Annotated in this window: 98 protein-coding genes and 1 tRNA gene (2 of these 99 cut by a window edge); 43 read left to right on the top strand and 56 right to left on the bottom strand. The window is 69.9% G+C overall.

The window, feature by feature from the left end:
- On the top strand, positions 1–520 hold the 3' portion of the coding sequence (locus OG266_RS36425; RefSeq protein WP_371550947.1) for a siderophore-interacting protein. Its footprint begins 317 nt before the window's first position; only the last 520 of its 837 coding nucleotides appear in the window; its start codon lies beyond the left edge, outside the window; its stop codon occupies positions 518–520.
- A 221-nt stretch (positions 521–741) separates the two neighbouring features.
- On the opposite strand, the gene OG266_RS36420 is transcribed toward OG266_RS36425, so the two are convergent.
- The 3 genes from OG266_RS36420 to OG266_RS36410 all read right to left on the bottom strand — a co-directional run bounded on the left by OG266_RS36420 (position 742) and on the right by OG266_RS36410 (position 3,382).
- The gene (locus tag OG266_RS36420; protein ID WP_266467121.1) at positions 742–1,518 is read right to left on the bottom strand and encodes an ABC transporter permease; all 777 of its coding nucleotides are present in this window, start codon (positions 1,516–1,518) and stop codon (positions 742–744) included.
- A complete protein-coding gene (locus tag OG266_RS36415) occupies positions 1,515–2,537 on the bottom strand; it encodes an ATP-binding cassette domain-containing protein (RefSeq protein ID WP_371550944.1) in 1,023 nt (340 codons plus the stop codon). The genes OG266_RS36420 and OG266_RS36415 overlap by 4 nt, the downstream gene beginning before the upstream one ends.
- Before the next feature lie 197 nt (positions 2,538–2,734).
- Positions 2,735–3,382, bottom strand: coding sequence for a PadR family transcriptional regulator (locus OG266_RS36410; protein ID WP_371550942.1), 648 nt, complete (start codon positions 3,380–3,382; stop codon positions 2,735–2,737).
- A 276-nt stretch (positions 3,383–3,658) separates the two neighbouring features.
- Here OG266_RS36410 and OG266_RS36405 point away from each other — a divergent pair, with 276 nt between their 5' ends.
- The 3 genes from OG266_RS36405 (at position 3,659) to OG266_RS36395 (ending at position 7,964) form a co-directional block, all read left to right on the top strand.
- A complete protein-coding gene (locus OG266_RS36405; RefSeq protein ID WP_329548667.1) occupies positions 3,659–5,224 on the top strand; it encodes an amino acid permease in 1,566 nt (521 codons plus the stop codon).
- Positions 5,225–5,782: 558 nt separating this feature from the next.
- Positions 5,783–6,898, top strand: coding sequence for a terpene synthase (locus tag OG266_RS36400; RefSeq protein WP_329548666.1), 1,116 nt, complete (start codon positions 5,783–5,785; stop codon positions 6,896–6,898).
- 124 nt (positions 6,899–7,022) lie between these two features.
- The gene (locus OG266_RS36395) at positions 7,023–7,964 is read left to right on the top strand and encodes an RluA family pseudouridine synthase (RefSeq protein ID WP_371550940.1); all 942 of its coding nucleotides are present in this window, start codon (positions 7,023–7,025) and stop codon (positions 7,962–7,964) included.
- Positions 7,965–7,982: 18 nt separating this feature from the next.
- Here OG266_RS36395 and OG266_RS36390 read toward each other — a convergent pair whose 3' ends face one another.
- From OG266_RS36390 to OG266_RS36365, 6 genes are all read right to left on the bottom strand, one after another.
- The gene (locus tag OG266_RS36390) at positions 7,983–9,461 is read right to left on the bottom strand and encodes a cytochrome P450 (protein ID WP_371550938.1); all 1,479 of its coding nucleotides are present in this window, start codon (positions 9,459–9,461) and stop codon (positions 7,983–7,985) included.
- An 81-nt stretch (positions 9,462–9,542) separates the two neighbouring features.
- Positions 9,543–10,157: an ATP/GTP-binding protein gene (locus tag OG266_RS36385; RefSeq protein ID WP_266467105.1), complete on the bottom strand. Its 615-nt coding sequence runs from the start codon at positions 10,155–10,157 to the stop codon at positions 9,543–9,545.
- On the bottom strand, positions 10,138–10,611 hold the full coding sequence (locus OG266_RS36380) for a DUF742 domain-containing protein (RefSeq protein WP_329548663.1): 474 nt from the start codon (positions 10,609–10,611) through the stop codon (positions 10,138–10,140). The genes OG266_RS36385 and OG266_RS36380 overlap by 20 nt, the downstream gene beginning before the upstream one ends.
- Positions 10,608–11,015, bottom strand: a complete 408-nt coding sequence (locus tag OG266_RS36375; protein ID WP_266467101.1) for a roadblock/LC7 domain-containing protein — start codon at positions 11,013–11,015, stop codon at positions 10,608–10,610. Before OG266_RS36375 ends, OG266_RS36380 begins: the two co-directional genes overlap by 4 nt.
- Positions 11,012–12,610 carry an ATP-binding protein gene (locus OG266_RS36370; protein WP_371550935.1) on the bottom strand — a complete coding sequence of 533 codons (1,599 nt, stop codon included), beginning with the start codon at positions 12,608–12,610 and terminating at the stop codon, positions 11,012–11,014. Before OG266_RS36370 ends, OG266_RS36375 begins: the two co-directional genes overlap by 4 nt.
- A 294-nt stretch (positions 12,611–12,904) precedes the next feature.
- Positions 12,905–13,531, bottom strand: coding sequence for a TetR/AcrR family transcriptional regulator (locus OG266_RS36365; RefSeq protein ID WP_371550934.1), 627 nt, complete (start codon positions 13,529–13,531; stop codon positions 12,905–12,907).
- A 178-nt stretch (positions 13,532–13,709) separates the two neighbouring features.
- Between OG266_RS36365 and OG266_RS36360 the strand changes: the two genes are divergently transcribed.
- The 4 genes from OG266_RS36360 (at position 13,710) to atzF (ending at position 20,397) form a co-directional block, all read left to right on the top strand.
- Positions 13,710–14,534, top strand: coding sequence for an urea amidolyase associated protein UAAP1 (locus OG266_RS36360; RefSeq protein WP_371550932.1), 825 nt, complete (start codon positions 13,710–13,712; stop codon positions 14,532–14,534).
- Positions 14,531–15,130 (top strand): urea amidolyase associated protein UAAP2, encoded by a 600-nt coding sequence (locus OG266_RS36355; protein ID WP_266467091.1) that lies wholly within the window; start codon positions 14,531–14,533, stop codon positions 15,128–15,130. The genes OG266_RS36360 and OG266_RS36355 overlap by 4 nt, the downstream gene beginning before the upstream one ends.
- Entirely contained in the window at positions 15,127–18,639 is a 3,513-nt protein-coding gene (locus OG266_RS36350) for a 5-oxoprolinase/urea amidolyase family protein (protein ID WP_371550930.1), read from the top strand. Before OG266_RS36355 ends, OG266_RS36350 begins: the two co-directional genes overlap by 4 nt.
- Positions 18,640–18,735: 96 nt before the next feature.
- Positions 18,736–20,397 carry an allophanate hydrolase gene (atzF, locus tag OG266_RS36345; RefSeq protein ID WP_371550928.1) on the top strand — a complete coding sequence of 554 codons (1,662 nt, stop codon included), beginning with the start codon at positions 18,736–18,738 and terminating at the stop codon, positions 20,395–20,397.
- Positions 20,398–20,571: 174 nt separating this feature from the next.
- On the opposite strand, the gene OG266_RS36340 is transcribed toward atzF, so the two are convergent.
- From OG266_RS36340 to OG266_RS36285, 12 genes are all read right to left on the bottom strand, one after another.
- A complete protein-coding gene (locus OG266_RS36340; RefSeq protein ID WP_371553082.1) occupies positions 20,572–23,433 on the bottom strand; it encodes a DEAD/DEAH box helicase in 2,862 nt (953 codons plus the stop codon).
- Positions 23,430–24,362 (bottom strand): diacylglycerol kinase, encoded by a 933-nt coding sequence (locus tag OG266_RS36335; RefSeq protein WP_371550925.1) that lies wholly within the window; start codon positions 24,360–24,362, stop codon positions 23,430–23,432. The genes OG266_RS36340 and OG266_RS36335 overlap by 4 nt, the downstream gene beginning before the upstream one ends.
- A 31-nt stretch (positions 24,363–24,393) precedes the next feature.
- Positions 24,394–25,344 (bottom strand): twin-arginine translocase subunit TatC, encoded by a 951-nt coding sequence (tatC, locus tag OG266_RS36330; RefSeq protein WP_371550923.1) that lies wholly within the window; start codon positions 25,342–25,344, stop codon positions 24,394–24,396.
- 47 nt (positions 25,345–25,391) lie between these two features.
- Complete coding sequence (gene tatA / locus OG266_RS36325) at positions 25,392–25,685, bottom strand: Sec-independent protein translocase subunit TatA (protein ID WP_266467080.1); 294 nt, start codon at positions 25,683–25,685, stop codon at positions 25,392–25,394.
- Positions 25,686–25,925: 240 nt separating this feature from the next.
- Positions 25,926–26,120, bottom strand: coding sequence for a hypothetical protein (locus OG266_RS36320; RefSeq protein WP_371550921.1), 195 nt, complete (start codon positions 26,118–26,120; stop codon positions 25,926–25,928).
- A 20-nt stretch (positions 26,121–26,140) separates the two neighbouring features.
- Positions 26,141–26,500: a hypothetical protein gene (locus OG266_RS36315; RefSeq protein WP_371550919.1), complete on the bottom strand. Its 360-nt coding sequence runs from the start codon at positions 26,498–26,500 to the stop codon at positions 26,141–26,143.
- Positions 26,497–27,525, bottom strand: coding sequence for a YafY family protein (locus tag OG266_RS36310; RefSeq protein ID WP_266467077.1), 1,029 nt, complete (start codon positions 27,523–27,525; stop codon positions 26,497–26,499). Before OG266_RS36310 ends, OG266_RS36315 begins: the two co-directional genes overlap by 4 nt.
- 16 nt (positions 27,526–27,541) lie before the next feature.
- A complete protein-coding gene (locus tag OG266_RS36305; RefSeq protein ID WP_266467074.1) occupies positions 27,542–28,495 on the bottom strand; it encodes a YafY family protein in 954 nt (317 codons plus the stop codon).
- A 169-nt stretch (positions 28,496–28,664) separates the two neighbouring features.
- Positions 28,665–29,036 carry an FKBP-type peptidyl-prolyl cis-trans isomerase gene (locus OG266_RS36300; protein ID WP_266467071.1) on the bottom strand — a complete coding sequence of 124 codons (372 nt, stop codon included), beginning with the start codon at positions 29,034–29,036 and terminating at the stop codon, positions 28,665–28,667.
- 69 nt (positions 29,037–29,105) lie between these two features.
- Positions 29,106–30,116: an FKBP-type peptidyl-prolyl cis-trans isomerase gene (locus OG266_RS36295; protein ID WP_266467068.1), complete on the bottom strand. Its 1,011-nt coding sequence runs from the start codon at positions 30,114–30,116 to the stop codon at positions 29,106–29,108.
- Positions 30,117–30,282: 166 nt separating this feature from the next.
- Positions 30,283–31,644 carry a Pup--protein ligase gene (gene pafA, locus OG266_RS36290; protein WP_266467065.1) on the bottom strand — a complete coding sequence of 454 codons (1,362 nt, stop codon included), beginning with the start codon at positions 31,642–31,644 and terminating at the stop codon, positions 30,283–30,285.
- A gap of 9 nt (positions 31,645–31,653) precedes the next feature.
- Positions 31,654–32,913: an MFS transporter gene (locus tag OG266_RS36285; protein WP_371550916.1), complete on the bottom strand. Its 1,260-nt coding sequence runs from the start codon at positions 32,911–32,913 to the stop codon at positions 31,654–31,656.
- Positions 32,914–33,022: 109 nt separating this feature from the next.
- On the opposite strand from OG266_RS36285, the gene OG266_RS36280 reads away from it, so the two are divergent.
- Positions 33,023–34,039, top strand: coding sequence for a LacI family DNA-binding transcriptional regulator (locus OG266_RS36280; protein WP_371550914.1), 1,017 nt, complete (start codon positions 33,023–33,025; stop codon positions 34,037–34,039).
- A 245-nt stretch (positions 34,040–34,284) separates the two neighbouring features.
- Here OG266_RS36280 and prcA read toward each other — a convergent pair whose 3' ends face one another.
- The 5 genes from prcA to arc form a co-directional block, all read right to left on the bottom strand.
- Positions 34,285–35,031: a proteasome subunit alpha gene (gene prcA, locus OG266_RS36275; RefSeq protein WP_266467056.1), complete on the bottom strand. Its 747-nt coding sequence runs from the start codon at positions 35,029–35,031 to the stop codon at positions 34,285–34,287.
- Positions 35,032–35,139: 108 nt separating this feature from the next.
- On the bottom strand, positions 35,140–35,985 hold the full coding sequence (gene prcB / locus OG266_RS36270; RefSeq protein ID WP_371550911.1) for a proteasome subunit beta: 846 nt from the start codon (positions 35,983–35,985) through the stop codon (positions 35,140–35,142).
- A gap of 147 nt (positions 35,986–36,132) precedes the next feature.
- On the bottom strand, positions 36,133–36,351 hold the full coding sequence (locus OG266_RS36265) for a ubiquitin-like protein Pup (RefSeq protein ID WP_108147781.1): 219 nt from the start codon (positions 36,349–36,351) through the stop codon (positions 36,133–36,135).
- 168 nt (positions 36,352–36,519) lie between these two features.
- Positions 36,520–38,031, bottom strand: coding sequence for a depupylase/deamidase Dop (dop, locus tag OG266_RS36260; protein ID WP_353962476.1), 1,512 nt, complete (start codon positions 38,029–38,031; stop codon positions 36,520–36,522).
- A 234-nt stretch (positions 38,032–38,265) separates the two neighbouring features.
- A complete protein-coding gene (gene arc, locus OG266_RS36255; RefSeq protein ID WP_266467043.1) occupies positions 38,266–40,032 on the bottom strand; it encodes a proteasome ATPase in 1,767 nt (588 codons plus the stop codon).
- Positions 40,033–40,286: 254 nt separating this feature from the next.
- Here arc and OG266_RS36250 point away from each other — a divergent pair, with 254 nt between their 5' ends.
- The gene (locus tag OG266_RS36250; RefSeq protein ID WP_266467040.1) at positions 40,287–40,592 is read left to right on the top strand and encodes a ferredoxin; all 306 of its coding nucleotides are present in this window, start codon (positions 40,287–40,289) and stop codon (positions 40,590–40,592) included.
- A gap of 92 nt (positions 40,593–40,684) precedes the next feature.
- Here the strand turns inward: OG266_RS36250 and OG266_RS36245 are convergent, their stop codons facing one another.
- The 3 genes from OG266_RS36245 to OG266_RS36235 all read right to left on the bottom strand — a co-directional run bounded on the left by OG266_RS36245 (position 40,685) and on the right by OG266_RS36235 (position 44,022).
- Positions 40,685–41,263: a hypothetical protein gene (locus OG266_RS36245; protein ID WP_266467037.1), complete on the bottom strand. Its 579-nt coding sequence runs from the start codon at positions 41,261–41,263 to the stop codon at positions 40,685–40,687.
- A gap of 198 nt (positions 41,264–41,461) precedes the next feature.
- Entirely contained in the window at positions 41,462–42,364 is a 903-nt protein-coding gene (locus tag OG266_RS36240) for a tRNA (adenine-N1)-methyltransferase (protein ID WP_266467034.1), read from the bottom strand.
- A gap of 53 nt (positions 42,365–42,417) precedes the next feature.
- The gene (locus OG266_RS36235) at positions 42,418–44,022 is read right to left on the bottom strand and encodes a site-2 protease family protein (protein ID WP_371553080.1); all 1,605 of its coding nucleotides are present in this window, start codon (positions 44,020–44,022) and stop codon (positions 42,418–42,420) included.
- A gap of 175 nt (positions 44,023–44,197) precedes the next feature.
- Between OG266_RS36235 and OG266_RS36230 the strand changes: the two genes are divergently transcribed.
- Positions 44,198–45,148 (top strand): RecB family exonuclease, encoded by a 951-nt coding sequence (locus tag OG266_RS36230; RefSeq protein WP_371550907.1) that lies wholly within the window; start codon positions 44,198–44,200, stop codon positions 45,146–45,148.
- Positions 45,149–45,162: 14 nt separating this feature from the next.
- The gene (locus OG266_RS36225) at positions 45,163–45,834 is read left to right on the top strand and encodes a response regulator transcription factor (protein WP_266467029.1); all 672 of its coding nucleotides are present in this window, start codon (positions 45,163–45,165) and stop codon (positions 45,832–45,834) included.
- Positions 45,835–45,931: 97 nt separating this feature from the next.
- Here the strand turns inward: OG266_RS36225 and OG266_RS36220 are convergent, their stop codons facing one another.
- The 4 genes from OG266_RS36220 to metH all read right to left on the bottom strand — a co-directional run bounded on the left by OG266_RS36220 (position 45,932) and on the right by metH (position 54,020).
- Positions 45,932–47,515 (bottom strand): ABC transporter substrate-binding protein, encoded by a 1,584-nt coding sequence (locus OG266_RS36220; RefSeq protein WP_371550905.1) that lies wholly within the window; start codon positions 47,513–47,515, stop codon positions 45,932–45,934.
- A 116-nt stretch (positions 47,516–47,631) separates the two neighbouring features.
- A complete protein-coding gene (locus OG266_RS36215) occupies positions 47,632–49,236 on the bottom strand; it encodes an ABC transporter substrate-binding protein (RefSeq protein ID WP_266467025.1) in 1,605 nt (534 codons plus the stop codon).
- A 454-nt stretch (positions 49,237–49,690) separates the two neighbouring features.
- Entirely contained in the window at positions 49,691–50,392 is a 702-nt protein-coding gene (locus tag OG266_RS36210) for an HAD family phosphatase (RefSeq protein WP_266467022.1), read from the bottom strand.
- A 97-nt stretch (positions 50,393–50,489) separates the two neighbouring features.
- A complete protein-coding gene (gene metH / locus OG266_RS36205; protein WP_371550902.1) occupies positions 50,490–54,020 on the bottom strand; it encodes a methionine synthase in 3,531 nt (1,176 codons plus the stop codon).
- 269 nt (positions 54,021–54,289) lie between these two features.
- Between metH and OG266_RS36200 the strand changes: the two genes are divergently transcribed.
- From OG266_RS36200 to OG266_RS36185, 4 genes are all read left to right on the top strand, one after another.
- Complete coding sequence (locus tag OG266_RS36200; RefSeq protein WP_266467014.1) at positions 54,290–55,054, top strand: IclR family transcriptional regulator; 765 nt, start codon at positions 54,290–54,292, stop codon at positions 55,052–55,054.
- 335 nt (positions 55,055–55,389) lie between these two features.
- Complete coding sequence (locus tag OG266_RS36195; RefSeq protein WP_266467010.1) at positions 55,390–56,181, top strand: MIP/aquaporin family protein; 792 nt, start codon at positions 55,390–55,392, stop codon at positions 56,179–56,181.
- Between the two features lie 162 nt (positions 56,182–56,343).
- Complete coding sequence (gene glpK, locus OG266_RS36190; RefSeq protein ID WP_266467007.1) at positions 56,344–57,891, top strand: glycerol kinase GlpK; 1,548 nt, start codon at positions 56,344–56,346, stop codon at positions 57,889–57,891.
- 8 nt (positions 57,892–57,899) lie between these two features.
- Complete coding sequence (locus OG266_RS36185; protein ID WP_329548645.1) at positions 57,900–59,513, top strand: glycerol-3-phosphate dehydrogenase/oxidase; 1,614 nt, start codon at positions 57,900–57,902, stop codon at positions 59,511–59,513.
- Between the two features lie 244 nt (positions 59,514–59,757).
- Here the strand turns inward: OG266_RS36185 and mtnK are convergent, their stop codons facing one another.
- The 4 genes from mtnK to OG266_RS36165 form a co-directional block, all read right to left on the bottom strand.
- Positions 59,758–60,927, bottom strand: coding sequence for an S-methyl-5-thioribose kinase (gene mtnK / locus OG266_RS36180; protein ID WP_371550898.1), 1,170 nt, complete (start codon positions 60,925–60,927; stop codon positions 59,758–59,760).
- An 11-nt stretch (positions 60,928–60,938) separates the two neighbouring features.
- Positions 60,939–61,979 (bottom strand): ABC transporter permease, encoded by a 1,041-nt coding sequence (locus OG266_RS36175; RefSeq protein ID WP_371550897.1) that lies wholly within the window; start codon positions 61,977–61,979, stop codon positions 60,939–60,941.
- Between the two features lie 106 nt (positions 61,980–62,085).
- On the bottom strand, positions 62,086–63,645 hold the full coding sequence (locus OG266_RS36170; protein WP_371550895.1) for a sugar ABC transporter ATP-binding protein: 1,560 nt from the start codon (positions 63,643–63,645) through the stop codon (positions 62,086–62,088).
- Positions 63,632–64,729: a substrate-binding domain-containing protein gene (locus tag OG266_RS36165; protein ID WP_371550893.1), complete on the bottom strand. Its 1,098-nt coding sequence runs from the start codon at positions 64,727–64,729 to the stop codon at positions 63,632–63,634. Before OG266_RS36165 ends, OG266_RS36170 begins: the two co-directional genes overlap by 14 nt.
- Before the next feature lie 542 nt (positions 64,730–65,271).
- Between OG266_RS36165 and OG266_RS36160 the strand changes: the two genes are divergently transcribed.
- From OG266_RS36160 to mtnB, 3 genes are read left to right on the top strand one after another with little or no spacing between them, the layout of a single operon-like run.
- Complete coding sequence (locus OG266_RS36160; RefSeq protein WP_371550891.1) at positions 65,272–65,871, top strand: acireductone dioxygenase; 600 nt, start codon at positions 65,272–65,274, stop codon at positions 65,869–65,871.
- Positions 65,868–66,587 (top strand): acireductone synthase, encoded by a 720-nt coding sequence (gene mtnC / locus OG266_RS36155; RefSeq protein WP_371550889.1) that lies wholly within the window; start codon positions 65,868–65,870, stop codon positions 66,585–66,587. Before OG266_RS36160 ends, mtnC begins: the two co-directional genes overlap by 4 nt.
- The gene (mtnB, locus tag OG266_RS36150) at positions 66,584–67,192 is read left to right on the top strand and encodes a methylthioribulose 1-phosphate dehydratase (RefSeq protein ID WP_329548640.1); all 609 of its coding nucleotides are present in this window, start codon (positions 66,584–66,586) and stop codon (positions 67,190–67,192) included. Before mtnC ends, mtnB begins: the two co-directional genes overlap by 4 nt.
- Positions 67,193–67,328: 136 nt before the next feature.
- Here the strand turns inward: mtnB and mtnA are convergent, their stop codons facing one another.
- Positions 67,329–68,360, bottom strand: coding sequence for an S-methyl-5-thioribose-1-phosphate isomerase (gene mtnA, locus OG266_RS36145; RefSeq protein WP_371550887.1), 1,032 nt, complete (start codon positions 68,358–68,360; stop codon positions 67,329–67,331).
- A gap of 318 nt (positions 68,361–68,678) precedes the next feature.
- On the opposite strand from mtnA, the gene OG266_RS36140 reads away from it, so the two are divergent.
- The 9 genes from OG266_RS36140 to OG266_RS36100 all read left to right on the top strand — a co-directional run bounded on the left by OG266_RS36140 (position 68,679) and on the right by OG266_RS36100 (position 79,482).
- On the top strand, positions 68,679–69,728 hold the full coding sequence (locus tag OG266_RS36140; RefSeq protein WP_371550885.1) for a BMP family ABC transporter substrate-binding protein: 1,050 nt from the start codon (positions 68,679–68,681) through the stop codon (positions 69,726–69,728).
- A complete protein-coding gene (locus OG266_RS36135) occupies positions 69,709–71,298 on the top strand; it encodes an ABC transporter ATP-binding protein (RefSeq protein ID WP_371550883.1) in 1,590 nt (529 codons plus the stop codon). The genes OG266_RS36140 and OG266_RS36135 overlap by 20 nt, the downstream gene beginning before the upstream one ends.
- Before the next feature lies 1 nt (position 71,299).
- Positions 71,300–72,361: an ABC transporter permease gene (locus tag OG266_RS36130; RefSeq protein ID WP_371550881.1), complete on the top strand. Its 1,062-nt coding sequence runs from the start codon at positions 71,300–71,302 to the stop codon at positions 72,359–72,361.
- A complete protein-coding gene (locus tag OG266_RS36125) occupies positions 72,361–73,227 on the top strand; it encodes an ABC transporter permease (protein ID WP_266466952.1) in 867 nt (288 codons plus the stop codon). The genes OG266_RS36130 and OG266_RS36125 overlap by 1 nt, the downstream gene beginning before the upstream one ends.
- A complete protein-coding gene (locus OG266_RS36120) occupies positions 73,224–73,985 on the top strand; it encodes a purine-nucleoside phosphorylase (protein WP_371550879.1) in 762 nt (253 codons plus the stop codon). Before OG266_RS36125 ends, OG266_RS36120 begins: the two co-directional genes overlap by 4 nt.
- Positions 73,982–75,283: an amidohydrolase gene (locus tag OG266_RS36115; RefSeq protein WP_371550877.1), complete on the top strand. Its 1,302-nt coding sequence runs from the start codon at positions 73,982–73,984 to the stop codon at positions 75,281–75,283. The genes OG266_RS36120 and OG266_RS36115 overlap by 4 nt, the downstream gene beginning before the upstream one ends.
- Positions 75,284–75,407: 124 nt before the next feature.
- Positions 75,408–76,079 (top strand): FadR/GntR family transcriptional regulator, encoded by a 672-nt coding sequence (locus OG266_RS36110; protein ID WP_266466942.1) that lies wholly within the window; start codon positions 75,408–75,410, stop codon positions 76,077–76,079.
- A 240-nt stretch (positions 76,080–76,319) separates the two neighbouring features.
- Positions 76,320–77,369: a PAC2 family protein gene (locus OG266_RS36105; protein WP_266466939.1), complete on the top strand. Its 1,050-nt coding sequence runs from the start codon at positions 76,320–76,322 to the stop codon at positions 77,367–77,369.
- Between the two features lie 373 nt (positions 77,370–77,742).
- The gene (locus OG266_RS36100) at positions 77,743–79,482 is read left to right on the top strand and encodes a S8 family peptidase (RefSeq protein WP_371550873.1); all 1,740 of its coding nucleotides are present in this window, start codon (positions 77,743–77,745) and stop codon (positions 79,480–79,482) included.
- An 11-nt stretch (positions 79,483–79,493) separates the two neighbouring features.
- Here the strand turns inward: OG266_RS36100 and OG266_RS36095 are convergent, their stop codons facing one another.
- On the bottom strand, positions 79,494–79,892 hold the full coding sequence (locus OG266_RS36095) for a hypothetical protein (RefSeq protein ID WP_371550871.1): 399 nt from the start codon (positions 79,890–79,892) through the stop codon (positions 79,494–79,496).
- A gap of 15 nt (positions 79,893–79,907) precedes the next feature.
- Here OG266_RS36095 and OG266_RS36090 point away from each other — a divergent pair, with 15 nt between their 5' ends.
- A complete protein-coding gene (locus OG266_RS36090; RefSeq protein WP_371550869.1) occupies positions 79,908–80,195 on the top strand; it encodes a hypothetical protein in 288 nt (95 codons plus the stop codon).
- A 107-nt stretch (positions 80,196–80,302) separates the two neighbouring features.
- Here the strand turns inward: OG266_RS36090 and mshC are convergent, their stop codons facing one another.
- The 4 genes from mshC to OG266_RS36070 all read right to left on the bottom strand — a co-directional run bounded on the left by mshC (position 80,303) and on the right by OG266_RS36070 (position 84,032).
- The gene (gene mshC, locus OG266_RS36085) at positions 80,303–81,532 is read right to left on the bottom strand and encodes a cysteine--1-D-myo-inosityl 2-amino-2-deoxy-alpha-D-glucopyranoside ligase (protein WP_266466925.1); all 1,230 of its coding nucleotides are present in this window, start codon (positions 81,530–81,532) and stop codon (positions 80,303–80,305) included.
- A 293-nt stretch (positions 81,533–81,825) separates the two neighbouring features.
- Positions 81,826–82,644, bottom strand: coding sequence for an SCO1664 family protein (locus tag OG266_RS36080; protein WP_371550866.1), 819 nt, complete (start codon positions 82,642–82,644; stop codon positions 81,826–81,828).
- Entirely contained in the window at positions 82,608–83,198 is a 591-nt protein-coding gene (locus OG266_RS36075; protein WP_266466919.1) for a DUF3090 domain-containing protein, read from the bottom strand. The genes OG266_RS36080 and OG266_RS36075 overlap by 37 nt, the downstream gene beginning before the upstream one ends.
- Before the next feature lie 147 nt (positions 83,199–83,345).
- Positions 83,346–84,032, bottom strand: coding sequence for a histidine phosphatase family protein (locus OG266_RS36070; protein ID WP_371550864.1), 687 nt, complete (start codon positions 84,030–84,032; stop codon positions 83,346–83,348).
- Positions 84,033–84,130: 98 nt separating this feature from the next.
- Between OG266_RS36070 and corA the strand changes: the two genes are divergently transcribed.
- Positions 84,131–85,129, top strand: coding sequence for a magnesium/cobalt transporter CorA (corA, locus tag OG266_RS36065; protein ID WP_371550862.1), 999 nt, complete (start codon positions 84,131–84,133; stop codon positions 85,127–85,129).
- A gap of 66 nt (positions 85,130–85,195) precedes the next feature.
- Here corA and OG266_RS36060 read toward each other — a convergent pair whose 3' ends face one another.
- Positions 85,196–85,984 carry a ferritin-like domain-containing protein gene (locus OG266_RS36060; protein WP_329548626.1) on the bottom strand — a complete coding sequence of 263 codons (789 nt, stop codon included), beginning with the start codon at positions 85,982–85,984 and terminating at the stop codon, positions 85,196–85,198.
- Between the two features lie 226 nt (positions 85,985–86,210).
- Positions 86,211–87,266: an LLM class F420-dependent oxidoreductase gene (locus OG266_RS36055; RefSeq protein ID WP_329548625.1), complete on the bottom strand. Its 1,056-nt coding sequence runs from the start codon at positions 87,264–87,266 to the stop codon at positions 86,211–86,213.
- Between the two features lie 152 nt (positions 87,267–87,418).
- Here OG266_RS36055 and OG266_RS36050 point away from each other — a divergent pair, with 152 nt between their 5' ends.
- Both OG266_RS36050 and OG266_RS36045 read left to right on the top strand, forming a co-directional pair.
- Positions 87,419–88,402 (top strand): aldo/keto reductase, encoded by a 984-nt coding sequence (locus tag OG266_RS36050; RefSeq protein ID WP_266466901.1) that lies wholly within the window; start codon positions 87,419–87,421, stop codon positions 88,400–88,402.
- Complete coding sequence (locus OG266_RS36045; RefSeq protein ID WP_371550859.1) at positions 88,399–90,630, top strand: helix-hairpin-helix domain-containing protein; 2,232 nt, start codon at positions 88,399–88,401, stop codon at positions 90,628–90,630. Before OG266_RS36050 ends, OG266_RS36045 begins: the two co-directional genes overlap by 4 nt.
- 67 nt (positions 90,631–90,697) lie before the next feature.
- Here the strand turns inward: OG266_RS36045 and OG266_RS36040 are convergent, their stop codons facing one another.
- Positions 90,698–91,387 (bottom strand): hypothetical protein, encoded by a 690-nt coding sequence (locus OG266_RS36040; protein ID WP_266466897.1) that lies wholly within the window; start codon positions 91,385–91,387, stop codon positions 90,698–90,700.
- 47 nt (positions 91,388–91,434) lie between these two features.
- On the opposite strand from OG266_RS36040, the gene OG266_RS36035 reads away from it, so the two are divergent.
- Entirely contained in the window at positions 91,435–91,623 is a 189-nt protein-coding gene (locus OG266_RS36035) for a DUF5703 family protein (RefSeq protein ID WP_266466894.1), read from the top strand.
- A gap of 99 nt (positions 91,624–91,722) precedes the next feature.
- On the opposite strand, the gene OG266_RS36030 is transcribed toward OG266_RS36035, so the two are convergent.
- The 3 genes from OG266_RS36030 to OG266_RS36020 form a co-directional block, all read right to left on the bottom strand.
- Positions 91,723–92,556 carry a chaplin family protein gene (locus OG266_RS36030; protein WP_371550857.1) on the bottom strand — a complete coding sequence of 278 codons (834 nt, stop codon included), beginning with the start codon at positions 92,554–92,556 and terminating at the stop codon, positions 91,723–91,725.
- 151 nt (positions 92,557–92,707) lie between these two features.
- The gene (gene chpH, locus OG266_RS36025; RefSeq protein ID WP_266466891.1) at positions 92,708–92,941 is read right to left on the bottom strand and encodes a chaplin ChpH; all 234 of its coding nucleotides are present in this window, start codon (positions 92,939–92,941) and stop codon (positions 92,708–92,710) included.
- 177 nt (positions 92,942–93,118) lie between these two features.
- Positions 93,119–94,444 carry a M20/M25/M40 family metallo-hydrolase gene (locus tag OG266_RS36020; RefSeq protein WP_371550854.1) on the bottom strand — a complete coding sequence of 442 codons (1,326 nt, stop codon included), beginning with the start codon at positions 94,442–94,444 and terminating at the stop codon, positions 93,119–93,121.
- Positions 94,445–94,631: 187 nt separating this feature from the next.
- Here OG266_RS36020 and OG266_RS36015 point away from each other — a divergent pair.
- Positions 94,632–94,719, top strand: a tRNA-Leu gene (locus OG266_RS36015).
- A gap of 103 nt (positions 94,720–94,822) precedes the next feature.
- Here the strand turns inward: OG266_RS36015 and OG266_RS36010 are convergent.
- Complete coding sequence (locus tag OG266_RS36010) at positions 94,823–96,022, bottom strand: N(5)-(carboxyethyl)ornithine synthase (protein ID WP_371550853.1); 1,200 nt, start codon at positions 96,020–96,022, stop codon at positions 94,823–94,825.
- Between the two features lie 600 nt (positions 96,023–96,622).
- Between OG266_RS36010 and OG266_RS36005 the strand changes: the two genes are divergently transcribed.
- From OG266_RS36005 to OG266_RS35995, 3 genes are all read left to right on the top strand, one after another.
- On the top strand, positions 96,623–100,498 hold the full coding sequence (locus OG266_RS36005; RefSeq protein ID WP_371550850.1) for a Pls/PosA family non-ribosomal peptide synthetase: 3,876 nt from the start codon (positions 96,623–96,625) through the stop codon (positions 100,496–100,498).
- A 77-nt stretch (positions 100,499–100,575) separates the two neighbouring features.
- Positions 100,576–101,958, top strand: coding sequence for a M1 family metallopeptidase (locus tag OG266_RS36000; RefSeq protein ID WP_371550848.1), 1,383 nt, complete (start codon positions 100,576–100,578; stop codon positions 101,956–101,958).
- A 19-nt stretch (positions 101,959–101,977) separates the two neighbouring features.
- A complete protein-coding gene (locus tag OG266_RS35995; RefSeq protein WP_329548619.1) occupies positions 101,978–102,352 on the top strand; it encodes a YchJ family metal-binding protein in 375 nt (124 codons plus the stop codon).
- 29 nt (positions 102,353–102,381) lie between these two features.
- On the opposite strand, the gene OG266_RS35990 is transcribed toward OG266_RS35995, so the two are convergent.
- Positions 102,382–103,083: a FadR/GntR family transcriptional regulator gene (locus OG266_RS35990; RefSeq protein ID WP_266466868.1), complete on the bottom strand. Its 702-nt coding sequence runs from the start codon at positions 103,081–103,083 to the stop codon at positions 102,382–102,384.
- A 146-nt stretch (positions 103,084–103,229) separates the two neighbouring features.
- Here OG266_RS35990 and OG266_RS35985 point away from each other — a divergent pair, with 146 nt between their 5' ends.
- From OG266_RS35985 to OG266_RS35965, 5 genes are all read left to right on the top strand, one after another.
- On the top strand, positions 103,230–103,757 hold the full coding sequence (locus OG266_RS35985; RefSeq protein WP_371550845.1) for a gluconokinase: 528 nt from the start codon (positions 103,230–103,232) through the stop codon (positions 103,755–103,757).
- A gap of 37 nt (positions 103,758–103,794) precedes the next feature.
- Positions 103,795–105,192 (top strand): gluconate:H+ symporter, encoded by a 1,398-nt coding sequence (locus tag OG266_RS35980; protein WP_371550843.1) that lies wholly within the window; start codon positions 103,795–103,797, stop codon positions 105,190–105,192.
- A 28-nt stretch (positions 105,193–105,220) separates the two neighbouring features.
- Positions 105,221–105,979 carry an SDR family oxidoreductase gene (locus OG266_RS35975; RefSeq protein ID WP_266466858.1) on the top strand — a complete coding sequence of 253 codons (759 nt, stop codon included), beginning with the start codon at positions 105,221–105,223 and terminating at the stop codon, positions 105,977–105,979.
- A gap of 62 nt (positions 105,980–106,041) precedes the next feature.
- Complete coding sequence (locus OG266_RS35970) at positions 106,042–107,067, top strand: L-idonate 5-dehydrogenase (RefSeq protein ID WP_371550841.1); 1,026 nt, start codon at positions 106,042–106,044, stop codon at positions 107,065–107,067.
- Between the two features lie 68 nt (positions 107,068–107,135).
- The gene (locus OG266_RS35965; RefSeq protein ID WP_371550839.1) at positions 107,136–108,314 is read left to right on the top strand and encodes a hypothetical protein; all 1,179 of its coding nucleotides are present in this window, start codon (positions 107,136–107,138) and stop codon (positions 108,312–108,314) included.
- A gap of 2 nt (positions 108,315–108,316) precedes the next feature.
- Here the strand turns inward: OG266_RS35965 and OG266_RS35960 are convergent, their stop codons facing one another.
- The 5 genes from OG266_RS35960 to OG266_RS35940 form a co-directional block, all read right to left on the bottom strand.
- Complete coding sequence (locus OG266_RS35960) at positions 108,317–108,943, bottom strand: cytochrome b/b6 domain-containing protein (RefSeq protein ID WP_371550837.1); 627 nt, start codon at positions 108,941–108,943, stop codon at positions 108,317–108,319.
- Complete coding sequence (locus OG266_RS35955; RefSeq protein WP_266466844.1) at positions 108,927–109,700, bottom strand: molybdopterin-dependent oxidoreductase; 774 nt, start codon at positions 109,698–109,700, stop codon at positions 108,927–108,929. The genes OG266_RS35960 and OG266_RS35955 overlap by 17 nt, the downstream gene beginning before the upstream one ends.
- Positions 109,701–109,801: 101 nt before the next feature.
- Positions 109,802–111,385 (bottom strand): APC family permease, encoded by a 1,584-nt coding sequence (locus tag OG266_RS35950; protein ID WP_371550835.1) that lies wholly within the window; start codon positions 111,383–111,385, stop codon positions 109,802–109,804.
- A gap of 52 nt (positions 111,386–111,437) precedes the next feature.
- Positions 111,438–112,388, bottom strand: coding sequence for a hypothetical protein (locus OG266_RS35945; protein ID WP_371550833.1), 951 nt, complete (start codon positions 112,386–112,388; stop codon positions 111,438–111,440).
- Positions 112,389–112,561: 173 nt separating this feature from the next.
- Positions 112,562–114,217 carry an FAD-binding dehydrogenase gene (locus tag OG266_RS35940; RefSeq protein WP_371550831.1) on the bottom strand — a complete coding sequence of 552 codons (1,656 nt, stop codon included), beginning with the start codon at positions 114,215–114,217 and terminating at the stop codon, positions 112,562–112,564.
- Between the two features lie 318 nt (positions 114,218–114,535).
- Between OG266_RS35940 and OG266_RS35935 the strand changes: the two genes are divergently transcribed.
- Positions 114,536–115,343 carry the 5' portion of a DMT family transporter gene (locus OG266_RS35935; RefSeq protein WP_329548609.1) on the top strand. Its footprint extends 86 nt past the window's final position, so the window shows 808 of its 894 coding nt (coding positions 1–808); its start codon is at positions 114,536–114,538; the stop codon falls past the right edge of the window.

Genomic DNA, 115,343 nt, shown 5'->3' with positions numbered 1-115,343 from the left:
CGAGGGCCTCGCCGGCCCCTGGGCGGCGAACGTCCAGCCGGGCGAGCTCGTACGGTTCATGGGCCCCGGCGGCGCCTACGCACCGGACGCGAGCGCGGACTGGCATCTGCTGGCCGGTGACGAGAGCGCGCTGCCCGCGATCGCGGCCGCCCTGGAGGCGCTGCCCGACGGCGCCGTGGCGCACGCCTTCGTCGAGGTCTCCGGGCCCGAGGAGGAGCAGAAGATCAACTCCGACGTGGACGTCGTCTGGCTGCACCGAGGCGGTCGGCCCGTCGGCCAGGCGCTCGTCGAGGCCGTCCGCGCCCTGGAGTTCCCCGAAGGCCGGGTGCACGCCTTCGTGCACGGCGAGGCGGGCTTCGTGAAGGAGCTGCGCCGGCTGCTGCGGGTCGAGCGCGAGTTCTCGCGCGAGGACCTGTCGATCTCCGGCTACTGGCGGCTCGGGCACAACGAGGACGGATGGCAGGCGACGAAGCGGGAGTGGAACGCGCAGGTGGAGGCGGAGCAGGAGGCGTCCGCCTGATCGCCCGGAGACGTGCACGGCGGAAGGCGGCCACGCTCGGGTGACCGCCTCCTGAACCGCCGTACGGGACAAGCCTCGTACCAGCGCAGCGCGTGCTGAGCGCTCCGCTGGAAGTGCCACGATGTGCCCTTGCTCGTCTGCGGCGCCGTCGTGGCTGGTCGCGCAGTTCCCCGCGCCCCTTCAGGGCGCTGCCGAACCGCAGCGGACTTCGCCCGACCTGCTTAGACCGCCCGCTGGTACGACCTGAACGTCCGGATCGACAGCCACACCGCCGCGACCGCCAGCGCGAGCAGCGCACCGCCCCGGCTGAGCACGTCTCCCCAGTCGGGGTCCGCGGACAGCGCCGAACGGCCCGCCACCATCGCCCAGTTGAGCGGGTTGAAGTCGGCGATGTGCCGCATCCAGCCGGGCATCTGGGACGGTGCCATGAACGCCGTGGACAGGAACGTCAGCGGCAGCAGCAGGAACGTGTTGATGCCGATGATCGATTCGCGCTCCTGGACCAGCATGCCCAGCGCGTTGGACAGCGCCCCGAAGATCGTGCCGAGCAGCACCGAGGCGACGATCAGGATGAGGACGCCGCCGGTCCCGCCCGGATAGTCCGCGCCGCCGAGCAGTCCGAGCAGCACGATGATGACCGACTGCAACGCGGTGACCAGGCCGTTGTTGACCACATTGCCGTTCATCAGGGCCGCCCGGCTGACGGGCGTGGTCAGGAACCTGTTGAGCGTGCCCCGCTGGATCTCGTCGAGCGTGGTCATGCCCGCCCACATGTTGGAGCTGAGCGCGCTCATCACGACCACGCCGGGGACGAGGTAGTCGAGATACGAAGTGGTGCCGAAGCCGCCCAGCTCGACGACCTTCTTGAAGAGGTTGCCGAACAGGAACAGCCAGACCACCGGTTGGATCAGCGTGATCAGCAGGAAGGCCGGCTGCCTTACGAACACCATGAGTTGACGCTGCGTCATGTACCAGGTCTGGGAGACGGCGGTGCTCATCGCGCACCTCCGGCGAGGGCAAGGTTACCGGTGGAGTCGGCCGCTTCGGCCTCCGCCTCGGAGTAACGGCGGCCCGCGTAGCGGAGATAGACGTCGTCGAGCGAGGGCCGGGCCACAGTCGCGGCGGCGACGCCGACCCCGGCCCGCTCAAGTGCCCCGAGCAGGGCGGGCATCGCGGAGGCACCGTCGTCGGCGCGGACACTGATCCGGCGCCCGTCGAACAACGCCTCGTGCACGCCTCCCAGTTGGGTGAGAGCGCCGTTCAGCAGCGTACGACCGGCTTCGCCGATCGCTTCGCGCAGCTCCAAGTGGACGGCGTCCCCGCGGAGTTCACCCTTGAGGGCGTCCGGTGTGCCCTCGACGACCACTCGGCCCCGGTCGACGATGGCGATGCGCTCGGCGAGCCGGTCGGCCTCTTCGAGGTAGTGCGTGGTCAGCAGGATGGTCAGCCCCTCGTCACCGGCGAGGCGGGCGATCTCGTCCCACATCGCCGTGCGCGCCTCGGGGTCCAGGCCGGTGGTCGGCTCGTCGAGGAAGAGCACCTCGGGGTGGTGAACCAGGCCGAGGGCGACATCGAGGCGGCGTCGCATGCCACCCGAGTAGCCCTTGACCGGGCGCTTCGCCGCGTCCGCGAGCTTGAAGCGGCCGAGCAGCTCGTCCACCCGGCGGCCCAGGTCGGCGCCTTTCAACCCGTAGAGCCTGCCTTGGAGTTGAAGGTTCTCCCGGCCGGTCGCCACCGGGTCCGCGCCGGAGCTCTGGGCGACCACGCCGATCGCACGGCGCACCCGGTCCGGGTGGCGCAGCACATCGTGGCCCGCGACGGTGGCGGTGCCCGAGTCGGGGCGGGCCAGGGTGGTGAGGATCTTGACGGTGGTGGACTTGCCGGCGCCGTTCGGGCCGAGCAGCCCGAAGACGGTGCCCGCCTCGACGGTCACGTCCATGCCGCGCAGGGCGGTGACGTCACCGGGATAGGTCTTGATCAGCTGACGCGCCTGCACTGCGGGCGCACGGGTATTCATGACGACTGCTCTCCTTGTGAGCGGACGACTGCACATCCGCAGGCAGCGGATGTGGACCGATCCGCGTGAAGAGCGCCGGGCTATCCTGGGTGTGCCGCACCTCGATCGCCTGGCCTGCCTCACCGCGGGTCCGGTTCGGGGTTCGAGACCCTGGCGGGGCTGCTCCAACAGCCCTGCCGGGGTCTGTTCATATCGGGTCACTCGTCGATGGGGCGGTCCTCCAAGTCCTGGAACTCCGACGGCATCTCCCCGGTCTCGTGGAAGCTCCGCCATGCCTGCACGCCGGGCAGGGCGCCTGCCTTGATCTCACCGAGGAAGCCGCGGACCCACTCCGCCTGCGCCTCGACCATGTGCAGTTGGTACTCGGTCTCCACGAGGAAGATCCGGGGCAGCGACTCGTACAGCTTCTCCAGCGCTCCCCGGCCGCTCGCGGCCTGCACCTCGAGGGAGTTGAGCCGCTCTTCGAGCAGGCGCGTCACCTCGTCGGGGTGCAGCGCGCCCATCAGCGAGAGCGCGGTCTCGAAGATCGGGTACTCCCGCGCCGGGACGGCCATCAGGTCGGAGAGCCACTCGGTCATCTCCTGGCGCCCGGAGTCGGTGATGCCGTAGATCGTGCGCTCCGGGCGGTTGCCCTGTCGCTCCACGTCCGTGACCTCGACGAAGCCGTGCTTCTCCAGGTTCTGCACCACCGTGTAGAGCGATCCGTAGTTGATCTTCGTGCTGGTGTCCTTGCCCTGGCGGCGCAGCGTCTGGGCGATCTCGTACGGATGCATCGGCTTCTGCAGGAGGGTCGTCATCACGGCAAGCGCCAGCGGGTTGCTCAGCTTGCGCCGTTTCAGGGCCATGACGACCTCACCTCGTCTCCGAATATCCGTGGCCGAACATATCGTGTCTCCGGGGAGTCGTCAATAGACACGATGTATCGCGATTCGAAGCCGGGCGCAAGGGTGCTTGGGCGTTTCCGATCCCGACGCGAGGGCGTGAGGACTCCCGACGCGAGGGCGTGAGGACTTAGGCCCGCCCCAGACATGGCCACGTCACGCGAGCGAAACAGGCCCTCCCTAATTTCTGTCACCCGACAGGAATTCCGCCCACCCTTCCGCGCCGAAGGCAGGTGCCACGTGACGACCACCGCCCCCTCCGACGTCCGCCCCGACCCTCCCGAGTCCCCCGGCGACGGCTCCCTCGCCGAGTTCGGCTACCGCCAGGAGCTGCACCGCAGCCTCGGCCGGTACGCCTCTTTCGCCGCCGGGTTCTCCTTCATCTCCGTACTGACGACCGTCTTCCAGTTCTTCGCCTTCGGGTACGCGTTCGGCGGCCCCGTCTTCTTCTGGACCTGGCCGGCCGTCCTGGTGGGCCAGTTGATGGTCGCCGCGTGCTTCGCGGAGCTGGCCGCGCGCTATCCGATCTCGGGCGCGATCTACCAGTGGTCCTCGCGGCTCTCGAACCTCTCCTTCGGCTGGTTCGCCGGCTGGATCATGGTGATCGGGCAGATCGTGGTGGTCGCGGCGGCGGCGCTCGCGCTGCAGATGGTGCTGCCGGCGATCTGGTCGGGCTTCCAGCTGGTGGGCAGCGATCCGACGCCCACCAGTGCCGACGGCGCGGCCAACGCGGCGGTCTTCGGCGTGATCCTGCTCGTCCTGACCACGCTGGTGAACGTCCTCGACAACCGGGTGATGTCCGTGATCAACCGGGTCGGTGTGACCGCCGAGATCATCGGCGCAGCCCTGATCATCGTGCTCCTGTTCACCCACTCCGAGCGCTCCCCCGGCATCACCTTCCACACCGCCGAGGGCAGCACCGGCCTCTTCGGGGCGCTGATGGTGGGCTCCTTCATGGCGGCATACGTGATGATCGGCTTCGACAGCGCGGGCGAGATGAGCGAGGAGACCCGCGATCCACGCCGTACCGCACCCCGTACGATCCTCACCGCGCTCGGCGCGGCGGGCCTGCTCGGCGGTCTGATCGTCCTCGGCGGACTGCTCGCCGCCCCCAGCCTCACGGACGGGCGACTCGGCATCGAAGGCCTGAGCTACGTGCTGACCAGCACCCTCGGCGACGGGGTCGGCCGCGCCCTGCTCGCCGACGTGGTGGTGGCCATCGCGGTGGCGACCCTGGCGATCCAGACGGCCGCCTCCCGGATGCTCTTCTCCATGGCCCGCGACGGCCGGCTCCCCTTCTCCGCCCGCCTCGCCAAGGTCAACCCGCGCACGGGTATGCCGAACGCCCCGGCCCTGGTCGTCGGCGTCCTCGCGGCAGCGGTCCTACTCCTCAACTTCGCCTCCCCGGAGGCCTTCCTGGCCATCGGCACCACCTGCATCGTGATGCTGTACCTGGCGTACGCGATGGTCACCGGGCCCCTGCTGGTGCGACGCCTGCGCGGACAGTTCCCCGGCCCGGACGGCGTCGACGAGGAGGGCCGCCCCCTCTTCTCCCTCGGCCGCTGGGGCATCCCGGTCAACGCGATCGCCCTCGTCTACGGCCTCTTCATGACCGTCAACCTCGCCTGGCCCCGCGCGGCGGTGTACGACCCGGCGGGCGGGCACTGGTACTTCCAGTGGTTCACCATTCTGTTCTTGCTGGTCACAGTAGGACTCGGCTTCCTGTGGAGGGCTGTCAGTGCACAACGAGGGCACTCGGCGCCAGAACTTGCCCCTGCGGAACCCCTCCCAACACCGACTCCATAGCGTCCGCGGCGACGTCCTCACCCGTCGGCCAGAGGCTCGTGTACCTGTCGGGCGTGGTGCCACGCGGCGTCGCGGGCCTGGCAGGCGGCGAGTTCGGCAGCATCCTCGGCACGAGGGTGCTGTGACTGCGCGCAAGTAGGGGCAGGAGCCCACCTCATGACGAAAGGCCCCGCCGGAATCCCACCCGGCGGGGCCGACTCGCGTACGGCTACGGCACCGGCCGGCCGACCCACGTTCTACCACTGGGGCGGCATTGTCGTGCCCCCGGCTACTCCGACCCCATCCAGTTTCAGTCAGGCAATTCTTACGGCGCCTCCCACGTGGCTGGCGATGGCCCATCCAGCGAGGTGGCCGTGCCGGGCTGCCCGGTACCAGGCCCGCCGCATCGTAGAAATTGCGGCCTCGGTCAAGGTCGGCCACCCTGCCTGAATCCAGCACGAAATCCGATGCGTCAGGGACGGTCGGTGCTGCTGCGAGGGGAAGGGGCCTGGGAATCGCTGCCATTGTGGCCAGAACCAGCCATTCCCCAGCGGGACCCGCGCATCGCACCATAGATGCATGAAGAGCAACAACTCCGCGCGGGAATTGTCAGTGCCGAGCGTGTTGTGCCCATTTCCGGTCACATGCGACGAGACAGCGGCTCGCAAGGCGGACGAGGAAATCGTCGCGTGGGCGCTGAGCCTTGATCTCTTCCCGGGACAGCGGACCGAGCTGAACGGCTACCGGTTCGGCACGTTCGCCGCGTTCACGCACCCTGACGCAGTCGACCACGATCACCTGATGCTCGCGGCCCGCAACATAACCGCCCTGTTCGCCGCGGACGACCACTATTGCGACGAGAGAATCGAAGGCGTCAGCCTCGCCATGAGCGCCTCACGGCTCGCGGGGTCGTTGACCGCGCTGGAGAACGGCTCCCGGCTGCCCGACTGCCCCGCGACCGAGGGCTTTGTCGGCAGTGACCCAGTGGCGCGTGCGCTCCGCGAGACCGCGGAACACATCACACGCTTGGGCACCCCGGCGCAAGTAGGCCGTCTGCGCCACGAGACCATCGCCACGTTCCTGGCAATGGCGGCGGAAAACGGATGGCGCAACGCCGGGCACGCTCCCGATCCCGCGGAGTACCTGGCCCATCGCAAGTACAACGGGGCCATGGCCTGCCTGGTGCTGATCGATGTCGTCGGCGGCTACGAACTACCTGTCCGTGACTGGGAAGAACCTGGTGTCCGGTCCCTGTCGCTCGCCGCCTCATTGATGATCATGCTGGTGAACGACCTGTACTCGGTGGCCAAGGAGAGCGCTGACATCGGGAGCCACAGCTTGCCCACCGTGCTCTCCGCACGCCACGGATGGTCTCTCGAACGGAGCATGTGCGCGACCGGCGAGCTCCACGACCGCCTCATGCGTGCGTATCTGCGTCTGGAACCCGACGTCGCGCGCAATGCCTCGCCCGAACTCACCCGCTACCTCGCCGGACTGCGGCACTGGATGCGGGGAAATCTCGAATGGCACACCCTCACCGGACGACACAACAATCGCGTGGGACGCCCTACCCCTAGGACAGGGCCCCATGGTCCCACCCATGACCGAACAAGGGCCGACGCACACTACTCGGCCATCGCCGGTGTCTGCCCACACTGCGGGGACCGCCACAACGCAGCCACAGCGGTTGCGTAAACCAACCCGGAGCGGGTCAGGGAGCTGGTGGCGTCGAGGGGCAGCTCTCTGACCTGCGGCACAAGAACGGCCGGGCGATGGAGAGCGAGCCCGGCCCGTCACGCCCCTCGTATGCTTGATCATGATGAGACGCCGTACCCCGCTCCCGCCCTCTCCCCTGCCGCAGCGCGACGGGGTGGATCCGGTACGGGTGCGGTTGCCGGCCGGGGACGCGTGGGCGACCGTGCGGGATCATCTCGTGGCGCGGCTCGCGGCCGGGGCCGGGGTGATCGACCAAATGCTCGACGCGGGGCAGATCGTGGACGTCACCGGGCGTCCGGTGCCACGGGACTTGGCGTACGAACCAGGGATGTTCGTCTGGTTCCACCGGGAGCTGCCCGCCGAGGAGCAGGTGCCCTTCGCGGTCGACGTCATATACCGGGACGAGCACCTCGTGGTGGCCGACAAACCGCACTTCCTGGCCACCACCCCGCGTGGCAGCCATGTCGCCGAGACGGCCCTGGCGCGGCTGCGCAGGCAGCTGGACATCCCGACGCTTGGCGCGGCGCACCGGCTGGACCGGCTGACGGCCGGGCTGGTGCTGTTCACCGTGCGGCCCGAGGAGCGCGGCGCGTACCAGTCCCTGTTCCGGGACAAGCAGGTGACGAAGGAGTACGAGGCCGTGGCGCCGTACGACCCTGGGCTGGCCCTGCCCCGCACCGTGCGCAGCCGGATCGTCAAGGAGCGCGGGGTCTTGGCGGCCCGCGAGGTCGAGGGCGAGCCCAATGCCGTCAGCCGGGTCGAGTTGCTGGAGCACGAGCACGAGCGTGCCCGGTACCGGCTGATGCCGAGCACCGGGCAGACGCACCAGCTGAGGGTGCACATGAGCGCGTTGGGGGTGCCGATCCTCGGCGATCCCCTCTATCCGGCGGTCACCGGCCCCGTTCCGGCCGGTGACTTCCGACGTCCGCTCCAACTGCTGGCGCGGGTCCTGGAGTTCACCGATCCGGTCACGGGGCGCGAGCACCGGTTCGTCAGCCCGCGTGTGCTGCGGGCCTGGTCGTCGTACGAGGAGTGGGCGGGGTAGCCCCGGTGACCGGTCGTCTCAGTCGCCGCGCCACCAGCGCAGGAGGCGCCGGAACACACCCGGACGGCGGGCCGGTGCGGGCGCCGTCGCCGGCGTGGGCTCGCCGGCCCGGATGGCGGGTTCCGGAGCCGTGGGCTGTGGCTGCTCCGTGCTGACCTGCCAGTTGTTCGGGCGCTGCGGCGGCACCGGGTTGATGGAAGGCCGCTGCATGACGTCCTGCTGGGGCTTCGGCGTGAACTTCACCGGCAGTTCCACCAGGTGCCGGTTCGCGACGGACGACCGCCAGCTCAGCTCGTCCTCCCCGCAGGCGAGTTGGATGTCCGGCACGCGGGTCAGCAACGCATCGACGCCGACGTCGGCGATGGCGCGGCCGATGTCCTGGCCCGGACATTCGTGGGGACCGCCGCTGAAGGCGAGATGGGAGCGGTTGCCCTGCATGTTGACCTTGAGGTCGGGCCGGACCCGCGGGTCGACGTTGCCCGGTGCCATGCCGAGGAGGAGTCCGTCACCCTTGCGGATGTGCTGGCCGCCCAGCTCGGTGTCCTGCTTGGCGATGTAGGCGAAAACAGTGCTGAACGGCGGCTCGTCCCACAGGGACTGCTCCACCGCCTCGGGCACCGTCATCTGGCCGCCGTTGAGCTGAGCGCGGAACCCCGGGTTGGTGAGCACCTCCCGCAGCACGTTGGCGAGGAGGTTGGCGGTGCTCTCGTACGCGACGATCAGGACCACGCGCAAGTGCTGGCCGATCTCCTCGTCGTCGAGCCCTGCCGGGTGGTTGATGAGGTGGCTGGTGAAGTCGCCCTTGGGCTCGGCCCGGCGGCGGGCGGTGAGCCGCATCAGGGCATCCATGACGTACTGGTTGCTGGCGATCGCGGTCTGGGTGCCCTTGAGCATGTCGCGGGCGGCCTGCACGATCCGGTCACCGTACTCGTCGGGCATGCCGAGGATCTCGCACATCACCGCCATCGGCAGGTGCTCTGCGAACTGGCTGACCAGGTCGGCGCTGCCCTCCTCACAGAATTGGTTGACGAGGTGCTGGGTCGCGCGGTTGATGTAGCGGCGGATGCCTCGGTGGTCGATGGTCGACATGGCGCCGGTGACCGCGCCACGCAGCCGCAGGTGCTCGTCGCCCTCGGTGTGGCAGCAGATGGGCTGCCGGGCGAAGTGCGGCATGAGCGGGTGGTCGGGCTTGACCGTGCCGTCCTGCATGGGAGTCCACAACCGGCTGTCCTTGCAGTAGTGCGAGGGGTTCCGCACCATGTGCATGTTCTCGCCGTGGCCGAGCACGACCCAGATCGGCACGTCCTCATGGAGCAGCGCCGGGGCCACCGAGCCGTGCTCGGCCCGCAGTTCCTCGTACACGGCTCCCAGGTCCTCGGCGCCGGGGCCGTACAGCCGGCGCACTCCGCCGGGACCGCGGCTGTGGGCGGGGCAGCCGGGCGGCGGGCCGAGCGTGGGGTCGTCCGTACTGGTCGGGGAGTGGGATTCAGGCGTCACGGTGATCGCTCCGAAACTGAAGTGGATCCGGTGTCTTGGGAGTTGGCGTATCTGCGTACGGATTCGGCACGTACGGGGGGCTCAGGTGCGCGTCATGGCCAGCGAGTGCAGGAAGCGCATCAGCGTCATCAGGACATCCCGGCTGGAGGCCCTGCGGCGCGCGTCGCACTTGATGATCGGGATGTCCTCGGAGAGGTCGAGCGCGGTCCGCAGTTCCTCGACCGGATAGCGGGGCGCGTCCGGGAAGTCGTTTATGGCGACGACGAACGGCACCCCGCGCTCCTCCAGGCGGCCGATCACGTCGAAGCTGACCTCCAGGCGGCGGGTGTCGATCAGGACGACCGCGCCGAGTGCTCCCTCGAAGAGGCCGTTCCAGAGGAACCAGAAGCGTTCCTGGCCCGGTGTGCCGAAGAGGTAGAGCACCAGCTGTTCGGTGATGGAGATCCTGCCGAAGTCCATGGCGACGGTGGTGGCCGTCTTGGTCTCGGAGCCGTAGTTGTCGTCGACTCCGATCCCGGCCTGCGTCATGGTCTCCTCCGTGGTCAGCGGCTTGATCTCGCTGACGGAGCCCACCATGGTCGTCTTGCCGACTCCGAAGCCCCCGACGATGACGATCTTCACGGCTGCCTGGATCGTGTGCGGCAGATGGTCCTCGGCGCGAGGGCCCGTGATGGTGTCAGAGCTTTTGAAGTCCATGCATCACCGCTTCGAGGAGGGAACGTTCAGGGAGCGCCGAGCGGACGATCGGGGCGCGCGCCTGCACCAGTTCGGCCGCCAGCAGCTCGGTGAGCAGCACGGTCACCACGCTGACCGGCAGACTGAGATAGGCCGAGATCTCGGCCACGGACAGTGGAGCCGTGCAGAGCCGGACCAGCGCCGACTTCTCCGGCTGGGCGTTGGACGGCGGCGCCTCGGCGCGCGCCACGATTAACGTGACCAGGTCGAGGGCGGCCCGGTCGCCGCCCTCGGCCCCGCCTGTGAGCAGATACAGGCGCTCGGGGTTCTTCCGGTCCTGGCCGTCCTTCGGAGATCCCTCGTTCGAGGGTCCCTCTTGGGAGGGGTCCTCGTTGAGAAGTCCCTCGATTCCCTCGATGGGGGGTCCCGCGGGTTCTTCCTTGGGGTAGCGCCGTCGGCGTTGCGGAGGAGTCATACGGTCTGCCCGTTGCGCCGCGGCGGACTCGTCAGATGGGCTCCGATCCGGACGACGAGGTCGCGCATGCGGTTGCTCATCAGTCCGGGCTCCGCGGTCTGGTTGGCGAGGACCGCGAGATAGGCGTTGGGCCCCGCCGACATCAGGTAGAAGTAGCCGCCGTTGATCTCGATGATGACCATGCGCATCCGGCCGTCGCTGTTGGGGATCTCGCTGGCGACGGCTCCGGCCAGGCTCTGCAGGCCCGCGCAGGCGGCGGCGACTCGGTCGGCGGCGTCCGGGTCGCCGCCGTACCGCGCGATGCGCAGCCCGTCGGCGGAGAGCACCACGATCTGCTGGACGCCGGGTACCCCGTCGGCGAGTTCCTTGAGCATCCAGTCGAAGTTGGCTCGCTGCTGGATCACTTGGGGTCCCCTTCGTCGTCGGCCTCGACAGGGGCCGGCTTGATCGTCGTGCCGGTTGCGGCGGCCGGGTCCGGGTCGCCCTTGAGCCCTTCCATGAACGCCTCGACCCACAGGCCGGGTTCGGGCTCCTTCTCCTCCGGGACGGGTGCCGCCCACGAGGGCGTGGCGGCGGCCGCCGCAGCGGCGCGCTCGGCCGCCTCGGCATCCGCGCGGGCATCGGCGGCCCGCTGGTGGAAGGAGACCTTGACGCGGCTGCGGCGCTGCGGCAGGCCGTTGGCCGTCCACTCGGTGACCTGGGGGACGTCGTCCTCCTGGGAGTCACCGTTGGGAGTGGTGAGCCGGGGGCCGGTGGTCGGGCGGCGCTTCTTGGGCTTGCGGTTGGGGCCCTCGACCCCGCCCGTGTCCATGGTCGGGACGGAGGCGATGCCGACGCCGTGCGCGAGACCGGGGGCGTCGTCGGTGGTGAGCATGTCCCGGGGCGCGACGAGGACGGCGCGGACACCGCCGTACGCGGACTGCCTGAGCGAGACCTGCATGTTGTACATCTTCGAGAGCCGGCCGACGACGGCCATGCCGAGCCGCGGGTTCGCGCCGAGGGCGTCGAAGTCGACACCGAGGGCGGCCTGCCGGAGCAGATCCTCGGCCTTTCCGCGGGCCTCATCGCTCAGGCTGACGCCGCCGTCCTCGATCTCGATGGCGATGCCGGTCTGCACCTCGATGGCGGTGACGTGCACCCTGGTGTGCGGCGGCGAGTAGCGCGTGGCGTTGTCGAGGAGTTCGGCGACGGCGTGGATGATCGGTTCGACGGACACGCCGTTGACGGCGACCTCGACGACGTTGTGCAGCTCGATGCGGCGGTACTCCAGGATGCGCGACATCGCGCCGCGCAACACGCTGAACAGCGGTACGGGCTCGGGCCACTGACGTCCGGGACGGCCACCGCCGAGCACCGCGATGGAGTCGGCGAGGCGGCCGATCAGCGCGGTGCCGTGGTCGATGCGCAGCAGGTCGTCGAAGACCTCGGGGTTGCGCCCGTGGTCCTCCTCCATCTCGCGCAGTTCCTTGTTCTGCTGGTGGACGATCGCCTGGACGCGCCGGGCGATGTTGACGAAGGCGCGCTGCGCGGAGTCGCGCATCGCTTCCTCACTGTCGATCATCCTGAGCACGTTGCCGAGCAAGTCGCCCTGCGCCTCGGCGAGTTCGCCGAGCTCCGGATCGGTCCGATGGAGGCTGCGAACCACCTCCGCGGGGGATGCACCCGCGTGCAGTCGGTTCAGCGCGACAGGCAGGACCTCGCGGGAGAAGTGCAGGGTCTCCTGATCGTGGGCCGCGATGCGCTGTTCCAGATATGAGGTGCGGTGCACCAGATCGGCGCGCAGATCGCGGGCGACGCGGCCACGCCGTACGGCTTCGGCGCCGATCACGATGACCAGGAGCGTCGCGATGGCTCCGCACCAGCCGACGGCGGCCCGGGCCGGGTCCGTCACCATGGCGACGGCGGCTCCGGTCGCCGCGGCCATCACTATGGCCGGCAGCAACAGCACGCGCGCGTAGGGAAGTTCACGGCCACCGGGAGGCGATTGAACACTCACCATGTATGCCCTCTGAGACAAGTCGACTGGGGGATCGGGGAGGTTTGTGGGGGAAACGGCATGGTTCAAACTGAATCTTCGGAACTTTTGGGAACAAGCGCACGAATACATCTCAACTCGGTGCGCTGCGGGCGAGCTTAGTCCGACCGGATCAACGCCGTGTCATATTCAGCAAGCACCTGAAATCGCCCACGCGACAGGAGTACCCTCGGCTCCATTTGCACACTGAGGCTTCATTCGCACACGGTGCGTGACGGCGTACGGGCATGCGAAACCGCCCCCGCGCGGGCCCGTTGGTCAGATTCCGGCGATGCGCAGCGCCGCGTCCGCGGTGGCCTCGGCGAACGCGGACACCGGCCGTTCCGGATCGGAGCGGTGCACGAGGATCACACCCTCGATGAGGCCGAACAGCAGATCCGTCCGCAGATCCAGCTCACTCTTGGCGAGCGCGCCCCCCGCGGCCGTCGCGGCGAGCAACTGCCGGTAGGTGTCCTTCAGTTCGGCCCGTACGGCACGGAAGCCGGCGAAGCCCTCGGCGCGCACCTCGGGCAGCAGATAGAGACCGCCCAGGTTGTGCGGGCCGCCGCAAAGCAGCTCGACGTCCGTGCGGCACAGCTCCCACAGCCGGTCCTCGGCCGGGGTCGCGTCGTCGGCGAGGAGTTCCCGGGCGAGGGTGAGCGAGGGCGTGACCGTGGACTCCAGGAGCTCGGCGAGCAGCTCCTCCTTGCCGGAGACGTAGTGGTACATCGACGCCTGCCGCATGCCCGCCCGTTCGGCGACGGCCCGGGTGGTCGTGGCGGCGTATCCACGGGTCGTGAACAACTCGGCGGCCGCGTCGAGCAGTTCGTCACGCGGCGACAGACCACTGTCCGGCCGCTGAGCCGCACGCGGCCGGCCGACCCGTCGTCCACCACCGGTTCCCATGTGTTCGATCCTCGCACACCGGGTCACGCGGCGATCACCGTGAGGGATCGGTAACCGGACGGCAACGCACGAGACACGGCGTCGACCCGCTCCGCTCCTAATTTCTGTCGAGCGACAGAAATGGCGAGCGACGGAAACAACGTCGCTCGACCGAAACCCCGGAGCCGGAGGACCCGCGATGGCGACAGCAACCCCATACGGAGCACGCGCCCACGCCCGCTCCCAGGACGGGACCCGCGCCGAGGCCATGCCCGTCGTCCCGGCCAGCGGCTGGCCCACGCCGCCCTGCGAGGCCGGCCACCTGGTGTGGGCGGAGACCGTGGCCGGCGGCAACTACACGCACAGAGTGCTGGCCCGCGGCACCGAACTGCGCCTCACCGACCTGACCGGCGACGCCTGCGCGCATCTGCTCCTGCACGCCGCCGACCGCCCGTGGGAGCGCCTGAATGTGGCGGACACGGTCAAGGTCCAGTGGAACGCGTACCTGGGCGAGGGTCAGCTCCTCCTGTCCGACCAGGGCCGCGTGCTCGCCTCGCTGATCGCCGACACCTCCGGGCGGCACGACGCGCTGTGCGGCACCTCCACGCTCGTACGCAACACCGCGCGGTACGGGGACGGGACGCCGCAGTCCGCGTCCCCGGCCGGGCGCGAGCTCTTCAAGCTGGCCGCGGCCAAGAACGGACTCGAACCGCGCGATCTGCCGCCCTCGCTCTCCTTCTTCCAGGGCGTGGCGGTACGCGACGACGGCTCCCTCGACTTCACCGGCTCGGCCGGTCCGGGCGGCAGCGTGACCCTGCGCGCCGAGCAGGACGTCACCGTGCTGATCGCGAACGTGCCGCATCCGGCCGATCCCCGTCCGGAGTACGTCAGTTCCCCGCTGGAGGTGCTCGCCTGGCGCTCGGAGGCGACCAAGGCGGGCGATCCGCTGTGGGAAGCCACGCCCGAGGGCCGCCGCGCCTTCCTGAACACCGCCGAATTCCTTGCCGCGAGGGGGCTCATATGAAGACCGTGGAAGTACCGGCCCGCGCCGCCTGGTCCGCCGTCGTGCCCGAGGGCGGCACGCTCACCATCACCGACCTGCACGGCAACCAGGCCGTCGACTTCCTGGTGTACGACGCCCACGACACGGCCGTCCGGTACAGCGCGCCGGACACGATCCACGCGCAGGGCAACCTCTTCCTCACCACCGGCAGTGTGCTCATGTCCAACGAGCACACCCCGCTGATGACGGTCGTCGAGGACGAGGTCGGCAGGCACGACACGGTCGGCGGCGCCTGCTCCAAGGAGTCGAACACGCTCCGGTACGGGCATCACACCTGGTCGCAGCACGCGTGCGTGGACAACTTCCTCGCGGAGGGCGCCAAGTACGGGCTGGGCAAGCGGGATCTGGTCTCGAACATCAACTGGTACATGAACGTGCCGGTCGAGAAGGACGGCACCCTCGGCATCGTCGACGGCATCTCGGCCCCGGGGCTGAAGCTGACCTTGCGCGCCGAACGCGATGTGCTCGTACTCGTCTCCAACTGCCCCCAGATCAACAACCCTTGCAACGGCTTCGAGCCGACCGCGGTCCAGATGACCCTTGGGGCTCCGGAATGACCTTCGACACGCTGCTCGTCGCCAACCGGGGCGAGATCGCGGTCCGGATCATCCGGACGGCCCGCGAACTCGGCCTGCGTACGGTGGCGGTGTACTCCGACCCGGACCGCTCGGCACCGCACGTACGGCTGGCCGACGAGGCGGTACGGCTCGGACCCGCGCCCGCCAAGGAGTCGTACCTCGACGCCGACCTCGTACTCAAGGCGGCGAAGGAGACCTGCGCCGGGGCGATCCACCCCGGGTACGGCTTCCTCTCCGAGGACGCGGACTTCGCACGGCGCTGCGAGGAGGCGGGGATCGTGTTCGTGGGGCCGACGCCGGAGCAGCTGGAGCTGTTCGGGGCGAAGCACACGGCGCGGGCGGCGGCTCAGGCGGCCGGAGTGCCCCTGGCACCGGGCACAGGACTGCTCTCCGACCTCGCTGAAGCCCTGCTCGAAGCCGACCGCATCGGCTATCCCGTGATGCTCAAGGCCACCGGCGGTGGCGGTGGCATCGGTATGTCGGCATGTCGCTCAGCCGATGAACTGACCGAGGCCTGGGAGAGCGTGCAGCGCGTCGCCGCGGCCTCCTTCTCCTCGGCCGGGGTGTTCCTGGAACGGCTGGTGGAACGGGCCCGCCATGTGGAGGTACAGGTCTTCGGCGACGGCCGGGGCCGCGTGGTCACCTTCGGCGACCGCGACTGCTCGCTCCAGCGCCGCAACCAGAAGGTGCTGGAAGAGGCTCCCGCGCCCGGGCTCCCCTCCCCTGTACGCGAGCAACTCGCCTCGGCGGCACGCGACTTGTGCGCGTCGGTCGGCTACCGCTCGGCCGGAACCGTCGAGTTCGTGTACGACGCCGCCCGCCAGGAGGCGTACTTCCTGGAGGTCAACACCCGTCTCCAGGTGGAGCATCCGGTCACCGAGGAGATCTACGGAGTCGACCTCGTCGCCTGGATGCTGCGGCTGGCTCGCGGCGAGTCCGATGTCGTACGGGACCCGGGGGCGCCCCGCGGTCATGCCGTCGAGGCACGGGTGTACGCCGAGGACCCCTCGCGCGAACACCGGCCCAGTGCAGGCCTGTTGACGCGCGTCGAGTTCCCCGGCGGGGTCCGGGTCGACGGCTGGGTGGAGACGGGGACGGAGGTCACGACCTCGTACGACCCTATGCTCGCGAAGGTCATCGCGTACGGCTCGGACCGCGCCCACGCGCTGGAACGGCTCGACGAGGCGCTGGCCAGGACCCGCGTCGACGGCATCGAGACGAACCTCGGGCTGGTGCGCGCGGCACTGTCGGACAGCTCCTTCCGGGCCGCGACGCATTCGACGGCGACGCTCGCCGCCGTCTCCGATCCGACACCGCGCGTCGAGGTCGTCTCGGGCGGCACGCTCACCACCGTCCAGGACTGGCCCGGCCGCACGGGCTACTGGCAGGTCGGGGTGCCGCCGTGCGGCCCGATGGACGACCTGTCCTTCCGGCTCGGCAACCGGGCCCTCGGCAACCACGAAGGGGCACCCGGTCTGGAGTGCACCCTTCAGGGACCGGCCCTGCGCTTCACGCACGCCACGACCGTCTGCGTGACGGGTGCTCCGGCGGCGGTCACCGTGGACGGCACGACGGCCGCGCAGTGGGAGCCGGTCACGGTGCCGGCGGGGTCCGTCCTGGAGGTCGGCACCCCCACCCAGCACGGTCTGCGCACGTACGTGCTCTTCGCGGGCGGCGGCCTGGACCTGCCCGCGTTCCTGGGCAGCGCGTCCACCTTCACCCTTGGCCGGTTCGGCGGGCACGGTGGACGGACGCTGCGGACGGGAGATGTGCTGCACGGGGGCGCGGTGGTCCCGGGCACTGCGGTGGCGGCTGCCGACCGACCGGTCTTCGGGGCGCGCTGGCACATCGGCGCGCTCGAAGGCCCGCATGCCGCACCGGAGTTCTTCACCGAGGAGGACATCCACGAGTTCTACGCCGCCGACTGGAAGGTCCACTTCAACTCGGCGCGCACGGGCGTACGGCTGGTCGGTCCGAAGCCCCGCTGGGCTCGCAAGGACGGCGGCGAGGCGGGGCTGCACCCGTCCAACATCCACGACACGCCCTACTCGGTGGGCGCCGTCGACTACACCGGCGACATGCCGGTGCTGCTCGGCCCGGACGGTCCCTCGCTCGGCGGCTTCGTCTGCCCCGCGACGGTCGTCAGCTCGGAGCGCTGGAAGCTCGGGCAACTGCGCCCCGGTGACTCGGTGCGGTTCGAGCCGGTCGCCGACGACGGCTCGCCGCGGGCCGCGATCGTCGACGGCGGCGTACTCGCGCGGGACGGCGACGTGACGTACCGGCGCAGCGGCGACGACAACCTGCTGGTCGAATTCGGTCCCATGCAGCTGGACCTGGCCCTGCGCATGCGGGTGCACGCGCTGATGGAGGCGGTGGCGGGCGCCGCACTGGACGGGGTCACGGACCTCACCCCGGGCATCCGTTCCCTGCAGATCCAGACGGATCCGCGGCGGCTCCCGCAGCGCGAACTCCTTGCGGCCGTACGGCAGATCGTGGCGACGCTCCCACCGAGCGACCAACTCGTCGTCCCCTCCCGCACCGTCCACCTCCCCCTCTCCTGGGACGACCCGGCCACCCGCGAGGCGATCGCCCGCTACATGGCGGGCGTCCGCGACGACGCGCCCTGGTGCCCCTGGAACATCGAGTTCATCCGCCGCGTGAACGGCCTCGACTCGGTGGACGACGTGTACCGGACGGTCTTCGACGCGGAGTACCTCGTACTGGGCCTCGGCGACGTCTACTTGGGCGCGCCGGTGGCGACACCGCTGGACCCGCGCCACCGCCTGGTCACCACCAAGTACAACCCGGCGCGCACCTGGACCGCCGAGAACTCGGTCGGCATCGGCGGCGCCTACCTCTGCATCTACGGCATGGAGGGTCCAGGCGGCTACCAGTTCGTCGGCCGTACGACCCAGGTGTGGTCGCCCTGGCAGCAGCGCGGCGCGTTCGAGCCGGGCTCGCCCTGGCTGCTGCGCTTCTTCGACCGCGTCAAGTGGTACCCCGTCGAACCCGACGAACTCCTCGACCTGCGCGCCGACATCATCTCCGGCCGCTTCGTCCCCCGGATCGAGGAGGGCGAGTTCTCCCTCGCCGCGTACGAGTCCTTCCTCGCCGAGAACGCCGGCTCCATCGCGGAGTTCCGGGCCCGGCAGGGCGGCGCGTTCTCCGCGGAGCGGGACGCGTGGGAAGCAGCGGGCGAGTTCACCCGGGCGGAGTCCGTGTCGGCCCCCGCGGCTCCCCCTACCGAGGTGACCGTCCCCGAGGGCGGCCGCCTGATAGAAGCCGAATTCGCCGCCTCGGTCTGGCAGCTGAACGTCCGCCCCGGCGACAAGGTGACCCAGGGCCAGCCCCTCCTGGCCCTGGAGGCCATGAAGATGGAGTCCAGGGTCCCCGCCCCGATGAACGGCGTGGTGACCGAGATTCTCGCAAAACCGGGGGACCAGGTGGAGGCGGGAACAGCACTGATGGTGCTGGCGCCGGTGACCTGATATCCCGCCTGGCCGTCTGTGGGCAGGCGTTCCGCAGGGCGGAACGGGTGGGCACAGACCACCCACCGCCCCGCACCCGAACGATAAGGAGCACCGATGTCAGCCGTCACCCGAGTCCAGAGGGCATACGCCCGCATCGAGGCCACCGACCGCCCCGAGCTCTGGATCGACCTCCGCCCCCAGGCGGAGGTCGACCAAGAGGCGAGGACCATCAACGAACGCGTCGCCGCAGGCGAGCACCTCCCCCTCGCAGGCAAGCTCCTCGCCGCGAAGGGCAACATCGACGTGGCAGGCCTCAAGACCACCGCCGGCTGCCCGGCATACGCGTACACCCCAGAAGGCGACGCGCCCGCAGTCGCCCGCCTCCGAGCCGCCGGCGCGATCGTCCTCGGCACCACGAACCTGGACCAGTTCGCCACCGGCCTGGTCGGCACCCGCTCCCCCCACGGCGCCGTACGCAACGCCTACGACCCGGCCAGAATCAGCGGCGGCTCGAGTTCCGGATCGGCCGTCGCCGTGGCCCTGGGAATCGTCGACCTCGCCCTCGGCACGGACACCGCAGGCTCGGGCCGGGTCCCCGCCGCCTTCAACGGCATCGTCGGCCTCAAGCCGACCCGCGGCCTGGTGCCGACGACCGGCGTCGTCCCCGCCTGCGCCTCCCTCGACTGCGTGACCGTCTTCGCCCGTACGCTCCCGGAGGCCGAGCAGGCCCTCGCGTACATGACCTCCCCCTCGGGACGCGACCTCCCGGCACTCCCCCAGCGGACGCCCGGCCCATGGCGCATCGCCGTCGCCGCACCCGAACAGCTCGGAGAGCTGGACAAGGGCTGGGCGGCGGCGTACGAAGCGGCCGTGGCGCAACTCACCGCGGCGGGCGCCGAGTTGCGCACCCTCGACCTCACCCCGTTCACCGAGGCCGCCGCGATGCTCTACGAGGGCGCGTTCGTCGCCGAGCGCTACACAGCCGTGGGGAGCTTTGTCGACAAGTTGATCACTGAGGGCGGTGAGGGGCTCGACCCGACCGTCGCCGGGATCATCACCCGGGCCCGGGACATCCCGGCCCACCAGTTGTACGCCGACCAGGACCGCCTGACGGACCTCCGCACCCGCGCCCTCGCCGAACTCGGCGACGCGGACGCCATGTTGCTGCCGACGGCCCCCGGCCACCCCACCCTCGCCGAGGTCGCCGCCGACCCACTGGGCGCCAACGCCCGCCTGGGCCGCTTCACCAACTCCACGAACCTCTTCGACCTGGCCGCGGTAGCCGTCCCCGCGGGCATGGTGGACGGCCTGCCCTTCGGCGTGATGCTGATCGGCCCGGCGTTCACCGACGAACGTCTCGCCCGGATCGCGGGCCTGCTGGAGCCGCAGCTCCGGATCGCGGTGCTTGGCGCGCACCTGTCCGGCCAGCCACTCAACCCCCAGCTCCTCTCCCTGGGCGCGGAACTGGAACGTACGACAACCACGGCACCCGTCTACCGCCTGCACGCCCTGTCCACCACACCGCCCAAGCCGGGCCTGGTCCACGTCGGCACGGAAGACCCCGGCGCCGCCATCGAGGCCGAAGTATGGCGACTCCCCGCCGAGGGCCTAGGACACCTGCTCGCCGAGCTCCCCCGCCCGATGACCCTGGGCCGCGTCGAACTCACCGACGGCAGTCACGTCCCCGGCTTCCTCTGCGAACCGTCCGCACTCGAAGGAGCCGAGGACATCACGACATACGGAGGCTGGCGCGCATACCTCCGGGCCCGCAGCTGAGATTTTCAGCCCCTCCGGCGTTTGAGGAGCGGGGATCCAAGGGGCGCAGCCCCTGGCGGGGGTCCAGGGGGCAGCGCCCCCTGGCGGGGCCTGGGGCGGAGCCCCAGAAGAACGGGAAGGGTAGGGGCGGAGGGGGCGAAAAAACTCCCCCGCCCCCCACACCCGGTCACCCGGTCACCCGACCGACGAGTAAGCCACCACCCCCCGCAGCAGCCCATCCACCGCCTTACGCGCGTTCTTGGCGACACTCGACCCGGCCGCCCCGGAAACGGGCGCCGCGGCCGAGATCTGCCCCAGCACATCAATGACCTGCTTGCACCAGCGCACAAAGTCACCCGCAGGCATCTCCGCCTCCCGCAGCACCTCGTCGAGCCCCTTGCCGGAGGCCCACTCGTGCGCGGCCCAGGCAAACCCGAGATCCGGCTCGCGCTGCCCGACCCCCTCGGTCTGGGTGATCCCGAAGTCCTCCTCAAGGGCGTCGAGCCGCCCCCAGATCCGCACCATCTCGCCCAGCGCGGCCTTCGCCTTGCCCGACGGCACCTTCGGCGCCATCGCGTCGTCGGCGACCCGCGACTCGTACACCAACGCCGAGATGCAGGCGGCGAGTTCGGGAGGGCTGAGCCCCTCCCAGACCCCGGCACGGAGGCATTCGCTGGCGAGCAGGTCGAGTTCGCCGTACAGCCGCGCGAGCCGCTTGCCGTGTTCGGTGACCTCGTTGCCCCGCAGGTAGTCGAGCTCGGTGAGAAGCGCGACGATGCGGTCGAAGGTGCGGGCGATGGTGTTCGTCCGGCCCTCGATACGCCGCTCCAGCTGCGAGGTGTCACGCAGTAGCCGGTGATAACGCTCGGCCCAACGGGCGTGGTCCTCCCGGTCGTTGCACCCATGGCAGGGGTGCGCCCGGATCGCCGTGCGCAGCCGGGCGATCTCGCGGTCGTCGGCGGCCTCGGCCCGCTTCTTGCGGTGCCGGTCCGTGACGATGTGCCCGGCCTTGGTGCGCAGCGCGGACGCCAGGTCGCGGCGGGACTGCGGCGAGCGCGGGTTGAAGGACTTCGGGATGCGCATCCGCTCCAGCGCCTCGACCGGCACCGGGAAGTCCATCGAGGCGAGCCGCTTCACCTGGCGCTCGGCGGTGAGCACCAGTGGGCGCGGGCCGTCATGCTGCTCGAAGCCCCGGTGCCCGTTCGACCGGCCGGCGGGCAGCCCGGGGTCCAACACCAGGGCGAGCCCCGCGTACTTGCCGGTCGGGACGTGGATGACATCGCCTGGCTTGAGCTTCTCCAGCGCGACGGCCGCCTCCGCGCGCCGCTGCGCCGCGCCCTGCTTGGCCAGCTCGGTCTCGCGGTCCTTGAGCTCGCGGCGCAGCCCCATGTACTCCTCGAAGTCCCCGAGGTGGCAGGTCATCGACTCCTTGTAGCCGTCGAGCCCCTCCTCGTTGCGCTGCACCTGCCGGGAGATCCCGACGACCGACTTGTCGGCCTGGAACTGCGCGAAGGACGTCTCGAGGAGCTCGCGCGAGCGGTGCCGCCCGAACTGCTCGACCAGGTTGACCGCCATGTTGTACGACGGCTTGAAGCTGGAGCGCAGCGGATACGTGCGGGTGCCCGCGAGTCCCGCCAGGTGATCGGGGCTGATGCCGCGCTGCCACAACACCACGGCGTGGCCCTCGACATCGATGCCGCGGCGTCCGGCGCGACCGGTCAGCTGGGTGTATTCACCGGGTGTGATGTCGGCGTGCTGTTCGCCGTTCCACTTGACGAGCTTCTCCAACACCACCGAGCGGGCGGGCATGTTGATGCCAAGGGCGAGGGTCTCGGTCGCGAACACCGCCTTCACCAGGCCGCGTACGAACAGCTCCTCGACGACCTCCTTGAACGTCGGCAGCATGCCCGCGTGGTGGGCCGCGATGCCGCGCTCCAGGCCCTCGAGGAACTCGTAGTACCCCAGGACGTGCAGGTCCTCGGTCGGGATGGAGGCCGTGCGCTCCTCGACGAGTTCGCGCACTCGCACACGCGCATCGTCGTCGTTCAGCCTCAGGCCCGCGTACAGGCACTGCTGGACGGCGGCCTCACAGGCCGCGCGGCTGAAGATGAACGTGATGGCGGGCAACAGCCCTTCGGCGTCCAGCCGCTCGATGACCTCGGGCCTGCTCGGCGTCCACACACGCGAGCGCTGTCTGCGCTCGCGCTCCCGGTCCGCCTCGCGCATGGCGCGGCCCCGTCTGCGGTCCTGGTACGACGGACGGCTCGCCTCCATCCGCGCGAGGCGCGTGAGGTCGGGGTTGACGGCCTTCTTGTGGCCCTCGCCCTCCTCGAAGAGGTCGTACATCCGGCGCCCGGCCAGCACATGCTGGAAGAGCGGCACGGGCCGGTGCTCGGAGACGATCACCTGGGTGTCGCCGCGCACGGTGTCCAGCCAGTCGCCGAACTCCTCCGCGTTCGACACCGTCGCCGAGAGCGACACCAGCGTCACCGACTCGGGGAGGTGAATGATCACTTCCTCCCAGACGGCGCCCCGGAACCGGTCGGAGAGGTAGTGCACCTCGTCCATCACTACATAACCGAGTCCGAGGAGGGTCTGCGAGCCCGCGTACAGCATGTTGCGCAGCACCTCGGTGGTCATCACGACCACCGGAGCCTCGGAGTTGACGCTGTTGTCACCGGTGAGGAGGCCAACCTTGTCCGCGCCGTAACGGCGGCACAGATCGGCGTACTTCTGGTTGGAGAGCGCCTTGATCGGCGTCGTGTAGAAACACTTCTTGCCCTGCTGGAGGGCGAGGTGGACGGCGAACTCGCCGACGATCGTCTTGCCGGAGCCGGTGGGCGCGGCGACAAGCACACCCTTGCCCGCCTCGAGCGCCTGGCAGGCCTCGATCTGGAAGGGGTCGAGGCCGAAGTCGTACATCTCGCGGAAGGAGGCGAGCGCGGTGGCCTGCTCGACAGCGCGCTTCCGTGCTGCCGCGTACCGCTCGGCCGGGGAGAGGTCCTCTGTCATCGTGCTTTCGAGACTACCGGGAGGCACTGACAACAGGACGATCAATATCCGGATCCGCACCTGTGAAACCCGGAATCCCCGCAGCTCAGGGAATCGCCACCCGCGCAGCACCGCACACACTCAGCAGTGAGCGGCAGCGGGCCGAACGGCTCCCCGTCCGCGTACCCCGTGACGCCCTCGGCGACAAGCTCCACCTTCGCCGCCCGGTACACGGCGACCTTCGGATGATCGAGATGCGTACCCCGGTAGACCCTCGGAAACACCTTGAGCAGGGTCGTACGGCTGCAGTCCCCGACCACCGTGATGTCGAACAGCCCGTCCTCCAGATCCGCGCCGGCGCAGATCTTCATGCCGCCGCCGTACGACGGTCCGTTGCCGACCGCCACCAGCGTCGCCTCGACCTCCTGGACCTTGCCGTCGTCGAGTGTGATCCGGTACGGGAAGGGCTTGAAGGCGGCCAGTTCGGCGAGCATCGCGAGGTCGTACTTGAAGCGGCCGGTGGGCCATCGCATGCGGTTGCCGCGGTCGTTGACCCGGGAGTCGAAGCCGGAGGCGAGGACGGTGCCGAACCAGGTGCCGCCGACCCGCCCCAGGTCGACATCGCGCAGCCGGGCCCCCTTGAGGGCCTCGGCGATCAGCCGCCCAGCGGCCGCCGGTTCGCGTACGGGCAGGCCCAGGGCCCGCGCGAAGTCGTTCCCGGTGCCGACGGCGACCAGGCCGAGCGGGGTGCGCGTACCGGCGACGGCCTGCAGGGCCAGGTTCGCCATGCCGTCGCCTCCGACGGCCACCAGGGCACCCGTTCCGTCCGCGACGGCTGCACGCGCGCGCGTGAGGGCGTCTGCGGCGTTCTCGCCGAGGACCGTACGGACGGAGAACCCCGCCGCACGCAAAGCAGAAGCGGCCGGCTGCGCCGCGTGGGCGCCCCGGCCGCGTCCCGCGGTGGGGTTGACGAAGAGGGTGATCTCGCTGGTCACAAGCCTGACCCTACGAGTTCTCCGCGCTTGGTCAGGTCACGTCGTCATAACCGTTGACGCGGTCCGAGCTCGCCTGCTCCGGCAGTGCCGCCCGGCTGGCCGACACCGTCTCGACCTCGCCGATGGCCTCGGGCGTGAGGTCCAGTTCGGAGGCCTCGTCGTCGGCCGGTCCCGCGGCGTCCCGCCGGCGCCTGCGCCGGTCGTTCAGCAGTGAGAAGGCGACGGCGCCGAAGTACAGGATCCAGATCGGCCCGGCGAGCGCCAGCATGGTCAGCGGGTCGGTGCTGGGCGTGGCCACGGCCGCGAAGACCGTGATGCCCATGATCATGCCGCGCCACCAGCCGAGCATCCGCCTGCCGGTGATCGCCCCGGTGAGGTTGAGGAAGACCAGCAGCAGGGGCAGTTCGAAGGAGAGGCCGAAGACGAGCACCATGCGCGTGACGAGGTCGAGCAGATCGTCCAGCGGCAGGAGGTTGGAGGTGCTTTCCGGCGTGAATTCGAGCAGCACCTTCGCCGTGGTGGGCAGCACGGTGTAGGCGAAGTAGGCGCCGCCCAGGAAGAGCGGGGCGCCCGTGCCGACGAACGCGTAGGCGTACTTCTTCTCGTGCCGGTGCAGACCGGGGGCGACGAAGCCCCACAGCTGGTAGAGCCAGACCGGCGAGGCAAGCACCACACCGGCCGTCAGCGACACCTTCAGCGCCAGCGTGAAGGGGGTGAGCAGACCGTTGATGGTGATCTGCGCGCACGGCTCGGTGGAAGACGACTTCGCCAACTGCTCGAAGCTCTGCTCACAGCCGACGGAGTCGAGGATCGGCTTGGTGATGAGGTTGATGATGTCGTTGTAGAAGAAGGCGGCGACCACGGTGACAGCGACGATGGCCAGCATCGCCTTCGCAAGCCGGTTGCGGAGCTCACGAAGGTGTTCCGCGAGGGGCATCCGCCCCTCGGGATCCTTCTCCTTCTGGCGGGCAGGCTTCAGCAACCCACGTTCCCATCTCGTGCGGCGGGCCGGAGGTCACCGGCCCTGCGTCAGCGCTTGGTCGTCGAGTCCGTCGGCTCGGTGACCGGGCGGGAGCTGGTCACGTCGCCGGGTGCGGCCTGGATGGTGCGCTGAGCCGGGGGCTGCTCGTCGGTGGCCGGCGGGGCGGCCGGAGCGGCGGCCGTGTCCTGGCCCTCCGTCTTCATGGCCTTGGCCTCGCTCTTCAGGATGCGCGCGGACTTGCCGAGGGAGCGCGCCATGTCCGGAAGCTTCTTCGCGCCGAACAGCAGGATGATGACGACGAGGATGAGAATGATCTCGGGAGCGCCGAGCCTTCCGAACATAAGTCTTTACCTTCTCACCGAGGCGGCATGGAATGGGGGCTGTCCGATCGGTCGGACATGTGTCCGATCGTCGCGCTGACAGCGATCGTAACGCTCAGGGGTAAACGCGGGGCAATCCCTGTGCGTACTCCCAGTTCGCGACCCGCGCCTCGTTTATCCGGGCCGCGACCATGAGCGTACCTGCCGTTGCCGGATAGGTGACAGGGCGAAAGCCATACAAACCGCGGCGTGCGCCACTACTCACAGGGCATCCACAGAGCGAGCCGTGGTCACAGCCGCGCGCTCCAGGTCCTCGGCGGCCTTGCCGATGCGCATAGCGGAGTCGGAAACCTGTCGCCCCAGACGCTCCGCTTCCAGGAAGACACGGACAGCGAGCACGCCGAGAACGGCGATTCCCAGGAAACCCACAGCGATCGCAAACATCGGCCAGAACATGACGCCGACCCTAGACCGTCCTAGCCGGTCGAGTGCAGACGCAGTGTCCGTACGCCGCCCACCGTGAGGAGTTCGACGATGCGTTCACCGGCGGGCTTGCGGACGGCGGCGCCGCACTCCGGGCAGGTGAAGGAGTAGAAGGTGGTGCGGCTGGAGGCGCCGATGGCCAGCATCAGGGCGCTCGCCCGGAGCTCGAAGTCGGTCCGGCAGTCGGGGCAGCCGGCCCTGAACACCGTCTCGACCACTCTTCTCATCCCGGCGAACGCGGTGACGACCGACATCTCCGGTGCGCCCGAGGACACACCGGCCCGCTCCGAGGCTCCGGTCCTCCCCGCCACACCGGTCTTCTCCGACGCACCAGACATCGTCGACGTGCTCAAAGCCCCTGCTCCTGCCTGTCGTACGGCCCGTCCTGAGCTCCCTGTGGCCCGTCGTAGGCCGCGAGGGCCTCACGGGCCGCCTGCTGGGCGCTGTCCGCGAGATCCTGCGGCGACACGATCCGGCCGTCGCGGCCGAGGCGCAGCGCCAGCCGGCGCAGCGAGGTGGGATCGGGGGTCCGCAAGGTGATGCGCAGCCCGCCGTCCGGCAGCTCGTCCGCGCTGTCGTGCGGGTAGTACTCGGCGACCCAGCGTCCGCCGGGGCCGACCTCCACGACCACCTCGGGGTCCTCTGCCGCCGGCTGCACAAGACCCTCGGAGAGGTCCCGCATCTCGATCTCGGGCGGCGCGGACGGCTCGTCCAGGATGCGGATCTCGGCGACCCGGTCCAGCCGGAAGGTGCGGCGCGCCTCGGAGCGGCGGCACCAGGCCTCCACATAGGTGTGGCCGACGCTGACCAGGCGGATCGGGTCGATCTCGCGCTCGGAGAGCTCGTCGCGCGAGGGCGAGTAGTAGCGGATCCACAGCCGGCGCCGCTCGGAGATGGCCCGGTCGACGTCCGCGAAGACGCCGCCCTCGGATTCGAAGGTCACCGACAGCCGGGAGCTGGCCCCGGCCGCCTCGCCCGAGGCGGCCTCCACCTTGGCGGTGGCGCGCAGCAGTGCCTGCCGGTCACCCTCGCGCAGTCCGGGCAGTGTGGACACCGCACGGGCGGCGACGAGCAGCGCGGTCGCCTCGTCGGCGGCGATCCGCAGGGGCTCGGCCGCGTCCGCGCCGAGGGCACCCGGGTTGCGCCACCAGATCCGGTCGCCGTCGGTGTCGATGTCGAGCAGATCGCCGCCGCGGAAGCTGGTCCCGCACAGCGGCAGCACGTCGAGGTCGGAGATCAGCTCGTCCTCGGTGATCCCGAAGGCCCGGGCGACATCGCTGACGCGCGCGCCGGGGCGCTCACGCAGATACGTCACCAGGGAGAGCATCCGCCGGGTCTGGTCGATCGCGTTCGTCGGCCTGGCCGGTTTTCCTGCCACTTTCTTACGTTCCCCCTCAGCCCTTGGCCACGGCGCGCAGCCGGTCCACGACATCCGCCCGCAGCTCGGACGGTTCCAGGACCACCACATCGGGCCCGAACTCGACCAGCCAGGCGTCCAGGCCATGCCCGTACGGAATCTCCAACTCGTCCCAGCCCCCGCCCAGTTCCCGTACGGAGACGGCCTTGGCCCGCAGCGGGTAGCCGGACCCCGTGCGCAGCCGGATGAGCGCGGAGCGGTCGGCGATCTCGCCCGCCCAGCCCGCGACCGTCTCGCGCACGGTGACGACGTCGGGCACCTCGGCCGTGTACCGGCCCGCCCGGGTGCGGACCTTGCCGGTGATCCGCGAGAGCCGGAAGACGCGCTCGGCTCCGCGGTCGCGGTCCCAGCCCGCCAGGTACCAGTGGCCGCGCCAACATTCCAGGGCCCACGGCTCGACATGGCGGGGCTCGGGCCGCACGGCGGTGGCCTTGCGGTAGTCGAAGGCGACCGGGCGGCGGTCGCGGCAGGCGAGCATCAGCGGCTCGAAGGCCGCCTCGTGCACGGGGATGTGCGGTTCCAGGGCGCCATGGGGCTCGTACGGGTCGACGTCCTCGGGCAGTCCCGCAGCGCGCAGCTTCTGCAGGGCGCCGCTCGCGGCACCCGCGAGGCGGGCCTGCTGCCAGACCTTGGCGGCGAGCCCGAGGGCGGCGGCCTCCTCGGCGTCGAGCGTGATGGCCGGCAGCCGGTTGCTGTCGCGGCGCGCGAGATAGCCGACCTCACCGTCGAGGTTCTCCACCGTCTCGATGACCAGGCCGAGTTCGCGCAGATCGTCCTTGTCGCGCTCGAACATCCTGTTGAAGGAGTCGTCCGAGCTCGCCTCGAGGTAGGCCTCGATGGACTCGCGAAGTTCGCGCTTGCTGAGCGGCCGCCGTGTCCCCAGCAGACACAGCGCCAGGTTCATCAGCCGCTCGGCCTTGGCAATGGCCATCGACGCCCTTCCTATGGTGCTTCCGACCGATGACCGTACCGCTCCGGACAGTCGTGGCAAAAGCCGAGGGCCCATGCCCGGACAGGCATGGGCCCCAGATGATCAAGTCCGGTCAGACTTCGCCAGATGATGTACGAAGATCGGACCGTGACTCTCTCGATCCTCTTGATCAGACCGCGACGAGGTCGCAGACGAAGATCAGCGTCTCGCCCGGGGCGATCCGGCCACCCGCGCCGCGGTCGCCGTACGCGAGGTGCGAGGGGATGACCAGCTGGCGGCGGCCGCCGACCTTCATGCCCTGCACACCCTTGTCCCAGCCGCTGATGACCTGGCCGACGCCGAGCTGGAACTCGAGCGGGGTGCCGCGGTTCCAGGAGGCGTCGAACTCCTCGCCGGTGGAGAAGGCCACGCCCACGTAGTGGACCTTGACGAAGTCGCCGGCCTTGGCCACCGCCCCGTCGCCCTCCCAGATGTCCTTGATCTCGAGGTCCGCCGGGGGCTCGCCGCCCGGGAAGTCGATCTCGGGCTTCTCGATGCTCACGTCTCTAGCTCCTGCTTGTTCGCGTAAAGGCCTTAAAGCAACTCCGACAGTCTCACATCCCCGAAGGCGTTACATCTTCGCCAGGATGTCGACCGTGAAGACCAGCGTGGAGTCCTTGCTGATGCCGCTTCCCTCCGGGGGGCTGTCGCCGTAGCCCAGGCTCGGCGGGACGACGATCAGGACACGGCTGCCGACCTTCTTGCCCGTCAGACCCTGCGCCCAGCCCTTGACGACCTGCGTGAGCGAGAACGACGTCAGCGCGTCCCTGCTGTACGTCGAGTCGAACTCCTTGCCGTCGGCCCAGAGCACGCCCTTGTACTGCACCAGGACGGTGCTGTCGGCCGCGAGCTCCGCGCCGTCGCCCTCGAGGACGTAGTTCGCCACGAGCTTCGTCGGGGCGTCCGCCTTCGGTACGTCGATGGAGGGGGCCTTGCCGTCGGTGTTGGTGCCGACCTTCGGGAGGTCGATGTTGTCCTGCGCGACCGTCTTGCCCGCGGCGGAGCTCTTGGAGTTGAAGGTGTTCTGGATGTCGACGACGAACACCAGGGTGTCGGTGCCCTTGATGCCCGCCTGCGTGTTCCCCTCCGTGCCGTAACCCCAGGTCGGCGGCACGGCCATCTCGACGCGGCTGCCGACCTTCTTGCCCACCAGGCCGTAGCGCCAGCCGTCGATGATGCTGCCCTGCGCGAGCTGAATGAGCAGCGGCGTCTTGCGGTCGTAGGAGTTGTCGAAGACCTTCGCCGTCGCCCAGACCTGGCCGAGGTAGTGGGCCTGCACGTAGTCGTTCTCCGCGACCGTCTTGCCGCTGCCCGCGATGACCGTCTTGACGGCCAGGTCCTTCGACGGGTCACCGCTGCCCTTGGCGACGGTCGGCTTCTCGCCGAACTTCGTACCGGCCGTGATGCCGGGCAGCGGACCGTCGACGATCTTCGGCGGTGGTGCCGCCGAGGCGGAGGCCGAATCCGAGGCCGCATCCGACGGACTGCTGCTGGACTTGGCCGTGTCCGAGTCGTCGTCACCGCATCCGGCGAGTGTGACAAGTCCAGCGGGTACGGCTAGAAGGAGTGAGCGTCGGCGCACGGTGGGGGCCCTCGTATCGGTCGATCTTGGCTGATGGAGTGCGCGCAACTCTACGACCTGAGAAGGGCGCCGTACGGAAAACGTACGGCGCCCCGCGTTGCGTTCCGGTGAGGGCCCCCACTCTCGAGCGAAGTCGAGAGTGGGGGACATGGCCGGAACACTCGGCTCACATTCCCGCGATCAGCTTCTCCACCCGGTCGTCGACACTGCGGAACGGGTCCTTGCACAACACGGTGCGCTGCGCCTGGTCGTTGAGCTTGAGATGCACCCAGTCGACCGTGAAGTCCCGGCGCTGTTCCTGAGCACGCCGGATGAAGTCGCCGCGCAACCGCGCCCGAGTGGTCTGCGGGGGCACGGACTTGCCCTCGAAGATCTTCAAGTCGTTGCAGATCCGGGCGGCTTGTCCCTTCCTCTCCAGGAGGTAGTAAAGACCTCGCCGACGGTGGATGTCGTGGTAGGCGAGGTCTATCTGCGCGACGCGCGGGTTGGACATGGTCATGTTGTGCTTTGCCCGGTACCGCTCGATGAGCTGGTACTTCATGACCCAGTCGATCTCGGTGCCGATCCGGTCGAGGTCCTCGGACTCGATCGAGTCCAGCGTGCGACCCCACAGCTCCAGAACCTGCTCGACGACTCCGGTACGGATACCGCGGCGCTCCACGAAGTCCACGGCCTTCTCGTAGTACTCGCGCTGCACGTCCAGCGCGGAGGCCTCCCGGCCGCTGGCCAGGCGCACCTTGCGCCGGCCCGTGATGTCGTGGCTGACCTCGCGGATCGCCCGGATCGGGTTCTCCAGGGTGAGGTCGCGCATCACCGTGCCCGCTTCGATCATGCGCAGCACGAGGTCGGTGGCACCGACCTTGAGGAGCATGGTCGTCTCGGACATGTTCGAGTCGCCGACGATGACATGCAGCCGGCGGTAGCGCTCCGCGTCCGCGTGCGGTTCGTCGCGTGTGTTGATGATGGGCCGGGAGCGGGTCGTCGCGGAGGAGACGCCCTCCCAGATGTGCTCGGCCCGCTGACTCACGCAGTACACGGCACCGCGCGGGGTCTGCAAGACCTTGCCCGCCCCGCACAGAAGTTGGCGGGTGACGAGGAACGGAATAAGGATGTCCGCGAGCCGGGAGAACTCCCCGTGCCGGGCCACCAGATAGTTCTCGTGGCACCCGTAGGAGTTGCCTGCCGAGTCGGTGTTGTTCTTGAACAGGTAGACGTCGCCCGCGATTCCTTCCTCGTGCAGGCGTCGTTCGGCGTCTACCAGGAGTCCTTCGAGAATGCGCTCGCCGGCCTTGTCGTGGGTGACCAGTTCGGTCACGTTGTCACATTCGGGTGTCGCGTATTCCGGATGTGATCCCACGTCGAGATAGAGGCGGGCGCCGTTCCGCAGAAAGACATTGCTGCTGCGGCCCCATGACACGACACGGCGGAAGAGGTACCGCGCCACCTCGTCGGGAGACAGGCGTCGCTGTCCCCTGAACGTACACGTGACGCCGTACTCGTTCTCCAGCCCGAAAATGCGGCGGTCCATGACTGAACATTACGCCCGATCCTCTGACCGCAAACGGGGTTCGACGGCACGGTTTGGATCATTTTCCGATGAGACCGCAACCACCTCCGTGTTCCCGGTAGCTGCGAGGACCCGCCCCGTGGCCAGCAGAACCACCAGCGCGGCGGCCCCCGCGACACCCGGTACGGCGAAGCCCCACACCGCCCCGCCCCACTCGACGACGGGGCCCGCGAGGCCCGTTCCGACGGACGCGCCGACGGTGAACGTCGTGACAAGCCAGGAGAACGCCTCGGTGACGGTGCCCCTGGGAGCGTGCCGGTCGACGAGCACGAACGCGCAGGCGATGCAGGGCGCCAGGAACACCCCTGCGAGCGCGGTGAGCGCCGTCATGGCGACCGGACCCGGCACCAGCATCAGTGGCACGTAACACACCGCCAGGAGCGCCACGAGCAGGCTCAGTCGCCGCTCGGGCGCACCGGTCCACCGGCGCGCGCCGTACACCGTGCCGCCGACGAGGGCCCCGAGCCCGATGCCCGCCATCAGCCAGCCGTACACCGCGTCCCCGCCATGGCCGTCGGAGTACGACAACGCTGCGACCGTGATCGAGCCGAGCGCGATACCGACGAACAGGAACGCGCCGAGCAGGGCCACAAGACCCGCCGAACGCAGCGCTCCGAGCCAGTGCGCCTCGCGCGGAGCCGAGCGCCACGCGCGCGAGGGGGGCGACACGACCACGGAGAGGGCGCCCAGGACGCCTATGACGTTCAGGACGAGCAGCGCTGCCTGGGCGGACCAGAGCGCCACGCACAGCGTCACGAGCAACGGCCCGACGGTGAACATGATTTCCTGCGCCACGGCGTCCATCGCGTACGCGGTGTGCACCTGTTCCTCCTTGCGGAGGACGGAGGGCCACAGCGCTCGCAGACCGCCTTCCAGGGGCGGCGTGAAGAGCCCGGCGACCGCCATCGCGACGTACGCGACCGGCAGCGGGTCCGTGCCCGCGAACGCGAAGAGAGCCATCCCGAGAGCCGAGACGAGCGCGGCAGGCAACTGCACACGCGGCTGCCCGTACATATCCACGAGCCGCCCGAGCAGCGGCTGCCCCACCGCGTTGGACACCCCGTACACGGCGGCCAGCGCACCCGCCAGGCTGTAGCTGCCGCCCTCCGCGCGGATGAAGAGCACGACGGCGATGGCAGCGGTCGCGTTCGGCAGCCGCCCTATCAGCGTCCCGGTGAGCAGCCGGGCAGCATGCCTCGCCCGGAGGATCTCCAGATATCCCGCGGCCATGACGTGCCCTTCTCGTAATCCCGTGACGCCTGAAGTTTTACGTATAACGTCCTCTCCCATACGTACCATGTGCGCAGTCCGCGAGTCCAGACGAGGGAGCAGGTCGACGGTGGCACGAGGTAGCACGCGCCCCACGAGCCGGGACGTCGCCCAGGTCGCCGGGGTCTCCCAGGCCGCCGTCTCGCTGGTGCTCGGCGACAAATGGCGCGGCCGGGTCTCCGAAGCCACAGCGGAACGGGTCCGGGAAGCCGCCCAGGAGCTCGGCTACCGCCCGAACGTCGCCGCCCGCAACCTCCGCCTCGGCCGCACCCGCACCGTCCTCCTAGTGGTCCCCGCGCTGACCACCGAGTTCTTCGCCGGCGTCTACACGGGCGCCGCCCGGGTGGCGTCCGAGCACGGCTTCGGAGTCGTCCTCTACCCCTCCCCCGAAGGCATCGGCCCCGCCCGTGACCCCTTCGGCTCGGCACCCGCGGCCCTGGACGGCGTGATCGCCTCCTCCATGGCCGCCGACGCCCTCACCGCGATCCGCGGCGACCAGCTCCCCCTGGTCATGCTGGACAGCGACCCCGCAGGCAGCCTGGGCGCCGCGACCGTCAACCTGGACATCAGGGACGGCGTACGCCAGGTGGCCGAACACCTCCTGGCCCTCGGCCACCGCCGCTTCCTGCACCTGGCGGCCGACATCCCCTCCTGGACCTTCGAGGTCAGAGCCCACGAACTGTCCGCACGCCTGGCAGAGGTCCCCGGCACAGAACTCCGCACAGCCCGCGCCCCCATCTCCATAGAGGGCGCCCTGGAGGCCGCCGAGACCGCCCTGAGAGCCCCAGGCCCCCGCCCAACAGCCCTGGTCTGCGACGACGACAAACTGGCCGCAGGCGCCTACAAGGCCGCCCGCCGCCTGGGCCTCCACATCCCGGACGACCTCTCCATCACCGGCCTGGACGACCTGGCCCTCTCCAGAGCCATCGACCCAGAACTCACCACAGTCCGCCTGAACGCAGAACTATTCGGCGAACGAGGCATGCAGGCCCTCCTAGCCGTCCTGGAGGGCAAGACACCCCCGCAGGGCGACATCCCGGTAGAACTCGTCGTACGAGGCTCCACAGCCCCACCACGCCAGCCCTAGGGCCCTCGGGCCAGCGCGCACCCGCAGCCGCGAACGCACGGAAGGGGCCGGGGGCCGGTACATCAAATGCCCGTCGCGTACGTGGTCACACCGCCCCCAAGCCCTACAACCAACAAAAGTGCCCATCGGCGACGGGCGGATGTACCGGCCCCCGGCCCCGACCCCCCACCCGCAGGCGCCCCAAAACGCCGCGCGCCCCGACCACTAGCGACCGGGGCACGCGCCGAGCAAGGCAAGGACGAGGCTCACTCGTCGTCCTCAGGATCCTCCGCCTCGGTAGCCGTAGACGCCCCGTCCGCCTCGAGCAACCGAGCCAGCTGCCGCCCAACAATCCGCTTGAACTTCCGCTGCTGCGGCCGCGTCCGGTCAAGAATCGCAACCTCGAGCCGCTCCGCGGGAATCTCCCGCTCCCCCCCGTTCGCCTCACGGGACAGCGACTGCACGGCCAGCTTCAACGCCTCGGCAAGCGACATGCCGTCTTCATGACGCTGATCCAGATAGCTGCTGATCTGCTCGGCATTGCCACCCACCGCGACCGACCCGTGCTCATCCACGATCGACCCGTCGTGCGGCAGCCGGTAGATCTGGTCGCCCTCGGGGGTGTCCCCCACCTCGGCGACCACGAGTTCCACCTCGTACGGCTTCTCGGCCGCACTGGAGAAGATCGTGCCGAGCGTCTGGGCATACACATTGGCAAGACCGCGGGCGGTCACATCGTCACGGTCATAGGTGTAACCCCGCAGATCGGCATAACGAACACCGCCGATCCGCAGATTCTCGTACTCGTTGTATTTGCCGGCGGCGGCGAAGCCGATCCGGTCATAGATCTCGCTGAACTTGTGCAGCGCACGGGACGGGTTCTCGCCGACGAACACGATGCCGTCGGCATACTGCAGCACGACGAGGCTGCGGCCACGGGCGATGCCCTTCCGGGCGTATTCCGCCCGGTCGGCCATCGCCTGCTGGGGTGAGACATAGAACGGCGTCGACACCGGTTATCCGTCCCTTTCTATCGAAGTCACTGGATCACTTTGCCAAGAAGCCACTGCCGGAGCGGCTGTCAGGAAACCGCTGCCGGAGCGGCCGTCGAGAAGCCGCTGTCAGAGCAGCGCGGCCCGCGGACCGTCGGGCTGCTCAAGGCGCCGCTCCAGGATCGAGCGGGCGATCTCGGAGGACTCCTCGTCTCCCAGACGGCGGAATCCGTCCTCGGTGATCACGGTGACGATCGGGTAGATCCGGCGGGCGACATCGGGACCACCGGTCGCCGAGTCGTCGTCGGCCGCGTCGTACAGGGCCTGGACGACGAGGGTCGTGGCCTCCGCTTCGGAAAGGTCCTTGCGGTAGAGCTTCTTCATGGCACCGCGCGCGAAGACCGAGCCGGAGCCGGTGCCGGCGAAGCCGTGCTCCTCGGAACGGCCGCCGGTGACGTCGTAGGAGAAGATGCGGCCCCTCTCGCGGTCCACGTCGTAGCCCGCGAAGAGGGGAACCACGGCGAGGCCCTGCATGGCCATGCCGAGGTTGGAACGGATCATGGTGGAGAGGCGGTTGGCCTTGCCCTCCAGGGAGAGCGTGGCGCCCTCCACCTTCTCGAAGTGCTCGAGTTCCAGCTGGAACAGCTTGACCATCTCCACGGCCAGACCCGCCGTACCGGCGATGCCCACCGCCGAGTACTCGTCGGCCGGGAAGACCTTCTCGATGTCACGCTGCGCGATGACATTCCCCATGGTGGCCCGCCGGTCACCGGCGAGGACCACACCACCGGGGAAGGTGACGGCCACGATGGTCGTGCCGTGCGGGGCTTCGATCACACCCTGGGTGGGCGGCAGCTGCCGCCTGCCCGGGAGCATGTCCGGCTGGTGGTCGGACAGGAAGTCCATGAAGGACGACGACCCGGGCGTCAGGAAGGCAGCCGGCAGACGCCCGGTGCTACGAGGGTTGGCTTCCACGCGATTCCTTCCACGTAGGCTGCGGCCCGCCGTGGACGGCCGAGCCGATCATCAAATCTGTGCACGGACCATACCCGCGCGAACGCCGATCATCCGTCCCGGCGCCGACCCGCTGGATCAGGCCGACTCCGGGGCGGACAACTGGCGTTACTCTCCGCCCTTTTGAACGAAGGAACGCACGAAGTCCTCGGCGTTCTCCTCGAGGACGTCGTCGATCTCGTCCAGTACGGAGTCGACATCGTCGCTCAGCTTCTCCTGGCGTTCCTTGAGGTCCTCGGAAGCCTGCGCCTCCTGCGCCTGCTCCTCGACCTCCTCGGTGGAACGCGTGGCCTTCTGCTGTCCGCCGCCGGTGTCCTTGGTCGCCATAAACCCTCACCCCGCTCGGTTCGACGTTCTTGATCAGACCCTACAAGCAGGGTCCGACATCGGCCCCGCAGTTGCTACAACGTCCGGGAGCCACCTCGATGATTCCCGGACGCGGCTTCTTTCCACCCCGATCCGCCGCTTCGGCCGTGCAGGCCCCGGCGCGGCCGCTCAACCGCCCGACAGGACCTTGACCAGGTCTTCAGCCGTGCGGCAGCGGTCGAGGAGCTCCTTGACGTGATTACGCGTTCCGCGAAGCGGCTCAAGGGTTGGGACGCGCTGGAGCGAGTCCCGGCCCGGCAGATCGAAGATCACCGAGTCCCAGGAGGCCGCCGCGACGTCGTCCGCGTACTGCTCCAGACAGCGTCCGCGGAAGTAGGCGCGGGTGTCCTCAGGCGGCTTCGTACGGGCCCTCTCGACGTCCTGCTCGTCCAGGAGTCGCTTCATCTTGCCGCGCGCCGCGAGACGGTTGTAGATGCCCTTCTCGGCGCGTACGTCGGCGTACTGGAGGTCGACCAGGTGCAGCCGGGCGGCGTCCCAGTCGAGGCCGTCACGGCGCTGGTAGCCCTCCATGACCTCCCGCTTGGCGACCCAGTCGAGCTCTCCGGAGAGGCTCATCGGGTCGTTCTCCAGGCGGTTCAGGGTGTCCTCCCAGCGGAGCAGGACGTCCACGGTCTGCTCGTCGGCGTCCGACCCGAACCGTTCCTCCACGTACTTGCGGGACAGCTCGAAGTACTCCATCTGCAGCTGGACAGCGGTGAGTGTCCGGCCGCTGCGGAGCGTGACCAGGCGCTTGAGCGTGGGGTCGTGCGAGACCTGGTGGAGAGTGCGTACGGGCTGGTCGACCGCCAGGTCCACAGCAATGAAGCCGTCCTCGATCATCGAGAGGACCAGGGCCGTCGTGCCCAGCTTCAGATAGGTCGAGATCTCGGAAAGGTTCGCGTCGCCGATGATCACGTGCAGCCTGCGGTACTTCTCGGCGTCCGCGTGCGGCTCGTCGCGGGTGTTGATGATCGGGCGCTTCAGGGTGGTCTCCAGGCCCACCTCGACCTCGAAGTAGTCGGAGCGCTGGCTGAGCTGGAAGCCGTGCTCGTGCCCGTCCTGACCGATACCGACGCGGCCCGCTCCGGTGACGACCTGGCGTGAGACGAAGAACGGCGTGAGGTGGCGCACGATGTCCGAGAAGGGGGTCTCCCGCTTCATCAGATAGTTCTCGTGCGTGCCGTACGAGGCGCCCTTGTTGTCGGTGTTGTTCTTGTAGAGATGGATCGGCTGGGCGCCGGGCAGCTGGGCCGCGCGCTCCGCGGCCTCCGCCATGATGCGCTCGCCGGCCTTGTCCCACAGGACGGCGTCCAGCGGGTTGGTGACCTCCGGCGAGCTGTACTCCGGGTGTGCGTGGTCCACGTACAGCCGCGCCCCGTTGGTGAGGATGACGTTGGCCAGACCGATGTCCTCGTCGGTGAGCTGGCTGGAGTCGGCGGCCTCGCGGGCGAGGTCGAAGCCCCGCGCGTCCCGCAGCGGGTTCTCCTCCTCGAAGTCCCAGCGGGCCCGCCGGGCCCGGTGCATCGCCGCCGCGTACGCGTTGACGATCTGGGACGAGGTGAGCATGGCATTGGCGTTGGGGTGGCCGGGGACGGAGATCCCGTACTCCGTTTCGATGCCCATTACTCGCCGTACGGTCATGCGGCCCTCCTTGCCCGGCAGCGTCCTCGGTCGGGGACGCTGCTCAAGTACCGCTGGTGCTCCGGTGCGTGTGCGGTGCCCGACCCCGCAACGCGCGACTCGGCGGTACGAAAGAGCCTAGAGCGCCTTTGCGCTGGTGGGGAGATCATTTGCGTCATTGCCTCGCTCCAGCCGTGACCCGGAAAGCAGTCGGCTGCGGGTACCCGCGAAGGGCACCCGCAGCCGCCCTGTCTTTTACAGGTACTGACCGGTGTTGGCCACCGTGTCGATGGAGCGTCCGGTGTCCGCGCCCTGCTTTCCGGTGACGAGGGTACGGATGTAAACGATCCGTTCGCCCTTCTTGCCGGAGATTCGGGCCCAGTCGTCCGGGTTGGTGGTGTTCGGCAGGTCTTCGTTCTCCTTGAACTCGTCCACGCATGCCTGGAGGAGGTGGGAGACCCGAATGCCCTTCTGGTTCTGGTCGAGGAAGGCCTTGATGGCCGCCTTCTTGGCGCGGCCGACGATGTTCTCGATCATGGCGCCGGAGTTGAAGTCCTTGAAGTACAGGACTTCCTTGTCGCCGTTGGCGTACGTGACCTCGAGGAAGCGGTTCTCCTCGGACTCGTCGTACATGTGCTCCACGGCGGTCTGGATCATGTTGTTGACCGTCGCCGCCCGGTCACCGCCGTGCTCACCGAGGTCGTCGGAGTGCAGCGGAAGTCGCTCGGTGAGGTATTTCGCGAAGATGTCCTTCGCGGCCTCGGCGTCCGGGCGCTCGATCTTGATCTTCACATCGAGTCGGCCGGGGCGGAGGATGGCGGGGTCGATCATGTCCTCGCGGTTCGAGGCGCCGATCACGACCACGTTCTCCAGGCCCTCCACGCCGTCGATCTCGGCGAGCAGCTGGGGGACGATGGTGTTCTCCACGTCCGAGCTGACGCCTGATCCACGGGTGCGGAAGAGGGACTCCATCTCGTCGAAGAAGACGATGACGGGGGTGCCCTCGCTGGCCTTCTCACGTGCACGCTGGAAGACGAGGCGGATCTGCCGCTCGGTCTCACCGACGTACTTGTTCAGGAGCTCGGGGCCCTTGATGTTGAGGAAGAAGCTCTTGCCGGCGCCCTGCCCGGTGACCTCCGCGACCTTCTTGGCCAGCGAGTTGGCGACGGCCTTGGCGATGAGGGTCTTTCCGCATCCGGGGGGCCCGTACAGCAGGACGCCCTTGGGCGGCCGCAGTTCGTGCTCCTTGTACAGATCGGGGTAGAGGTACGGGAGCTCGACCGCGTCGCGGATCATCTCGATCTGGTTGCCCAGGCCGCCGATCTGCTCGTAGCCGATGTCCGGGACCTCTTCGAGGACGAGTTCCTCGACCTCGCTCTTCGGAACGACTTCGTAGACATAGCCGGAACGGGGTTCGAGAAGCAGGGCGTCGCCAGGGCGGATGACGACGTCCAGGAGCGGCTCGGCGAGCCGCACCACCCTTTCCTCGTCGGTGTGCCCCTGTACCAGGGCGCGTTCGCCGTCCTCGAGGATCTCCTTGAGGGTGACGATCTCACCGACGCTCTCGTACTCCATGGCCTCGACCACGTTGAGAGCTTCGTTGAGCATCACTTCCTGGCCGCGCCTGAGCTCTTCGAGCTCCACGCTGGGGCTGACGTTCACCCGGAGCTTGCGGCCCCCAGTGAAGATGTCCGCCGTGCCGTCCTCGTTGGCCACGAGGAAGACACCGAAGCCCGCCGGCGGCTGTGCGAGCCGGTCGACCTCTTCCTTGAGGGCCACGATCTGGTCGCGGGCCTCACGGAGCGTGTTGGCGAGCCGCTCGTTCTGAGCGGACACGCCGGCCAGGTTCGTCTGCAACTCGACGATCCGCTCTTCGAGAATCCTCGTGTGTCGCGGAGAGTCGGCGAGCTTGCGTCGCAGGACGGCGATCTCCTGCTCAAGGTAGGCAATCTGCCCGGCGGGGTCATCGGACCCTCTTCCCGGGCGGATGCCGCGGTTCATGTCGTCGTCGTGGGCTGCCACGGTCCTCACCTCCTCCAAGGGGAGCTGGACGCTTCCAGACCCTACCTGGGTGGGTGTCGATTGAAACCCCTAGATCACAAAGACTGTCGGGGTGTGTCCGATCTTCACCCTTGCGCTCTCCCTCACGCCAGTGGAATACCCACCCAACATGATTGGGAAGCGGACGGAGGTAGGGTCGAAGTGTTCAACACCCGTCAGAGCTGGCCCGACTTGCAGGGATATCGGGTCGTTCGGCGCAGGAAACGGCAGGAGAAGTGACCGTGCAGCAGGAGGCCGGAGTCGGCGCCGAGGAGCTCGAGGTCTGGATCGACCAGGATCTCTGTACCGGAGACGGGATCTGCGTCCAGTACGCGCCCGAGGTCTTTGAGCTGGACATTGACGGCCTGGCGTACGTGAAGGGCTCAGGCGACGAACTGCTGCAGGTCCCGGGCGCCACAACGCCCGTACCGCTGCCGCTTCTGCGCGATGTGACGGACTCCGCGAAGGAGTGTCCGGGCGACTGTATCCACGTACGTCGGGTTTCGGACAAGGTCGAAGTGTACGGACCTGACGCGGAGTGACCTGAGGTGCACCCGGCGTCACCGAAGTCTGTTTTCTCACACCCTCCGCGGCGCGGAGGGTGTTCTCATATGCCCGGAGCTTCGGAGGGCGTTCAGACGCCCTGGGCTCCGGCGGGTGTCGAGCGGACGAACGCGCCGTTCGTCCACTGCCACTTGGCGAGATCCTTCACGTCCGGGCAGCAACTCGGTACGTCGGACGAGGAGTAGCCGAGGAGTGTGGCGGTGACGGCGTCGTCACTCAGCGCGAAGTCGGTGACGCTCAGGCGGTCCTTGGGGTCGACCAGGGTGGCCACGACGCGGGGCTTGGCCTCGTCCGCGGCCTGGGTGAGGACGTAGACGCCGTTGGGCGGGGTGCCCGAGCCCGCGTCGCAGCGGACCACGGCGACGGTCTCCGGGCGCCCGTCGCCGTCGAGGTCTCCGGAGGCCTTCTTCTGGACGAGGACTTTGGTGGGCCCGCACTCGATCGGGAAGTCGACGCCGGACGGATCGGGAGCCGCGGCGGAGGCTTGGGCCGGCTTCGCGCCGGGACCGGCGGCCTGGGCCGCTGTCGCCGGGTCGGGCTGCAGTACGGAGGAGAACGCGACGACTCCGGCGATGGCGGTGGCCGTGGCGACCCACTGGATGGGGCTGGTGTGCGTGTGTGCCAGTTCCGGGACGGCGGATTGCTGCACTAGGAGTGTCTCCTGTGAGGGCTGTGCCGGTGGGGGTGTCCCGCATGGTGCCACACGTCACAGTGCGGTGGAACGGCGGGGTCAGGACTTCTGAGGGACTTCCGACGGAGTTCTGGCGGCGCGTCAACAGGAAAGCACTGTGGCCGAGTTCCCCGGCTGTCCCGGGAACTCGGCCACAGTTGTGGTGCGTTGGTTACCTCAGCGGCCCATGCCGCCGTCGGCGTTCGGACCGGTGTAGTCGTCGCCGTAGGCGCCCTTGGAGGGGCGGCGGCGGCGCATGGGCGGCTCGACTCCGTCCGCGAGGCGGCGGGCGGTGAGCAGGAAGCCGGTGTGGCCGATCATCCGGTGGTCCGGGCGGACGGCCAGGCCCTCGACGTGCCAGTTGCGGACCATCGACTCCCAGGCGGTCGGCTCGTTGAAGGAGCCGATCTCGCGGATGGACTCGACGGTCCGCGCGAGCTGGGTGGTGGTGGCGACGTAGCAGCAGAGGATGCCGCCCGGGACGAGCGCCTTGGAGACGGCCTCCAGGCACTCCCAGGGGGCCAGCATGTCGAGGATGACGCGGTCGACGTCGGTGTCCGACAGGTTGTCCTGGAGGTCGCCCACGGTGAGCTGCCAGGCGGGGTGCTTGTCGCCGAAGTAGCGCTCCACGTTCTGCTGGGCGATCTCGGCGAAGTCCTCGCGGCGCTCGTAGGAGTGCAGCATTCCCTGGTCGCCGATGGCGCGCAGCAGGAAGGCGCTGAGGGAGCCGGAGCCGACGCCCGCCTCCACGACGCGGGCGCCGGGGAAGATGTCGGCGAAGGCCAGGATCTGCCCCGCGTCCTTGGGGTAGACCACGGCGGCGCCGCGGGGCATGGACAGGACGTAGTCGGGGAGCAGGGGGCGCAACGCGAGATAGGCGACGTTCCCCGTGGTGCGGACAACGCTGCCCTCGGGAGCACCGATCAGCTCGTCGTGCGGGAAGGAACCCTTGTGGGTGTGAAAGTTCTTTCCGGCTTCGAGCGTGAACGTGTAGTGGCGGCCCTTGGGGTCGGTCAGCTGAACCTGGTCCCCGACCTTGAAGGGCCCGCGCCTGCGGGCGGCACCGGTCGGTTCGGACATGTGACCAGCCTACCGGTCCTGGACGGGGCCGTGGACCACTCCGCGGGCCACCACTAGGAGGGGCGGGCCATGGCCTTCACGAAGGCGCGTTCCACGTCGGCGGCGGACAGGACGCCGTAGATCTCGCCGGACTCCTCGACCACCAGGTACTCGGTGGCGGGGTTCGCGCGCAGGGCGTCGAGGAGGTCCTCGCCGGCGAGCTCGGCGGAGACCCGCATGCCGTCGGTGAGGTCCTGGGCGAGGCCGCTGACCGCGACCCAGGGGCGGCGGTGCTCGGGTACGCCGACGATGGCGGCCTCGCGGACGAGGGACAGCGGCTGGCCGTCGGCGTCGACCACGACCAGGGCGCGGGCGCCCGCGTCGTTGGCGCGGCGCAGCGCCTCCGAGAGCGGGGTGCTGGTCTCGACCGGGACCGCGCGCCGGGTGAGCGCGCGGGCGCGTAGTTCCGGGAGGTGTTCGCGCAGGCGGGCCATCCGGAGGCTGTTTCCGGCGCCGGTCCAGATGATCGCGGCGAGGATCGCGGCGAGCAGCGCGTCCATGACGGTGTCCATGCCGCCGATGTCCTCGGAGGCGTCGCCGAGTGCTCCGGACTGGGTGAGCAGGGGCAGCCCGATCAGTACCGAGACGGCGAGGGCGCGGCCCACCCAGGCGGCGGCGATCGTGCCGCTCATCGGCTTGCCGGTGATCTTCCAGACGACGGCGCGGAGCATGCGGCCGCCGTCGAGGGGCAGCCCGGGCAGCAGGTTGAAGACGGCCACGATCAGGTTGGAGATCATCAGGCCGCCGAGCAGGACACCGGGCACGGTGCCCGGCTCGACGGTCTGCATGGCGAGGTAGAAGACACCGGAGAGGACGAGGGAGAGCAGCGGCCCGACGAAGGCCAGCACGAACTCCCGGCCCGGGGTCTCGGACTCCTTCTCGATCTCGGACACCCCGCCGAAGAACTGCAGCTGGATCCGGCGCACCGGCAGCCCGAAGCGCAGGGCGGCGACCGTGTGGGCGAGCTCGTGGACGAGTACGGAGGCGTAGAAGGCGACCGCGAAGAAGAGGGAGACGAGGTAGCGCAGGGCGCCGAGCTCGGGCAGCACACGGTCGAGCTGGCCGCCGAACACCCAGGTGATCAGGGCGGCGACGAGGAACCAGCTGGGCGCCACGTACACGGGTACGCCGAAGGGGCGTCCCATGAGCAGCCCGCCGCCGGGTCCCTTCTCGCGCCGCGGTGGCCGTCCCTTGCCGGAGCCGGACTTGGCGAAGGTCCGGGCGGATCCCGTGGTCTCGGGGTCACTCGGGGCACCGAAGTGCGAAGGGGTGTCGTCCGTGGGGTCAGGGTGGGCCGGGGGCTCGTCGGAGGGACGGGGGGTGGCCGGGGGCTCGTCGGAGGGACGGGGGGTGGCCGGGGACTCGTCCGAGGGACGGGAGGTGGCCGGGGACTCATCCGAGGGGTGGTGGGTGGCGGGTTCGGTCCCCTCCGCGGGTTGCGGGGTCTCGGTGCTGCCGCCCGGCTCCGTGGGCTTGGGCCCGGTGGGGTCCTCCGGACTCTCCGGTCCGGGGCGCGGGGCGTCCGCGGCCGGACCCGTGGAGGCCTGGGGCCCCTCGTGGCGCTCGGTCGCTTCGTCGGTACCGGACCGCGGCTGCCCGCTCCCGCCGCTCTCGTCCACGATGTCCCCTCGTTCGAAGCGTCCCCCGCTCCCGATCATGCGGAGCAGGAGGGTCTGTGGTCGATGGTATGCGGCCGTCGCGATGCGTTCCGCCCCGGCACCCCCTCTGTTTTCCGCGCCGTCGCACGAGCCGCGGGTGGGTCACTGTCAGTGGTGAGCCGTAAGGTCTGTCGTCATGGAAACCAGCACCGAGGGCGTCGTGGAGACCAGTGCCGAGGGCGTGGTCGGGACCGGTACCGGCGCCGAGCCCGGCGAACCCGTGGCGGCCCGGGCGGCCGTGGCACCCGCGTCCCTTTCGCCCTCGCGCGCGAGCGACTTCATGCAGTGCCCGCTGCTCTACCGGTTCCGGGTGATCGACAAGCTCCCCGAGAAGCCGAGCGAGGCGGCCACCCGCGGCACGCTGGTGCACGCGGTGCTGGAGCGGCTCTTCGACGCCCCTGCGACGGAGCGTACGGCGCCGCGCGCCAAGTCGTTGATCCCCGGCCAGTGGGACCGGCTGCGCGAGACCCGGCCCGAGGTCGTGGAGCTGTTCGCCGACGACCCCGAGGGCGAGCGTCTTGCGCGCTGGCTCGGCGAGGCCGAGCAACTGGTGGAGCGCTGGTTCACGCTGGAGGACCCGACCCGGCTCGAACCCGCCGAGCGGGAGCTGTTCGTCGAGGCGCGGCTCGACTCCGGGCTCAAACTGCGCGGCATCATCGACCGTGTCGACGTGGCGCCGACGGGCGAGGTGCGGATCGTCGACTACAAGACGGGCAAGGCCCCCAGACCCGAGTACGCCGAGGGTGCCCTGTTCCAGATGAAGTTCTACGCCCTGGTGGTGTGGCGGCTGAAGCAGGTGGTCCCGCGCCGGCTCCAGCTCGTCTATCTCGGCAGCGGCGACGTCCTGACGTACGACCCGGTGATCGAGGACCTGGAGCGCGTCGAGCGCAAGCTGCACGCGCTGTGGGACGCGATCCGGGAGGCCACCGAGACGGGCGACTGGCGGCCCCGGCCCACCAAACTCTGCGGCTGGTGCGATCACCAAGCGGTATGTCCGGAATTCGGCGGTACTCCCCCGCCCTACCCCCTGCAGGTCAGGGCGCCGGAGTCCGGTGGTACGTCGCAGGGCAGAATGGGGCCGGACTAGCGAAGGAGACTTACGTGGCCATCCGCGTCCTACTGGTCGATGACCAGCCGCTGCTGCGCACCGGCTTCCGGATGATCCTGGAAGCGGAGCAGGACCTTGCGGTCGTCGGCGAGGCCGGCGACGGTCTCCAGGCGCTCGACCAAGTCCGCGCCCTGCAGCCCGATGTGGTTCTGATGGACATCCGCATGCCGCGGATGGACGGTGTCGAGGCGACCCGGCAGATCACCGGCCCGGGCCGGGACGGTCCGGCGAAGGTGCTGGTGCTGACGACCTTCGACCTCGACGAGTACGTGGTGGAGGCGCTGCGCGCGGGCGCCAGCGGCTTTCTGCTCAAGGACGCACCGGCCAATGAGCTGGTGCAGGCGATCCGGGTGGTCGCCTCGGGCGAGGCGATGCTCGCGCCGAGCATCACGCGCCGGCTGCTCGACAAGTACGCGAGCCATCTGCCGTCCGGTGACGAGCCGGTGCCGGACACACTGCACACGCTGACCGACCGCGAGGTCGAGGTGCTCAAGCTGGTGGCGCGTGGGCTGTCCAATGCCGAGATCGCTGCCGACCTGTTCGTCAGCGAGACCACCGTCAAGACGCATGTCGGGCACGTCCTCACCAAGTTGGGGCTGCGCGACCGGGTGCAGGCGGCGGTGTACGCGTACGAGAGCGGGTTGGTGCGCCCCGGCGCGCAGTAGACCCGCACAACCCAGTAGACCCGTACAACAGCGCAGAGGGCGGCCCCTTCCTCCCGGAGGGAGGAAGGGGCCGCCCTCTGCGTACGCGGAGCCGGGCTCAGTCCTTGCTGATCTCCCAGAAGCGGAAGACGGTCGAGGCGTCGAGGCAGTACTCCAGGCCGTAGACGTTGTCGCGGACGACGGCGTACTGCTTGGCCTGCCAGAGCGGGATGATCGGCAGTTCGTCGGCCACGATGTCCTGGAGCTTGCCGTAGTCGGCCTCGGTCGAGGCGCGGTTGCTCTCGGCGGCGGTGTCCGGGATGAGCCGGCCGGTGATCGTGCTGTTGGTGTAGTTGTTGCTCAGCACGTTGCCCTCGCCGAAGAAGGGCGCCGTGAAGTTGTCCGGGTCCGGGTAGTCGGGCACCCAGCCCTTCACGTACACGCCGTACTTGCCGTCGGCGATGTCCTGCTCGTACTCGTCGAAGGCGACGGACTTGACGGTCGCCTCGAAGAGTCCGCTGGCGTTGAGCTGCTTGGCGATCGCCTTGAACTCCTGGTCGGTGGACGGTCCGTAGCGTGACGGCGTCGACCAGAGGGTCAGCTTCACCTTGTCGGTGATGCCGTCGGCGCGCAGCGCGGCCTGGGCCTTGGAGCGGGAGGGGCTGGCGCCGTAGGTGTCGAAGAAGGCCGTGTTGTGGCCCGCGATGCCGGCCGGGATGATCGAGTAGAGCGGCGTCGCCGTGTCCTGGTAGACCTCGTCGACCAGGGCCTGGCGGTCGAGGAGGTAGGCGATGGCCTTGCGCACCGAGAGCTGGCCCGCCACCGGGTCGTCCATGTTGAAGACCAGGTGCTGTACTTCGGCGCTGGTGCCCTCGACGACGTTGACGCCGGTGCCGGTGGCGGTGTCGTTCTCGATGTCCGCGATGTCGTCGGCGGCGAGGCCTCGGTAGGCGATGTCGATCTCGTTGTTCTCGATCGCGGTCTTCAGGGCGGCCTGGTCGCCGTGGAAGAACTTCAGCGTCACGCCGGAGTTCTTCACCTTGGCGGTGCCCTTGTAGCTCTCGTTGACGGAGAAGACGGCCTCGTCCTCGCCGAACGATTCCAGCTTGTACGGGCCCGAGCCGACGGCCTCGTTGTCCGTGCGCAGTCCGTTGTCGGCGTACTGCTTGTGGTCCACGATCGAGCCGGCGCCGGAGGCGATCTTGCTCGGGAAGGTGGCGTCGGCGTACTTGAGCTTGAAGACGACGGTCTTCGCGTCCGGTGTCTCCACCGTGTCGAGCATCGGGAACATGATCGCGGGACCGGCGTCGTCGTTGATCTTCAGCATGCGGTCGAAGGAGAACTTGACGTCCTCCGAGGTGAGCGCGTCACCGTTGCTGAACTTCAGCCCGCTCTGCAACGTACACGAGTAAACCTTCGTGGCTGTGTCCGTGAACGAGCACTCCTTGGCGGCCTCGGGCTCGGGTTCCGTACCGCCCTTGGGGAAGCTCAGCAGCGACTGGAAGACGTTGTTGAACAGCAGCCAGGAGCCCGGGTCGTAGCCGGACGCCGGGTCGGTGGCCAGGACGTCGTCGGACATCCCCATCACGATGGAGGAGCCACTGCTCCCGGAGCCGCCCGACTGCGAGCCGCAGCCGGTGAGCAGGCCGACAGCCAGCCCCGTCGCTATGGACAGGACTGGCCACTGGTTGCGCATGTTCACTTGCGTGTGCCTTGTCGTTGATTCTCAGAAGTGCCGGATCTCGGGGCACCGGGTCCCGGAGCACCGGATCAAGCGGGCGCCGGGCCTGTTGGCAGGCCCGGCGACGGCAAGCCGGGTCAGCCGCTCACTCCGCGGCCGAGCTCCCACAGCTGGAGGGTCGAGGAGGAGTTGAGCGCCCACTCGGCACCGGTGATGTCGTCCCGCGCGGCGATGTACTGCTTGCCCTGCCACAGCGGCAGCACCGGTACGTCGTCGGCCACGATGTCCTGGATCTCGGTGATGCTCTTCGAGGCGGTGAGGCGGTCGGCCTCGCGCCGGGACTCCGGGATCAGGTTGTCGATGATCGCGCTGTTCAAGTACGGCGACTTGAGGAAGTTGTCCTTGTCGAGGAACGGCGCGAGGTAGTTGTCGGCGTCCGGGAAGTCCGGGAACCAGCCCATGCCGTAGACCTCGTACTCGCCCTTGCGCTCGGCCGGCACGAACGTGTCCCAGGGCGTGCCCTTGATGTCGACGTCGAACAAGCCGCTGGCGTTGAGCTGCTTCTTCAGCTGCTCGAACTCGTCCGCGGTGACCGAGCCGTAGTGGTCGGTCGTGTAGTTCAGGGTGAGCTTCACCGGAGTGGTGATGTCGGCCGCGGTCAGCATCGCCTTGGCCTTGCTGACGCTCGGGTCCCCGTACTTGTTGAAGAACGAGTTGGAGTGGCCGGTGATGGTGGCGGGGACCAGCGAGTAGAGCGGGTCGGCGCCCGTGCCGTACACCTTGGCGACGAGCTCGCTGCGGTTGATGACCTGGGCCATGGCCTGGCGGACGGCCGTGGACTTGACCGCCGGGTCGTCGGTGTTGAAGGCCAGGTAGCGGATCTCGAGGCCGGGCATCTCGATCAGGTCGATGTCGCTGTCCGTGGCCGCGCCGAGCTTCTTGATCTGCTCCGGCGTCATCGAGCGGGTCATCAGGTCGATGTCGCCCTTGTTGAGCGCGGAACCCATGCTGTCGGCGTCCGCGAAGGAGCGCATCTCGACCTGGCTGTTCTTGACCGACAGAACACCCTTGTAGTTGGGGTTCTTGGTGAAGACGCCGTTGACGAGCTCGTCGTCCTTCACGTCGGCCTTGAACGTGTACGGGCCGGAGCCGTCGATGCTGAAGCCGTCGCGCAGCTTGTCCTTCTCGTAGTCGTCGGGGTTGACGATGCCGGCGACCGGGGTCGACAGCTTGAACGGGAAGGTGGCGTCCGCGGTCTTGAGGTGGAAGATCACCTCGCGGTCGCCCTGGGTCTCGACGGTGTCGACGGTGGACAGCAGCGCGAACACACCACTGTCGGCCTGGATCGACAAGGCGCGGTCGATCGAGTACTTGACGTCCTTCGCGGTGACGGGGTCGCCGTTCGCGAACTTCAGGTCCTTGCGCAGGGTGCAGGCGTAGCGCTCGTTGCCCGTGTCGGTGAAGCCGCACTCCTCGGCGGCCTCGGGCTGGGGCTCTCCGTCGCCGCGCGGGATGATCATCAGCGTCTGCACGGTCTGGCGGAGGATGTTCCAGCTGCCGACGTCGTAGGCGTACGCCGGGTCGAGGGGAGCCGGGGCATCCTTCGAGGCGATGAACCGGTCGGTGGTACCGACGACGATCGGGTCGCCGCTGTCGCCCCCACTGCCGGACCCCCCACATGCGGCGAGCACCGGGGTGAGCAGGCCGATCACGGCCGGCAGCACCAAAGTCTTGCGGTTCATGCTCGAGTTTCTCCAGAGCTGTAGATTCCGCGACCCGGCATACAGGGGTGGTGTTGCGGGGTCACAGGGATACGGCGATGTTCTCGCGATGACATTAGTCCGCAGGGCCACTGAGGCCCCCAGTGACTGGAGTTGAGCTCCCATCACGCTGCGAGACCGGGCGTGGACACACCGATAACGCGGCAGTGGAAGGATTCGTGCAGCCTTCCATCAATCGGGACACAAGGGCACGTCACCCACCCCCCAAAGGGTGTCGATGGCATATGCCAGACCCGATGTCGACCCCCCGGCGAGTGGCGAACCTCACAGCATCAACTCAGCCGGGGAGCACCGGAATTCAGCCATCCCGCCGGGATTGAATTCCCTCAGGGGGTTCTGGCGCAGATCCACCGGGCGCCCTTCGGGAGGCGCTCGGGCCTATTCGCGCATTCGGTTCCGCACGCTGGGTGAACGTCTAGCGCATTTCCGTCATCAAGCCGCGGAGAAAAGGCAGGTCGACCTCTTCCAGAGAGTTCACGACCGTGCGCCGCGCGGCGGGCGCGATGGGGGCGATCGAGGGCACGGCGACCACCTGGCAGCCGGCGGCCTCGGCGGCCGCGACACCCGTCGCGGTGTCCTCGATGACAGCGCACCGGGCCGGTGCCGCGCCGAGTCCCGCGGCCGCCAGCAGATACGGGTCGGGGAACGGCTTGGTCCGCTCCACCTCGTCGCCCGCCACGGTCAGCGCGAAGTACTGGGGGCCGAGCGAGGCCAGGATGCGGTCGATGATGCGCCGGTGCGAGGCGGAGACCAGGGCGGTGGGGATCTCGTGCGCAGCCAGCTCGGCGAGCAGTCTGGCCGCCCCCGGCATCAGCGGCAGCGAGTGGCCGATGCGGGCCTCGAACCCGTCGTTCAGCAGCACCGTCAGCTCGGCGATGGTGATGTCGGCGCCGGTGGCCTCAATCAGGAAGCCGGCGCTGCGGGTCATCGGGCCGCCGACCACCACATGGCGCCAGGACTCGTCGAGCACATGGCCGAGGGACGCGAAGACCTCGGCCTCCACCTCCCACCAGAAGCCCTCGGTGTCCACCAGAGTGCCGTCCATGTCGAGGAGCACGGCCTCCAGGGCAGAGCCTTCGGCCGTACGGGTACCGAGCGCGGGGACCGTACTGGTCATCCGGGCGCACCTCCTTGAGGGACGATCAGGCCGGTCGCCCTTTTTGCCAAAGGGGCAACCGGCCTGCAGTGGACCGACCAGTGTACGTCGTGTCCGATCAGCGCGCGTTGAAGTACTTCGCCTCCGGGTGGTGGATCATGATCGCGTCCGTGGACTGCTCCGGGTGGAGCTGGAACTCCTCGGAGAGCACGACGCCGATGCGCTCCGGCTCGAGGAGCTGGGCGATCTTGGCGCGGTCCTCCAGGTTGGGGCAGGCTCCGTAGCCGAGGGAGAAGCGGGCGCCCCGGTACTTCAGGGCGAACATGTCCTCCATCGCGTCCGGGTCCTCGCCGGCGAAGCCGAGTTCGGACCGGACCCGGGCGTGCCAGTACTCGGCGAGCGCCTCGGCCAACTGGACGGACAGGCCGTGCAGTTCGAGGTAGTCACGGTAGGAGTCGGCCTCGAACAGCTTCGCCGTCTCCTCGCCGATCCGGGAACCCATGGTGACGACCTGGAGGCCGACGACGTCGGTCTCGCCGGACTCCTCCGGGCGGAAGAAGTCGGCCAGGCACAGTCGGCGGCCGCGGCGCTGGCGCGGGAAGGTGAAGCGGGTCCGCTCGTTGCCGGCGTCGTCCAGGATGATCAGGTCGTCGTCCTTGGACACGCACGGGAAGTAGCCGTAGACCACGGCCGCTTCCAGCAGGTTGTCGGTCTGCAGCCTGTCCAGCAGACCGCGCAGCCGGGGCCGGCCCTCGGTCTCGACCAGTTCCTCGTAGGTCGGCCCATCGCCCGCACGGGCCTGCTTCAGGCCCCACTGGCCCTTGAAGAGCGCACCCTCGTCCAGCCAGGAGGCGTACTCCTTGAGCTGGATGCCCTTGATGACGCGGGTGCCCGCGAAGGGCGGGGTGGGCACGGGGTTGTCGACGGCGACGTCGGAGCGGACGTGCCCCTCCTCGGGGCGCTCCTCGACCTCGGTGGCGGCAACCGCCGGACGCACCCGGCGCTGCTTCAGCTCGGGCAGCACGGCTCCGGGGACACCCCGCTTGACCCCGATGAGCGCGTCCATCAGGCGCAGGCCCTCGAACGCGTCGCGGGCGTAGCGGACCTCACCCTCGTAGATCTCGTACAGGTCCTGCTCGACATAGGCGCGGGTGAGAGCGGCGCCGCCGAGGATGACCGGGTAGTCGGCGGCCATCTTGCGCTGGTTGAGCTCCTGGAGGTTCTCCTTCATGATCACCGTGGACTTGACCAGCAGCCCGGACATGCCGATCACATCGGCCCGGTGCTCCTGCGCGGCGTCCAGGATCGCCGAGACCGGCTGCTTGATCCCCAGGTTGACCACGTTGTAGCCGTTGTTCGACAGGATGATGTCGACGAGGTTCTTGCCGATGTCGTGGACGTCGCCGCGCACGGTGGCCAGCACGATGGTGCCCTTGCCCTCCGCGTCGGACTTCTCCATGTGCGGCTCCAGATAGGCCACCGCGGTCTTCATCACCTCGGCGGACTGCAGCACGAACGGCAGCTGCATCTGGCCGGAGCCGAACAGCTCGCCGACCACCTTCATGCCGTCCAGGAGTGTGTCGTTGACGATGTCCAGGGCGGGGCGGCTCTGCAGGGCCTCGGCGAGATCGGCCTCCAGGCCGTTCTTCTCGCCGTCGATGATGCGCCGCTTGAGCCGCTCGTCCAGCGGCAGGGCGGCCAGCTCCTCGGCCCGGCCTGCCGTCCGGGACTTGGTGGTGGCGCCCTCGAACAAAGCCATCAGCTTCTGCAGGGGGTCATAGCCCTCCGCGCGGCGGTCGTAGATGAGGTCGAGGGCCGTCTGTACCTCTTCCTCGGTGAACCGCGCGATCGGCAGGATCTTCGAGGCGTGCACGATCGCCGAGTCCAGGCCCGCCTTCACGCACTCGTCCAGGAAGACCGAGTTGAGCAGCACGCGGGCGGCCGGGTTCAGGCCGAAGGAGATGTTGGAGAGGCCCAGCGTGGTCTGGACGTCGGGGTGACGCCGCTTCAGCTCGCGGATCGCCCCGATCGTCGCAATGCCATCCTTGCGGGATTCTTCCTGGCCGGTGCAGATCGTGAAGGTCAGGGTGTCGATGAGGATGTCCGACTCGTGGATACCCCAGTTGCCGGTCAGATCCCCGATCAGCCGCTCGGCGATGGCGACCTTGTGCTCGACGGTACGGGCCTGACCCTCCTCGTCGATGGTCAGCGCGATGAGCGCGGCGCCGTGTTCCTGCGCGAGCTGGGTGACCTTCGCAAACCGCGACTCCGGGCCGTCACCGTCCTCGTAGTTGACCGAGTTGATCACCGCACGGCCGCCCAACTTCTCCAGGCCCGCGCGCAGCACGTCGACCTCGGTGGAGTCCAGCACGAGCGGGAGGGTGGAGGCGGTGGCGAAGCGGCCGGCCAGTTCCTTCATGTCGGCGACGCCATCGCGGCCCACGTAGTCGACGCACAGGTCGAGCATGTGGGCGCCCTCGCGGATCTGGTCGCGGGCCATCTCCACACAGTCGTCCCAGCGGCCCTCCAGCATCGCCTCACGGAACTTCTTCGACCCGTTGGCGTTCGTCCGCTCACCGATCGCCATGTACGCGGTGTCCTGACGGAACGGCACCGTCTGATACAGCGAAGCCGCACCGGGCTCGGGACGCGGATCACGCGTCCCCGGCTCCAATTCGCGCACCCGCTCGACCACCTGGCGCAGGTGCTCCGGCGTCGAGCCACAGCAGCCGCCGACCAGCTGAAGGCCGTAGTCGCGGACGAAGTTCTCCTGCGCGTCGGCCATCTCGGGCGGGGTGAGGGGGAAGTACGCGCCGTCCTTGGTCAGGATCGGCAGGCCCGCGTTCGGCATGCACATCAACGGCGTACGCGAGTGCCGGGCCAGATAGCGCAGGTGCTCGCTCATCTCGGCCGGGCCCGTCGAGCAGTTCAGGCCGATCATGTCGATACCCAGCGGCTCCAGCGCGGTCAGCGCCGCACCGATCTCCGAGCCGAGCAGCATGACGCCGGTGGTCTCGAAGGCGAGCGAACAGATCAGCGGCACTTCCAGACCCAGCGCCTCCATCGCACGGCGCGCACCGACCAGGCTGGACTTGGTCTGCAGCAGGTCCTGCGTGGTCTCCACGATCAGCGCGTCCGCGCCACCGGCGAGCAGGCCCTCGGCGTTCTGCTGGTAGCCGTCGCGCAGTACGTCGTACGCGATGTGACCGAGCGACGGCAGCTTGGTGCCCGGGCCGATCGAGCCGAGGACCCAGCGCTGACGGCCGTCCCGGGCACCGAACTCGTCGGCGACCTCGCGGGCGATCCGGGCACCCGACTCGGACAGTTCGAAGATCCGGTCGGCGATCTCGTACTCACCGGCCGCCGAGTGGTTCGAGCCGAAGGTGTTGGTCTCGACGCAGTCGACGCCCACGGAGAAGTACTCCTCGTGGACGGATCGGACGATGTCGGGGCGGGTGACGTTCAGAATCTCGTTGCAGCCCTCGAGATTCTGGAAGTCCTCCAGCGTCGGATCCTGCGCCTGAAGCATCGTGCCCATCGCACCGTCGGCCACCACGACACGGGTGGCGAGGGCCTGGCGGAGTGCGTCAGTACGCGCCCGGCTCTCGGAAAGCTCGGACGGAAGGGACGGGTTCGGCAACGAGGCCATGAAGGTGCTCCCTGGAGTGCGACGGCTGTCGGCTTTGCGCTTCCCATGGAAGGCGCACGCCGTCAGGGTAGCCCGGAGCGCGGCCGTAGGGTCAGGGGCGTCCACGGGACGGACGCGCGTGGCGCACGCGACGGCAGTGCTCAGACGGACGAAATATGTGACGACCATCCATTAGCGGGAGGTCGGCATGGACCGGTAGTGTTCGACATTGCCGAACGGCGGCAGTGAATCGCGCGCCGTCGGTCGAAGGGGACGGAGGCAGCACGGCGATGGCACGGAACATCCAGTCGCTCGAACGGGCAGCAGCGATGCTGCGGCTCCTCGCGGGCGGCGAGCGGCAGCTCGGCCTGTCGGACATCGCCTCCTCGCTCGGTCTGGCCAAGGGTACTGCGCACGGCATTCTGCGGACCTTGCAGCAGGAGGGCTTCGTCGAGCAGGACGGCGTTTCCGGGCGCTATCAACTGGGCGCCGAGCTGCTGCGGCTCGGGACCACCTATCTCGACGTGCACGAACTGCGGGCGCGCGCCCTGGTCTGGACGGACGACCTGGCCCGCTCCAGCGGCGAGAGCGTCTATCTGGGCGTGCTCCACCAGCAGGGCGTGCTGATCGTGCACCACGTGTTCCGGCCGGACGACAGCCGTCAGGTGCTGGAGGTCGGGGCCATGCAGCCACTGCACTCCACGGCACTGGGCAAGGTCCTGTCCGCATACGATCCGGTCGCCCACAGCGAGGTCCTGGAGGCCGAGCGCAAGGTGTTCACGGCGCGCACGACGAGCGAGCTGGACGAGTTCGAGGGCGTGCTCGACCTGACCCGCGCGCGCGGGTACGCGGACGACGTCGAGGAGACCTGGACAGGCGTGGCCTCGGTCGCCGCCCCCATCTACAACCGGCGGCGCATGCCGGTCGGCGCGGTGGGCATCGCCGGGGCCGTGGAGCGGGTCTGCAAGGACGGTGAGCTGCGCCCCGAGCTGATCGCGGCGGTACGGGACTGCGCCCGCGCGGTGTCGCGGGACCTGGGCGCCGGACGGTTCTGAGTCCGCCGGACCGTTCCGCCTTCTCCGCAAGTTCTGAGGTTCGTACAAGACAAGGCCGGGATGCCAAGGGCGTCCCGGCCTTCGGCGTTCGCTCACAAGATCGACAGCTCACAGCAATCAATAACGATCGCGTTTTCGATAACCGAGCCCTTGACGTGCCGGTAACACGAGAGCAAGACTCCCGTCCATCGGTCGGCATTGTCGAACACCTAACGGCAATACGCGCTAGAGTGTGACAACGCCAAGGGCCGGATCGCTCTCTCTCCCTGAGAGCACGAACCACCGGTGGGACCCGGGGTTCGGCTTCCCCTGGACGAAGGACAAAGGAGTCGCGGGTGTCCAGCTCCGACATCTTCATCGGCGAGACCATCGGTACCGCCGTACTCATCCTGCTGGGCGGTGGCGTGTGCGCCGCCGTCACGCTGAAGGCCTCCAAGGCACGCAACGCCGGATGGCTGGCCATCGCCTTCGGGTGGGGCTTCGCGGTACTGACCGCGGTCTACATCTCGGCGCCCCTTTCCGGCGCTCACCTCAACCCGGCCGTCACCCTCGCGCTCGCGATCAAGGACGGCGGATGGGACGACGTCCCCATCTACTGGGCAGGTCAGCTGCTGGGCGCCATGATCGGTGCCGCACTGGTCTGGATCGCCTACTACGGCCAGTTCCAGGCGCACCTCACCGACCCCGAGATCGTCGGCGATCCGGGCGAGAAGGCCAGGACCAAGTCCGTCGAGGCCGAGGAGAAGGGCGCGGGCCCCGTGCTCGGCATCTTCTCCACCGGCCCCGAGATCCGGAACGTGGTGCAGAACCTCGCCACCGAGATCATCGGCACCTTCGTGCTCATCCTCGCGATCCTCACGCAGGGCCTGAACGGCAACGGCGACGGCCTCGGCACCCTGGGCGCCCTGATCACCGCGCTCGTCGTGGTGAGCATCGGCCTCTCCCTCGGTGGCCCGACCGGCTACGCGATCAACCCGGCCCGTGACCTCGGCCCGCGCATCGTGCACGCCCTCCTCCCGCTGCCCAACAAGGGCGGTTCCGACTGGAGCTACGCCTGGATCCCGGTCGTCGGTCCGCTGATCGGCGGCGCGATCGCTGCAGGCATATACAACGTCGCCTTTGCTTAGAGAGCACGCTTGTAAGCAGCGTTTGAACGCAGCGCTCGAGACCGCACGCTTCACAGCACCGCGTCACACAGCACGGCTTCACACAGCACGCTTCACAGCACCGCTCAACAGCACCGCCCCGTTGATACAGCCCCCTTCATACGGAACCTTCAGGAGCACACCGTGACCGACGCACACACCGCAGGCCCCTTCATCGCGGCGATCGACCAGGGCACCACGTCCAGCCGTTGCATCGTCTTCGACCGGGACGGCCGTATCGTCTCCGTCGACCAGAAGGAGCACGAGCAGATCTTCCCGAAGCCGGGCTGGGTCGAGCACAACGCCACCGAGATCTGGACCAACGTCGAGGAGGTCGTCGCCTCGGCCATCGAGAAGGCCGGCATCACCCGCGACGACATCAAGGCCATCGGCATCACCAACCAGCGTGAGACCACGCTGCTGTGGGACAAGAACACCGGTGAGCCCGTCCACAACGCGCTCGTCTGGCAGGACACCCGCACCGACGCGCTCTGCAAGGAGCTCGGCCGCAACGTCGGCCAGGACCGCTTCCGCCGCGAGACGGGCCTGCCGCTCGCCTCGTACTTCGCCGGCCCCAAGGCCCGCTGGCTCCTCGACAACGTCGAGGGCCTGCGCGAGCGCGCCGAAGCCGGCGACATCCTGTTCGGCACGATGGACAGCTGGGTCATCTGGAACCTGACGGGCGGTGTCAACGGCGGCAGGCACGTCACCGACGTCACCAACGCCTCCCGCACCATGCTGATGAACCTGCACACCATGCAGTGGGACCCGAAGATCGCCGAGTCCATCGGCGTTCCGCTGAACATGCTGCCCGAGATCCGTTCCTCCGCCGAGGTGTACGGCGAGATCACCGGCGGCAGGCTCGGCGAGCTGCTCGGCGGCATCCCCGTCGCCTCCGCGCTCGGCGACCAGCAGGCGGCCCTGTTCGGCCAGACCTGTTTCTCCGAGGGCGAGGCCAAGTCCACGTACGGCACCGGCACCTTCATGCTGATGAACACCGGTCACAAGGTCATCAACTCGTACAGCGGGCTGCTGACCACCGTGGGCTACCAGATCGGCGACCAGAAGCCGGTCTACGCGCTCGAGGGCTCCATCGCCGTCACCGGTTCGCTGGTGCAGTGGATGCGCGACCAGATGGGCATCATCAAGTCCGCCGCCGAGATCGAGACGCTCGCGTCCTCGGTCGAGGACAACGGCGGCGCCTACTTCGTGCCGGCCTTCTCCGGTCTGTTCGCCCCGTACTGGCGTCCCGACGCCCGCGGTGTGATCACCGGTCTGACGCGCTACGTGACCAAGGCGCACATCGCGCGCGCCGTGCTCGAGGCCACCGCCTGGCAGACCCGTGACGTCAGCGACGCCATGACCAAGGACTCCGGCGTCGAGCTCACGGCCCTCAAGGTCGACGGCGGCATGACCTCCAACAACCTGCTGATGCAGACCCTGGCCGACGTCCTGGACGCCCCCGTGGTGCGCCCGATGGTCGCCGAGACCACCTGCCTCGGCGCCGCCTACGCCGCCGGTCTCGCCGTCGGCTTCTGGACCAACACCGAAGACCTGCGCGCCAACTGGCGCCGGGCCGCGGAATGGACCCCCAACATGGCCGCGGAGACGCGCGACCGTGAGTACAAGAGCTGGCTCAAGGCCGTCGAGCGGTCCATGGGCTGGCTCGAAGACGACTCTGTCGAGGAGTAAGAACCCGCATGACTACCCAGTCCACCCTGCAGTCCGTACCTGCCCTCGGTACGCGCCCGGCCCCCGGCTCGAACCCGAGTCGCGCCGAGACCCGGGAGCAGCTTTCCAAGGCGTCGTACGACCTTCTCGTCATCGGCGGCGGCATCCTGGGCATCTCCACCGCCTGGCATGCCGCGCAGTCCGGGCTGCGGGTGGCCCTGGTAGACGCCGGCGACTTCGCCGGTGCCACCTCTTCCGCCTCCTCCAAGCTTCTCCACGGCGGTCTGCGCTACCTGCAGACCGGCGCGGTGAAGCTGGTGGCGGAGAACCACTTCGAGCGCCGTGCGGTCTCCCGTCAGGTGGCCCCCCACCTGGCGAACCCGCTCACCTTCTACCTCCCCGTGTACAAGGGCGGCCCGCACGGCGCCGCGAAGCTCGGTGCCGGTGTGTTCGCGTACTCGGCGCTGTCCGGATTCGGGGACGGCGTCGGGCACCTGCTGAGCCCCTCGAAGGCCGCGCAGGACGTGCCCGAGCTGCGCACCGACAACCTCAAGGCCGTGGCCGTGTACGGCGACGACCAGATGAACGACTCCCGGATGGCCCTGATGACGGTCCGCGCGGCCGTCGAGTCCGGTGCCGTCGTCCTCAACCACGCCGAGGTCACCGGGCTGCGCTTCACCAAGGGCCGGGTGACCGGCGCGGAGCTCAAGGACCGCCTCTCCGGTGACGAGTTCGGTGTCTCCGCGCGCCTGGTGCTCAACGCGACCGGCCCGTGGGTCGACCACCTGCGCAAGCTGGAGGACCCGAACGCGGCGCCGTCCATCCGCCTGTCCAAGGGCGCGCACCTGGTCCTGAAGCGCACCGCCCCCTGGAAGGCCGCGCTCGCCACCCCCATCGACAAGTACCGCATCACCTTCGCCCTCCCCTGGGAGGACATGCTGCTGCTCGGCACGACCGACGAGGAGTACGAGGGCGACCCGGCGGACGTCGCGGTCAACGAGAAGGACATATCCCAGATCCTGGACGAGGCCGCGTTCTCCATCCGCGACCAGCAGCTCTCCCGTGACCTGATCACGTACTCCTTCGCCGGTCTGCGCGTGCTGCCCGGCGGACCCGGCGACACCTCGAAGGCCAAGCGCGAGACGGTCGTCACGGAGGGCCGTGGCGGGATGCTGTCCGTCGCAGGCGGCAAGTGGACCACCTTCCGGCACATCGGCCGCACCGTCATGAAGAAGCTGGAGTCGCTGCCCGGGCACCCGCTGGGCGAGGACTTCGAGCCGATCTCCGAGCTGCCGAAGAAGATGCCGCTGCCGGGTGTCGCCAATCCGCGCGCTGTCGCGCACCGTCTGCTCGTCGACGGCCCGGCGCCCGGGCCGCGCATGGGGGCCGACACCGCCAAGCACCTCGCCACCCACTACGGTTCGCTGGCCTTCGACATCGCGCGGCTCGCGAACGACAACCCGGAGCTCGCCGAGCGGGTTCACCCCGACGCCCCGGAGATCTGGGCGCAGGTCGTGTACGCCCGGGACAACGAGTGGGCCGAGACGGCGGACGATGTGCTGCGGCGGCGTACGACGCTGACGATTCGGGGGCTTGCGACGGACGAGGTGCGGGGGAAGGTTCAGGACCTGCTCGACAAGTAGGTCCTGGGGTGACTTGAGGGGGGCTCCCACGGGGGGAGCCCCCCTCATGTGTGTGCTGCCGAGGGGCGTGAGGTGGTGTTTTTTCGCCCCCTCCGCCCCTACCCGTCCCGTACCTGGGGGCTGCCGCCCCCAGACCCCCGCTAAAGATTTTCAGCCCCTCCGGCGTTTGAGGAGCGGGGGTTTGGGGGCGGAGCCCCCAAGTGACGGGAATGGGTAGGGGCGGAGGGGGCGAAATTCCCCGCGTTCAGCCGAGCGTCTCGATCACGGCCCGGACGTCCTCGGGGCCAGTCAACTCGGCTCGCTTGAGGATGAGTTCACGTCCGAGAAGCAGGGCCCGGCGGGAGGCCGGGACCGGGTCGGGCAGGGTTGTCAGGTCGGTGAGGTGGGCGAAGCCGATGATTCGGCGGATGATCTCCGTGCCGGCGTAGCCGAGCGACTCCGTCCAGAGTCGGGCCAGGAAGCGGTCCAGGTAGGCGTCGTCGAAGAAGGTGTCGACGCGGGTCGGCCACAGACGGCGGAACTCGGACTCGAACGCCTCCCAGGACAGCCGGAGTTGGTCCCCGTGGTCGGTGGCCGTGCCGAGCGCGTCGGCCCTGACCTGGGAGACCAGCGTGTTCGCCCAGTACAGACCGAGGTCGAAGCCGATCGGGCCGACGAAGGAGAACTCGGGGTCGAATACCCGTACCACCGGGGCGCCTTCACGCACGCCGACCATGACGCTGCCGGTGTGCAGATCGCCGTGGAGCAGCGCCTGACCGCTCGTCATGAAGACATGGCGGAGGTCCGCGACCTCGGTGCGCAGCCGGGCGTCGGCGCGGAATTCGGCGGCCAGGTCGGCCAACTCCGGGAGCCAGTGGTTGTGTTCGTGCTCGATGTAGGGCTCGGAGAGCACCACATCCTCGGTGATCTTGCAGAGCTCGGGGCTCACCGAGGTCGCGATCAGCGCCTTGCGGTCGGCCGAGGACATGCCGAAGTCGCTGGTGGCGAAGGAGAGCTGGGCGACGAACTCGCCGATCCGGGCGGAGGTGTCCGGGCCGTACGACGCACCCTCGTTGAGGACCGTGCGCAGGACCTCCAGGTCGGACATGTCCTCCATGACGAGGGCGTAGTTCTCGGCGTCGTAGCCGTGGATCGCCGGGATCTTGTCCGGGGCGACCTTGGCGACCTGCTCGTAGGCGCGGGCCTCGGCGTCGGCGCGCTCGGGGCTCATCGGCCAGGAGGGGCCAGCCACGCGGACCCAGGGCAGGGCCTGCTTGACGGCGAGGCCCCGGGTACCGTCGGCGGAGCTGGCGAGGAAGACGCGGTTCATGTTTCCGTCGGAGACCTCGCGCACCTCCGGCTCGTCGGTGCCCCAGTGGCCGCGCTCGCGCAGGTAACCCGCGACGTCCTCGGTCTCCAGGATGCGGTAGCCCATCGTGAACTCCCTTATGCGGTGCGGCGCTTGGACAGGGTGAAGCTGAACACCAGGGCGAGGATGAGGACCGCGCCCTCGACGACGTCCTGCGTGTAGTACGGCAGTCCCTTGATGGTCAGGCCGGTGGTGATGATCCCGATGAGTACGGCGCCCAGGGCCGTGCCCCAGACGTTCGGGCGTCCACGGCCCAGGACCGAGGTGCCGACCAGGGCCACCGCGACGGCCTCGAGGAGCTGGGACGTACCGGCCGAGACATCGCCCTGGCCGATGCGGGCGGCCAGGATCAGGCCGCCGATGGAGGCGAGGACGCCGGAGAGGACGTACGCCAGGGCCCGGTAGGCGCCGACACGGATGCCGGCGAGGCGCGCGGCCTCGGGGTTGGCGCCGATCGCGTACAGGACGCGGCCCCAGCGGGTGCGGGCGAGGAACACCCAGGCGATGACCGTCAGTCCGCCGAAGATCAGCACGGAGACGGGGATGCCGAGGAGGGTGCCCCGGTCGATGCGCAGGAAGCCCTCGGTGAATCTGCCGGGTGCTGTGGTGCCGTCGGACTGCGTCATGCCGGGGGTGATGGACTGCCCGTCGACCAGGATGAGTTTGGTGCCCTGGATGACGAACATGGTGCCGAGCGTGGCCAGCATGTCGGGGATCTTGAGGACGACGATCAGCAGGGCGTTCAGCAGACCGGCCAGCGCACCGGCGGCGATGACCGCGAGGATTGCGACCACGCCGACCTGGTTGTAGGAGACCATCGTCTTGGCGGCGACCGTCACACCGAGCCCGGCCACCGCGCCGACCGACATGTCCATTCCGCCCACGGCCATGGTGAGCGTGACGCCGAGGCCGAGGATCGCGGCGACGGAGACGTACCGGAGGGTGTCGAGCAGCGTCGCCGAGTCGCGGAACGACGGCTCGCTGATCGCGAAGTACGCGAAGAGCGTGACGGTGACGAAGATGAAGCCGTATTTGATGACGGCGCTCTGGATGCGCGGGCCGGCGGCGAGCGGGGACGGGGTCGCCGTCTTCGCGGGGGCGCTCTGAGTGGTGGTCATGGCGTACTTCCTGGTGTGACCGGTATCGGGCGGCGTGTGACCGGTATCGGGCGGACGCCGACGGCTGTGACCTGTGTCGGGCGGAATCCGACGGCTGTGCCCGGCATCAGACGGACGCCGAGATGGACTGGATCACGCGGTCGCGTTCCGCTTCTTCGCCGTACGCGTCGAGGCGGATCTCGCCCGCCGCGAGGACGACGACCCGGTCGGCGACCTCCAGGATCTCGTCGACGTCGGCGGACAGGACGAGGACGGCAGCGCCCTCGGCGGCCAGCGTGCGGGCGCGGCGGCCGATGTCGCGGCGGGCGCCGATGTCCACGCCTCGGAACGGCTCGTCCAGGATGAGGACGCGAGGGCTCTCGGCGAGCCAGCGGCCGACGACGACCTTCTGCTGGTTGCCGCCGGAGAGTTCCTCGACGGTGCTGTGTTCGTCGCGGGCGACGACGCCGAGCTGCTCGATGGTGGCGCGGCCGAGCGCGTCCTCCCTGGTGCGGCTCACGAGCCCTGCCGTGGAGAGGGACTTGAGGAACGGCAGCGAGATGTTCTGCGCCAGCGACCAGCCTGGCACCAGGGCGTCGGCGTGCCGGTCCTCAGGTACGAGGTGTACGCCCCTGGCGATGGCGTCGGCCGGGCGGCGCGGCTCGTACGGTTTGCCGTCCAGCCCGACCGCTCCCCCGGTGAAGCGGTCGGCGCCGAACAGCCCGCGGGCGAGTTCCGTCTTGCCCGCGCCCAACAGGCCCACGACGCCGGTGACTTCGCCGGCCCGGATGTCGAGGTCCTGCGGAGTGTGGCCCTCGAGGAGCGGGACTCCGCGCAGTGAGAGCACGACCTCGCCCCGGGGTCCCGCTTTCCGGGGCCGTGCGGTGGTCGCCTCCTGTGCCTGGGCGAGCATGGCGCGCAGGGCGCTGTCCCAGTCGAAGGGCTTGGTCTGGTCCTCGGTGAGACGGCCGTCCCGCAGAACGACCAGGCGGTCGGCGAGCACGTCGATCTCGCCGAGCCGGTGGGAGACGTACAGGACCGCGATGCCCTCGTCGCGCATCCGCTCGACGAGCGCGAAGAGGCGCTCCGCCTCGGTGGCGGAGAGCGCGGAGGTCGGCTCGTCGAGGATCAGCAGCCGGGGGCGGGTGGCCAGTGCGCGGGCCAGGATCAGCAACTGCCGGTCGGAGATGCCGAGTTCGGTGACGTCGCGCTTGAGTACGGCGTCGCTCCAGCCGAGGTCGAGTGCGGACTGGATCTCGCGGGCGCGGGCCAGCAGGCGGCGGCCGTTCAGGAAGGGGTTCCCGCGGCTCTGGGCCAGCTCCTCGAAGACCAGGTTCTCGGCAACGGTTAGGCCGGGGACGATGCCCTCACCGATCCGCTGGTGCACGGTCTGGATGCCCAACTGGCGTGCGGCGAACGGGGAGTGGAGCGCGACGGGCTCGCCGTTCACGCTCACTTCCCCGCCGTGGTCGGTGTGCACGCCGGACAGGATCTTGATCAGCGTGGACTTGCCGGCACCGTTCGCGCCGAGCAGCGCGACGACGCTGCCCGGGGCGATGTCCAGCGAGACGGACTCCAGGACCGTCCTGCCTCCGAAGGCCATGCTGACCTCACGGAGGCGAACCGCGGCGCCGGTGTCAAAAGGACCGTCAATAGGACCGTCAAAAGACGTGTCAGTGGGCGACATTGGGGATCCAGTCCGCGGTGCTCACCTTGGACAGGTTCAGCTCGGGCAGCGCCGCACGCAGCTGGTCCATGTTCTCGATCTTCTTCTCGCGCAGGAAGTCCTGGGTGATGGCGACGGCCGGGAACTCGACCGAGGTCTTGTCCAGCTGACCGGCCAGCTCCAGGGCGGCGGTGCGGACCACGGCGGCGCCGACCGCGGACGGGTCGGTGCCCGCGGTGGCGACCCACGGGCTGTCCGCGGCGGTCATGTTCTGGATGTCGGCGTTGGAGACGTCCGCGCCGAAGACCTTCACCTTGTCCTGGAGCTTCTTGTTCTGGACGGCGAGGACGGTGCCCTTGGCCAGCTCGTCGTAGGGGGCGAAGACTCCGGTCACGTCGGAGTGCTGGGTGAGTGCGGCGGAGACGAGGGGAACGTTGTCGGTGGCCGTGGAGTCGGTCACCTTGCCGACCTTGAACTCCTGCTTCCAGCCGTTGGCGTCGGCGGTCTTCTTCCAGACGCTGTCGCGCTTGTCGAGGGCGGCGTACCCGGCGACGTTGACATAGCCGACCTTGGCGTCCTTGCCGAGCTCCTCGGTCATCACGTCGAGGACGGCCTGGGCCATGCTGGCGTCGTCCTGCTTGGTGCTGACCACGGCCTTGTTGGTCTGCTCGACGTCGTAGACGACGACCTTGATGCCCTTCTTCACGGCCTTGTCGATCTCCGGCTGGATCGTGGCCGGGAAGCCGTGGTCGACGATGATGGCCTGCGCCCCGGAGTTGATGGCCGAGGACAGGTCGGTGGCCTGCTTGGCGTTGTCGGCCTGGGCGTCGTACACGGTCAGATCGATGCCGAGCGCCTCGGCCTGCGCCTTGGCGCCGTTGCCCCACTGCTCGAAGTAGTCGCCGGCGCCGCTCTGCCGGACCAGGGCCACCTTGACCTTGCCCTTGCTGAAGGGCGCGGGCTTCGCGGCGGTCGCCGCGGAGGCCGAGGCGGCCTTGTCGCCGGTGCTCTGCGAGGCGTTCGTGGACTGGGAGCAGCCCGCGAGCAGGAGGGCGGAGGCGGAGGCCAGCGACAGCGCGGCAAGGGGGACACGGGTACGGGACATGAGTGCTCCTGGACAGGGCGGTGCGAAGGGGTGGGTGAAGGGGGAGGGCGTGCGTGACCCGGAGCATCGGAAGAGAACGCGCCACTACCGCGGACATGGCGGGAGCCCTGAGGGCTCGGGCGACTTGGAGCTCCGGGTGAGGTCAGCGACAGCGGGCTGTGGTCGACCGGAGCAAGTCCACGTACAGCCGCCGCACGAGCAGCAGCGTCTTCATAAGGAGATCATGAGAACGTTTTCAGCCATGCGTCAAAACCCCTGACCTGAATTCTCAGTGGTTGAGACAACAACTTCGTCACACCCGGCCGACCGCCCGCCTGGAGTTACCATCTCGGAACCGGCACCCGACCCGGGACAGTGAGGCATTCCGATGACGACACCACGCGCGACAGCGAAGCGACGCTGTACCGGCGCGGCGTGTCGCGGCTGACGACTCCAGCCCGAGCCTTCCGCACGTCCCGCGGCCCCGCCGCCCGCGTCCCTCCCCCCACCCGGTACTCGTCCCAGTATCCGGACATCCCTTCCAGCCCCCTGGAGTTGCTCCCATGACCCTGCTGACGACCTGGCCCGAGACCGGCTCGGAGACCGTCGTGCGCCGTACGTCCGACCCCGTCGAGATCGCCGCCGCGCTCGCCCCGATCGGCGTGCGCTACGAGCAGTGGCCGATCCGCGAGGACGTGCCCGCGGACGCCGACAGCGACACCGTGTTCGCCGCGTACGGCCCGGAGATCGAGAAGCTCAACGCCGAGGAGGGCTTCACCACGGTCGACGTGCTCGGCCTGCACCCGAGCGAGGACCCCGAGTACCCGGTGAAGGCGAAGGCGGCGCGCGCGAAGTTCCTCCAGGAGCACACGCACGACGACGATGACGAGGTCCGCTTCTTCGTCTCGGGATCCGGGATCTTCTATCTGCACGTGAACGGCGAGGTGCACGCCGTGTACTGCGAGAAGGGCGACCTGCTCGGGGTGCCGCGCGGCACGACGCACTGGTTCGACATGGGCACGAAGCCGGCCTTCACCGCGATCCGCTTCTTCCACGAGGAGGACGGCTGGATCGGCAGCTTCACCGGCTCCACCATCGCCTCCCGCTTCCCGGACTACGACACGATCGACGCCGGGTACGCGAAGGACAAGGCTTCCGCGTGACCGAGCACTTCGACATCGACTCCGTGGTGCTCGACATTGAGGGCACCACGAGCGCCACGGGGTTCGTCGTGGACGTGCTCTACCCGTACTCGCGCTCTCGTTTCGGAGCGGTGCTCTCGGAGCGGAGCGGTGATCCGGATGTGGTGCGGGCGGTCGCGCAGGTGCGCGAGCTGATCGGCGAGCCGGACGCCGATGCCGGACGCGTCGAGAAGGCGCTCAACGAGTGGCTCGACGAGGACCGCAAGGCGACCCCCCTCAAGACCCTCCAGGGCCTCATCTGGTCCGAGGGCTTCGCGCGCGGCGACCTCGTCTCGCACTTCTACGACGACGTGGTCCCGGCGCTGCGCAGCTGGCACGCGGCGGGCGTACGCCTGCACGTGTACTCGTCCGGCTCGGTGGCCGCGCAGCGCGCGTGGTTCCGGTCGAGCCCCGAGGGCGATCTGCTGCCGCTCGTCGAGGGGTTGTACGACACGGAGAACGCCGGGCCGAAGCAGGAGCCCGCGTCGTACACGACGATCGCGGCCGCGCTGGGCGAAGCCCCGGGCCGCATTCTCTTCCTCTCCGACCGGCCTGGCGAGTTGGACGCCGCGCGTGCGGCGGGCTGGCAGGCCGTGGGCGTACGTCGCCCCGGGGAGCCGTATTACGAGCAGGGCGTCGGCGATCACCCGCAGGCGGGGACGTTCGACGAGATCACCATCGCAAGGAGCACCGCATGACCGTCGTGACCTCAGCACTGGACCTGGAGGAGGCGGGCGCGGTCCTGGCCGCCGAGTCGGCCCGCTTCGCCTCCTTCGGCTGGATGCGCGGCACCTCGGGAAACCTGTCGGTGGTCCTGTCCCGTGATCCGCTCCGCCTCGCGGTCACGGCGAGCGGGCACGACAAGGGTGAACTGACGCCCGCCGACGTGGTGTTGGTGGACGGCGCGGGCGCGGCGGTGTCGGGCGGCAAGCCGTCCGCCGAGGCCGAGCTGCACGCGCGCGTGGCCGCGCTGACCGGTGCCGGTGCCGTCGTCCACGTGCACACCGTCGCGTCCGTGGCCATGGGCCGCCGCGAGCCCGGCGGCATCGTCTTCAAGGACGTGGAGATGCTCAAGGGCGTCGGCCAGCCCGCCCACGACGTCGAGGTCACCCTCCCCGTCATCACCAACAGCCAGGACATGAAGGTCCTGGGCGACCGCCTGGAGGCGGCCCGCAACCCGCAGATGCCGGCGGTAGTCGTCGCCGGCCACGGCTTGTACGTATGGGGCGCCGATCCGCGCCAGGCCCGCCACCACACCGAAGTGGTCGAGTGGCTACTGGAGTTGGAACTGACAGGCCACTGAACCCCGGTGACCGAAGAGGGGACCAACTCCGGTCCCCTCTTCAACACCCCCCACAACAGCGCCCCTTCAGGGGCGCGGGGAACTGCGCGACCAGCCCCCACCAATCCGCACTCAACACACCACCCCCGACGGTCAGTTAGCGCAACCGTTCCCCCGGAAGCTCCCCCGCCGACACCTCCAGCACCCCGCGCTCCGTCACAAGACCGGTCACCAGGCGCCCCGGCGTGACGTCGAACGCCGGATTGTGCCCCCGCGACCCGGCGGGAGCCGTCCGCACCCCCGCCCACTCCAACACCTCGTCCTCCCCCCGGAGTTCGATGTGAATGTCGGCACCCGAGGCAGTGGAGAGGTCCACCGTCGTGGTGGGCGCGGCCACCAAGAACGGCACCCCCGCATCCGCACAGGCCAGTGCAACGCCCACCGTTCCGACCTTGTTCGCCGTGTCCCCGTTCGCAGCGATGCGGTCCGCCCCGACGATCGCCGCGTCGACCTCGCCGCGCAGGATGGTGCCCGCGGCGGCGCCGTCGGCCTGGACGTAGTGCGGGATGCCTTCCTGGACCAACTCCCAGGCGGTCAGGCGGGATCCCTGGAGCAGGGGACGCGTTTCGTCGGCGTACACGACCTCGAGCAGGCCGCGCGCGTGCAGTTCGCGGATGACGCCGAGGGCGGTGCCCCAGCCGGCGGTGGCGAGCGCGCCGGTGTTGCAGTGGGTCAGGATGCGGAGCGGCCGGCCCAAGTCGGTGCGCTTCAGGAGCCAGTCCGCCCCGAACGCCCCCATCGCGCGGTTCGCCTCGACGTCCTCGCGCTGGACGGCGGCCGCCTCCGCGAGGACCGCTTCCAGTCCCTCGTCGAACCGGGTCAGCACGCGGTCGACGCAGACCATGAGATTGACGGCGGTCGGGCGGGCCTCGCGGATCCGGGCGACCGCCGCGAGCACCTGCGCGCGGTCCCATCCCTCGCGCTCGCCCTGCAGCAGGGCGAGCGCCACGCCGTACGCCCCGGCCGCTCCGATCGCCGGAGCGCCCCGGACAACGAGCCGCTGGATCGCGTCCACCAGGTCGTCCACGGCACGTATTTCGCGGGTCTCGGTGCGGTGCGGAAGCACGGTCTGGTCGATGAGCGCGAGACTGCTTCCGGTCCAGTCGACGGCGCGCAGTTCCTGGGGCATAACGGGGCACTCCTGATGTTCCGAAGGTGCGCGACACCGTACATGACCTCGAAGAACCACAGTTCGAGACAGTCGGGCAAGTGTCCTAAAACCGGTGTTACAGTCCAGCACCCGCAGGCCCAAGACCGACGCGAAGGAGGGACCTGTGCTGCTTACGAAGCGTCGCTTCCTCGACTTCGGCCGGTGCGCCGCCGACGGCTGTCGTAGCTGACTCGCAGTTCAGCTCCCGCCGTAACCGTCACCGCTCCACCCTCACCGCTCGGCCCCTTCGCGCACCCGCACAGCGTGCCCTGCCGCAGCCTCCGGAAGGTCATCCCGATGTACCGCAGAAACCGCCGTTCCCTCCAGTTCGCCGCTCTCGCGGCAGGCACCGCGCTGCTCGCCACCGCCTGCAACGCGGCCGCCAAGGACAGCGCGTCCGACAGCTCCGCGAGCAGTGGCAAGTCCTTCACGCTGGTCACCCCCGACCCCGTGGGGCAGAACGAGTTCCTGAAGCTCGCGGTCACCGGAGTGGAGGCGGCTGCCAAGGCGCACGACGGGACGAAGAAGGTGTACCAGTCCTCGGACACCGCGTCCGAGCAGCAGAACGTGCAGGCCGCCGTGGACGCCGCGCCCGACGTCATCGTGCTGGTCGGCTTCGAGTTCGCCGACCTGGTGGCGCAGCAGGCCGAGGCTCACCCCAAGCAGCAGTTCCTGGTGATCGACGCGTGCACGACGAAGACGTTCAAGAACGTGAGTTGCGCGACATTCCGTGAGCACGAGGGCGTGTACCTCGCGGGCGCCGAGGCCGGTCTGCTCAGTGAGAGCGGCAAGGTCGGCGCGGTGGACGTCCTCGACACGCCCCAGTTCCGCCGCTACAGCGACCCGTTCGCGGCCGGCGCCAAAAAGGTCGCCCCCAAGACGACCGCCTCCACGCGTTTCGTCGGCGGCCAGTCCCCGTTCGACGACTCGGCCCGCGCCAAGGAGCAGGCGAACGCGCTCCTCTCGGGCGGCACCGACCAGATCATGGCGGCTGCTGCGGCCGGCAACTACGGCGTCTTCGAGGCGGCGAAGGCCAAGGGCGCCTACGCGTACGGCGTCGACGTCAACCAGTGCACCTCGGCGCCTGGCACGGTCGTGGACAACGTGATCAAGAAGACCGACGTCGCCGTGGAAGAGGGCATCAAGCAGGTCCTCGTCGGCAACACGGGCAAGACGATCTCGTACGGCCTGAAGGAGGGCGGCATCAGCCTCACCGGCCTGGAGGACGGCGTCGACACCTCCAAGTGCGTCATCGCCGACCACAAGGACGTCCTGACGAAGGTCGAGGCGCTGCGCGACCAGATCGTGTCCGGAGAGCTGAAGGTCGATGATCCCGCAGCAAGCTGACGATCACCGGTCGCCTGAAAACCACCAGTCGTCCGACGGTCAACTCGCCGTCGAGCTCCGGGGAATCACCAAGCGGTTCCCCGGCACGCTCGCGAACGACGCCGTCGATCTGACCGTACGGCGCGGCGAGATCCACGCCCTGATGGGCGAGAACGGCGCGGGCAAGTCCACGCTGATGTCCGTCCTTTACGGGATGGAACGCCCTGACGCCGGTTCGGTGCGGATCGATGGGCACGAGGTGTCCTTCGGCGACCCCGGCGACGCGATGGCCGCCGGGCTCGGCATGGTGCACCAGAGCTTCAAGCTGTTCGACTCGCTGACGGTCGCCGAGAACGTCGTCTTCGCGGCCGAGCCGCGCCGCTTCAGTCTTGTCGACCGCGCGGCGGCGCGGCGCCGGGTGCGCGAACTGGCCGAGGAGCACGGGCTCTCCGTCGACCCGGACGCCCGGGTCGGCGAGCTCCCGGTGGGCCTGCGGCAGCGCGTGGAGATCCTGAAGCTGCTGCACCGCGGCGCCCGTACGCTCATCCTCGACGAGCCGACCGCGGTGCTGACCCCCGCCGAGGCCGACGCCCTGTTCACGGTCCTCAAGTCGCTCACCGCGCAGGGCCGCACGGTGATCCTTGTCACGCACAAGCTGCGCGAGGTCCTCGAAGGCAGCGACAACGTGACGGTGCTGCGGGACGGCCGCGTAGTCGCCCGGCTGCGCACCGCGGAGACGACCGCCGACGAGATCGCCGCCGCGATGACCGGCCGCGCGGTCGACCTGGACCGCGTGCACGCCACGGGCACCCCGGGTGACGTGGTGCTGGATGTGGAAGACCTCGCCACGGACGCGGTACGTGAGGTCCAACTCACCGTCCGTGCGGGCGAGATCGTCGGCATAGCGGGCGTGGCCGGCAACGGCCAGAGCGAGCTGATCGAGGCACTGGCCGGGCTGCGGCCCGTCACCGGCGGCCGGGTCGCTCTGCGGGGCCGGGACATCACGCACGCCTCGGCGACCGAACGGCGCGCCCAGGGCCTCGCGTACGTGCCCGAGGACCGGCACGCGGTCGGCACCGCGCCCGCCGCGTCCGTCGCCGACAACCTCGCGATGGGCCATCACCGTACGTCGCTGTCCTCACGGCACGGACTGCTGACACCTTCGGCCGTACGGGCCCACGCACAAGGTCTCGTCGAACGCTTCGGCATCAAGGCGTCCTCGCCCGAGGTGCCCGCCTCCGCGCTGTCCGGCGGCAACCTCCAGAAGCTGCTGATCGGCCGCGAACTCGCCCACGACGCCCCGCTGTTGCTCGTCGAGCAGCCGACGCGGGGCGTCGACATCGGCGCCATCCAGAACATCCACGACGAACTGGTCGCCTACCGCGACGCGGGACACGCCGTCCTGCTCGTCTCGGCCGAGCTCAGCGAGATCCGCTCGCTCGCGGACCGGGTGCTCGTGATGTACGAGGGCCGCGTGACGGCCCAGTACACGAAGGACGAGGCGGACGAACGGACGCTGGGCCTGGCGATGGCGGGCGGCTCGGCCCCCGGACAGCCGCCGGTGCAGCCCCCGGTAGAGGTCGGAGACTGACATGACCCGAATAACAGGGGCCCTGCGCTCCCCCGTCACCTTCTCCGTCCTCGCCGGAGTCGTCATCGGCGCACTGTTCCTGGTGGGCACGGGCGCCGATCCGATCTCCGCGTACGGCGCCGTGATCAGCGGTTCCCTCGGCTCCGACGGCATCGGCTCGACGCTGTCCACCACCACCAGCGTGCTCGGCATGGCGCTCGCGCTGGCGATCCCGCTGCGCGCCGGGCTCATCAACCTCGGCGGCGACGGGCAGTTGGTGCTCGGCGGCATCGCGGCGGCGGTCACCGGCCTCTACTCGCCGCTGCCCGCACCCCTCACCGTCGTCCTCGCGCTCCTCGCGGGCATGGCGGCGGGCGCCGGATACGCGGCCCTGGCAGCGCTCTGCGAGAACCACCTGGGCGTACCGCTGTTGGTGAGCAGCCTGCTGCTCAGCTATCCGGCGTCGTCGCTCGCCTCGTACCTGGTGCGCTATCCGCTCAAGGAGCCCGGCTCCAGCCTTCCCCAGACGCGTCAACTGCCCCAAGGGGTGGCCCTGCCCGCCTTCGGCGACTCCACGGTGACCGTCGGCCTGCTGCTGATCGTGGCCGCCGCGGCCGCGTACTGGTTCGCGGACTCCCGTACGGCGGTCGGCTACGAGATCCGGATGACCGGCCTCAACTCCCGCTTCGCCGCGTACGCGGGCGTCGAGCGCAAGGGGCTGACGCTCAAGCTGATGGCGGTGTCGGGCGCGCTCGCCGGACTCGTCGGCGCGATCGGGGTGTTGAGCTTCCCCTACCGCTTCCTCGACGGCGCGCTCACGGCTCCCGGGTACACCTGGACGGGTCTGACGGCCGCGCTGCTCGCGGCGGCGGGCCCGCTGGGCACGGTCCTCGCCTCGTTCTTCTTCGCCGTGCTCGAGGTCGGCGGGCTCTCCATGGAACGCACGACCGAGGTGCCGCGCGAGTTGACGCAGGTGCTGCAGGCCATCGTCATCGTGTTCCTGGCGGCCCGGCTGAGCTTCCCGGACAAGTGGCTGCGCCGATCCGGGCGATCCGAACGGCTTCGACAGAAGGAGGCCGTCTGATGTTCTTCGACTCCGATCTCGTCATGTCCGCGCTGCGCGCGCTCACTCCCATCCTGCTGGCCGCGCTCGGCGGCGCGATCTGCGAACGCGCGGGCGTCTTCAACATCGGCCTCGAAGGCATGATGCTGATGGGCTGCTTCACCGCGGTGACCACGAGCTGGTTCACCGGCAGCCCCTGGCTGGGCGTTCTGGCGGCCGCGCTCGCCGCCGCCGCGTACTCGCTGATCCTCGCCGTCGGCACGGTGACCCTGCGCGGCGACGCGGTGGTCCTGGGGATCGCCATGAACCTCCTCGCCGTCGGCCTGACCAGTTTCCTGCTGCGCACGGTCTTTGGCGTGCAGGGCACTTTTGACGATCCGTCACTGGCCGGTCTGCCGTTGGTCGGTGGCTTCTCACCGCTCGCCTATGTGGCGTGGGCCTCGGTCGGCGTCGCCGCTCTGATGCTCTCCCGGCATGTGTGGGGCCTCAGGCTGCGCGGGGTCGGCGAGGCCCCCGAGGCGGCGGCCACGCTCGGGGTGAGCCCGGCGAAGTACCAGTACGCGGCGGTGCTCGTCTCGGGAGTGCTGTGCGGCCTTGCCGGAGCCCAACTCGCCCTCGGCAACGTCACGTTGTTCTCCGAGAACATGACGGCGGGGCGCGGCTGGATCGCGGTCGTCGCGGTGATGCTCGGGCGCGCGCTGCCCCTCGGTGTGCTGCTCGCCGCGCTGCTCTTCGGTCTCGCGGAGGCCGCAGGCTTCCGCCTTCAGGGCCTCGGCCTGCCGCAGCAGGCGACCGACGCCGCGCCGTACGTCGTCACACTCGGCGCCCTCTTCCTCACGACGGCCCGCCGCCGTCGCCGTACCCGCCCCGCTGGAGCCGTCTCATGACCTTGGACCTGCTGCCCATCACCCGCATACCCCGCACGGGCCTTCCGCCGCAGGCCCTGGTCGTCGGCGACCCGGCGCGCGCCGCGGCCGTCGCCGCGCTGCTCGACGGCGCCGAGGAGGTCTCGTACCACCGCGAATACCGTGTGTTCAGCGGGAGTTGGAAGGGCCTGCCGGTCACCGTCGCCTCGCACGGGGTCGGCGCGCCCGGCGCGATCCTGCTCTTCCAGGAGCTGGCCGACGCGGGCGTCACGACCTTCCTGCGCTTCGGCACGGCAGGCGCGATGCGCCCCGGTATCGGTGACGGCGATCTCGTCATCGCGGAGGCCGCCGTACGCGACGACGGTGTCACCCAGCAGTTGCTGCCGCCCGAGTACCCGGCGGTGTCCTCCCCCGAGGCGGTGCTCGCGCTCCAGCGCGCGGCCCGCGCGGCCGGCGCCCCGCACCACCGGGGTCTCGTCTGGACCCGGGCGGCCTTCCAGCCGGGGCTGATCCCGCTCACCGCGTACGACAACGCGGGTCTCGCGGCGATCGAGATGGAGCTGTCCGCGCTGCTGGTCACCGCCTCGTTGCGTGGCCTCGTGGCGGGCGGCGTGCTCGTCGTCGACGGCGCGAACGCGGACGAGCTGGTCGACGAGGAGAACACCGGCGGCTACAACCCGCACCGCGATGTCGTGGCGGAGGGTGTGGAGCGGGGTGCCCTGGTGTCGCTGGAAGCGCTGCGGCTGCTGGCGGAGGAGCGCGGGGAGTCCAAGGCATGAGCGAGCGCGCTGATCTGCTGGTCGAGGGCGGGGACGTCCTGACCGTCGACGAGGCCGGGACCTTCGTGCGCTCCGGCACGGTCGCCGTCCGCGACGGCGAGATCCTGGCCGTCGGTCCCGCCGAGGAACTCCGCACGCGGTACGCGGCCAGCGACACCCTCGACGCGAGCGGCTGTCTCGTCCTCCCCGGCCTTGTCAACACCCACACCCACCTGGCGATGACGCTGCTGCGCGGCCGCGCGGACGACGTCACGCTCCAGGGTTTCCTGGAGCGGGTGCTGCGCTGGGAAGCCGAGTTGCTGTCCCCGAAGAACGTCGCGGCGGCGGTACGGGTCGCGATCGCCGAGAGCGTACGGGCGGGGGTGACCTCCGCGCTCGACATGTACTGGTTCCACGAGGCGGCCGAACAGGCCGCGCGCGAGGCGGGCTGGCGGCTGCACACCGGGCCGACCTTCATGGACGTACCGGAGCCCGCGGACGGCATCGCGTACGAGGACCGGCTGGAGTGGGCGCGCCGCGATCTGACCGCCCGTGCGACAGCGCGGCCCGGCCTCCGGCCCGTCCTCTTCGCGCACTCGACCTACACCCTCTCGCCCGAGCAGCTCGTCGAAATCGCCGCGCTGGCAAGGGAGTTCGGCGCACTGCTGCACATCCACGCGGCGGAGAACGCGACCGAGGTCGCCACCGTCGAGGTCGCCCACGGCAAGCGTCCGGTGGAACTGCTCGACTCGCTCGGGCTGCTCGGCCCCGACCTGCTGCTCGCGCACGCCGTGGATCTGACGGGTCCCGAGATCGCGGCCCTCGCCCGCACCGGCACGTCGGTCGCGCACTGCCCGGTCTCCAACCTCAAGCTCGGTTGCGGTATCGCGCCGGTTCCGAGGCTGCTCAGCGCGGGCGTGACCGTCGGGCTCGGCACGGACGGCGCCGTCAGCTCCAACACCCTGGACGTGCTGGGGGCCGTCAGGCAGGCGGCCCTCGTCCACAAGGCGGGCGGCGATCCCACCGCGGTCGGCGCCGAACAGGCGGTCCGCATGGCCACCATCGAGGGCGCCCGCGCGCTGGGGCTCGGCGACCACCTGGGCTCCCTGGAGGCGGGCAAGCGCGCCGACCTGATCGTGCTCGGCCTCGACGCGCCCCATCTGAGGCCGCTGCACGATCCGTGGTCCACGCTCGCGTACGCCGCACACTCGGCGGACGTACGGGACACGGTCGTCGACGGCAGGATCCTGATGCGGGACCGCGCCCTCACGACCCTCGACGAGCCCTCCGCGCTGGCCGACCTGGAGGCCCTCGCCTGACCTGACGTCGGATTCCGTGTCCTGTTCAGCCCGCTGACCCTCATAATGGGCTGAGACATCGGACGTCTGAGCGGATGCCTTGGCGACATCCCGAACTGCACGCTGAACGACAGGGAGGCCCGCCATGGCAGTCACAGACGAGGCGATCGAGAAGATCAAGGGAATGATCGTCTCCGGCTCGCTGCGCCCCGGCGACCGGCTTCCCAAGGAGAGCGAACTCGCCGCGGAACTCGGCCTGTCACGCAACTCCCTGCGCGAGGCGGTGCGCGCCCTGTCGCTCATCCGCATCCTGGACGTCCGGCAGGGCGACGGCACCTACGTGACCAGCCTGGACCCCCAACTCCTCCTGGAGGCACTGAGCTTCGTCGTCGACTTCCACCGCGACGACACGGTGCTCGAGTTCCTCGCGGTCCGCCGCATCCTGGAGCCGGCCGCCACGGCGATGGCGGCCTCACGCATCAGCGAACAGCAACTGGACGCACTGTCCGCCCAGTTGGACCTGCTCGGCGACGAGCCCTCGGTGGAAGAGCTCGTCGCCGCCGACCTGGAGTTCCACCGCGGCATCGTGCAGAGCTCCGGGAACTCGGTGCTCTGCTCCCTCCTCGACGGCCTCTCCGGGCCCACGACCAGGGCCCGGATCTGGCGCGGTCTGACCCAGGAGGACGCGGTCAGCCGCACCCTGCACGAGCACCGCGCGATCCTCACGGCCCTGCGCGACCGCGACGCGGAGGCGGCCCGCTCCTGGGCGACGGTGCACATCGCGAGCGTCGAACAGTGGCTGCGCTCGACCCTGTGAACCGCGTCACGAAGACACCCGTCGCCCGCCCGGCGGCCCGGACCGCTCCGACCGGCTCGGCGGGCGCGATGTGACTCCTCGGATGACTGGGGGGTGTTTCAGGGTGGCGGTCGCGCGTGTTTCCGGCCCCTCGGCGGGGCAGTGATCCGTTCACTCCCCCGTGCAAGGGGGCTGCGGAGGCCCCCTTCGCACGCCGTAAGGTTGGGGCGTTCGTGAGGGCACGTCGGAAGGAGGCACTGGGTGATTGAGCTCGAGGGGGTTCCCGAGCTGATCGACCCGGTCATGGTGGCCGCGTTCGAAGGCTGGAACGACGCCGGCGACGCCGCCTCCACCGCGGTCGCGCATCTGGACAAGGAATGGAAGGGCGAGGTGTTCGCGGCGCTGGACGCCGAGGACTACTACGACTTCCAGGTGAACCGCCCCACCGTGTGGCTGGACGGCGGTGTCCGGAAGATCACATGGCCGACGACAAGGTTGTCGGTGGTCCGGGTCGGCGGCGAGAAGCCGCGTGACCTGGTGCTGGTCCGGGGCATCGAGCCGTCGATGCGATGGCGTTCGTTCTGCAACGAGCTGCTCGGCTTCGCGCACGAGCTGGGCGTGGAGCTGGTGGTGATCCTGGGCGCCCTGCTCGGTGACACCCCGCACACGCGTCCGGTGCCGGTCAGCGGAGTGACGTCCGATGCGGACCTGGCCCGCACCATGGACCTGGAGGAGACCAAGTACGAGGGCCCCACGGGCATCGTCGGCATCCTCCAGGAGGCGTGCACCCACGCGGGCGTACCGGCCGTGTCGCTGTGGGCGGCCGTACCGCACTACGTGTCGCAGCCGCCGAACCCGAAGGCGACGCTGGCCCTCCTCAACCGCCTGGAGGACCTGATCGACCTGCGTATCCCGCTGGGCGAGCTGCCCGAGGACGCGCGGGCCTGGCAGCTGGGCGTCGACCAGCTGGCCGCCGAGGACAGCGAGGTCGCCGAGTACGTGCAGTCGCTGGAGGAGGCCCGGGACACCGCCGAGCTGCCGGAGGCGTCGGGCGAGGCGATCGCCCGTGAGTTCGAGCGGTATCTGCGCAGACGGGACGGCGGCGGTCCGACCTCGCAGGCCGGGGGCCACGCCACCGAGAGCGGCGAGTCCGCGTCGTTCCTCCGGGACGGCCCCGCCGGCCGCACACGGCCACCGAAGCCGCAGCTGCCCGAGGCGGACGCGGAGTCCGGGACGGACCAGGGCACCGGCTCGGACGACAAGGTCGGGCCGGACGACAAGGGTCCCGACGACACCTCCGAGGATTCCTAGGACTCCCCGGATTTCCTCGAGGGACTGAACCACCAGGGGCGGTGCGCGGAACGCGCACCGCCCCTGTCGCGTACCGGGTCCGGTCGAGCGGTCGGCAAGCGCTCCCGCCCCATCACATGACACCCGTCTCCTCAGCCTTTGGCTGGTTTGCCTCGTGACATCTGTTTCAGGACGGATTGCACAGGTTGCCCAATTCAACTTGTTTTCAAACCAAGTTGACGACATCGGGGGTGGACGAGTCGCCGTGCGAGGAGCAGGGTGTGCCCCGAAGGCGCGGCCCGGGGACGGGACATGACACCGCGTCATCCCGCGACAGAGCACCCGTATGGACCGAGCCAGAAGCACCCGCATGGACCGAAGGGAGCGGTACGCGATGACCGACCAGGTACAGCCGGCGCAGGGCCCGGGAACGTCCGGGCCGGGGCCCGACGGAGCGGGATTCACCTACCGAGGAGCCGAGCAGGAGCTGATCGTCGTCGCACGTCCCGAGGCCAGGCTCCGCGCCAGGACCGAGGGCGTCCGTTCGGCGGTGGGCGCCGATGTGTCGGCCCTCAACATGTTCCTCAGCGACGAACAGCTCTCCCTGGAGCCGCTGTTCGGCAGCGAGGAACGTCTGCAGCAGTCCGCGGCGACGGCCACCGAGAGCGGCCCCGACCTCGCGCTCTTCTACCGGGTACGCGGCGTCGAGAGCCGCGCCCGGGAACTGCGCTCACGGATCGCCGCACTGCCCGAGATCGACACGGCGTACGTGAAGCCGGGCGCCGTACCGGCCTCCGTGGGGTCGGTGGGACAGAGTGCGGACAACAGCCAGCGAGTGAAGGAAGGGGCGCCCGTCACCCCGGACTTCACCAGCCGCCAGGGGTATCTGCGCCCGGCGCCCGAGGGGATCGACGCGTACTGGGCCTGGCAGCGGCCGGGCGGTACGGGCCAGGGCGTGACGGTGATCGACGTGGAGGGCGCCTGGCAGCTCGGCCACCAGGACCTGGCCGGGAAGCTCGCGGGCGTCGTCGTCGGCACCCCGCTGACCGACCTCGCCTGGCGCAACCACGGCACCGCCGTCATCGGAGTGATCGGCGGCGACCGCAACGAGCACGGGATCACCGGCATCGTGCCGGACACCGTGACCGCGGCCGCGTCCTTCCAGGGCATCGGCACGGCGGCCGCGATCCACGCGACGGCCGACCGGCTGAGCCCCGGCGACATCATCCTGATCGAACTGCACGCTCCGGGCCCGCGGTTCGACTTCGAGGAGCGCGACGACCAGCAGGGCTACATACCGGTCGAGTGGTGGCCGGACACCTTCGCGGCCGTCCGGTACGCGACCGCCAAGGGCGTGCTCGTCGTGGCGGCCGCGGGCAACGGCGCCGAGTCGCTCGACGACGGGGTGTACGAGCGCCGCCCCGCCGAGTTCCCCGAGTGGTGGCGCAACCCGTTCAACCCCTCCAACCAGTCCTCCGGCGCGGTCCTGGTCGGCGCGGGCGCACCGCCGCCCGGCACCCACGGCCGCGACCACGGCCCGGACCGCTCGCGGCTCGCGTTCTCCAACTACGGGGCCCGCGTGGACGCGCAGGGCTGGGGCCGCGAGGTCACGACCACCGGCGGCTCCTGGGACCGGCCCGGCGACCTGCAGGGCGGTGCCGAGGAGATCGGCTGGTACACGGACACGTTCTCCGGGACCTCCTCCGCCTCTCCGGTGGTGGTCGGCGCCCTGGCCGCGCTGCAAGGCATGCTCAAAGCGGCCGGGCAGGTACCGATGTCCCCCGAGCGTGCCCGCGCGGTGCTGCGGGCCACGGGCACCCCGCAGCAGGACGCGCCGGCCCGGCCCGCCTCCCAGCGGATCGGCAACCGGCCGGACATCAAGGCGGCGGTGACCCATCTGCTGCCGGACGCGGTCGGCTCGGGCCTGGCCGAACGGTACTGGGACGAGCTGCTGCCGTACCCGCGTGAACTCCCGCCGAGGCTCCGGCTGTTCGTGGCCGGCGACTGGCGCAACCTCAACAACCCGTCCCCCGAGATCCGCCAGGCGGTGCACTCCGCCTTCGCGGGAGGACGGCCCGACGTACGTGTCTGGTTCTCGGACGACGAGATCGTCGGCCTGGTGGTCACGGGCTGAGGACCTGGTCGTCACATACCGGCGAACCGCAACCAACCATGATGGAAGGTGGCACCCGCATGAGCATCACCCCGCAAATGAGCCAACAGGGCCAGCAGTTCCCGAGCACGTCGCCGTACCAGCAGCAGGGTCCGGGCCAGCAGCAGCCGTACGGACAGCAGATGCAGCAGCCCTTCGGCCAGCAGCAGCCGTTCGGGCAGCAGCAACAGCAGCCGTACGTCCAGCAGCAGCAGCCGTTCGGACCCCAGGGCATGAGCGGATCGCTCGAGCAGCTCCAGCAGCTCGCCCAGCAGCAGCCCTTCCAGCAGTTGCTTCAGCAGCTGAGCCAGCAGCAGCAACAGCAGCCGTACGGACAGCAGCAGCCGTTCGGGCAGCAACAGCAGGGCGAGCAGCAACAACAGCAACAGCAACAGATCGAGCAGCAGGTGCAGCAGCAGCTCCAGCAGGTCACGCAGGCCGCGCTTCAGCAGATCTCGACGCAGGCGCTCGTCGCCGGTGTGGCGAACGGCTACATCGACATCGTTCACCCGCTTCCGGGGCAGCCGCGGCAGATCTTCCTGCGCATCAACAACCAGTTCCGTGTCCTCAACAACCCGACCCCGCAGGCCCACGACGAGATCCAGGAAGCGTTCGCCTTCGGCCACCAGGTCATCGGCGTCTGGGACACCGGTTCTCCCGCGATCCTGCGCAGCATCCGGGTCCAGCGGATCTGACCGGCGCGTGATCCACGCTTGAGTCCGCTCGAACCAAAAGGGGCGCTCCCTCCGGACGGAGGAAGCGCCCCTCTCGCGGGCTCGTGCGGCCCGCGCTGTCTTTCGTCCTACAGGGCCACGCCCAACAGGGCGTCCACGGAGCGCGATACGACGCCGGGGGCGCCCTCGTCCGTACCGCCCCGCTCGTGCTGGAGAGCGGCCCAGCGGTCGACCGCGGCGAGCGCGGACGGCGCGTCCAGGTCGTTGGCGAGGGCCTCGCGGATCTCCTCGACGAGCGCGTCGGCGGACGGCCCGTCAGGGCGTGAAACGGCGGACCGCCAGTTCTCCAACCGCGCGACGGCCTCTTCGAGAACCGAGTCCGTCCACTCCCAGTCGGCCCGGTAGTGGTGCGCCAGCAGGGCGAGCCGTATCGCGGCGGGGTCGACGCCGTCGCGCCGGAGCGTGGACACGAAGACGAGATTGCCCTTGGACTTCGACATCTTCTCGCCGTGCAGCGCGACCATGCCGGCGTGGACGTACGCCTTGGCCATCGGGAACTCGCCGGTCAGCACCTGGGCGTGCGAGGCGCCCATCTCGTGGTGCGGGAAGGCGAGGTCGGAGCCGCCGCCCTGGACGTCGAAGCCCATCCCCAGGTGGTCGAGGGCGATGGCGACACACTCGATGTGCCATCCGGGACGGCCCTGCCCGAGCGAGCCACCGTCCCAGCTGGGCTCACCCTCGCGCGCGGCCATCCAGAGCATCGGGTCGAGCGGGTCCTTCTTGCCCGGACGGTCCGGGTCGCCACCGCGCTCGGCGGACAGCAGGCGCATCGCGGCGGCGTCCAGGTTGGACACCTTGCCGAAGTTCGGATCCGACTCGACGGAGAAGTAGACATCCCCTTCGAGCTCGTACGCCGCTCCCGCGTCCCGCAGCCGCTCGACGAGCGGGACGATCCCCGGTATCGCCTCGACGGCGCCGATGTAGTGCTTCGGGGGCAGCATCCGCAGGGCGGTCATGTCCTCGCGGAAGAGGGCGGTCTCCTTCTCGGCGAGCGCCACCCAGTCGATGCCGTCCCGCTCCGCGCGCACCAGCAGCGGGTCGTCGACATCGGTCACGTTCTGGACGTAGTGAACCTGCCGCTTGGTGTCGAGCCACACGCGCTGAACGAGGTCGAACGCGTTGTAGGTCGCCGCGTGCCCCAGATGGGTCGCGTCGTACGGCGTGATGCCGCATACGTAGATACGGGCGACGGGACCGGGGTCAAGACTGACGAGCCCACCGGTCGCGGTGTCGTGAATCCGGAGGTCGCGGCCCTCACCAGGCAGGGCGGGGACATCAGAAGCGGGCCAGGCATACATGCCATGAGCGTAACCGGCCCGAAGTTACGTATACGAACCGGACCAGGCCTGATGGCCGGGAAGGCACCCTTGCGCAGCGACTGCGGGCATGCGTGGCGCCAGGGCGCGGCAGCCCACCCACCCATCCGCCACAGCTGCGGGCATGCGTGCCGCTAAGGCGCGGCAGCCCACCCACCCGTCCGTCACAACTGCGGGCATGCGTGCCGCTAGTGGCGGCACGGGTGGGCGCAGCGGCACCCTGCAAGCGCAGGCAAGCGCACCCACCCCAAGCCCAGCCCCCACCCCGCGTGCACTCAGACAGGCGGCCAGGGAATCGCGGGCCACTCCCCACTGGGCTCCGGATGCTTCCCCGAGGCCAGCATCGCCGAGACACGCCCCCGCGTGGCCTCCACCTCGACGGAAGTGACAAGTTCGGCCAGCCGGGTGGCGAGCGCCCCACCGGGCACCAGCCCGTCCCGCAGAGCGGAAAGCACCGAAACCGCCTCCGCGGTCAGCGACTCCCCCGCCCACCCCCACAACAACGTCCGCAGCTTGTTCTCGGCATTGAAGGTGACCCCATGGTCGATGCCGTACAGCCGCCCCTCACCCCCAGGCAGCAGATGCCCACCCTTGCGATCCGCGTTGTTGATCACGGCATCGAGCACGGCCAGCCTCCGCAGCCGAGCGTCGTCGGCGTGCACGAGCAGCGCCGTCCTCCCCTCGCCGACCTCGGCGAAGCCGATCGCCTTCCAGCCCTCCGCGGGCTCCTCACCGTCCACCAAGGCCAGCAGCTCGGCTTCGGGGACGGCCTCGATCCAGAGCTGGCACATGCCCTCGCCGTGCGGCCCGTCCCGCAGCACCGTGGTCGGCACGAGCCCCCACCCGGTCGCCTCGGACACCTCGTACGCGGCGACCTCGCGCTGCGCCAGCGTGCCGTCGGGAAAGTCCCACAGCGGCCGCTCCCCGGCGACCGGCTTGTAGACGCAGAACGCGTCCCGGCCCTCGTACGAGACGGAGCAGTACAGCACCGCGTTCGAGGCCTCGCGGATCCGTCCGCGCACCTTCAGCTCGCCCTTGGCGAGCAGCTCGGCCGTGGTCACGCTCCGCGGCGGTATCCGTTCTGGCGCGGACATACGTGTCCTTCCGGGTCGAGCGGGAGGCTGCACAGCGGGCAGGGCGGCCGGCCCGCGTTGACGACGTCGAGGGCACGCTTGGCGAAGGCCCGGGCCTGCGCGCCGGTGAGCCGGACCCGGAGCATCGGCGGACCGTTCTCCTCGTCCTGGAGCAGCCGCTCCTCGGCCTCGGCGAGGTCCTCCTCGGAGTCGGCGTCGAGCTCTACGAGGGCCTGCGCCTCGACGATCATGCGCTGCTCGTCACCGTCCCAGGCCAGCGCCATGGTGCCGACCCGGAACTCCTCCTCGACAGGGGCGTCGAGGGGGGCGGTGTCGGACACCTCGGTGGGGGCCACGGCCGGGACGGGCGCGCTGCCTCCGGTACGCCGTACGACCTCGTCGAGGAGCTCGTCCATGCGCTCCGCGAGGGCGGCCACCTGGGTCTTCTCCAGAGCCACGCTGGTCACCCGGGGGCCCGAGGTGGCCTGCAGGAAGAAGGTACGGCGCCCGGGCAACCCGACCGTACCGGCCACGAAACGGTCCGGGGGGTCGTAGAGGAACACCTGACGGGACACGTCCTGTCTCCATTGATTTCGACATGCGGACCGGCTGACGGCGTCGGCCCGCATCGGTTGCTGACAAGTCTGCTGACAACTGCGAATGCAACTACGGATGACAACTACTGCGCTGCTTCGACCGCTTCACCCTACTGCGGCCGACGATCACGGTGCGCCCGCACCGCCCCCGACCGGGGCGTCACCGCTCGGGGGTTCCTCGCGCGGCGCCAGGGACGCGAAATCACCCGTGTCCCCGAGGCGCACGAGGAACGGCCGCATCCGTGTGTAGCGGATCGCGGTGATGGAACACGGTTCTACAGAGATCCGCTGGAAGAGATCGAGATGAAGTCCCAGTGCGTCCGCGACAAGGGATTTGATGATGTCGCCGTGCGAGCACATGAGGTACACGGCGTCACCGCCGTGATCGCGCTCCACGCGCGCGTTCCACTCGCGCACCGCTTCGGCGGCCCGCGTCTGCATGGCCCGCATCGATTCGCCGCCGGGGAACGCCACCGCGGACGGGTGCGTCTGGACGACCTCCATCAGCGGCTCGTCCATCAGCTCGGCGAGCTTGCGGCCGGTCCAGTCGCCGTAGTGGGCCTCCCCGATGCGCTCCTCGGTGTGCACCCGCAGTTCCGGCCGTGCTTCGAGCAGTGGCCGAACGGTCTCCTGGCAGCGTTGCAGGGGGCTCGTGACGACCTCGGAGATCGGCAGCGCGGCGAGTCGCCCGGGCAGTGCGGCGGCCTGCTGGGCGCCGCGCTCGTCGAGGGCGACGCCGGGCGTCCAGCCGGCGAGCAGTCCCGCGGTGTTGGCGGTGGAACGTCCGTGCCGGACGAGGATCAGGGTGGGCATGCGGCCCAGCGTAAACGGACGCCCGAGCGACCAGCTCCGGGCCGCCGGGGGCAGTGGCCGGAGTGCGGCCCCTCCCGTTCGGCGGAAGAATACGCTCCGTGATCGTCGACTCCGCCATCTACCGCGACGGGCGCCGGACGGAGGGCCCCGGCGACCTCTCCGACGCCCTGGCCGAGGCCCGTGCCGCGGGCAACACGTTCCTCTGGGTCGGGCTGCACGAGCCGACGGAGCGGGAGTTCGACCTCGTCACCGAGGAGTTCGGACTGCACCCGCTGGCCGTCGAGGACGCCCTCAAAGCCCACCAGCGGCCCAAGCTGGAGGTCTACGACGATTCGCTGTTCATGGTCCTCAAGCCGGTCGTGTACGAGCCGGACAGCGACGCCGTCTCCACCGGCGAGGTCATGATCTTCATCGGCGACTCCTTCGTGGTGACCGTCCGGCACGGCGAGGGCTCGCCCCTCGCGGCCGTGCGGCACCACCTGGAGGCGGACCCCGAGAAGCTCCGGCTCGGGCCCACCACGGTGCTCTATTCGATCGCCGACGCCACCGTCGATCACTATCTGGAGGTGGCGACGGAGCTGGGGACCGACCTGGAGGAGCTGGAGGCCGAGGTCTTCTCACCGACTCTCGGCGGCTCGCGCAACACCGCGTCACGGATCTACACCTTCAAGCGGCAGATCCTGGAGTTCCGCAGGGCCACGGTCCCGCTGTCGGTGCCACTGACCCGGCTCGCGGGCCCTGTCCTCTACGCCACGGCCGTGCCCTTCGTGGACGAGAAGGCGCAGCCGTTCTTCCGTGACGTGAACGACCATCTGATGCGTGTGAACGAGTCCGTGGAGAGCCTGGACCGGCTGGTCTCGGACATCCTGTCGGCCCATCTCGCGCAGATGAGCGTGCGCCAGAACGACGACATGCGGAAGATCTCCGCGTTCGCGGCCATGGCCGCGGTCCCCACCCTGATCGCGGGCGTCTACGGCATGAACTTCGACCACATGCCCGAGCTGCACTGGCTGTGGTCGTACCCGGCGGTGATCCTGCTGATGGTGGCCCTGGAGTTGCTCCTGTACCGGATGTTCAAGCAGCGGGACTGGCTGTAACCAGGTCCCCAAGGGGCGACTGGCTGTAATCAGGCTCCACGCGCGCGTGGCCGCGAGTCGTCCGGGTCACGCGAACTCGGGTGCCGCCGCCGCGGGCCCGCCCAGCGCGTCGCGCCGTTCGGGCGTCCTGAGGGAGACCATCCGGCGCCAGCCCCCGGCCCGCTCGTAGGCGTAGACGGCGTGGATGCCCGCGGCAAGCGTCGCCGACTTGGCCCTGGGCCAGTCGAGGATGCGCCCCATGTGGGCCATCACGGCGAGGCTGACATCCCGGTAGACGCGGATCTCGGCGAGCGCGCACTCGCGCAGCGTCCGCTGGATGTCGGGGCCGTGACCGGCGTACGCGAAGCGCAGCAGTTCCTCGTGGCAGTACGCGAGGTGGTTGTCCTCGTCGTTCGAGATCATCTTCACCGCGCGGCCGAGGTCGGGGTCGTCGGCGAAGTGCTTGCGCAGCAGCTCCATCTGCTCGGAGGCGCGCTGTTCGGTGACCCTGCTGTGGGCGAGATACGTGACGATGTCCTGCACGCTCAGCGGCTCGTCGCTCTTGAGCTTGTCGTGCGCAAGGCCGATCCCGTGCCGCTCCAGGAGCATCGTGTAGTCGGTGTCTGAAGGGACCTCGACGGGGGTCAGGCCACGCTTCTTCATGAGGGCGTTGAAAATCCGCCCGTGCTTGTCCTCGTCCGCGCCATGGCGGGCGATCTTGGGTACGAGTTCACGCTCACCCGGCGGGACGAGCGCGGCGATCCGCGCGTTCTCCCAGCCCCCTTGCGACTCCCCGCTGGCAGCGATGGAGCAGAAGAGACGGAACGACTCGTCGTTGTCGAGGATCTCCTGGAACAGACTCTTGGCCGAAAGCATCACTGCCACCTCCATACAAGGTTTCCGCAGAAACCGAGTCAAATGGGTCGGCAGGAGCGCGGCAACCGATATGTCGGACAACTCCGCCAAACGAAGGACGGAGAGGGACGCTCAGGGGCGTAACCCAAGGGGGCCCTGGCGCGTTGTTCCCGGTGACGGCCGTGGCGGGGAAGACCCCCGAGCCCCCACCACGGCCGCAGAACTTATCTCCGGGACATTCGCCGCGTTACGCCAGACCGGCGCGCTCCAGGGCGTCGCAACCGGCCCGGAGCGAGGCGATCCGGTCGTCCAGAGTGAAGCCCGCGGGGGCCAGCGTGAGTGTGTTGACCCCGGCAGCCGCGTAGGCCTTCATCCGGTCGGCGATGCGGTCGACCGAGCCGAGCAGCGTGGTCTGGTCGATCAGCGAGTGCGGAATGGCGGCCGCGGCGCCCTCCTTGTCGCCGGACAGGTACTTGTCCTGGACCTCGGCGGCCTCCTTCTCGTACCCCATGCGCTGGGCGAGCTGGTTGTAGAAGTTCTGCTTGCGGCTGCCCATGCCGCCCACGTACAGCGCGGTGTACGGCCGGAACATGTCGGCCAGCGCGGTCACGTCCTTGTCGTCGCCGAGCGCGATCGGCAGCGTCGGGCAGATGTCGAAGCCCTCCAGCGTCTTGCCGGCCTTCTCGCGGCCCGCACGGAGGTACGTGATCGCGGTGTCCTCCAGGTGCTCGGCCGAGGGGAAGATCAGCAGGGCGCCGTCGGCGATCTCGCCGGTCTGCTCCAGGTTCTTCGGGCCGATCGCGGCGATGTAGAGCGGGATGTGCTCGCGCTCCGGGTGCACGGTCAGCTTGAGCGGCTTGCCCGGGCCGCCCGGCAGGGGCAGCGTCCAGTGCTGGCCCTCGTACGAGAGCCGCTCGCGCGTCATGGCCTTCCGTACGATCTCCACGTACTCGCGGGTGCGGGCCAGCGGCTTGTCGAACTTGACGCCGTACCAGCCCTCGGAGACCTGCGGCCCGGAGACGCCGAGGCCGAGGCGGAAGCGGCCGCCCGACAGCGAGTCCAGGGTGGCGGCCGTCATCGCGGTCATCGTGGGCTGCCTGGCCGGGATCTGGAAGATGGCCGAGCCGACGTCGATGCGCTCGGTCTTGGCGGCGACCCAGCTGAGTACGGTCGCCGCGTCCGAGCCGTAGGCCTCCGCGGCCCAGCAGACGGCGTAGCCGAGCCGGTCGGCCTCCTGGGCGACGGCGAGATTGTCCGCGTCCATTCCGGCGCCCCAGTAGCCGAGGTTAATCCCGAGCTGCATGGCCGATTCCCCTTACCGATCAGTAACGTCCCTTGTCTCCGAGACACTAGCGCGCTGGTGGGCGCCGCGGCAGGGACGGGTTCGGCCTCGGGTGATTCTGGTTGTCCACAGGGCCCCCACGCAGGGAGTTGTGGCCAGTAATCTCGGCGTCCATGGAGCAGAGGCATCTCGGCCGTACAGGCCTGCGTGTGTCCCGGATCGGACTCGGCACCCTGACATGGGGCCGGGATACCGACGAGCATGACGCGGCGCACCTGTTGAAGGCGTTCTGGGAAGCGGGCGGGACCCTCGTCGACACCGCGGACGTGTACGGGGACGGGGAGGCCGAGTATCTGCTCGGACAGCTCATAGAAGGGCTCGTGCCGCGCCGGGACTTGGTCATCTCGACGAAGGCGGGGAGCGTGCCGGACCCGGACCGTCGCTTCGACGGCTCGCGCGGGCATCTGCTGTCCGCGCTCGACGCCTCCCTCGCACGGCTCGGCACGGACTACGTGGACCTGTGGCACGTCCACGCCTTCGACCCGGGGACGCCGCTGGACGAGACCCTCCAGGCGCTCGACCTCGCCGTCAGCAGCGGCCGCGCGCGGTATGCGGGGGTGTCCAACTTCTGTGGCTGGCAGCTCGCCAAGGCGGCGACCTGGCAGCTCGCGGCGCCCGGGGTGCGGACCCGGCTGGCCAGTACGCAGATGGAGTACTCCCTGCTCCAGCGCGGCGTCGAGCGGGAGGTGCTGCCGGCCGCCCTCGACCTGGGTGTCGGCCTGCTGCCCTCCTCGCCGCTCGGGCGGGGCGTGCTCACGGGCAAGTACCGCCAGGGGACGCCCGCCGACTCCCGGGGCGGCTCCGAACACCTCGCGCCCTTCGTCGCGCCGTACCTGGACGACGCGGCGAGCAGCATCGTGGACGCCGTGACGACCGCGGCGGACGGCCTCGCGGTGACGCCCCTGCAGGTGGCTCTCGCCTGGGTCCGCGACCGGCCCGGAGTCGTCGCCCCGATCATCGGCGCGCGCAACGCGCAGCAGCTCACGGCCGCGTTGTCAGTGGAGACCCTTAGTCTTCCTGACGAGATCTGCCGGGCGCTCGACGACGTGTCGGCGCCGGTGCACCACTATCCCGATCACGACTGGAGCACGCTGTGAGCACGGAGCCCGAGACCACGGAGGACGCCGAGCCGGGGGCGCCGGGCGCGGGTGCGGCCGACGGTCCGCAGACCGCGGACGGGACCGCCCCCGAGGGCGATGACGCGGGCGCGGAAGCCACGGAAGAGACCGAGGCCACCGCGGCCGAGGGTTCCGAAGCCGCCAAGCTGTCCGAGGCAGCGGCCGAGCTGGCGGCCCAGCGTCTGGAGCGCGAGCGGATCGAGCGGCGGAAGGCGGAGAAGCAGGGGCCGGTCCAGGCCGGGACCAAGCTCAGCGGGAAGGCCGCCGATCTGCTCGCCGCCGTACGCGCCGTGGAGAGCGGCGAGAAGCCCGTGACCAGGGCGTTCCGTGAGCCCGAGCCGGCGCCCCGCGGTACCGCGCCGGAGCCCGTGCGGCGGCCTCAGCCCGTTCTCGCCCCGGCCGGTGCGCCGTCGGCCGTCGCGCCGGAGGCCGTCGAGACCGTACGCGCGGTACTCACCGAGGGCGGCGCGCCCGACGCACTCGCGCCGCAGGTCGCCGCCGCTCTGGGCGAGGGTGCGGACGATCAACTGCGCGAGGACCCCTGGCAGTTGCTGCGGGTCCCCGGAGTGCGGCCCGAGCAGGCCGACCAGTTCGCCCGGGGGCTGCTCGGCGCGGAGTGCGGCCCGGACGACGAGCGGCGGGGCCGGGCGCTCACGGTGTGGCTCCTCGAGCAGGCGGCGATCGCGGGGCACACCGCCCTCGACGCATCGGCGCTCGCCGCCGCGCTCACCCAGCGCTCGGTGCCGGACCCCGACGCGGCCGTGCAGAGCACCCTCGCCGAGGGCGAGGCCCTGGTCTTCCAGGACGCGCTCGACACACCCGACGCAGTGGCCCCCGTACCGGAGGGGGACGAGGAAGCCGAGGAGCGCCCGGTCCGCGTCCTCGTCGGCCTGGAGCGGTACGCCCTGGCCGAGGAGAGCCTCGCCGACGGCCTCGCCCGCGTGGTCAACGCCCTGCCGAAGGAGGACGCGACCGACTGGGCGTCCGCCGCCGCTTCGGCGTCCGGTTCCACCGCGGAATTGATCCGCGCCGTGGCCGGTCACGGCATCGTCCTGCACACCGGCGGCGAGGCGTCCCGCGCGGAGCCGACGGCCCTGGTCGCCGCGGCCAGGGGGCTCGGCCTGCGGGCGTACGCCGCCGCGCACACGCCGGACGGCCGCCGCCGCTTCGCCGCGCTGCTCGGGGCGGCGGAGAACGCGGGAGCACCGCGGGACATCGGCGACGACCACGGCCGGCCCGAGGTCACCGTCGCCGGTCTGCTCTCCGGAACCGAGGGCCCCGGCCGGGATCCCGAAGGCGCCTTCGCCCTCGACCTGCTCGTCGTCCTGGACGCGCCGCAGCTCGACGTCGAGACGGCGGCGATGCTGGCCGAGTCGCTGCCGGACGGGGCGCGGCTGGTGCTGAGCGGGGACCCGGGAGTGCTGTGGTCGGCGGGTCCCGGGCGGGTCTTCGCGGACCTTCTCGCCGCCCGCGTCTGCCCGCAGGTGGCCTCGCGGACACCGGACCCCGGACCCATCGGCGAGCTGGTGTCCGGCATCGGGATCGGCGAACTGAACCAGGTCGAGGCGCCCGGCAAGGAGGTCGTGATCGTCCCGGTGCGTGACGCCGGTGAGGCGGTGCACCGCACGGTGCAGCTGGTGGCGGACTCGGTACCCCGCGCGATCGGCATCCCTGCCGAGCAGACACAGGTAATCACTCCGGGGCACGGCGGCGCGGCCGGCACGCGCGCGCTGAACACCGCGCTCAAGGAGCGGCTCAACCCCGGCCCCGGCCGCTTCGGCGGCTTCGACCCGGGCGACCGGATCGCGTACTCCCCCGAGCCGGGTCGTACGGTGCCCGGCCACGTGGTGAACGCCGACGCCGACGGGCTGCACCTGGAGTGCGCGGGCGCCCCCGTCGTCGTACCCAAGGAGCGGGTGGAGCAGTCCGTACGGCACGGCTGGGCGCTCACCGCGCACCAGGCGGTGGGCCTGCGCCTGCCCGCCGCCGTCGTGGTGCTCCCCGGTGACGCCGCCCAGGCCCTGACCAGGCCCTGGATCTACACGGCCTTCGGCCGCGCCGAGCGCCATCTGTCCGTGGTCCACGGGGTGGACCAGGCCCTGGCGCGGGCGGTGGCGGAGGTCCCGCAGAAGTCGCGCACGACCCGGCTGCCCGCCCTGCTCAAGGCACAGGTGCCGGTGCCCGCACCTGTGTCCGCGGCGAGCTGAACCCCGTACGCACAGAGGTGGCGGTCACCGGGCCCCGGTGACCGCCACCCCGTACAACGGGCTCGGCTCAGCGATCCGCGTCCAGCGGTTCCAGATCGGAGTCGGGGCCGAGGTCGTCCTCAAGATCCTCGTCGTCCGAATCGTCGTCGAAGACGGCACTGACGTCGAAGCGGCAGACCACGCGCTGCGGGTCGATCGATTCGAACGGGGCCTCAAGCCATTCGCCGGGCTCGGCCGCCTCGTCCGCGGCTGTCACCCAGAGCGTGGAGTCCCCCTCCTCCAGGCCGAACTCCTTGTGCCGGGAGGCGATCTCGTCCGGTTCGAACTCGCCGAACAGGACTCCGAGCGCCCCGTGCACGGTGCCGGCCGCCGCGTCGAAGGCCGCGCTGACACTGGCTCCGTCCTCCTCCACGGCCTCCACCCGCTGAGCCTGCGCCAGCAGGCGCTGTGGCTCCACCACCGCGTAGTCCCGGCGGATCAGCACGCTCAGCGCGTTCGGCTCCTCCGGGCCCGTGTACGGCGGCAGCGTGTCTTCCGAACCGGGGATCTCGAAGGGTGTGACCTCGTCGTAGCGGTCGTAGAGGAGCTCGTCGTACTCCTCGGCCGCGGCGGCCAGCTCGTTGAACGCCTCGTATACGGCCGGGTCGTCATCGCCCGTCCTGCGCTCGACCGCGGCCAGGTGACGGTCGAGCGCGGTCTTGATCGCCTCGGCGGCGGCGCGTACCTCGGCAGCGGTGGGCTGCACAGCATCAGACATAGTGCAGACGCTATCCGTACAGAGCCTCTGCCCGCACAATAGATGCGATGCCGGAATACGAATTTGTCGACGTGTACGTACCACGCGGGGTTTCCCGCAAGGACGCTACACGCCTGCTGACAGACCACGCGGAGTACGGACACTGGGAGTTGGACCGTCTGAGCCTGCTGCGCGACGGCAGCCGCAAGGTGCGGCTGCGTCGGCGGATCATCCGTCAGATGCGCGCGACATGGTGAGCGAAAGAGGCTGAAACGGAGCCGGCCCCGCGAGTGCGGGGCCGGCTCCGTTCCGCTCACCACGGAAGGTTTGTGACGTTGTGCTCACACCTGTGCCGGTTACGCCGCCGATCGCGCCCTGCGGTACAGCACGGCGCCGCCCAGCAGTGCGCCGATACCCGCCGGGACGATCGCGCCCAGCGGCAGGTCACCGCCGGTGTGGGCAAGCTGCTCGACGCCCTCGGGCTGGGTGACGGACCGCGCGCCCAGGTGGTCGGCGTGCGCGGAGCCGCCCGCGTTCTCCCCGCCCCAGCCGGCCGGCCCGGCAGGGTGGCCCGGGGTCCCCGGCGTCACCGGATGACCCGGCGTAGCGGGATGTCCCGGCGTCCCCGGAGTGCCGGGCTCGCCCGGGTGTCCCGGCTGGCCGGGCTGCCACGGCTTGCCCGGAGTCGGCGCCTCGGGTCCGCCGCCGGGCGGGGTGGTGGAGTGCCCGCCACCTGCCCCGTTCCCGCACTCGTTGCCCGTCACGGCGTTGCCGACGCCGCCCACGTTCACGCTGTTGCCGCAGATGTTGACCGGCACGTCGATCGGCACCTGCACGTGGTTGCCCGAGCCGACCCCCGGTGAGTTACTCGCATGCCCGCCCGCCTGCGAGCCACCGCCGGAATGGGACCCTCCGTCCCCGTAGCCGCCGGACGAACCGCTCCCGCCGCCCTTGTTGGCGCACTTGTTGCCCATCGCCGGGTTGAGCAGCCCCACGACGCTCACGGTGTTGCCGCAGACGTTGACCGGCGCGTGCACCGGCGCCTGCACCGTGTTGCCCGACAGCACGCCGGGCGAGTCCGAACTGGCGCCGTTCGCACCCGAGTCGGCATGTGCGTGACCGCCGGTGACGGCGAGTACGCCACTCGCTGCCGCCACGGTCATCAGGCCCTTGCGGGTGACCTGTCGCATAGCTATATCCCTGCCTTCGCCCTTGGCTTGGACCATCCGGAACGCGCACGCACCCGACCGACGCGTGCGCGGAAAAGCCGGTCGGCCCCGAAGCGCATGGCACGCGCTCCGGGGCCGACGGGCTCACACCCTCATGGGATGAGGTGCAACGTCACTTGTTGATGCAGGTGTTGCCGAAGGCGGGGTTCAGCAGCCCGATCACCGAGACCGTGTTGCCGCAGACGTTCACCGGGACGTGAACGGGCACCTGGATGACGTTGCCGGAGGCAACACCCGGGGAGCCCACAGCGGCACCCTGGGCACCCGAGTCGGCGACGGCCAGGCCCGCACCCGCGAGAACCAGACCACCGGTGGCGGCCGCAGCGGCGACGATCTTCTTGATCATTATTCCTCCTTGTTGGCAAATGCGATCCCAGCTTCGGATCGCATCACCTGTAACGAGGGGGAAGTAATGGGGCTACGCGCTTATCGTCTCATTCACTCTTCTCAGTCAATTCCGCACAGGCTGGCGAATAGTGCAGTTTCGTTTCAGTGGGCCAATTCACCGCATGGCCCGGTCCGTTCAGGAAGCGTCGATGAAGCGGTCGAGTACGCGCACGCCGAATTTCAGCGCATCGACCGGCACCCGCTCGTCGACCCCGTGGAACATGCCCGCGAAGTCCAGCTCCGGCGGCAGCTTCAGCGGCGCGAAGCCGAAGCAGCGGACGCCGAGGTCGGCGAAGGACTTGGCGTCGGTGCCGGCGGACAGCATGTAGGGGACGGCGCGCGCGATCGGGTCCTCGGCGGACAGCGCGGTCTGCATCGCGTCGACGAGAGCCCCGTCGAAGGTGGTCTCCAGGGCCTTGTCGGAGTGCACGTCCTCGCGCTTCACCTTCGGGCCGAGAATCCGGTCCAGGTCGGCGAGGAATTCCTCCTCGTAGCCCGGCAGATAACGCCCGTCGACGTGCGCGGTCGCCTGCCCCGGAATCACATTGACCTTGTAACCCGCGCCCAGCTGGGTCGGATTGGCGGTGTTCTGCAGGGAGGCGCCGATGAGCTTGGCGATGCCGCCGAGCTTGGCGAGCGTCGCGTCCATGTTCTCCGGGTCGAGCTCGGTGCCGAGCGCGTCGCCGAGTTCGTCGAGGAAGTGGCGCAGCGTCTTGGTCACCCGCACCGGGAACTTGTGCCGCCCGAGCCGCCCGACGGCCTCCGACAGCTCGGTGATGGCGTTGTCCTTGTGGATCATCGAACCGTGCCCGGCGGTGCCGTCCACGGTCAGCTTCATCCAGTGCATGCCCTTCTGGGCGGTCTCGACGAGATACAGCCGCAGCTTCTCGTTGACCGTGAAGGAGAACCCGCCGACCTCGCCGATCGCCTCCGTCACGCCCTCGAAGAGGCCGGGGTGCTTGTCGACCAGGTGCCGAGCGCCCCATGTCCCGCCCGCCTCCTCGTCCGCGAGGAAGGCGAGGACGATGTCGCGGGGCGGCTTGCGGCCGCTGCGCATCCGGTCCCGTACGACCGCCAGCGTCATGGCGTCCATGTCCTTCATGTCGACCGCACCCCGGCCCCACACACAGCCGTCGGCGATCTCGCCGGAGAAGGGGTGGTGGGTCCAGTCCTGGGCGTTGGCCGGTACGACATCGGTGTGGCCGTGGATGAGCAGCGCGGGGCGTGAGGGGTCCTCGCCCTCGATGCGGGCGACCGTGGAGGCGCGCCCCTGGTGCGACTCGAAGATCTGCGGTTCGAGCCCCACCTCGGCGAGCTTCTCGGCGACGTACTCGGCGGCCTTGCGCTCACCCGGCCCCGAGTGGTCCCCGTAGTTGCTGGTGTCGATCTGGATCAGCTCGCGACAGAGGTCCACGACCTCGTCCTCGCCAGAGACGCCCCTGGCCGTGCTCGACTCGCTCACGCTGCTTCCTCCCACTGTCACTGCTGGTGGTCCCCCCTCATCCTCTCTCCGACCCCCGCCCCGTCCAAGGCCGGACGCGGCCCGTCACACGCCGTTCACGCGGGAACGGGGCGTGATCGGGCGCCCTCGGAAGCCTGGTAATGTTTCCTCTGTCGCCGCGAGGGAAACCCCGCGCGACAGACACCTTGTCCGGGTGGCGGAATGGCAGACGCGCTAGCTTGAGGTGCTAGTGCCCTTTAACGGGCGTGGGGGTTCAAGTCCCCCCTCGGACACCAGATGGTTCTGTGCGAACGGTGCCGGCGGATTCTCCGCCGGCACCGTTCGCGTTTCGTCGTCGTACGTCAGCTTCCGTCGTCGTACGTCAACTCCGCGCGGCCATCAGCCGACCAGTGCCGGGGCCTGGGCCTGGGCCGAGGCGGGGGCCGGAATCTCGCGGGCGTGCGGGTAGGCGGCCGACCGGTGCTGGAAGGAAAGGATCTTCGGGTTCTGGATGATGCCGTCGCGGATCTCGATGGCCTTGCTGACCGTGGCGTCGGCCTCCCATGCCGTGGGGCCGCTCATGACCTTGCGCAGGTAGGGGAGGAGCGCCTCGCTGATCTCCCAGGTGGCGGAGTTCCACATGTGGGACGGGCTGTGATCCACCCCGTAGTAGTGGCAGCCAGGACCGACCGTGGGCATGGGATCGCCGAAGGTGGTCGGGCGGGCCCATTCGAAGCCCATGCCCTCGTCGCAGGCGACGTCGACGAAGAAGGTCCCCGGCTTGAACTGGGCGAGTTCCTCGTCGGTGACGAACATCAGCGGTGAGTCGGTGTCCTGCAGTACGCAGTTGACGATGATGTCGAACCCGGCCAGGTACTCCGCGAGCGGCGCGGAACCGGCCGCGGTGATGGCCCGCAGCTTCGACGGATCGTCCGCCTGCTCCTCGAAGTGCCCCATCACGACCGACGGCATCGGCGAGGCCACCGCGGCGGCGGCGCGCTGGGTGAGCACGGTGACGTCGGAGACGCCCATGGCTCCCAGGCCCGTGACCGCTCCGCGTGCCGTGGCGCCGAAGCTGATGACCACCGCGCGCAGCCGGCGCCCGTAGCTGCCGGTCAGCCCGCCGAGCTGCAGGGCGTGCAACACCGAGCAGTAGCCCGCGAGTTCGTTGTTCTTGTGGAACACGTGGACGCTGAAGGCGCCCGTGGAGGTCCAGTGGTTCATGGCCTCCCAGGCAATGAGCGTCAGCTGCCGGTCGATGGCGAGCTGGGTCATCGTGTCGTCCTGCACGCAGTGCGGCCATCCCCACAGCACTTGGCCCTGGCGCAGTTCGGCGACGTCCTCGTGCATCGGTTTGGGCAGCATCAGGACATCGCACTCGGCGATCAGCTGTTCTCGGGAGCGCAGGCCCGCGACGAGGGGCCGCAGAGCATCGTCGCCGACGCCGAACCGCTCGCCGTAGCCCTGTTCAAGGAAGATCTTCTCGCGTACGTCGGGGCCGATCCGGCCGAGGTGCGCGGGGTGCAGGGGAAGTCGGAACTCGTTCTCCTTGTTGGAGGAGGAGATGACTCCCAGACTCATCAGGCTCGTGCGGCTCATACGCTTCCTCATTATTGAGTTCTTGTCGTGACTGAGTGCCGGAACGCCTTGGGGCTCCCCGGAGACACCTCGGGGCGGGAAGGACCGCTAACGCGGAGCGCGGGACGGGATGCGGCAGTCGGCGCGACGGTTCGAGCGAGCAGTCATGGGGCGGCCCATTTCCGCCGGGCACGAGGTGCTCCGGCCTTGCCGTTCCCCGAGGGCGACGCTGAAACGGATGACGGCGTGCTAGGCGCTCGGTACCTGCAACCGTACTCCCCTGTGGGCTCCTCGAACCCCGCTGACGTGCGCAGGACCAGGTGGGGAGGTCACCAACTCCGAGTGGAACCGCACCCATTGCATTGCCGTACGACGTGTTACGGCAAGATGTGGGGCAGATCTCGTCAGAGTGACAGATCCCCACGTCAGAGCACCAGCAGGGCACCGGAATCACTGGTTCCAGGGGCTCCCCGACGCCCCCTCACATGGCTGACGTGCAGGTACGCGACTAGCGTCGTACTAAAATTCCACGCTTGTTTGGAGCTGGACCGGAACATCCCCAGGCGTACCTGCGGGCCCACCAGCGCCCCGGACGCTCCGGGATCACCACGTGAGGACCCGATGGCAGCCCTAGAGCAAGGCCCTGCGCTCGCTCTGTTCGACGAGGAGGTGCGAGCGGAGTTCGGTGACCGCGCGCGCTTCTCCGCCTCCCCCGCCGCCTCCCCGCGCACGCTCGTGGACATCCTCGACGCCTCCGTCCGGGCGTACCCCGACGAGCCCGCCCTGGACGACGGCGAGCGCTCCCTCACCTACCGTGCGCTGGCCGTGGAGGTCGAGGCGCTGCGCCGCAGGCTCGCGGACGCCGGTGTCGGCCTCGGCGACCGGGTCGGCGTCCGCGTCCCCTCCGGCACCAATGACCTGTACGTCGCCATCCTCGCCGTACTGGCCGCCGGCGCCGCCTATGTGCCGGTGGACGCCGAGGACCCGGACGAGCGGGCCGAGCTGGTCTTCGGGGAGGCCCAGGTGCGCGCGGTCGTGGGGGCCGGGCACGAGCTGACCGTCACCGGCAGGAGCGAAACGCCCGCCGCCCGTCCCGGCACCGAGCACGACGCCTGGATCATCTTCACCTCGGGCTCCACCGGCAAGCCCAAGGGCGTGGCCGTCAGCCACCGCAGTGCCGCCGCCTTCGTCGACGCCGAGGCGGACCTCTTCCTCACCGAGGAACCGATCGGGCCCGCCGACCGGGTCATGGCGGGCCTCTCCGTCGCCTTCGACGCCTCCTGCGAGGAGATGTGGCTGGCCTGGCGGTACGGCGCCTGCCTGGTGCCCGTGCCGCGTTCCCAGGTGCGCAGCGGCGCCGACCTGGGGCCCTGGCTGGTGGAGCAGGAGATCACCGTCGTCTCGACCGTGCCGACGCTGGCCTCGCTGTGGGAGCCGGAGGCTCTCAACGAGGTCCGGCTGCTGATCTTCGGCGGCGAGGCCTGCCCGCCCGAGCTGGTGCAGCGCCTCGTCACCGAGGGGCGCGAGGTGTGGAACACCTACGGGCCCACCGAGGCGACCGTCGTCGCCTGCGCCTCCCTGATGACCGGCGAGGAGCCGATCCGGATCGGGCTGCCGCTGAACGGCTGGGAGCTGGCCGTCGTCGACGAGGCCGGGGAGCCCGTGGCGATGGGCGACAGCGGGCAGCTCGTCATCGGCGGAGTGGGGCTCGCCCGCTATCTCGACCCCGAGAAGGACGCCGAGAAGTACGCGCCGCTCGAGTCGCTGGGCTGGGAGCGGGCGTACCGCAGTGGTGACCTCGTCAAGGCGGAGCCCGAAGGGCTGATCTTCCTCGGCCGGGCCGACGAGCAGATCAAGCTCGGCGGGCGCCGGATCGAGCTCGGCGAGGTGGACGCCGCTCTGCAGGCGCTGCCCGGTGTCGCGGGTGCCGCGGCCGCCGTACGGACCGCGCGCAGCGGCAACCAGCTGCTCGTCGGCTATGTGGTCACCCAGGAGGGCTGGGACCAGGCCACGGCCGTCGAGAAGCTGCGCGCCGAGCTGCCCGCCGCCCTGGTCCCGCTGCTCGCGCCGGTCGAGGACCTGCCGACCCGGACGTCAGGCAAGGTCGACCGCAACGCGCTGCCCTGGCCGCTGGAGAACCTGAACACCGGCGGCGCGAAGGAGCAGCTGTACGGCACGGAGGCCTGGCTCGCCGAGCAGTGGAGCGAGGTTCTCGGCATCCCCGTCGCCACCGCGTCCGACGACTTCTTCGCGATCGGCGGCGGCAGCCTCGCCGCCGCCCAGCTCACCACGAGGCTGCGCACCCGCTACGCCAGCGCCGCGGTCCTCGACATCTACCAGCAGCCGACCCTGCGCAAGCTCGCCCGGCACCTGGAGGAGTCCTCGCAGGACGACGGCGCCGAGCGGGTCATCGCGCCCGTGCCGCTGCGCACCAAGGCGACCCAGCTTCTTCTACTGATCCCGCTTTTCACGCTCCTCGGTCTGCGCTGGACGGTGGCGCTGGCCGCGCTCGGGAACGTACTGCACTGGTTCGGGCCGTATCCGTGGGCGCCGACGGCCTCGTGGTGGCTCGTCGCCGCCGGGGCCCTCGTGCTCTTCAGCCCGCCGGGGCGCCTCGCGATCGCCGCGGGCGGTGCACGGCTGCTGCTACGGGGCGTGAAGGCGGGCCGTCACCCGCGCGGTGGGAGTGTGCATCTGCGGCTGTGGACGGCCGAGCGGCTGGTCGAGTTCAGTGGCGCGACCTCGCTGACCGGGTCCTGGCTGGAGCGGTACGCGCGTGCCCTGGGCGCCAAGATCGGGCCGGACGTGGATCTGCACTCGCTGCCGCCGGTGACCGGCATGCTCAAGCTGGGCCGGGGTGCCGCCGTGGAGTCCGAGGTGGACCTGTCGGGGCACTGGCTGGACGGTGACCGGCTGGAGATCGGTCCGGTGAAGGTGGGTGCGCACGCCGTGGTGGGCACGCGCAGCCTGCTGTTCCCCGGTGCGCGGGTGGGCAAGCGGGCCGAGGTGGCCGCCGGTTCCGCCGTGGCCGGGCATGTTCCGACCGGGCAGCGCTGGGCCGGAGCGCCCGCCGTGAAGCTCGGCAAGGCGAAGCGGGCCTGGCCCAAGGAGCGCCCGGCGCGTGGCACGTACTGGCGCGTGATGTACGGCGTGACCGGCTTCGCGCTGTCCGCGCTGCCGCTGGTCGCGGGACTTGCCGCGCTGCTCGTGGCGCACGAGTTCGTGAGCGCGGACGCCGGGCTCGCTGAAGCCCTGCGCGGTGCGGCGGTGGCCCTGGTGCCGGCGACGCTCGCCTTCGGCCTCGCGTACGCGCTGCTGCTCCTGATCGCCGTACGGCTGCTGAGCCTCGGGCTGCGCGCGGGCACGTATCCGACGCACAGCCGGATCGGCTGGCAGTCCTGGACGGTCACGCAGCTGATGGACCGCTCGCGGGACACGCTGTTCCCTCTGTACGCAGGGCTGATCACGCCGGTGTGGCTGCGGCTGCTCGGGATGAAGATCGGGCGGGGCGCCGAGGTCTCCACAGTGCTCGCGCTGCCGAGCCTCACCACCGTCGGCGAGGGCGCGTTCCTCGCGGACGACACACTCACCGCGCCGTATGAGCTCGGCGGTGGCTGGGTGAAGATCGGGCGGGCCGAGATCGGGCGCCGGGCGTTCCTCGGGAACTCCGGGATGACCGCGCCGGGCCGCAGCGTGCCGGACGGCGGTCTTGTCGGGGTGCTGTCGGCGACGCCGAAGAAGGCGAAGAAGGGCAGCTCCTATCTGGGGCTGCCGCCGATGAAGCTGCCGCGTGCCGCGCAGGGCGGCGATCAGAGCCGTACGTACGACCCGCCCGCGCACCTGCTGTGGGCGCGCGGTCTGGTGGAGCTGTGCCGGATCGTGCCGGTGTTCTGCTCGGCGGCGCTCGCCGTGCTGACGGTGGCCGCGCTGAGTGCGCTGGGGGCATGGGCCTGGGCGCTCGCCGGGGTGGTGCTGCTCGGTGTGGGCGCGCTCGCGTGTGTGCTGTCCATCGTGGCGAAGTGGGCACTCGTGGGGCGGCACCGGGCGGGCGAGCACCCGCTGTGGAGCAGCTTCGTGTGGCGCAATGAGCTGGCGGACACCTTCGTCGAGGTGGTGGCCGTGCCGTGGCTGGCGGGTTCCGTGCCGGGTACGCCGCTGATGACGGCGTGGCTGCGCGGGCTCGGTGCCCGGATCGGCAAGGGCACCTGGGTCGAGAGTTACTGGCTGCCGGAGACGGACCTGGTGTCGCTCGGCGATGCTTCCACCGTGAATCGGGGCTGTGTCCTGCAGACTCACCTCTTCCACGACCGGATCTTGCGGACGGATACTGTTGTCCTCCGTGAGGGCGCCACCCTGGGTCCGGGCGGAATCGTCCTGCCCGGCAGCACCGTCGGGGCCCGTTCCACACTGGGTCCCGCGTCGCTCGTGATGGCGGCGGAGTCCGTTCCCGACGACACCCGCTGGCTGGGCAACCCGATCGAGTCATGGCGTTCATAGAAGCGAAGGCCGGATCGGATACGAAGGGCGGTGTACCGGCACGTCGTACGAGCACAGGGCAGGGAGCAGACGCAGCAGTGAGCGTTCAGCAGACAGTGGGATCGGACCCGTACTTCCCGGCCAACGGTGATCCCCGCTACCGGGTGCACCGGTACGAACTCGCGCTGGACTACCGCCCCGGCCCGAACCGGCTCTCCGGCACCGTGCGGCTCAATGCCATAGCGGGCCGCTCCCCGCTCACCGAGTTCCATCTGAACCTGGCCGACTTCCGGATCGGCCGGGTCCGTGTCGACGGCAAGGCACCGCACTACACCCACCGCGGCGGCAAGCTCCGCATCCGTCCCCCGAAGCCGATCCGCGCCGGTGCCGCCTTCACCGCCGAGGTGCACTGGGCCGGCAATCCGAAGCCGGTGAACAGCCCCTGGGGCGGGCTCGGTTGGGAGGAGCTGGAGGACGGGGCTCTGGTGGCGAGCCAGCCGATCGGCGCGCCCTCCTGGTATCCGTGCAACGACCGCCCGGCCGACAAGGCCGCCTACCAGATCTCGATCACCACACCGTCCGCGTACTCGGTGGTGGCCGGTGGCCGGCTGCTGACCCGTACGACGCGGGCTTCGACGACCACCTGGGTCTACGAGCAGTCGGCGCCGACGTCCAGCTATCTGGTCGGCCTTTCGATCGGCAAGTACCAGACGGTGCTGCTCGGCGACCCGGGCCTCGGCGGCGTGCCGCAGACCGGCCATCTGCCCGCGGACCTGCTCTCCGAGTTCTCCCGGGACTTCGCACGCCAGCCCGCGATGATGGAGCTGTTCGAGGATCTCTTCGGGCCCTATCCGTTCGGCGAGTACGCGGTGGTGGTGACGGAGGAGGAGCTCGATGTCCCCGTCGAGGCACAGGGGTTGTCGCTGTTCGGCGCCAACCACGTGGACGGGGCGCGGGGTTCGGAGCGGCTGATCGCGCACGAGCTGGCACACCAGTGGTTCGGCAACAGCGTGTCCATCGCGGACTGGCGGCACATCTGGCTGAACGAGGGGTTCGCCAAGTACGCGGAGTGGCTGTGGTCGGAGCGTTCCGGCGGCCGCGGGGCGCATCAACTCGCCGCCGCCGCCCACCGGAAGCTGTCCGCGCTGCCGCAGGACCTGTGTCTGTCCGACCCGGGGCGCAAGCTGATGTTCGACGACCGGCTCTACGAGCGCGGCGGGCTCGTCCTGCACGCGCTGCGCTGCGCGATGGGTGACGAAGCCTTCTTCCGCATGCTGCGCGGCTGGGCCACTCAGTACCGGGGCGGCGCAGTGACGACAGCCGCTTTCACCGCGCATGTCACCCGCTACGCGGCCGAACCCCTGGACGACATGTTCGCCGCATGGCTGGACAAGAGGGCGCTCCCTCCGCTGCCCTCGCCCGCGGCCTCTCGGCTTCCGGCGCGGCCCACCTACCCGCCGACCAACGCCGACTCGGCGTAGACGCAGAGGGATTCGCACCATGACCAGTCGCTCCTGCCCGTGCGGGCTTCCCCGGGCGTACGAGGAGTGCTGCGGGCGCTTCCACTCGGGTGCTGCGGCCGCGCCGACCGCCGAGGCGCTGATGCGGTCGCGGTACGCCGCCTTCGTACGGCAGGACGAGAAGTACCTGCTGCGGACCTGGCACCCGCGCACCCGGCCCGCCTCCGTCGACTTCGATCCCGGGATGCGGTGGACCGGCCTCGAGATCCTGGAGACGGGTGACGGCTCCGCGTTCCACTCGGCGGGGACCGTGACCTTCCGGGCCTCCTACCGGGGCGGCTCGCTGCATGAGCGCAGCCGCTTCGAGCGGGTCGACGGGGCGTGGGTGTACGTGGACGGCGACTTCATCCAGTAGCCGCTACGGCCGACTACATCCAGTAGTCGCTACGGCGCCAGTATGTCCAGCTCCTGGAGCGCGCCCACCGTGATCTCGCGGGTGAGTGCCTCGGCGCGGGCCGCGTCGCCCTCGCGGACGGCCTCCGCGACCTGGACGTGGAGGGTGACGGCCGCGGGGTCGGGGTCCTCGAACATGACCTCGTGGTGGGTGCGGCCCGCCAGGACCTCCGCGACGACGTCGCCGAGCCGGGCGAACATCTCGTTGCCCGAGGCGTTGAGGATCACCCGGTGGAAGGCGACGTCGTGGACGAGATACCCCTCCAGCTGATGGCCGCGTGACGTGCCGACCATGCCGAGCGCGCACTCGGTGAGTTCGGCGCACTGCGCGGCGGTGGCGTGCTTGGCGGCGAGGCCCGCCGCGATCGGTTCGACGGCGGAGCGCAGCACGGTGAGCGAACGCAGCTGGTGGGGGCGGTCGGCGCCGGCCAGCCGCCAGCGGATGACCTGAGGGTCGTACACGTTCCACTCGACCTTGGGCAGGACCGTCACGCCGACGCGGCGGCGGGACTCGACCAGGTGCATGGACTCGAGCACCCGGACCGCCTCACGCATCACGGAGCGTGACACCTCGAAGCGCTGGGCGAGTTCGTCCGTGCGCAGCACGCTGCCCGGCGGGTACTCGCCCGCGGTGATCGCCGGCCCGAGGGTTCCCAGTACATGTTCGTGCAGGCCCCGGCCCCGTGTGCTCATGGAGCCAGCGTACGAGTCCGCCCCTCGGAACAAAAAGTCAGACTTATATGTCACAGACTCTTGAATTTGTCGTACCTAATGCGTTTCAGTGTCGTCGACATCGGATGTCAGGTGTCGACGAAGACGATGAAGACAGCGAGAGCACGATGCAGCTGACGCGCACCCCCCACGTCGTCGTGGTCATGGGCGTCGCAGGCACCGGGAAGACCACCATCGGTCCCCTGCTTGCGGCCCGGCTCGGCGTTCCGTACGCCGAGGGCGACGACTTCCACCCCCAGGCCAACATCGCCAAGATGTCGGCCGGGACCCCGCTCACCGACGAGGACCGGTGGCCGTGGCTCGACGCCATCGGGCGCTGGGCGCACGAGCGGGCGGGGCTCGGCGGGGTCGTCAGCAGCTCGGCGCTGAAGCGCGGCTACCGGGACCGGCTGCGGGCGGCGGCGCCCGGTGTCGTGTTCGTGCACCTCACCGGTGACCGCGCGCTCATCGAGGACCGGATGTCGCACCGCCAGGGGCACTTCATGCCCACGGCGCTCCTGGACTCCCAGTTCGCCACCCTCCAGCCGCTGGAGGCGGACGAGGCGGGTGTCGCCGTGGATGTCTCCGGCGAGCCCGGAGAGATCACCGAGCGGGCCGTGGCCGCGCTCCGCGACCTGCCTCAGCCCTCCCTCTAACCCCTTTTGCCGATCTTTCTCACGTAAGGGAACCACCGTGACCAGACTCAGCGCCGAGATGCTGGCAGCGGACACCGTCGAGCCGATCACCTCGGCCGGCCATGCTCAGCTGGGTATCGCCGTGCTGGCGGGCATCGCCGTCATCGTCCTGCTCATCACCAAGTTCAAAGTGCACGCCTTCCTGGCCCTGACCATCGGCTCGCTCGCCCTCGGCGCGTTCGCCGGAGCGCCGCTGGACAAGGTCATCGTCAGCTTCACGACCGGGCTCGGCTCGACCGTCGCCGGCGTGGGCGTCCTGATCGCGCTCGGCGCGATCCTCGGCAAGCTGCTGGCCGACTCCGGCGGCGCCGACCAGATCGTCGACACGATCCTCGCCAAGGCGGGTGGGCGCGCCATGCCGTGGGCGATGGTGCTGATCGCCTCGGTGATCGGTCTGCCGTTGTTCTTCGAAGTCGGCATCGTGCTGCTTATCCCGGTCGTCCTGATGGTCGCCAAGCGCGGCAACTACTCCCTGATGCGCATCGGCATCCCGGCCCTTGCCGGCCTGTCCGTGATGCACGGCCTGATCCCGCCGCACCCCGGCCCGCTGGTCGCGATCGACGCGGTGGGTGCCAACCTCGGCCTCACGCTGGCTCTCGGCATCCTGGTGGCCATACCCACGGTGATCATCGCGGGTCCGGTCTTCTCGAAGTACGCCGCCCGCTGGGTGGACGTCCCGGCCCCCGACAAGATGATCCCCGCCCGCGCCTCCGAGGACCTGGAGAAGCGCCCCAGCTTCGGCGCCACCATCACGACCATGCTGCTCCCGGTCGTGCTGATGCTGGCCAAGGCGCTGGTGGACATCGTCGTGGACGACCCCACGCACATGATCCAGCGCGTCTTCGACGTGATCGGCTCGCCGCTGATCGCGCTGCTCGCCGCCGTGATAGTCGGCATGTTCACCCTGGGCCGCGCGGCCGGCTTCACCAAGGACCGGCTGTCGACGACCGTCGAGAAGTCGCTCGCCCCGATCGCGGGCATCCTGCTGATCGTCGGCGCGGGCGGCGGCTTCAAGCAGACGCTGATCGACTCCGGTGTGGGCCAGATGATCCTGGACATCTCCAAGGACTGGTCGATCCCCGCGCTGCTGCTCGCCTGGCTGATCGCGGTGGCGATCCGGCTCGCGACCGGTTCGGCGACCGTCGCCACCATCTCGGCCGCCGGTCTCGTCGCACCCCTCGCGGCCGACATGTCGACCGCGCACGTCTCCCTCCTGGTGCTGGCGATCGGCGCGGGCTCGCTCTTCTTCAGCCATGTCAACGACGCCGGGTTCTGGCTGGTCAAGGAGTACTTCGGCCTGAACGTCGGCCAGACCATCAAGACGTGGTCGGTCATGGAGACGATCATCTCGGTGGTCGCGGGCGGGCTGGTCCTGCTGCTGTCGCTAGTGATCTAAGTGAACTAAGTGATCTAGGGGTACGGGTATGAGTCACCCTCTGTTCGACATCAGTGGCCGTACGGCGCTGGTCACGGGGTCCAGTCGCGGCATCGGGTTCGCGCTGGCCCGGGGCCTTGCGGAGGCCGGCTGCACGGTGGTGCTCAACGGGCGGGACGGCGAACGGCTCAGCAAGGCCGCGTCGGAGCTGCCCGGTGAGATCCACACCGCGGCGTTCGACGTCACCGACGGTCCGTCGGTCGCCGCCGGAATAGCGGACGTCGAGGAGCGGGTGGGTCCGCTCGACATCCTCGTCAACAACGCCGGTATGCAACTGCGGGCTCCGCTCCTGGAGTTCACGGACGCCGACTGGCACCGGATCCTGAACACGAACCTGACGAGTGCGTTTCTGGTCGGGCGTGAGGCCGCGCGCGGGATGACCGAGCGCGGCCACGGAAAGATCATCAACATCTGCTCCCTGCAGAGCGAGGTCGTCCGTCCGGGCATCGCCCCGTACGCGGCGACCAAGGGAGCGCTGAAGATGCTCACCAAGGGCATGTGCGCGGACTGGGGTCCCCGCGGAGTGCAGGTGAACGGGCTCGGGCCCGGTTACATCGAGACCGAGCTGACCCAACCCCTCGTGGCCGACGAGGAGTTCAGTGCGTGGGTGCGGCGGCGTACGCCGGCCGGGCGCTGGGGTCGTACGGAAGATCTGGTCGGCGGGGTGCTGTTCCTCGCCTCTCCCGCGGCGGACTTCGTCAGCGGGCAGGTGCTGTACGTCGACGGCGGCATGACGAGTGTGTTGTGAGACGTGCATGGCGAGTGTGCTGTGACGTGGCATGACGAGTGCGCGGTGAAGGGAGCCCGACCATGCTCGGCTGTGTGATCCACGGTGAGAACGACCTGCGGGTCGACGAGTTGCCCGCGCCCTCCCCCGGTCCCGGGCAGGCCCTGGTCGCGGTCCGGTACGGCGGGGTGTGCGGGTCCGACCTGCACTACTGGCGGCACGGCGGGGTCGGCGACTTCCGGCTGCGGGAGCCGATGGTGCTGGGGCACGAGGTCGTGGGGACGGTGCTGTCGTACGGTGACGGTGCCTCAGGTCCCCTACCGGGTACGGCTGTTGCCGTGCACCCCGCGACTCCGTGCGGCGTGTGTCCCGAGTGTGCCGACGGGCGCCGGAACGTGTGCCGTGACACCCGGTATCTGGGGAGCGCGGCGCGGATGCCGCACATCCAGGGCGGGTTCTCCGCCCAAGTGACCGTGCCCGCCGAGCAGTTGCGGGCACTGCCCGCAGGACTCGAGCTGCGGCGGGCGGCGCTCGCCGAGCCCTTGTCCGTCGCACTGCACGCGGTACGGCGGGCCGGCTCGGTGTCCGGGCGGCATGTGCTGGTGACGGGGGCCGGGCCCATCGGCTGCCTGGTGGTGGCCGCCGCGAAGGCCGCGGGCGCCGCGCGGGTGACGGCCACCGATCTCCTGCCGGAGGCACTGGCGTACGCCGCCTCGGCGGGCGCGGACTCGGTCGTACGGGCCGACGACCCCGGCGATCCCGGGTGGCCGTCGGAGGTCGACGTCGCCATCGAGGCGTCCGGTGTCGCCGCGGGTCTGGACACCTGCCTCCGCCTCGTACGGCGTGGCGGGGTCGTCGTGCAGCTCGGCATGCTGCCGCCGGGGCTGAGCTCCTTCGCGGGCAACCTGGTCGTCAGCCGGGAGATCGAACTGCGGGGCGCGTTCCGCTTCGACACCGAGTTCGACGAGGCGCTGACGCTGCTCGCGGCCGAGCCGGCGTTCGACGGGCTGATCAGTGCCGTGGTGCCGGTTCGGGAGGCGGAATCGGCGTTCGCACTGGCCGCCGACCGCGGCCGGTCCTGCAAGGTGCTGCTCGACTTCGCCTCCTGAGCAACCTCTGACCACTGCTGTCGCTGCCTGGCGGAATCGACTTCCCGCCGGGCGGCGACAGTCCCATCATGGGAGACCTGTCCCTGGGGCCGCCCGCGGCCACCGGCCGCTCGCTGACGCCCAGGGGCGATGGCATCGGGGGTGTCATGGGGGCTTCGCTCGGAGTGCGCATAGCGGGGGTGTGCCTGGCGGGCACCCTGGCGATCACGACGGCGCTCGCCTGCGAAGACCACGGAGGCGGGCGGGACGACTCCTCCGGGGGCGGAACGAGCGTCTCGGGCGGGGCAGCGAGTGGAGGAACGGACGGGGGGACGGCCGCCGGGACGCCCACCGGGCAGCCGCCCGACAACGGCACGATGAGCGGGTCGGGCGGATCGGACGGACCGGGTGGATCCACTGATTCGGGTGGATCCGGTGGGGGCAGCGGCTCAGGAAGCAGCCCCGCCACCCCCAGCGCTCCCAGTACTCCTGGCAATCCCGTCGGTGGCGTCCGTATCGACGCCCCCGCCTGGCTCCCGCCGGGCCCGAGCTCACCCAACGCCGGGAACGCCCCCGACCCCGAGAGCGTCTACGACACCCTCCGCATGACCCCCTCCGACTGCCGGGACACCCTGCGGAGCATCTCGGCGGAGGCCGGCTGGCAGGTGCTCCACGGCCTGGCCAACGCCTGCGCCGCCGTCCAGGGTCAGGGCGGCAGCTGGGCCACGGCGGCCTCGGACCACGCCGCCGCCGCGGGTGGGCTCAGCACCTGCAAGGAGCGTGCCGCGTACGCCGTACTCGGCGGGATCCTGGAATTCCACCGACAACACCCGTCGGCCACAGTGCCGTTGCCGAGTTCGCCGCCCGGCAAGGATGCCTGCGACTTCGGGATCGCGGCGGTGAACGTGGTCGACCGCACCGAGGCACGGCCGGGCGACGCCGTCACGATCGAGGTCCACGACACCTATTTCGACCACGGGGAACTGCGGGACAACGCCGCCGTCCTCATCGACGGCGAGCTTCTGGAGACCGGCCAGGTGCTCGTGTCGGGGTCGGGCGACCGGGCGGTCGTCTGCATCGCCGCCCCGAGCCTGGCCACGGGGCGGTATCCGAAGTCCGTGAGCGTGACAGTCCGGTACGGCGACTCGGCGACCAGGGAGAACGCCTTCACCCTCGTGGCTCCTGACCCGGAGGAGTCCCCCGGCCCGCCCGCGAGCGTCTGCCCGGAAGCACCCACCGGCAACAGCTCGGCGTCACCGGCCCCATGAGGTCAGCGGCGCCACAACGAGTGCTCGCGCTCCGCCCACTCGCGGCTCACCGAGCCCGTCCGCAGGCCCCGTCGCGCCTCCGGATCGCCGAGCGCCATGCCGATGTGACCGGCCAGGACGATGCCGATCGTCAGGGCGAGCCAGTCGTGGACGAACGTCGCGCTCGTGCGCCACATCAAGGGAGTGAGGTGGGTGAACCACATGATCAGACCCGTGCCCAGCATCACCAGCGAAGCCCCGGCGATCCACGACGCGTAGACCTTCTGGCCCGCGTTGAACTTGCCCGCGGGCCGGGCCGAGTGCCGCTTGTCGCGGCGCAGAGCGGAGCGCAGCCAGACGCGGTCGTGCGGGCCGAAGCGGTTCAGCCGGCCCAGGTCGGAGCGGAAGGCGCGGGAGGCGAGACCTGCCAGGACGGGCACGGGCAGGGCGAGTCCCGCCCACTCGTGGATGCGGACCACCAGTTCGCGGCGCCCGACCAGCTCGGCGAGCTGGGGAACGTACAGGCACGCCGCGGTCACCACGCACACGCCCATGAGCAGGGCCGTCACCCGGTGCACCCACCTCTCCGCGCGGCTGAAGCGCCGTACGCGGGAGGCGAGGGCCGGGGCGTCGTCAACTCGTAGGTTCATCGTCGCGTCCGTTCGAGCGGCCGACCCAGGCGTCCACGTCGTAGCCCCGTTCCTCCCAGTAGCCCGGACGGACGTCCTCGGTGACGGTGATGCCGGAGAGCCACTTGGCGGACTTGTAGAAGTACATGGGGGCGACGTAGAGGCGGACGGGGCCGCCGTGGCTGTGGCCGAGGGCCTTGTCCTGCATGCGGTGGGCGACCAGGACGTCGGGGCGCCGGGCCTGCTCGAGGGTGAGGCTCTCCGTGTACATGCCGTCGAAGCAGGTGAAGCGGATCGCCCCGGCCGTGGAGCGCACTCCCGCGGCGTCCAGGAGGTCGGACAGGCGGACCCCCTCGAAGGGGGTGCCCGGCACCCGCCAGCCCGTGACGCACTGGACGTCGTGCACGAGCCGGGTCTGCGGCAGGGCCTTCAGTTCGGCGAGGGTGTACGAGGCGGGGTGGTCGACCAGGCCGTCGACGGTGAGGCGGTAGTCCGTCGCGTCCTTGTGCGGGACGGACGACGCCACCGAGTAGTAGCGGAAGCCGCCGCCGTTGGGGAGCAGGCCCGTCAGGCCGGTGGGGTCCTTGTCGGACGCGCCGGCGAGGAAGGACTCGAGGCCGCGCTGGAGGGTGGGGGCGGCCAGCACGCCGAGCGCGCCGAGTCCGAGTGTGCCGAGGAACACCCGACGGCCGACCGGCGCTCCGCGCTCCTCGGGGTGTTCCGGTTCCCGGGCTCGCGGTCGTTCCGGCTCCCGCTCGTCGGGATGTTCAGAGTTCACCTATTGATTCGAGCACCCGCGACCCCCAAAGGGCCAGGGGCGGCGGGTGCTCGTCAGAATTCCGTAACCACTTATTACTCACCGTTGAGGAAGCGCGCCGTTCAGGAAGCGGATTCCGCCGCCTTGTCCAGTTGGAACGCCTCGTTGCCGAGACCGATCCGGGCGTGTGCCTCGGGCTTGCGGGAGCGCAGCACCAGGCCCTGGACCAGGCCGGCGACCAGCGCCGCTCCGACGATGGACGGCAGCAGCCAGCTCAGCGAGGAGCCCGGGCCCGCCCCGACCAGGACGTCGAAGTCCTTGACCGTGTAGACCGCGATGATGAGCAGGGCGGTGCCCGCGACCGCCGCCGTGGCGAGGCGCCAGGCCTGGGCCCGCGCGGAGCCCCGGCGGGCGAAGAAGACGATGACGGACAGCGAGGCTGCCGCCATCAGCAGGATCACGCCGAGCGCGCCGATGTTGCCGCCCCAGGTGAACAGCTGCAGCACGGGCGCGGTCGGGTCACCGGTCGGCTTGTCGTCGGCGATGGCGAAGCCGATCACGACGACCAGGGACACGGCGGTCTGGAGCAGCGAGCCGGTGCCGGGGGCGCCGCTGGTGCCCGTGGTCCGGCCGAAGGCGGACGGCAGCAGTCCCTCCCGGCCCATGGCGAAGGTGTACCGCGCGACGACGTTGTGGAAGCTGAGCATGGCCGCGAACATGCCGGTCACGAACAGGACGTGCAGTACGTCCGTGAAGGTGCCGCCGAGCCGCGACTCGGTGAGGGAGAACAGCAGGCCTGGCCCCTGTTCCTGGGACGCGCCGACGATCCCGGAGGGGCCCGCCGCGATGGTGAACGCCCAGCTGCTGAGCGCGAAGAAGACGGCCACTCCGCCGACCGCGAAGAACATCACGCGCGGCACCAGGATGTGCGGCTTGCTGGTCTCCTCGGCGTACACGGGGGCCTGTTCGAAGCCGAGGAAGGCCGCGATGCAGAAGCAGAGCGCGGTGCCGACCCCGGCGCCGGTGAGGGTGTCCGGGTTGAAGGCGTGCAGCGACAGGCCCTCCTTCGCCGGGTCGGCGACGGCGGCGAGGTCGAAGACGACGACGAGGGCCACCTCCACGATCAGCAGTACGCCCAGCAGGCGCGCGTTGACGTCGATCTTCAGCCAGCCGAGCGCGCCGACCAGGAGCGCCGCCACCAACGCCGGTATCCACCAGGCGATTTCGAGTTCGAGGTAGGTGGCGAACAGCCCGGAGACCTCGAAGCCGAAGATGCCGTAGATGCCGACCTGCAGGGCGTTGTAGGCGACCAGCGCGACCAGCGCCGCGGCCGCCCCCGCGGTACCGCCGAGGCCGCGCGAGATGTACGCGTAGAAGGCGCCCGCGTTGTGGACGTGGCGGCTCATCTCGGCGTACCCGACGCTGAAGAGCACCAGGACCACACCGAGGATGACGAAGAGCAGCGGCTGCCCGACGATGCCCATCACCGCGAATGTGGTGGGCATGACACCCGCGACCACCATGAGCGGTGCGGTCGCCGCGAGGACGGACAGCAGCAGTCCTCCCGTGCCGAGCCGGTCGGCGCGCAGTGCGCGGTCCTGGCCCTTGAAGGTGCTGATGCCGGCCTCGGCGGTGGCCGGTCCGCCCGTGCCGGCCGTACTCGATGTGCTCGACGTACTCGACGTACTCGAACTGCCCGTCGTCATCGCGGGGTTGTCCTTTCGGATGTTCGGATGTCCGGTTTTCGGGGGGTGGCGTTCAGACCGCGCCGAGCGCGCTGTCGCGTGCGGCGCGGAAGGCAAGGTAGGGATCTCGGTCCGGGTACGACCAGGGCGCCGGGGTGGCGTGCTCGCCGATGCGGTGGAACAGGGCGGCGGCCTCGGCTGCCCGGCCCTCGCAGAACTTGGCGTGGGCAAGGAAGTTGAGGTCGACATGGCGGCGCGGGTGGTCGTCGCGCTCCCACTCCAGCCACCAGTCGAAGGCGGCCTTCATGACCTGGCGGGCCCGGCGTCCGAGCCAGTGCTCCGAGGCGACGGGGTCGGTGGACTCGATGCCGGCTTTGGCCAGCACGCGGTAGCGCTCGGCGTGCGCGACGACCGGGAGGATGGCCAACGGCGAGTCGGCGGGGGCCTGTTCGGCCGCCCAGTTGGCGAAGTCGTACACCTCGTGCAGCGGGTCCTGGCCCGACTTGGCGCCGCGCTCGGCGAGCCGCGCGACCATCAGGTGGTGGGCGTGGTGGTGATCGGCGTAGCGGTGGCGCACCTCGTCGAAGAGCCGGACCACGTCCTCCTCGCCGCCGAGGGAGCGCTCAAGCAGGAGCAGGCCGAGCCAGGGCGTGGGATCGGCGGGCACCAGTGCCGCGGCCGTGTGGCAGGCCTCGCGGGCGCGCTCCGGGCGCTCCTTCCCCTTCAGTGCCTGCTGCACGGTGGCACAGCCGAAAAGCACGGCCGCGTCGCCGGACTCGGGTTCGGCGAGCTGCCAGTCGCGGGCCCAGGCGAGGGCGGCGGGCTCCTGCGCGAGAACGGTGACGCGATGGCCCCGGCGGTCCCAGTCGTCGCCGGTCCCGGCGAGCAGCGCGCGGACCGCTGTCCACCGCCCCTGGTTCAACGAGGCGCGCGCGGCAACGAGTTCGGCGTCGTCGAGCGCGGCGTCGAAGGCCTGAGCCGCGCGCTTGCGACCGCGGCCGAGGGGTGGCGGGGGTGGCGACACCGCGGCGTTTCCTCACTGGGCGCGGTTTGTCAGGGACTGATCACGCACAGCAAAGCCGGAGCCACAGGTTCCCGTCAAGTGCCGCTGGACTCAGTACACGTTTCAACCGCCCTTGCGGGCCGGGGTGTTGATCCCACGGCCCGCTCCCGTCCACCGCACGGGCCGGGGTCAGGTCAGTTCACCGCCTTGGCCGCCGCCCTGCCCGCCGCGCGCCCGGAGAACAGGCAGCCGCCGAGGAACGTGCCCTCGAGGGAGCGGTAGCCATGGACTCCGCCGCCGCCGAACCCTGCGGCCTCCCCCGCCGCGTACACACCCTCCAACGGGTCCCCGCCCTCGGTCAGCACCCGCGAGGAGAGGTCGGTCTCCAGGCCGCCGAGGGTCTTGCGGGTGAGGATGTTGAGGCGGACGGCGATCAGCGGGCCGGCCTTGGGGTCGAGGATGCGGTGCGGGGTCGCCGTACGGATCAGCTTGTCGCCGAGGTAGTTGCGGGCGCCGCGGATCGACATCACCTGGAGGTCCTTGGTGAAGGGGTTCGCGATCTCCCGGTCGCGCGAGACGATCTCGTGGCGCAGCGCGGCCTCGTCGATGAGCGACTCCTTGGTGATCGCGTTCATGCCGCGCACGAGCGCGCCCAGGTCCTTCTCGACGACGAAGTCCACGCCGTTGTCCATGAACGCCTTGACCGGACCGGGCACATCGGCGCGCGCCCGCCCGATGACGTCCTTGATGGACTTGCCGGTGAGGTCGGGGTTCTGCTCCGAGCCCGAGAGCGCGAACTCCTTGCCGATGATCTTCTGGTCGAGCACGAACCAGGTGTAGTCGTACCCGGTCTTCATGATGTGTTCGAGGGTGCCGAGCGTGTCGAAGCCGGGGAAGAGCGGCACCGGCAGCCGCTTGCCGCGGGCGTCGAGCCAGAGCGAGGACGGGCCGGGCAGGATGCGGATGCCGTGGTTCTCCCAGATCGGGTTCCAGTTCTGGATGCCCTCGGTGTAGTGCCACATGCGGTCGCGGTTGATGAGGCGGGCGCCCGTCTCCTCGGCGATCGCGAGCATCTTGCCGTCGACGTGCGCGGGCACACCGGCGATCATCCGCTCCGGCGGGTTGCCGAGCCGCTCGGGCCAGTTGGCGCGCACGAGGTCGTGGTTGCCGCCGATACCTCCGGAGGTGACGATCACCGCCTGGGCCTTGAGCTCGAAGGCGCCGCTGACCGTGCGGCTGCTCGCCTGGCCGCGCTCGATGCCGGACGGCTCCAGGATCTCGCCGGTGACGGTGTCGACGGAGCCCGCGCTGCGGGACAGACCGGTGACGCGGTGGCGGAACTTCAGCTGGACGAGGCCGCGGGCGACGCCGGCCCGCACGCGCCGCTCGAAGGGCGCGACCAGGCCGGGGCCCGTCCCCCAGGTGATGTGGAAGCGGGGCACCGAGTTCCCGTGCCCGTTGGCGTCGTACCCGCCGCGCTCGGCCCAGCCCACCACGGGGAAGAAGCGGACGCCCTGCTGGTGCAGCCAGGAGCGCTTCTCGCCGGCCGCGAAGTCGACGTAGGCCTCGGCCCACTGACGCGGCCAGTGGTCCTCGGCACGGTCGAAACCGGCCGTTCCCATCCAGTCCTGGAGGGCCAGCGCATGGCTGTCCTTGATCCGCAGGCGGCGCTGCTCGGGCGAGTTCACGAAGAAGAGCCCGCCGAAGGACCAGTGCGCCTGGCCACCGATCGACTGCTCGGGCTCCTGGTCGAGGAGGATCACCTTGCGCCCGGCGTCCACGAGCTCCGCGGTCGCTGCGAGCCCCGCGAGGCCCGCTCCGATCACGATCACATCTGCGTCGTAGGCCATGGGCCCGTCCTCTCGGCAATCCGACTGGCCGGATGGGTTCGGGCATGGAGTTCCCCATGAGAATGGTCATGAGGTTCGTCACGAACCGATCGGCTTCGTCGCTGGTTGATGAGACATTTGTGGTGTGGAAGGCGGTGGTCGCCGATGGTGCTCGACCACTCGTTGTTACTGATCGGTCAGATCCTTCGGCAAGAAGAGTGACCGAGTCAACTGCCCGGATCCGGGTACTGTCGGGGCAGGCCCCGGCCCGTGGCACTACAGTCGGCGCGATACGCACCCGTGGCCCGCACTGACTCCCGATGTATCGAGGTACACAGCGTGTCGGTTCTCGTTCTGATCCTCTCTGTGAGCGCGGCCTGTTGTCTGGGCTTCGGCTTCGTGCTCCAGCAGAACGCCGCCTCGCACGCCCCCCTGAGCGACTTCCTCTCCCCCCGCCTGCTGCTCGACCTCGTCCGGGTGCCCCGGTGGCTGGGCGGCATCGGCCTCATGGTGTGCGGCATGGTCCTCGGCGCGATCGCCCTGGGCAAGGGCGAGATCTCCCTGGTGGAACCCCTCCTCGCGACGAACCTGCTCTTCGCCCTCGCGCTCTCCCGCCATCAGACCAAGCAGCCGCTGGGCCGGCAGGGCTGGGCCGGGCTCCTGCTGCTCGCGGGCGGGGTCAGCGCGTTCATCGTCGCTGGGCAGCCGGAGGGCGGTGACGCCATCAGTGATCCCCTGCGGCACTGGCTGATCATCGGCGTCATGGTGGGGCTCGCGCTGCTGCTCACCGCGTACGCGAAGCGGACCCGGCTCAGCTCCATGCCCGTGCTGCTCTCCCTGGCCGCGGGTCTGCTGTACGGCGTCCAGGACGCGCTCACCCGGGTCAGCGGGCAGCGGTTCGGCGAGGGCGGCTGGGCCGAGCTGCTCACCGGCTGGCAGCCGTACGCGGTTCTCGTCCTCGGCGTGACGGGCCTGGTCCTTGTACAGAGCGCCTTCGAGACCGCGCCGCTGAGGATGTCGCTGCCCGCGCTCACCGCGGCTCAGCCGCTGGCCGGGATCGTCTGCGGGGTCGGGTTCCTCGGGGACCAGTTGCGTACGGACGCCGGGGCGCTCGCCTGGGAGGCGGCGGGGCTCGCAGCCGTCGTGG

This window comes from Streptomyces sp. NBC_00554, assembly GCF_041431135.1.
Taxonomy (GTDB): Bacteria; Actinomycetota; Actinomycetes; order Streptomycetales; family Streptomycetaceae; genus Streptomyces.
This window is presented reverse-complemented; position numbering and strand designations above follow the sequence as displayed.

Excerpts from the sequence above, each read along its gene's own strand:
- OG266_RS36420 (WP_266467121.1), bottom strand. The coding sequence starts at position 1,518 with ATGAGCACCGCCGTCTCCCAGACCTGGTACATGACGCAGCGTCAACTC.
- OG266_RS36415 (WP_371550944.1), bottom strand. The coding sequence starts at position 2,537 with ATGAATACCCGTGCGCCCGCAGTGCAGGCGCGTCAGCTGATCAAGACC.
- OG266_RS36410 (WP_371550942.1), bottom strand. The coding sequence starts at position 3,382 with ATGGCCCTGAAACGGCGCAAGCTGAGCAACCCGCTGGCGCTTGCCGTG.
- OG266_RS36400 (WP_329548666.1), top strand. The coding sequence starts at position 5,783 with ATGAAGAGCAACAACTCCGCGCGGGAATTGTCAGTGCCGAGCGTGTTG.
- OG266_RS36395 (WP_371550940.1), top strand. The coding sequence starts at position 7,023 with ATGAGACGCCGTACCCCGCTCCCGCCCTCTCCCCTGCCGCAGCGCGAC.
- OG266_RS36385 (WP_266467105.1), bottom strand. The coding sequence starts at position 10,157 with ATGGACTTCAAAAGCTCTGACACCATCACGGGCCCTCGCGCCGAGGAC.
- OG266_RS36380 (WP_329548663.1), bottom strand. The coding sequence starts at position 10,611 with ATGACTCCTCCGCAACGCCGACGGCGCTACCCCAAGGAAGAACCCGCG.
- OG266_RS36370 (WP_371550935.1), bottom strand. The coding sequence starts at position 12,610 with ATGGTGAGTGTTCAATCGCCTCCCGGTGGCCGTGAACTTCCCTACGCG.
- OG266_RS36365 (WP_371550934.1), bottom strand. The coding sequence starts at position 13,531 with ATGGGAACCGGTGGTGGACGACGGGTCGGCCGGCCGCGTGCGGCTCAG.
- OG266_RS36360 (WP_371550932.1), top strand. The coding sequence starts at position 13,710 with ATGGCGACAGCAACCCCATACGGAGCACGCGCCCACGCCCGCTCCCAG.
- OG266_RS36355 (WP_266467091.1), top strand. The coding sequence starts at position 14,531 with ATGAAGACCGTGGAAGTACCGGCCCGCGCCGCCTGGTCCGCCGTCGTG.
- OG266_RS36350 (WP_371550930.1), top strand. The coding sequence starts at position 15,127 with ATGACCTTCGACACGCTGCTCGTCGCCAACCGGGGCGAGATCGCGGTC.
- atzF (WP_371550928.1), top strand. The coding sequence starts at position 18,736 with ATGTCAGCCGTCACCCGAGTCCAGAGGGCATACGCCCGCATCGAGGCC.
- tatA (WP_266467080.1), bottom strand. The coding sequence starts at position 25,685 with ATGTTCGGAAGGCTCGGCGCTCCCGAGATCATTCTCATCCTCGTCGTC.
- OG266_RS36320 (WP_371550921.1), bottom strand. The coding sequence starts at position 26,120 with ATGTTCTGGCCGATGTTTGCGATCGCTGTGGGTTTCCTGGGAATCGCC.
- OG266_RS36305 (WP_266467074.1), bottom strand. The coding sequence starts at position 28,495 with ATGGCCATTGCCAAGGCCGAGCGGCTGATGAACCTGGCGCTGTGTCTG.
- pafA (WP_266467065.1), bottom strand. The coding sequence starts at position 31,644 with ATGGACCGCCGCATTTTCGGGCTGGAGAACGAGTACGGCGTCACGTGT.
- OG266_RS36285 (WP_371550916.1), bottom strand. The coding sequence starts at position 32,913 with ATGGCCGCGGGATATCTGGAGATCCTCCGGGCGAGGCATGCTGCCCGG.
- OG266_RS36265 (WP_108147781.1), bottom strand. The coding sequence starts at position 36,351 with ATGGCGACCAAGGACACCGGCGGCGGACAGCAGAAGGCCACGCGTTCC.
- dop (WP_353962476.1), bottom strand. The coding sequence starts at position 38,031 with ATGACCGTACGGCGAGTAATGGGCATCGAAACGGAGTACGGGATCTCC.
- OG266_RS36240 (WP_266467034.1), bottom strand. The coding sequence starts at position 42,364 with ATGTCCGAACCGACCGGTGCCGCCCGCAGGCGCGGGCCCTTCAAGGTC.
- OG266_RS36230 (WP_371550907.1), top strand. The coding sequence starts at position 44,198 with ATGGAAACCAGCACCGAGGGCGTCGTGGAGACCAGTGCCGAGGGCGTG.
- OG266_RS36215 (WP_266467025.1), bottom strand. The coding sequence starts at position 49,236 with ATGAACCGCAAGACTTTGGTGCTGCCGGCCGTGATCGGCCTGCTCACC.
- OG266_RS36210 (WP_266467022.1), bottom strand. The coding sequence starts at position 50,392 with ATGACCAGTACGGTCCCCGCGCTCGGTACCCGTACGGCCGAAGGCTCT.
- metH (WP_371550902.1), bottom strand. The coding sequence starts at position 54,020 with ATGGCCTCGTTGCCGAACCCGTCCCTTCCGTCCGAGCTTTCCGAGAGC.
- OG266_RS36200 (WP_266467014.1), top strand. The coding sequence starts at position 54,290 with ATGGCACGGAACATCCAGTCGCTCGAACGGGCAGCAGCGATGCTGCGG.
- OG266_RS36185 (WP_329548645.1), top strand. The coding sequence starts at position 57,900 with ATGACTACCCAGTCCACCCTGCAGTCCGTACCTGCCCTCGGTACGCGC.
- mtnK (WP_371550898.1), bottom strand. The coding sequence starts at position 60,927 with ATGGGCTACCGCATCCTGGAGACCGAGGACGTCGCGGGTTACCTGCGC.
- OG266_RS36175 (WP_371550897.1), bottom strand. The coding sequence starts at position 61,979 with ATGACCACCACTCAGAGCGCCCCCGCGAAGACGGCGACCCCGTCCCCG.
- OG266_RS36170 (WP_371550895.1), bottom strand. The coding sequence starts at position 63,645 with ATGTCGCCCACTGACACGTCTTTTGACGGTCCTATTGACGGTCCTTTT.
- OG266_RS36165 (WP_371550893.1), bottom strand. The coding sequence starts at position 64,729 with ATGTCCCGTACCCGTGTCCCCCTTGCCGCGCTGTCGCTGGCCTCCGCC.
- OG266_RS36160 (WP_371550891.1), top strand. The coding sequence starts at position 65,272 with ATGACCCTGCTGACGACCTGGCCCGAGACCGGCTCGGAGACCGTCGTG.
- mtnB (WP_329548640.1), top strand. The coding sequence starts at position 66,584 with ATGACCGTCGTGACCTCAGCACTGGACCTGGAGGAGGCGGGCGCGGTC.
- mtnA (WP_371550887.1), bottom strand. The coding sequence starts at position 68,360 with ATGCCCCAGGAACTGCGCGCCGTCGACTGGACCGGAAGCAGTCTCGCG.
- OG266_RS36140 (WP_371550885.1), top strand. The coding sequence starts at position 68,679 with ATGTACCGCAGAAACCGCCGTTCCCTCCAGTTCGCCGCTCTCGCGGCA.
- OG266_RS36135 (WP_371550883.1), top strand. The coding sequence starts at position 69,709 with ATGATCCCGCAGCAAGCTGACGATCACCGGTCGCCTGAAAACCACCAG.
- OG266_RS36130 (WP_371550881.1), top strand. The coding sequence starts at position 71,300 with ATGACCCGAATAACAGGGGCCCTGCGCTCCCCCGTCACCTTCTCCGTC.
- OG266_RS36125 (WP_266466952.1), top strand. The coding sequence starts at position 72,361 with ATGTTCTTCGACTCCGATCTCGTCATGTCCGCGCTGCGCGCGCTCACT.
- OG266_RS36120 (WP_371550879.1), top strand. The coding sequence starts at position 73,224 with ATGACCTTGGACCTGCTGCCCATCACCCGCATACCCCGCACGGGCCTT.
- OG266_RS36115 (WP_371550877.1), top strand. The coding sequence starts at position 73,982 with ATGAGCGAGCGCGCTGATCTGCTGGTCGAGGGCGGGGACGTCCTGACC.
- OG266_RS36110 (WP_266466942.1), top strand. The coding sequence starts at position 75,408 with ATGGCAGTCACAGACGAGGCGATCGAGAAGATCAAGGGAATGATCGTC.
- OG266_RS36100 (WP_371550873.1), top strand. The coding sequence starts at position 77,743 with ATGACCGACCAGGTACAGCCGGCGCAGGGCCCGGGAACGTCCGGGCCG.
- mshC (WP_266466925.1), bottom strand. The coding sequence starts at position 81,532 with ATGTATGCCTGGCCCGCTTCTGATGTCCCCGCCCTGCCTGGTGAGGGC.
- OG266_RS36080 (WP_371550866.1), bottom strand. The coding sequence starts at position 82,644 with ATGTCCGCGCCAGAACGGATACCGCCGCGGAGCGTGACCACGGCCGAG.
- OG266_RS36070 (WP_371550864.1), bottom strand. The coding sequence starts at position 84,032 with ATGCCCACCCTGATCCTCGTCCGGCACGGACGTTCCACCGCCAACACC.
- OG266_RS36060 (WP_329548626.1), bottom strand. The coding sequence starts at position 85,984 with ATGCTTTCGGCCAAGAGTCTGTTCCAGGAGATCCTCGACAACGACGAG.
- OG266_RS36055 (WP_329548625.1), bottom strand. The coding sequence starts at position 87,266 with ATGCAGCTCGGGATTAACCTCGGCTACTGGGGCGCCGGAATGGACGCG.
- OG266_RS36050 (WP_266466901.1), top strand. The coding sequence starts at position 87,419 with ATGGAGCAGAGGCATCTCGGCCGTACAGGCCTGCGTGTGTCCCGGATC.
- OG266_RS36040 (WP_266466897.1), bottom strand. The coding sequence starts at position 91,387 with ATGTCTGATGCTGTGCAGCCCACCGCTGCCGAGGTACGCGCCGCCGCC.
- OG266_RS36035 (WP_266466894.1), top strand. The coding sequence starts at position 91,435 with ATGCCGGAATACGAATTTGTCGACGTGTACGTACCACGCGGGGTTTCC.
- OG266_RS36030 (WP_371550857.1), bottom strand. The coding sequence starts at position 92,556 with ATGCGACAGGTCACCCGCAAGGGCCTGATGACCGTGGCGGCAGCGAGT.
- chpH (WP_266466891.1), bottom strand. The coding sequence starts at position 92,941 with ATGATCAAGAAGATCGTCGCCGCTGCGGCCGCCACCGGTGGTCTGGTT.
- OG266_RS36010 (WP_371550853.1), bottom strand. The coding sequence starts at position 96,022 with ATGAGCCGCACGAGCCTGATGAGTCTGGGAGTCATCTCCTCCTCCAAC.
- OG266_RS36005 (WP_371550850.1), top strand. The coding sequence starts at position 96,623 with ATGGCAGCCCTAGAGCAAGGCCCTGCGCTCGCTCTGTTCGACGAGGAG.
- OG266_RS35995 (WP_329548619.1), top strand. The coding sequence starts at position 101,978 with ATGACCAGTCGCTCCTGCCCGTGCGGGCTTCCCCGGGCGTACGAGGAG.
- OG266_RS35990 (WP_266466868.1), bottom strand. The coding sequence starts at position 103,083 with ATGAGCACACGGGGCCGGGGCCTGCACGAACATGTACTGGGAACCCTC.
- OG266_RS35985 (WP_371550845.1), top strand. The coding sequence starts at position 103,230 with ATGCAGCTGACGCGCACCCCCCACGTCGTCGTGGTCATGGGCGTCGCA.
- OG266_RS35975 (WP_266466858.1), top strand. The coding sequence starts at position 105,221 with ATGAGTCACCCTCTGTTCGACATCAGTGGCCGTACGGCGCTGGTCACG.
- OG266_RS35970 (WP_371550841.1), top strand. The coding sequence starts at position 106,042 with ATGCTCGGCTGTGTGATCCACGGTGAGAACGACCTGCGGGTCGACGAG.
- OG266_RS35965 (WP_371550839.1), top strand. The coding sequence starts at position 107,136 with ATGGGAGACCTGTCCCTGGGGCCGCCCGCGGCCACCGGCCGCTCGCTG.
- OG266_RS35960 (WP_371550837.1), bottom strand. The coding sequence starts at position 108,943 with ATGAACCTACGAGTTGACGACGCCCCGGCCCTCGCCTCCCGCGTACGG.
- OG266_RS35950 (WP_371550835.1), bottom strand. The coding sequence starts at position 111,385 with ATGACGACGGGCAGTTCGAGTACGTCGAGTACGTCGAGCACATCGAGT.
- OG266_RS35940 (WP_371550831.1), bottom strand. The coding sequence starts at position 114,217 with ATGGCCTACGACGCAGATGTGATCGTGATCGGAGCGGGCCTCGCGGGG.